95 protein-coding genes and 7 tRNA genes (2 of these 102 running past the window's edge) are annotated in these 113,927 nt (G+C 63.1%); 43 read left to right on the top strand and 59 right to left on the bottom strand.

The features are described 5' to 3' along the window. The 7 genes from cydC to hemA all read right to left on the bottom strand — a co-directional run. A protein-coding gene (gene cydC, locus ACDC66_RS03720) for a thiol reductant ABC exporter subunit CydC (RefSeq protein WP_376695332.1) crosses the window boundary here: on the bottom strand, positions 1-1,183 show its 5' portion. Its footprint begins 455 nt before the window's first position; only the first 1,183 of its 1,638 coding nucleotides appear in the window; its start codon is at positions 1,181-1,183; the stop codon falls past the left edge of the window. Beyond that, positions 1,180-2,868 (bottom strand): thiol reductant ABC exporter subunit CydD, encoded by a 1,689-nt coding sequence (cydD, locus tag ACDC66_RS03725; RefSeq protein WP_376695333.1) that lies wholly within the window; start codon positions 2,866-2,868, stop codon positions 1,180-1,182. Before cydD ends, cydC begins: the two co-directional genes overlap by 4 nt. Positions 2,869-2,896: 28 nt before the next feature. Beyond that, complete coding sequence (cydB, locus tag ACDC66_RS03730; protein ID WP_376695334.1) at positions 2,897-3,904, bottom strand: cytochrome d ubiquinol oxidase subunit II; 1,008 nt, start codon at positions 3,902-3,904, stop codon at positions 2,897-2,899. A 4-nt stretch (positions 3,905-3,908) separates the two neighbouring features. Continuing rightward, positions 3,909-5,318: a cytochrome ubiquinol oxidase subunit I gene (locus tag ACDC66_RS03735; RefSeq protein WP_376695335.1), complete on the bottom strand. Its 1,410-nt coding sequence runs from the start codon at positions 5,316-5,318 to the stop codon at positions 3,909-3,911. Positions 5,319-5,420: 102 nt separating this feature from the next. Beyond that, positions 5,421-5,828, bottom strand: a complete 408-nt coding sequence (locus tag ACDC66_RS03740) for a secondary thiamine-phosphate synthase enzyme YjbQ (RefSeq protein ID WP_376695336.1) — start codon at positions 5,826-5,828, stop codon at positions 5,421-5,423. A 5-nt stretch (positions 5,829-5,833) separates the two neighbouring features. Continuing rightward, positions 5,834-6,925 (bottom strand): peptide chain release factor 1, encoded by a 1,092-nt coding sequence (gene prfA, locus ACDC66_RS03745; RefSeq protein WP_376695337.1) that lies wholly within the window; start codon positions 6,923-6,925, stop codon positions 5,834-5,836. After that, complete coding sequence (gene hemA, locus ACDC66_RS03750) at positions 6,922-8,178, bottom strand: glutamyl-tRNA reductase (RefSeq protein ID WP_376695338.1); 1,257 nt, start codon at positions 8,176-8,178, stop codon at positions 6,922-6,924. The genes prfA and hemA overlap by 4 nt, the downstream gene beginning before the upstream one ends. Before the next feature lie 13 nt (positions 8,179-8,191). Here hemA and ACDC66_RS03755 point away from each other — a divergent pair, with 13 nt between their 5' ends. The 4 genes from ACDC66_RS03755 (at position 8,192) to ACDC66_RS03770 (ending at position 11,684) form a co-directional block, all read left to right on the top strand. Beyond that, entirely contained in the window at positions 8,192-9,925 is a 1,734-nt protein-coding gene (locus ACDC66_RS03755; protein WP_376695339.1) for a tetratricopeptide repeat protein, read from the top strand. Next, complete coding sequence (gene lolB / locus ACDC66_RS03760) at positions 9,922-10,533, top strand: lipoprotein insertase outer membrane protein LolB (RefSeq protein ID WP_376695340.1); 612 nt, start codon at positions 9,922-9,924, stop codon at positions 10,531-10,533. Before ACDC66_RS03755 ends, lolB begins: the two co-directional genes overlap by 4 nt. A 94-nt stretch (positions 10,534-10,627) precedes the next feature. Beyond that, positions 10,628-10,704, top strand: a tRNA-Gln gene (locus tag ACDC66_RS03765). A 44-nt stretch (positions 10,705-10,748) separates the two neighbouring features. Continuing rightward, positions 10,749-11,684: a ribose-phosphate diphosphokinase gene (locus ACDC66_RS03770; protein WP_376695506.1), complete on the top strand. Its 936-nt coding sequence runs from the start codon at positions 10,749-10,751 to the stop codon at positions 11,682-11,684. Here ACDC66_RS03770 and ACDC66_RS03775 read toward each other — a convergent pair. The 3 genes from ACDC66_RS03775 to ACDC66_RS03785 all read right to left on the bottom strand — a co-directional run bounded on the left by ACDC66_RS03775 (position 11,681) and on the right by ACDC66_RS03785 (position 17,088). Next, positions 11,681-13,060 carry a YfcC family protein gene (locus tag ACDC66_RS03775; RefSeq protein ID WP_376695341.1) on the bottom strand — a complete coding sequence of 460 codons (1,380 nt, stop codon included), beginning with the start codon at positions 13,058-13,060 and terminating at the stop codon, positions 11,681-11,683. The genes ACDC66_RS03770 and ACDC66_RS03775 overlap by 4 nt on opposite strands. A gap of 173 nt (positions 13,061-13,233) precedes the next feature. Continuing rightward, positions 13,234-15,258, bottom strand: coding sequence for an alpha/beta hydrolase family protein (locus tag ACDC66_RS03780; protein WP_376695342.1), 2,025 nt, complete (start codon positions 15,256-15,258; stop codon positions 13,234-13,236). 39 nt (positions 15,259-15,297) lie between these two features. Continuing rightward, positions 15,298-17,088, bottom strand: coding sequence for an acyl-CoA dehydrogenase C-terminal domain-containing protein (locus ACDC66_RS03785; RefSeq protein ID WP_376695343.1), 1,791 nt, complete (start codon positions 17,086-17,088; stop codon positions 15,298-15,300). 157 nt (positions 17,089-17,245) lie between these two features. Between ACDC66_RS03785 and ACDC66_RS03790 the strand changes: the two genes are divergently transcribed. Next, on the top strand, positions 17,246-17,719 hold the full coding sequence (locus ACDC66_RS03790; RefSeq protein ID WP_376695344.1) for a Crp/Fnr family transcriptional regulator: 474 nt from the start codon (positions 17,246-17,248) through the stop codon (positions 17,717-17,719). Here ACDC66_RS03790 and ACDC66_RS03795 read toward each other — a convergent pair. Beyond that, entirely contained in the window at positions 17,631-18,875 is a 1,245-nt protein-coding gene (locus ACDC66_RS03795; RefSeq protein ID WP_376695345.1) for a trans-sulfuration enzyme family protein, read from the bottom strand. The genes ACDC66_RS03790 and ACDC66_RS03795 overlap by 89 nt on opposite strands. A gap of 83 nt (positions 18,876-18,958) precedes the next feature. Between ACDC66_RS03795 and ACDC66_RS03800 the strand changes: the two genes are divergently transcribed. After that, positions 18,959-19,447 (top strand): Lrp/AsnC family transcriptional regulator, encoded by a 489-nt coding sequence (locus ACDC66_RS03800; protein ID WP_376695346.1) that lies wholly within the window; start codon positions 18,959-18,961, stop codon positions 19,445-19,447. A gap of 106 nt (positions 19,448-19,553) precedes the next feature. On the opposite strand, the gene acnA is transcribed toward ACDC66_RS03800, so the two are convergent. From acnA to ACDC66_RS03820, 4 genes are all read right to left on the bottom strand, one after another. Then, a complete protein-coding gene (gene acnA / locus ACDC66_RS03805; protein ID WP_376695347.1) occupies positions 19,554-22,298 on the bottom strand; it encodes an aconitate hydratase AcnA in 2,745 nt (914 codons plus the stop codon). 129 nt (positions 22,299-22,427) lie between these two features. Then, a complete protein-coding gene (gene hflD / locus ACDC66_RS03810; protein WP_376695348.1) occupies positions 22,428-23,039 on the bottom strand; it encodes a high frequency lysogenization protein HflD in 612 nt (203 codons plus the stop codon). Next, positions 23,036-24,172, bottom strand: coding sequence for a tRNA 2-thiouridine(34) synthase MnmA (mnmA, locus tag ACDC66_RS03815; RefSeq protein ID WP_376695349.1), 1,137 nt, complete (start codon positions 24,170-24,172; stop codon positions 23,036-23,038). The genes hflD and mnmA overlap by 4 nt, the downstream gene beginning before the upstream one ends. A gap of 420 nt (positions 24,173-24,592) precedes the next feature. Continuing rightward, on the bottom strand, positions 24,593-25,498 hold the full coding sequence (locus ACDC66_RS03820; RefSeq protein WP_376695350.1) for a LysR family transcriptional regulator: 906 nt from the start codon (positions 25,496-25,498) through the stop codon (positions 24,593-24,595). A 133-nt stretch (positions 25,499-25,631) separates the two neighbouring features. Here ACDC66_RS03820 and aceB point away from each other — a divergent pair, with 133 nt between their 5' ends. Continuing rightward, on the top strand, positions 25,632-27,257 hold the full coding sequence (gene aceB, locus ACDC66_RS03825; protein ID WP_376695351.1) for a malate synthase A: 1,626 nt from the start codon (positions 25,632-25,634) through the stop codon (positions 27,255-27,257). Between the two features lie 31 nt (positions 27,258-27,288). Next, entirely contained in the window at positions 27,289-28,584 is a 1,296-nt protein-coding gene (gene aceA / locus ACDC66_RS03830) for an isocitrate lyase (RefSeq protein WP_376695352.1), read from the top strand. A gap of 49 nt (positions 28,585-28,633) precedes the next feature. Here the strand turns inward: aceA and ACDC66_RS03835 are convergent, their stop codons facing one another. After that, positions 28,634-29,254 (bottom strand): ATPase domain-containing protein, encoded by a 621-nt coding sequence (locus ACDC66_RS03835; RefSeq protein WP_376695353.1) that lies wholly within the window; start codon positions 29,252-29,254, stop codon positions 28,634-28,636. A gap of 181 nt (positions 29,255-29,435) precedes the next feature. On the opposite strand from ACDC66_RS03835, the gene clpS reads away from it, so the two are divergent. Both clpS and clpA read left to right on the top strand, forming a co-directional pair. Further along, a complete protein-coding gene (gene clpS / locus ACDC66_RS03840) occupies positions 29,436-29,771 on the top strand; it encodes an ATP-dependent Clp protease adapter ClpS (RefSeq protein WP_376695354.1) in 336 nt (111 codons plus the stop codon). Between the two features lie 83 nt (positions 29,772-29,854). After that, entirely contained in the window at positions 29,855-32,131 is a 2,277-nt protein-coding gene (gene clpA / locus ACDC66_RS03845; protein ID WP_376695355.1) for an ATP-dependent Clp protease ATP-binding subunit ClpA, read from the top strand. Positions 32,132-32,151: 20 nt separating this feature from the next. On the opposite strand, the gene infA is transcribed toward clpA, so the two are convergent. Then, positions 32,152-32,370 (bottom strand): translation initiation factor IF-1, encoded by a 219-nt coding sequence (infA, locus tag ACDC66_RS03850; protein ID WP_376695356.1) that lies wholly within the window; start codon positions 32,368-32,370, stop codon positions 32,152-32,154. Between the two features lie 154 nt (positions 32,371-32,524). Here infA and ACDC66_RS03855 point away from each other — a divergent pair. Then, positions 32,525-32,600: transfer RNA gene (locus ACDC66_RS03855), tRNA-Gly, on the top strand. A gap of 76 nt (positions 32,601-32,676) precedes the next feature. After that, positions 32,677-32,750: transfer RNA gene (locus ACDC66_RS03860), tRNA-Cys, on the top strand. A 57-nt stretch (positions 32,751-32,807) separates the two neighbouring features. On the opposite strand, the gene pgsW is transcribed toward ACDC66_RS03860, so the two are convergent. Genes pgsW through pgsB form a run of 3 tightly spaced genes read right to left on the bottom strand, consistent with a single transcriptional unit; the run spans position 32,808 to position 35,772 of the window. Further along, positions 32,808-33,989 (bottom strand): poly-gamma-glutamate system protein, encoded by a 1,182-nt coding sequence (gene pgsW / locus ACDC66_RS03865; protein ID WP_376695357.1) that lies wholly within the window; start codon positions 33,987-33,989, stop codon positions 32,808-32,810. Continuing rightward, on the bottom strand, positions 33,986-34,549 hold the full coding sequence (gene pgsC, locus ACDC66_RS03870) for a poly-gamma-glutamate biosynthesis protein PgsC (protein ID WP_376695358.1): 564 nt from the start codon (positions 34,547-34,549) through the stop codon (positions 33,986-33,988). The genes pgsW and pgsC overlap by 4 nt, the downstream gene beginning before the upstream one ends. Next, positions 34,546-35,772: a poly-gamma-glutamate synthase PgsB gene (gene pgsB / locus ACDC66_RS03875; RefSeq protein WP_376695359.1), complete on the bottom strand. Its 1,227-nt coding sequence runs from the start codon at positions 35,770-35,772 to the stop codon at positions 34,546-34,548. Before pgsB ends, pgsC begins: the two co-directional genes overlap by 4 nt. Positions 35,773-35,868: 96 nt before the next feature. Here pgsB and ACDC66_RS03880 point away from each other — a divergent pair. Continuing rightward, positions 35,869-35,955, top strand: a tRNA-Leu gene (locus ACDC66_RS03880). A gap of 641 nt (positions 35,956-36,596) precedes the next feature. Here ACDC66_RS03880 and ACDC66_RS03885 read toward each other — a convergent pair. The 11 genes from ACDC66_RS03885 to ACDC66_RS03935 form a co-directional block, all read right to left on the bottom strand. Then, the gene (locus ACDC66_RS03885; RefSeq protein WP_376695360.1) at positions 36,597-37,685 is read right to left on the bottom strand and encodes a phage portal protein; all 1,089 of its coding nucleotides are present in this window, start codon (positions 37,683-37,685) and stop codon (positions 36,597-36,599) included. Beyond that, on the bottom strand, positions 37,682-38,050 hold the full coding sequence (locus ACDC66_RS03890) for a hypothetical protein (RefSeq protein WP_376695361.1): 369 nt from the start codon (positions 38,048-38,050) through the stop codon (positions 37,682-37,684). Before ACDC66_RS03890 ends, ACDC66_RS03885 begins: the two co-directional genes overlap by 4 nt. Further along, positions 38,047-38,574, bottom strand: coding sequence for a hypothetical protein (locus ACDC66_RS03895; RefSeq protein WP_376695362.1), 528 nt, complete (start codon positions 38,572-38,574; stop codon positions 38,047-38,049). Before ACDC66_RS03895 ends, ACDC66_RS03890 begins: the two co-directional genes overlap by 4 nt. Continuing rightward, a complete protein-coding gene (locus ACDC66_RS03900; protein ID WP_376695363.1) occupies positions 38,571-39,173 on the bottom strand; it encodes an HK97 family phage prohead protease in 603 nt (200 codons plus the stop codon). The genes ACDC66_RS03895 and ACDC66_RS03900 overlap by 4 nt, the downstream gene beginning before the upstream one ends. Then, positions 39,173-40,423: a phage major capsid protein gene (locus tag ACDC66_RS03905; protein WP_376695364.1), complete on the bottom strand. Its 1,251-nt coding sequence runs from the start codon at positions 40,421-40,423 to the stop codon at positions 39,173-39,175. Before ACDC66_RS03905 ends, ACDC66_RS03900 begins: the two co-directional genes overlap by 1 nt. Positions 40,424-40,496: 73 nt before the next feature. Next, complete coding sequence (locus ACDC66_RS03910; protein WP_376695365.1) at positions 40,497-40,781, bottom strand: HNH endonuclease; 285 nt, start codon at positions 40,779-40,781, stop codon at positions 40,497-40,499. Then, a complete protein-coding gene (locus ACDC66_RS03915) occupies positions 40,772-42,286 on the bottom strand; it encodes a terminase TerL endonuclease subunit (protein WP_376695366.1) in 1,515 nt (504 codons plus the stop codon). Before ACDC66_RS03915 ends, ACDC66_RS03910 begins: the two co-directional genes overlap by 10 nt. Positions 42,287-42,574: 288 nt before the next feature. Beyond that, complete coding sequence (locus ACDC66_RS03920; protein ID WP_376695367.1) at positions 42,575-42,823, bottom strand: hypothetical protein; 249 nt, start codon at positions 42,821-42,823, stop codon at positions 42,575-42,577. Between the two features lie 959 nt (positions 42,824-43,782). Next, positions 43,783-43,986, bottom strand: a complete 204-nt coding sequence (locus ACDC66_RS03925; protein WP_376695368.1) for a helix-turn-helix transcriptional regulator — start codon at positions 43,984-43,986, stop codon at positions 43,783-43,785. A gap of 104 nt (positions 43,987-44,090) precedes the next feature. Beyond that, complete coding sequence (locus tag ACDC66_RS03930; protein WP_376695369.1) at positions 44,091-44,861, bottom strand: hypothetical protein; 771 nt, start codon at positions 44,859-44,861, stop codon at positions 44,091-44,093. Next, positions 44,858-46,129 (bottom strand): tyrosine-type recombinase/integrase, encoded by a 1,272-nt coding sequence (locus tag ACDC66_RS03935; RefSeq protein ID WP_376695370.1) that lies wholly within the window; start codon positions 46,127-46,129, stop codon positions 44,858-44,860. The genes ACDC66_RS03930 and ACDC66_RS03935 overlap by 4 nt, the downstream gene beginning before the upstream one ends. Positions 46,130-46,250: 121 nt before the next feature. On the opposite strand from ACDC66_RS03935, the gene ACDC66_RS03940 reads away from it, so the two are divergent. Further along, positions 46,251-46,347 (top strand) — tRNA-Leu (locus tag ACDC66_RS03940). A 13-nt stretch (positions 46,348-46,360) separates the two neighbouring features. Here ACDC66_RS03940 and ACDC66_RS03945 read toward each other — a convergent pair. Both ACDC66_RS03945 and ACDC66_RS03950 read right to left on the bottom strand, forming a co-directional pair. Continuing rightward, the gene (locus ACDC66_RS03945; protein ID WP_376695371.1) at positions 46,361-47,482 is read right to left on the bottom strand and encodes an AI-2E family transporter; all 1,122 of its coding nucleotides are present in this window, start codon (positions 47,480-47,482) and stop codon (positions 46,361-46,363) included. Between the two features lie 124 nt (positions 47,483-47,606). After that, the gene (locus ACDC66_RS03950) at positions 47,607-48,557 is read right to left on the bottom strand and encodes an aldo/keto reductase (protein ID WP_376695372.1); all 951 of its coding nucleotides are present in this window, start codon (positions 48,555-48,557) and stop codon (positions 47,607-47,609) included. Positions 48,558-48,765: 208 nt separating this feature from the next. Between ACDC66_RS03950 and ACDC66_RS03955 the strand changes: the two genes are divergently transcribed. From ACDC66_RS03955 to ACDC66_RS03965, 3 genes are all read left to right on the top strand, one after another. Beyond that, positions 48,766-50,013: an arginine deiminase gene (locus ACDC66_RS03955; protein WP_376695373.1), complete on the top strand. Its 1,248-nt coding sequence runs from the start codon at positions 48,766-48,768 to the stop codon at positions 50,011-50,013. Between the two features lie 102 nt (positions 50,014-50,115). Further along, positions 50,116-51,081, top strand: coding sequence for a DmsE family decaheme c-type cytochrome (locus ACDC66_RS03960; RefSeq protein ID WP_376695374.1), 966 nt, complete (start codon positions 50,116-50,118; stop codon positions 51,079-51,081). Positions 51,082-51,086: 5 nt separating this feature from the next. Then, positions 51,087-53,303: an MtrB/PioB family decaheme-associated outer membrane protein gene (locus ACDC66_RS03965; protein ID WP_376695375.1), complete on the top strand. Its 2,217-nt coding sequence runs from the start codon at positions 51,087-51,089 to the stop codon at positions 53,301-53,303. Positions 53,304-53,307: 4 nt separating this feature from the next. Here ACDC66_RS03965 and ACDC66_RS03970 read toward each other — a convergent pair whose 3' ends face one another. The 3 genes from ACDC66_RS03970 to ACDC66_RS03980 form a co-directional block, all read right to left on the bottom strand. Beyond that, positions 53,308-53,676 carry a cytochrome b5 domain-containing protein gene (locus tag ACDC66_RS03970; protein WP_376695376.1) on the bottom strand — a complete coding sequence of 123 codons (369 nt, stop codon included), beginning with the start codon at positions 53,674-53,676 and terminating at the stop codon, positions 53,308-53,310. Then, a complete protein-coding gene (locus ACDC66_RS03975; RefSeq protein ID WP_376695377.1) occupies positions 53,673-54,983 on the bottom strand; it encodes a ferredoxin reductase family protein in 1,311 nt (436 codons plus the stop codon). The genes ACDC66_RS03970 and ACDC66_RS03975 overlap by 4 nt, the downstream gene beginning before the upstream one ends. Positions 54,984-55,061: 78 nt before the next feature. Further along, positions 55,062-56,198: a PQQ-dependent sugar dehydrogenase gene (locus tag ACDC66_RS03980; RefSeq protein ID WP_376695378.1), complete on the bottom strand. Its 1,137-nt coding sequence runs from the start codon at positions 56,196-56,198 to the stop codon at positions 55,062-55,064. 74 nt (positions 56,199-56,272) lie between these two features. On the opposite strand from ACDC66_RS03980, the gene ACDC66_RS03985 reads away from it, so the two are divergent. Further along, positions 56,273-56,767, top strand: coding sequence for a hypothetical protein (locus ACDC66_RS03985; protein WP_376695379.1), 495 nt, complete (start codon positions 56,273-56,275; stop codon positions 56,765-56,767). Here the strand turns inward: ACDC66_RS03985 and ACDC66_RS03990 are convergent. Continuing rightward, the gene (locus ACDC66_RS03990) at positions 56,698-57,330 is read right to left on the bottom strand and encodes a transglycosylase SLT domain-containing protein (protein ID WP_376695380.1); all 633 of its coding nucleotides are present in this window, start codon (positions 57,328-57,330) and stop codon (positions 56,698-56,700) included. The two genes, ACDC66_RS03985 and ACDC66_RS03990, sit on opposite strands and share 70 nt — an antisense overlap. A 26-nt stretch (positions 57,331-57,356) precedes the next feature. Between ACDC66_RS03990 and ACDC66_RS03995 the strand changes: the two genes are divergently transcribed. The 4 genes from ACDC66_RS03995 (at position 57,357) to ACDC66_RS04010 (ending at position 62,691) form a co-directional block, all read left to right on the top strand. Then, entirely contained in the window at positions 57,357-59,102 is a 1,746-nt protein-coding gene (locus ACDC66_RS03995) for an ABC1 kinase family protein (RefSeq protein ID WP_376695381.1), read from the top strand. A gap of 63 nt (positions 59,103-59,165) precedes the next feature. After that, on the top strand, positions 59,166-59,549 hold the full coding sequence (locus ACDC66_RS04000; RefSeq protein WP_376695382.1) for a DUF6394 family protein: 384 nt from the start codon (positions 59,166-59,168) through the stop codon (positions 59,547-59,549). Positions 59,550-59,556: 7 nt separating this feature from the next. Then, a complete protein-coding gene (locus ACDC66_RS04005) occupies positions 59,557-61,242 on the top strand; it encodes an NAD-binding protein (protein WP_376695383.1) in 1,686 nt (561 codons plus the stop codon). An 18-nt stretch (positions 61,243-61,260) separates the two neighbouring features. Beyond that, the gene (locus ACDC66_RS04010) at positions 61,261-62,691 is read left to right on the top strand and encodes a pyridoxal phosphate-dependent decarboxylase family protein (RefSeq protein WP_376695384.1); all 1,431 of its coding nucleotides are present in this window, start codon (positions 61,261-61,263) and stop codon (positions 62,689-62,691) included. Positions 62,692-62,768: 77 nt separating this feature from the next. Here the strand turns inward: ACDC66_RS04010 and ACDC66_RS04015 are convergent, their stop codons facing one another. The 9 genes from ACDC66_RS04015 to ACDC66_RS04055 all read right to left on the bottom strand — a co-directional run bounded on the left by ACDC66_RS04015 (position 62,769) and on the right by ACDC66_RS04055 (position 75,079). Further along, positions 62,769-64,826: a M13 family metallopeptidase gene (locus ACDC66_RS04015; RefSeq protein WP_376695385.1), complete on the bottom strand. Its 2,058-nt coding sequence runs from the start codon at positions 64,824-64,826 to the stop codon at positions 62,769-62,771. Between the two features lie 60 nt (positions 64,827-64,886). Further along, a complete protein-coding gene (locus ACDC66_RS04020; protein ID WP_376695386.1) occupies positions 64,887-66,356 on the bottom strand; it encodes an SLC13 family permease in 1,470 nt (489 codons plus the stop codon). Between the two features lie 19 nt (positions 66,357-66,375). Then, positions 66,376-67,035: a lysoplasmalogenase gene (locus ACDC66_RS04025; RefSeq protein ID WP_376695387.1), complete on the bottom strand. Its 660-nt coding sequence runs from the start codon at positions 67,033-67,035 to the stop codon at positions 66,376-66,378. 24 nt (positions 67,036-67,059) lie between these two features. Then, positions 67,060-68,526 carry a phospholipase D-like domain-containing protein gene (locus ACDC66_RS04030; RefSeq protein WP_376695388.1) on the bottom strand — a complete coding sequence of 489 codons (1,467 nt, stop codon included), beginning with the start codon at positions 68,524-68,526 and terminating at the stop codon, positions 67,060-67,062. 38 nt (positions 68,527-68,564) lie between these two features. Beyond that, the gene (locus ACDC66_RS04035) at positions 68,565-69,056 is read right to left on the bottom strand and encodes a DUF411 domain-containing protein (protein WP_376695389.1); all 492 of its coding nucleotides are present in this window, start codon (positions 69,054-69,056) and stop codon (positions 68,565-68,567) included. Beyond that, on the bottom strand, positions 69,053-72,190 hold the full coding sequence (locus tag ACDC66_RS04040) for an efflux RND transporter permease subunit (protein WP_376695390.1): 3,138 nt from the start codon (positions 72,188-72,190) through the stop codon (positions 69,053-69,055). The genes ACDC66_RS04035 and ACDC66_RS04040 overlap by 4 nt, the downstream gene beginning before the upstream one ends. Before the next feature lie 14 nt (positions 72,191-72,204). Further along, the gene (locus ACDC66_RS04045) at positions 72,205-73,458 is read right to left on the bottom strand and encodes an efflux RND transporter periplasmic adaptor subunit (RefSeq protein WP_376695391.1); all 1,254 of its coding nucleotides are present in this window, start codon (positions 73,456-73,458) and stop codon (positions 72,205-72,207) included. Further along, complete coding sequence (locus ACDC66_RS04050) at positions 73,455-74,711, bottom strand: TolC family protein (protein ID WP_376695392.1); 1,257 nt, start codon at positions 74,709-74,711, stop codon at positions 73,455-73,457. The genes ACDC66_RS04045 and ACDC66_RS04050 overlap by 4 nt, the downstream gene beginning before the upstream one ends. 71 nt (positions 74,712-74,782) lie before the next feature. After that, on the bottom strand, positions 74,783-75,079 hold the full coding sequence (locus ACDC66_RS04055) for a hypothetical protein (RefSeq protein ID WP_376695393.1): 297 nt from the start codon (positions 75,077-75,079) through the stop codon (positions 74,783-74,785). Between the two features lie 293 nt (positions 75,080-75,372). On the opposite strand from ACDC66_RS04055, the gene ACDC66_RS04060 reads away from it, so the two are divergent. Next, the gene (locus ACDC66_RS04060) at positions 75,373-77,634 is read left to right on the top strand and encodes an ATPase, T2SS/T4P/T4SS family (protein ID WP_376695394.1); all 2,262 of its coding nucleotides are present in this window, start codon (positions 75,373-75,375) and stop codon (positions 77,632-77,634) included. Continuing rightward, positions 77,631-78,719: an ATP-binding protein gene (locus ACDC66_RS04065; RefSeq protein WP_376695395.1), complete on the top strand. Its 1,089-nt coding sequence runs from the start codon at positions 77,631-77,633 to the stop codon at positions 78,717-78,719. The genes ACDC66_RS04060 and ACDC66_RS04065 overlap by 4 nt, the downstream gene beginning before the upstream one ends. A gap of 7 nt (positions 78,720-78,726) precedes the next feature. Here the strand turns inward: ACDC66_RS04065 and ACDC66_RS04070 are convergent, their stop codons facing one another. The 6 genes from ACDC66_RS04070 to serA form a co-directional block, all read right to left on the bottom strand. Next, entirely contained in the window at positions 78,727-80,661 is a 1,935-nt protein-coding gene (locus ACDC66_RS04070; RefSeq protein WP_376695396.1) for a nitric oxide reductase activation protein NorD, read from the bottom strand. Between the two features lie 36 nt (positions 80,662-80,697). Beyond that, entirely contained in the window at positions 80,698-81,504 is an 807-nt protein-coding gene (locus ACDC66_RS04075; RefSeq protein WP_376695397.1) for a CbbQ/NirQ/NorQ/GpvN family protein, read from the bottom strand. Next, positions 81,497-82,852 (bottom strand): cbb3-type cytochrome c oxidase subunit I, encoded by a 1,356-nt coding sequence (locus tag ACDC66_RS04080; protein ID WP_376695398.1) that lies wholly within the window; start codon positions 82,850-82,852, stop codon positions 81,497-81,499. Before ACDC66_RS04080 ends, ACDC66_RS04075 begins: the two co-directional genes overlap by 8 nt. A 13-nt stretch (positions 82,853-82,865) precedes the next feature. Next, complete coding sequence (locus tag ACDC66_RS04085; protein WP_376695399.1) at positions 82,866-83,321, bottom strand: c-type cytochrome; 456 nt, start codon at positions 83,319-83,321, stop codon at positions 82,866-82,868. A gap of 109 nt (positions 83,322-83,430) precedes the next feature. Next, positions 83,431-83,709 (bottom strand): GNAT family N-acetyltransferase, encoded by a 279-nt coding sequence (locus tag ACDC66_RS04090; protein WP_376695400.1) that lies wholly within the window; start codon positions 83,707-83,709, stop codon positions 83,431-83,433. A 21-nt stretch (positions 83,710-83,730) separates the two neighbouring features. Then, positions 83,731-84,963: a phosphoglycerate dehydrogenase gene (serA, locus tag ACDC66_RS04095; RefSeq protein WP_376695401.1), complete on the bottom strand. Its 1,233-nt coding sequence runs from the start codon at positions 84,961-84,963 to the stop codon at positions 83,731-83,733. 49 nt (positions 84,964-85,012) lie between these two features. On the opposite strand from serA, the gene ACDC66_RS04100 reads away from it, so the two are divergent. Further along, positions 85,013-86,371, top strand: coding sequence for an FAD-binding oxidoreductase (locus ACDC66_RS04100; RefSeq protein WP_376695402.1), 1,359 nt, complete (start codon positions 85,013-85,015; stop codon positions 86,369-86,371). 220 nt (positions 86,372-86,591) lie between these two features. On the opposite strand, the gene ACDC66_RS04105 is transcribed toward ACDC66_RS04100, so the two are convergent. Both ACDC66_RS04105 and ACDC66_RS04110 read right to left on the bottom strand, forming a co-directional pair. Beyond that, positions 86,592-87,323, bottom strand: a complete 732-nt coding sequence (locus tag ACDC66_RS04105) for a hypothetical protein (RefSeq protein ID WP_376695403.1) — start codon at positions 87,321-87,323, stop codon at positions 86,592-86,594. Positions 87,324-87,347: 24 nt separating this feature from the next. Beyond that, positions 87,348-90,353 carry an alpha/beta fold hydrolase gene (locus ACDC66_RS04110; RefSeq protein WP_376695404.1) on the bottom strand — a complete coding sequence of 1,002 codons (3,006 nt, stop codon included), beginning with the start codon at positions 90,351-90,353 and terminating at the stop codon, positions 87,348-87,350. A gap of 113 nt (positions 90,354-90,466) precedes the next feature. Here ACDC66_RS04110 and ACDC66_RS04115 point away from each other — a divergent pair, with 113 nt between their 5' ends. After that, positions 90,467-90,790 (top strand): FAD-linked oxidase C-terminal domain-containing protein, encoded by a 324-nt coding sequence (locus ACDC66_RS04115; protein WP_376695507.1) that lies wholly within the window; start codon positions 90,467-90,469, stop codon positions 90,788-90,790. 99 nt (positions 90,791-90,889) lie between these two features. Further along, positions 90,890-91,558, top strand: a complete 669-nt coding sequence (locus ACDC66_RS04120) for a MarC family protein (protein WP_376695405.1) — start codon at positions 90,890-90,892, stop codon at positions 91,556-91,558. A gap of 233 nt (positions 91,559-91,791) precedes the next feature. On the opposite strand, the gene mfd is transcribed toward ACDC66_RS04120, so the two are convergent. Next, complete coding sequence (gene mfd, locus ACDC66_RS04125) at positions 91,792-95,220, bottom strand: transcription-repair coupling factor (protein ID WP_376695406.1); 3,429 nt, start codon at positions 95,218-95,220, stop codon at positions 91,792-91,794. A gap of 154 nt (positions 95,221-95,374) precedes the next feature. Between mfd and ACDC66_RS04130 the strand changes: the two genes are divergently transcribed. The 11 genes from ACDC66_RS04130 to folE2 all read left to right on the top strand — a co-directional run bounded on the left by ACDC66_RS04130 (position 95,375) and on the right by folE2 (position 104,715). Next, positions 95,375-95,451, top strand: a tRNA-Val gene (locus tag ACDC66_RS04130). 621 nt (positions 95,452-96,072) lie between these two features. After that, on the top strand, positions 96,073-97,995 hold the full coding sequence (gene thrS / locus ACDC66_RS04135; RefSeq protein ID WP_376695407.1) for a threonine--tRNA ligase: 1,923 nt from the start codon (positions 96,073-96,075) through the stop codon (positions 97,993-97,995). 38 nt (positions 97,996-98,033) lie between these two features. Continuing rightward, entirely contained in the window at positions 98,034-98,555 is a 522-nt protein-coding gene (gene infC / locus ACDC66_RS04140) for a translation initiation factor IF-3 (protein ID WP_376695508.1), read from the top strand. Between the two features lie 143 nt (positions 98,556-98,698). Next, positions 98,699-98,896 (top strand): 50S ribosomal protein L35, encoded by a 198-nt coding sequence (gene rpmI / locus ACDC66_RS04145; protein WP_376695408.1) that lies wholly within the window; start codon positions 98,699-98,701, stop codon positions 98,894-98,896. A 12-nt stretch (positions 98,897-98,908) separates the two neighbouring features. Continuing rightward, on the top strand, positions 98,909-99,265 hold the full coding sequence (rplT, locus tag ACDC66_RS04150) for a 50S ribosomal protein L20 (RefSeq protein ID WP_376695409.1): 357 nt from the start codon (positions 98,909-98,911) through the stop codon (positions 99,263-99,265). Positions 99,266-99,267: 2 nt separating this feature from the next. After that, the gene (gene pheS / locus ACDC66_RS04155; RefSeq protein ID WP_376695410.1) at positions 99,268-100,272 is read left to right on the top strand and encodes a phenylalanine--tRNA ligase subunit alpha; all 1,005 of its coding nucleotides are present in this window, start codon (positions 99,268-99,270) and stop codon (positions 100,270-100,272) included. A gap of 23 nt (positions 100,273-100,295) precedes the next feature. After that, entirely contained in the window at positions 100,296-102,674 is a 2,379-nt protein-coding gene (gene pheT / locus ACDC66_RS04160) for a phenylalanine--tRNA ligase subunit beta (RefSeq protein WP_376695411.1), read from the top strand. A 7-nt stretch (positions 102,675-102,681) separates the two neighbouring features. Next, entirely contained in the window at positions 102,682-102,981 is a 300-nt protein-coding gene (locus tag ACDC66_RS04165) for an integration host factor subunit alpha (RefSeq protein ID WP_376695412.1), read from the top strand. Next, positions 102,962-103,318: a MerR family transcriptional regulator gene (locus tag ACDC66_RS04170; RefSeq protein ID WP_376695413.1), complete on the top strand. Its 357-nt coding sequence runs from the start codon at positions 102,962-102,964 to the stop codon at positions 103,316-103,318. The genes ACDC66_RS04165 and ACDC66_RS04170 overlap by 20 nt, the downstream gene beginning before the upstream one ends. Before the next feature lie 201 nt (positions 103,319-103,519). After that, positions 103,520-103,596 (top strand) — tRNA-Pro (locus tag ACDC66_RS04175). 144 nt (positions 103,597-103,740) lie between these two features. Beyond that, positions 103,741-104,715 (top strand): GTP cyclohydrolase FolE2, encoded by a 975-nt coding sequence (gene folE2 / locus ACDC66_RS04180; protein ID WP_376695414.1) that lies wholly within the window; start codon positions 103,741-103,743, stop codon positions 104,713-104,715. Between the two features lie 4 nt (positions 104,716-104,719). Here folE2 and ACDC66_RS04185 read toward each other — a convergent pair whose 3' ends face one another. Genes ACDC66_RS04185 through ACDC66_RS04195 form a run of 3 tightly spaced genes read right to left on the bottom strand, consistent with a single transcriptional unit; the run spans position 104,720 to position 108,081 of the window. Beyond that, positions 104,720-105,637, bottom strand: coding sequence for a hypothetical protein (locus tag ACDC66_RS04185; RefSeq protein WP_376695415.1), 918 nt, complete (start codon positions 105,635-105,637; stop codon positions 104,720-104,722). Further along, entirely contained in the window at positions 105,621-106,475 is an 855-nt protein-coding gene (locus ACDC66_RS04190; RefSeq protein ID WP_376695416.1) for a M23 family metallopeptidase, read from the bottom strand. The genes ACDC66_RS04185 and ACDC66_RS04190 overlap by 17 nt, the downstream gene beginning before the upstream one ends. Next, on the bottom strand, positions 106,468-108,081 hold the full coding sequence (locus tag ACDC66_RS04195; RefSeq protein WP_376695417.1) for a LysM peptidoglycan-binding domain-containing protein: 1,614 nt from the start codon (positions 108,079-108,081) through the stop codon (positions 106,468-106,470). Before ACDC66_RS04195 ends, ACDC66_RS04190 begins: the two co-directional genes overlap by 8 nt. 101 nt (positions 108,082-108,182) lie before the next feature. Here ACDC66_RS04195 and rnr point away from each other — a divergent pair, with 101 nt between their 5' ends. The 3 genes from rnr to ACDC66_RS04210 are packed head-to-tail and all read left to right on the top strand — an operon-like array spanning position 108,183 to position 111,639. Further along, positions 108,183-110,318, top strand: coding sequence for a ribonuclease R (gene rnr / locus ACDC66_RS04200; protein WP_376695418.1), 2,136 nt, complete (start codon positions 108,183-108,185; stop codon positions 110,316-110,318). 14 nt (positions 110,319-110,332) lie between these two features. After that, positions 110,333-111,064 carry a 23S rRNA (guanosine(2251)-2'-O)-methyltransferase RlmB gene (gene rlmB, locus ACDC66_RS04205; RefSeq protein ID WP_376695419.1) on the top strand — a complete coding sequence of 244 codons (732 nt, stop codon included), beginning with the start codon at positions 110,333-110,335 and terminating at the stop codon, positions 111,062-111,064. Beyond that, positions 111,064-111,639 carry a nucleoside deaminase gene (locus ACDC66_RS04210; protein ID WP_376695420.1) on the top strand — a complete coding sequence of 192 codons (576 nt, stop codon included), beginning with the start codon at positions 111,064-111,066 and terminating at the stop codon, positions 111,637-111,639. The genes rlmB and ACDC66_RS04210 overlap by 1 nt, the downstream gene beginning before the upstream one ends. Positions 111,640-111,723: 84 nt before the next feature. Here the strand turns inward: ACDC66_RS04210 and ACDC66_RS04215 are convergent, their stop codons facing one another. Then, complete coding sequence (locus ACDC66_RS04215) at positions 111,724-112,098, bottom strand: DUF4168 domain-containing protein (RefSeq protein ID WP_376695421.1); 375 nt, start codon at positions 112,096-112,098, stop codon at positions 111,724-111,726. Between the two features lie 179 nt (positions 112,099-112,277). Here ACDC66_RS04215 and ACDC66_RS04220 point away from each other — a divergent pair, with 179 nt between their 5' ends. Both ACDC66_RS04220 and ACDC66_RS04225 read left to right on the top strand, forming a co-directional pair. After that, positions 112,278-113,708, top strand: coding sequence for a sensor histidine kinase (locus tag ACDC66_RS04220; RefSeq protein WP_376695422.1), 1,431 nt, complete (start codon positions 112,278-112,280; stop codon positions 113,706-113,708). Next, positions 113,705-113,927 carry the start of a sigma-54-dependent transcriptional regulator gene (locus ACDC66_RS04225; RefSeq protein WP_376695423.1) on the top strand. The gene runs 1,151 nt beyond the window's last position, so only the first 223 of its 1,374 coding nucleotides appear in the window; the start codon lies at positions 113,705-113,707; its stop codon lies off the right edge, out of view. The genes ACDC66_RS04220 and ACDC66_RS04225 overlap by 4 nt, the downstream gene beginning before the upstream one ends.

The raw sequence follows: 113,927 nt of genomic DNA on the forward strand, positions 1-113,927 counted from the left end.
TGATGCCGCCGTCGGGATCGATCTGCCGCATCAATAGCAGGCCCAGGGTGGTCTTTCCGCTGCCGCTTGCGCCGGTCACCAGCAGGCGCTCGCCGTTGGCGATGTCGAGATCCAGTCCGTCGACGACGGGGGTGGCGGCACCCGGCCAGGCATAGTTCACCGCCCGGAGCCGGAAATCGCTGGCGTCGGGCACGGCACCGCCGCCGGCATCGAGTGTCGCCTCGCGGCCGGCCAGCTCGCCGATTCGATCGGCGGCGATGCGCGAGCGCGTCAGCTGCCGCCAGGCCGCCGGCAGCGCCTGCCAGATTTCCACCAGACCCAGGGCCACGATCACCGCCATGACCGCCACCGGGCCGGACGGTTGCTGCCCGGTCCGGTCGGCCAGCACCGCCAGCAGCACGAGCCAGACACCGACGTAGCCGGTCGCGTTGATCAGGGCGCGGCCGGCGACGTCGAGGCGATCCAGCCGTCGCTGTCTTGCAATGCGGTGCGTGGACAGCTGCTCGAGAATCTCCTCGCGTTCGGCCATGCGTTGTTCGGCGATGAGGGACTTGAGGCCCTCCAGGCTTTCGGTGCAATGCCGCCTCAGCGCCGGTTCACGGCGGGCCAGGGCCAGGCCGGGACGCCGCCCGCCGCGAGCGGTTGCCCAGGTGACGACGGCGCCGGCAACTCCCGCTGTGGCGATGACCAGTGCTGCCTGGCCGGAAGTGAGCCAGAGCAGGACAAGACACACCCCCAGCGTGCCCAGGACCGCGGTCAGGAGAGGGCCGGCCACGCCGGAGAAGAGGTGGTCGAGCGTTTCGACGTCGCGTGTGAGTCGGTTGAGAGTGTCACCACGCTCGAGACGCCTGAGCTGCAGTTCGTCGAGACGCAGCAGGCGCCGCATCAGGTTCAGTCGCACCGCCGCAAGCAGGCCCAGGGTGGCGCGGTGCGTGGCCAGGCGTTCACCGTAGCGCGCCACTGTGCGGGTGACGGCGGCCAGGCGGATGCCGCCGCCGGGGGTGAAGATGTCGAGCGCGGCGATCATGCCCAGCCCGGCCATGGCGCTGGCGGTGATCAGCCAGCCGGAGAGTCCCAGCAGGACCAGCGCGGCGACCGCCGAGACCAGCATCAGCGCGATGCCGAGGGCCAGCCAGCGCCATTGACGCCGCCAGGCCGGGCCGAGGAGCGAACGCAGCTTCATCGCCGCACCTCCGTGAGCTGTCCACCGGAAAGCTCGAGGATCCGTTCGGCCCAGGATTCGGCCAGCGGGTCGTGACTGGCGCAGATCATCGTCGGTCCGCCGTCGTTCGACAGCCGGGTCAGCGTGCGCCACAGCGTGGCGGCGGTTTCATCATCCAGGCTGGCGGTGGGCTCGTCGAGCAGCAGCAGGGGACGGGGCCGGAGCAGGGCGCGGGCCAGCAGCACCCGCCTGGCCTGGCCGCCGGAGAGTCCTTCGCCGGAGGCCCGCACGGTCGTGTCCAGGCCGCGCGGCAGGGCATCGATCCAGTCGCCGAGGCCGGCGGCGGCGACGGCCGAGTGCAGCTCGGAATCCGTGGCCGCGGGTTTCGACAGGCGGATGTTGTCGGCGAGGCTGCCCTCGAACAGCCCGCCATGCTGACCCATCCAGCCACGCAGGTCCGCCAGGCTCCTTGCGTCGATGCGCGAAAGCTCGACGCCGTCGACACGAATGCTGCCGACATCGGGCGCCAGGAAGCCCCCGAGAAGGTCGAGCAGGGTGGATTTGCCGCTGCCGCTGGCGCCCCGCACGAGCAGGCGCTGGCCGGCTTGTGCGGTGAAGTCGATCCCGGCGAGTATCGTGCCCCGGCCGGGCCGCGCCAGGGATAGATCGCGGACTTCCAGGCGGCAGGCCGGACCCGGCCTGTACGTCACCGGGGCGGCGGGCTCCGGGCGGGCCGGCGGAGCATCCAGAACGGCATGGATCGCGGCGGCTGCCGCCAGGCCGTCGGCGCGATCGTGCCAGGCCTGCGATAGCTGCCTGAGCGGCTGAAAGAACTCGGGCGCGAGCAGGAGCACGAACAGACCGCTCTGCAGGGTCAGTGCCGGGGCGGGGCCGAAGCGGATGTAGTCGAGCAGGCCCAGCCCGACGTAGATCGCAACCGCGGCAATGGCCACCGCGGCGAAGAACTCCAGTACGGCGGTCGAGAGGAAGGCGATCTTGAGCACCGCCAGCGTGCGTTGCCTGAAGTCCTCGATCAGCTCGCCCAGACGACCGAGTTCGTGTTCTTCACTGCCGAAACGCCGGATGGTGTCGAGGCCGCGCAAGCGGTCGAGGAAGACCCCGCCCAGCCGGACCAGTTCGCGCTGCTGATCGCGGCTGGCCTGTTCCGCGCCCCAACCGACCAGGACCATGAACAGCGGAATCAGCGGAGCGGCCAGGGCGAGAAAGGCGCCGGCCAGCCAGTCTTTCCAGATCACTGCCACCAGCAGCACGGGAATCGTCACGGCAGCGCCGATCACGGTGGGCAGGAAGCGCCCGTACCAGCGCTCGAGCAGGTCGACCTGCTCGATCAGGGTGGTCGACAGGGCGCCGGCGCCGGCGCGCGCGGCAAAGCCCGGCCCGGCTTCACCGATGTGCCGGAACAGGCGCGGTCGCAAATCGCGCTGGATCCGCGCTGCCGCACCCGAGGCCAGCCAGCCGCGGGCCGCTTCAGCGCCTGCGCGAAGCAGGAATATGCCCAGCAGGGCCGCCAGGGTGGTGACCAGGCCGGTGATCGGGCGATTTTCGATCAGGACGGCATGGACGACGGTCGCAAGCAGCCAGGCCTGGACGGCGATCAGGCCGGCCTGGAGCAGCGAGAAGGCGGTCAGTCCGGCGCGGAATCCGCGCGGCTCCCGCGCCGCCAGCCATTGGCTTTCGTTGCGCACGCGATAACCGACGCTCTCGCTGCCGCGCTCAGTGGTCCGCGTAGCCTTCTCCCGGGCGGATCTTGCCGCGGAACACCCAGTAGGACCACGCCGTGTAGCCAAGGATGATCGGCAGCAGGAACAGCACTCCCAGCAGCAGGAACAGCTGGGCGCCCGGGTCCGAGGCGGCATCCCAGAAGGTGTGTTCCGGCGGGACCGCGTAAGGCCACATCGAGGCCAGCAGGCCAAAGTAGAACAGCGCGAACAGGGCCATCGAGCCGATAAAGGGCGACGCATCCGAACGCTGCTGCAGCTTGCGCCAGACCCAGGCGGCGGCCAGTACAGTCAGGACGGGGAAGATCCAGAGTACGGAAACCTGGTCGAACCAGCGCTCGCGCACGTGTTCACTGGCCAGCGGCGTCCAGATGCTGACCAGGACGAAAAAGCCCATGACCACGGCGAGCAGAGTGGGTGCCATGCGATAGGCCCAGTCTCGGGTCTCGCCTTCGGTCTTGAGAATAGCCCAGGTCGCGCCCAGCAGAGCGTAACCGGCGACCACGCCCAGGCCCGTCATGACCGTGAAGGGCGTGAGCCAGTCGAAGGGGCCGCCGACGTAGGAAAAGCCTTCAACCTCGAAGCCCTGAATATAGGCGCCGACCACCGCCCCCTGGGCGAAGGCGGCCACCGTCGAACCGATGGCAAAGCTGCGATCCCACCAGTGCCGGTTATTCCGGGACTTGAAGCGGAACTCGAAGGCGACGCCGCGGAAAATCAGCCCGGCGAGCAACAGGAACACGCCGATGTAGAGCGCCGGCAAAAAGACCGTGTAGACCAGGGGGAAGGCGGCCAGAAGCCCGGCGCCGCCGAGAATCAGCCAGGTTTCGTTGCCGTCCCAGACGGGTGCGACCGAGTTCATCAAATCGTCGCGGGCGGAGTCGCTGGGCGCGAAGGGAAAGAGAATGCCGACACCCAGGTCGAAGCCGTCCATGAGGACGTACATGAACACACCGATGCCGATGATGACGATCCAGATCAGGGTCAGGTCCAACAGTTCCATGATGTCAGCTCCTTCCTTCCGCGGGATTTTCCGCGTCTGAGTCCTTGAGCACCGACCAGGGCCGCTTGGCGTGGGCCGATTCGATCTCGCCTCGGTCCGCTTCGGGCGCCGGTCCGGTGAGGATCACGCGGCGCAGGTAGATGAGACCGGAGACGAAGACGATGGCGTAGACGGCGATGTAGCCGATGAGGGTACCAAGCACCATCGGCCCGCTGAGCGATGGGGTGACGGCTTCGCTGGCCCGCATGATGCCCTGGATGATCCACGGCTGGCGCCCGATTTCGGTGACGAACCAGCCGGCCAGGACGGCCACGAACGGCAGCGGAATCATCCAGCTGATGATGCGCAGCAGTCTGGGGGAGTGTTCGAGCCTGCCCCTGAGGACCTGAACGGCGCCGAGGATCGAGACAACGATAAAGAGGACACCGATGGCGACCATCACGCGGAAACTCCAGAACACGATGCCGACCGGCGGCCGATCCTCGGGGGGAACGGATTTGAGGCCGGCCACCTCGCCGTCGAGGCTGTGGGTGAGGATCAGGCTGCCCAGGTAGGGAATGCCGATCTCGAAATGGTTCTTCTCGGCCCGCGAGTCGGGTATGGCGAACAGAATCAGCGGCGCACCCTGCTTGGTTTCCCAGTGGCCTTCCATGGCCGCCACCTTGATGGGCTGTTCCTCCAGGGTATTGAGGCCGTGCAGGTCGCCGACGAAAAGCTGCAGCGGCGTGGCCAGGGCCAGCATCAGCAGGCTCATCTTCAGGGCGGTCAGGCTGCTGTTACGGTGGCGGCCCCTGAGCAGGTACCACGCGCTGACCCCGGCGACGACGAAGCCACCGGTGATGAACGAAGCCAGGCCCATGTGGGCGAAGCGATAGGGCAGCGAGGAGTTGAAGATGGCCTCGCTCCAGGAAGTGACCCTCAACATGCCGTCGACCATTTCCACGCCGGCCGGGGTGTGCATCCAGCTGTTGGCCGCCAGGATCCAGAAGCTCGAGATGAAGGTCCCGGCTGCGACCATGCAGGCCGCGAACAGATGCGCGCCTGGCGGTACCTTGTTGCGGCCGAAAAGCAGCACGCCCAGGAAAGTGGCTTCAAGGAAAAAGGCGGTCACGACCTCGTAGCTGAGTACGGGGCCGAAGAAGTTCGCGGCCTGGTAGGAGAACGTGCTCCAGTTGGTGCCGAACTGGAAGGACATGACGATGCCGGACACCACCCCCATCCCGAAGACCAGCGCAAAAACCTTGGTCCAGAACTGGGACAGCCTGAGATAGACGGGCCGGCCGGTGCGGTAGAACAGGCCTTCGAGAACCGCGATGTAGGATGCCAGGCCGATCGTGAAGACTGGAAAGATGGCGTGGAACGACACCACGAAGGCAAACTGGAATCGCGACAGCAGAAGGGGGTCCAGCTCCATGATCGTGCACTCCTTTTCCGGCGGTTGGCCCGAACATTATATATCACTAATATAAGGAACGGGTAATGAATCTATTGGCCTTCGGTCTCCTACGAATAATACCTACCGGATCGTGACCACGATGTGGCGGCGGTGGGGCCGGTAGCGGTGTTCCCACAGGAAGACCCCCTGCCAGGTGCCCAGCGCCAGCCGGCCGGCGGTCACGGGAATGGTGAGATCGGTATGGGTCAGCGCGAGGCGCACGTGTGCGGCCATGTCGTCGTCGCCCTCCGCGCGGTGAATGAATCGCGCGTCGCCGTCGGGTACCAGGTCGGCAAAGAAGGTCTCGAGGTCGCGCTGGACATCCGGATCGGCGTTTTCGTTGATCAGCAGCGAGGCTGAGGTGTGCTTGAGGAAGACGTGGCACAGTCCGGATTCGATACCACTGGCCGACACTTCATGGGCAATGCGCTCCGTGATGTCGAGGGTGTCTCGTCCCGCCGTTTCGATCGTCAGTTCGGTCTGGTACATGTCATTCAGTGAGCCTGCGCCGTGAGCTCGGCCAGCAGTTCGGCCTGGTGGGCCTCGACCAGCGGTTCGATGACAGCATCGAGCTCGCCGTCGATGACCTTGTCGAGATCATACAAGGTCAGTCCGATGCGGTGGTCGGTGACCCGGCCCTGCGGGAAGTTGTAGGTGCGAATCCGCTCTGAGCGGTCGCCCGAACCCACCTGGAGCTTGCGCTCGGCGGCGCGCTCGTCCTTTTGTTGCTGGACCTGCGCTTCCATCAGGCGGGCGCTGAGCAGGCTCATGGCGCGGGCGCGGTTCTTGTGCTGCGAACGTTCGTCCTGGCATTCGACCACGATGCCGCTCGGCAGGTGCGTGATGCGGATGGCCGAATCGGTGGTGTTGACGTGCTGTCCGCCGGCACCCGAGGAGCGGAAGGTGTCGACGCGCAGGTCGTTGGGATTGACGTCGATTGCTTCGACGTCGTCGATTTCGGGCAGGATGGCCACGGTGCAGGCCGAGGTGTGAATGCGGCCCTGTGATTCGGTTTCCGGCACGCGCTGGACGCGGTGTACGCCCGATTCGAACTTGAGCCTGGACCAGGCTCCCTTGCCGATCACTTGCGCGATGACTTCCCGGTAGCCGCCAGCTTCGCTTTCCTGAGCCGACATGATCTCTACTTTCCATCCGCGGCGCTCGGCGTAGCGCGCGTACATCCGCAGCAGGTCGCCGGCGAAGATACCCGCTTCCTGTCCGCCGGTGCCGGCACGGATCTCGAGAAAGATGTTGCGTTCGTCGTTGGGGTCGCGCGGCAGCAGCAGTTTCTGCAACTGCTGCTCGAGCGCTTCGCTATTCGACTCCAGCGATCCGAGTTCGTCGCGGGCCATTTGACGCATTTCGCCATCACTGGCCTCGAGCAGCTCCTTCGCCTCTTCCATCGCCCGTTCGTTGCCGCGAAATTGCTGCCACACCTGGATGACCGGCTCAAGCTCGGCGTATTCGCGCGAGAGTTGCTCGAACTGATGACGGTCGCCGATGACATCCGGGCTGGCAAGCAGGTGCTCGAGTTCCTCGAAGCGTTCCCGGGCCTCGTCCAGGCGCTGGCGCATTCCCTGGTTCATGAGTCGTCGTCGTTGAAGTAGAAACGCGCCGCGGCCAGCAGTTCTTCGTCGCCGGTCTCGGCCGCCTGTCGCACCTTGATGCTGGGGCCGTGCAGCAGGCGATTGACCAGGCGGTGCGACAGCCGGCGCATCACATCCTCTGGGTCGCCGCCCTTGCTGAGCTCCTGGCGGGCGCGTTCAAGCAGTTGGTCTCGCTCGGCCTGGGCGCGCTGTCGCAGCTGCTTGAGCGTGCCCGAAGTGGCCTGGAGTCGAAGCCAGCGTTCGAAAGTGGCCACTTCCGACTCGACGATACTGTTGGCCCTCTGCAGCGACTCCTGGCGTTGCTGCTGGGCGGATTCGACGATCGCACGCAAGTCGTCGATGGTGTAGAGGTACAGGTCGTCGAGACTGGTACTGTCGGCGCTGATGTTGCGTGGGACCGACAGGTCGAGCGCGAACATCGGTTGACGGCGCCGCTTGCGAAGGGCATCGCGGAACATCTGGCGATCGATGATGGTCCTGGGGCTGGCGGTGCAGGCGATGACCAGGTCGCTTTCACCCAGCAGCTCGGGCAGGGCATCGAGCGTGGCCGCCCGGGCGCCAAAGCGTTCGGCCAGTCGGCCGGCGCGATCTTCGCTGCGGTTGGCGATGGTCAGGCTGTTCACGCCGCTGGCGTGAAAATGCGTGGCGCAGTCCTCGATCATGTCCCCGGCACCGATAAGGAGCACCCGCAGCGCATCGATTTCGCCGAAAATCTGCCGAGCCAGTCGCAGCGCTGCGAAGGGCAGGGTGACGGGGTCGCGCCCGATGCCGGTTTCGCTTCGAACGCGCTTGGCGGCGGCGAAAGCGTGCTGGAACATGCGGTCGAGGCGGCTGTCGAGGGTATCGGCGGCCTGGGCGAGCTGCCAGGCCTGCTTGGCCTGGCCGGCGACTTGCGGTTCGCCGATGATCATCGAGTCCATGCCGGAGATCACTTTAATGAGATGATAGCTGCAGGCGGAATGTTCGAGGTGATAGAGGTGCTCGCGAAACTGGCCCGGTGCCAGACCATGCCATTCGTGCAACCAATCCATCAAGCTGCGCGTGATAGCCTGTTCCGACGACACGTAGAGTTCGGTACGGTTGCAGGTGCTCAGAATGCCGCAGCCTTCCACGCCCGGAACCGCCGCGAGCGAGGCAAGCGCCTCCGGCAGTGCTTCAGCCGAAAATGCCAGCCGCTCGCGAATGCTGATCGGCGCGGTCTGGTGGCTGATTCCCAAGGTGAATAGCGACATGCAGGACCAGTTCATGGACAAACGTACAATTTTCCTACCCGCAGCCCGGCAGATCAAGCGAAGCCTGCTCGCGGGCGGCCTTTGCCTTTGGCTCGGCGCTTGCGCAACCAGCGGCCAGGGTGGTGACGAATCGGCACAGGCACAGGATGTTCAAGCCGACTCGGAAGCGATGATTCACATCACCACGGCAGAGCGCCTTGTCGATGTTGGCGAATACGAGTCGGCGCTGGAAGAATATCTCGCCGCGGCCCGGATTTCCCGCGACCCCGAGATCGCGCAGATGGTGACGCGTCTGGCCGGACAGCTGGAAAACTGGCCCACGGCGGCGACTGCCGCGGAGCGCTGGCTGGAGCTGGATGAAGATGCCGACTCGGCCCACCACGTGCGCATTATAGCCCGCATCAATATGGGGCAGCCGAAAGAAGCCGTCGAAGCGATGGCGAACTGGCTCGATCGGGAAGATTCGGCCGAATCGACCCGGTGGTGGCGTCGGGCGGCCATGCTGCTGGCTGCCACGAGTAATGACGCCACGGCAGGCGACGCATTCGAGCAGCTCGTCGACGAGTACGGGGACTTGGCGCCCTCTGGCGAGGTCGCGCACGCTGAAAGTATCCTGCTATGGCGCCAGGGCGAGCAGGCGCGTGCGCTGGAGCGCTCGCGCGCGGCGGCTGAATCCAGCAATGAAGCCGAGCACCTGGTATGGGCCGCCCAGCTGGCCGCCGATACAGGCGACCTCGAGCTGGCACTCGAACTGTACGAGAAGGCCAGAAAGCGTAGTCCCGAAGACGTCTCGCTGGCGCTGTCGCAGGCCGAAGTGCTGCGACAGCTCGAGCGCAACGAAGAGGCGCTGGATCTGCTGCGCACCCTGCCGGCCGACAGCGAGACGCTCTACACCCTGGGCATCTACCTGGTGCGGCTCGAGCAGGAATCCGAGGCCGATTCCGTATGGCAGCGAATGCGGGATCTGCCCGAAGAGGCGCAGCGCAGCGGGCACGATTACCTTCTCGCGCAGTTTGCCGAGCTGGTCGGGCGCGACGAGGCGGCGCTTGAGTGGTACGAGCGGGTCGATGACCCTGCCCGTCAGGAAGATTCGATGCTGCGCCGGGCCGCCATATTGGGCCGAATGGGTCGTGTCGAGGCCGGTCGCGAGATTCTGACCGAGTTGCGGGAACAGGGTGATGACGAGATGGTGCTCGATACCTGGCTGATCGAGGCCGAAATGCTGCGCAGTAACGGCCGAGCGACCGACGCGGTCGAGCTGCTCGGCAAGCCGCTGGCGGAATCCCGTGGCAGCACGGAGCTTCTCTACGCACGGGCCCTGGCCGCGGCTTCGGCCGGGAATGTCGATCTCGCCGAACAGGACCTGCGCCGGGTCATCCAGATGGACGGCGACAATGCCATGGCCCTCAACGCCCTTGGCTACACGCTGACCGATCTCACCGACCGCCATCAGGAAGCCTATCGCCTGATCAAGCGCGCGCTCGAGCTGGATCCCGAAGACGCGGCGACGCTCGATTCCATGGGCTGGGTGCTTTACCGGCTCGGCCGCAGCGAAGAAGCCGTCGGCTATCTTCGCCGGGCACTCGAAGGCGACGAGAATCCGGAAATCATGGCGCACCTGATCGAGGTGCTCGATCACCTCGGGCAGGATGAAGAAGCGGCCGACCTGACAGAACGGGCGCTGGCTGACTATCCCGAAGACGACTACCTTCGCGCCACCCTGGATCGCCTCGACCGGCTGCCATGAGCGAACGATTCGGTTCTGTCGGGCGAATCGCCATCGTACTGGCTGCCTGCCTGGTGCTGGCGGCCTGCGCCACGCGCGAACAGCGCCCGGCGGGCGCCTGGCTCGAGGAGCGGCAGTCGTGGTTTGATGAACACCCGCAGTGGCAGATTTCGGGCCGGGTAAGCCTGAGCGACGGCCAGCGGGGTGGTTCTCTCGGTTTCAGCTGGGAGGCCGAGGGTGACGAGCATCGCATCCATCTGCGTACTTCCGCCGGTGGACGCCAGTGGCGGTTGAGATTTTCGCCTGATGACGCAGTGCTCCAGGGCAGCGAAGTGGGCCGCCTGAGTGGTTCCAACCCTGATCCGCTGGTCGAGCGGGCGGTGGGCTGGCCTATCCCGGTATACGCGCTTTCGTGGTGGATTCGCGGGCTGGTCCCGCCGGGTGGCGGCGATATCCGGTTTGCCGACGACGGCACCCTGGCGGGGGTAACCGGCCCCGTGTGGATGCTGGAGTACCAGCATTTCAACCAGGTCGAGGGCCGCTTGCTTCCAACCCGCATGGAAGCCCGGTCGGATGAGTACACGGTCCGCCTGGTCATCCGGAATTGGCGGTTCGGTGCATCCGAATAACGCTTCGGGGTCGAAGCGCGGTAAAAAATCGTTATAATGCCCGCCATCGCGACCGGTGGTGCCGACCGGTGCACCGGCACAGAGTTTCACCTGCAGGGACGTCGCCAAGTTGGTTAAGGCACGGGGTTTTGATCCCCGCATTCGCAGGTTCGAGTCCTGCCGTCCCTGCCATTTTTAGCCACAAATAGGGTGTTTTCTTGAGTCATCCCTCGCTGATGGTATTTGCCGGGAATGCAAACCCGGAACTCGCCCAGGCCATCGCCGAAAATCTGGGTGTACCCATGGGCCGTGCCAACGTCGGTAGCTTCAGCGACGGCGAAGTCATGGTCGAAATCATGGAAAACGTGCGCGGTCGCGATATTTACGTGATCCAGCCGACTTGCCAGCCGACGGCCGAGAACTTCATGGAGTTGCTGGTGATGATCGACGCGCTCAAGCGCGCTTCGGCCTACCGCGTAACCTCGATCATTCCCTACTTCGGCTATGCCCGACAGGATCGTCGCCCCCGATCTTCGCGCGTGCCGATCACATCCAAGGTGGCTGCCCGAATGATCTCGGTGGCCGGCACCGACCGGGTCGTGACGGTCGACCTGCACGCCGACCAGATCCAGGGTTTCTTCGACGTGCCGGTCGACAATGTCTACGCCTCGCCACTGACCCTGGCCGACATCTGGAAGCACTACACCTCCGAGGAGATCATCGTCGTCTCGCCCGACGTCGGCGGCGTGGTCCGCGCCCGCGCCATCGCCAAGCGCCTCGACTGCGAGCTGGCCATCATCGACAAACGCCGTCCGCGTGCCAATGAGGCGACGGTCATGAATCTCATCGGGGATGTCGAAGGCAAGATCTGCGTGCTGGTCGACGACATGATCGACACCGCCGGCACGCTGTGCTCGGCCGCCGGGGCGCTCAAGGACAAGGGCGCGCAGAAAGTCGTCGCCTACTGCGTGCACCCGGTGCTGTCGGGCAAGGCGATTGAAAACATCAACAACTCGCGCATCGACGAAATCGTCGTCACCGATACCATCCCGCTGAGCCAGGCTGCGCGAGACACCGGCCGCATCCGCCAGTTGTCGGTTGCCCAGATGCTGGCCGAGACCATCAGGCGCATGGCCGAAGGCGAGTCGGTCAGTTCGCTATATGTGGATTAGTTGTACCCAATCTGTACGGCAATCACCATTGCCACGGCCGCTGCTGCCAGCAGCTTGATGATCAGCGGAAAGATGAAGCGGAACCAGCGGTCGTAGGGGATGCCCGCCAGGCCGAGGATGCCCATCAGGACGGGGTTGGTCGGCACGATCATGTTCATGAACCCGTCGCCGAACTGGTAGGCGAGCACCGAGACCTGGCGCGTGATGCCCACCAGGTCGCCGATCGGCGCCATCAGGGGCATGGTCAGGTAGGCCTGGCCGCTGCCCGATGACACGAAGATGTTCATCACGCTCTGGATGCCCAGCATGCCGACGGCCGACACTTCCGCCGGCAGGCCGATCAGGGGCGAGGCCATGGCGTTGACGATGGTGTGCAGGACCTGGCCGTCTTCGAGAATCAGGGCGATTGATTTGGCGAAACCGATCAGGATCGCCGTTCCGGCCAGCTCGGAAGCGCCGAGTGAGAAGGTCTTGGCCAGGTCGTCGAAGGACATACGGTCGATCAGGGCCACTGCGACGGCCAGGGCGATGAACATCGCACCCAGCTCCACCAGGTACCAGCCGTGTGCCACGATGCCGTAGACCAGAACGCTCAGGGCAAGGGCGGTGACGGCGAGGATCGCCCGTCGCTTGCCGGTCAATTCAGGCAGTTCGCTTTGCGCCGGCGGCTGGGCCGATTCGATTCCGTGGACCAGGCTGGCTTCCGGGTCGCGCTGAACCTTGCGCGCGTAGGACCAGACGTGATGAATTCCGATCGCCAGGAAGGGCCAGAAAATGATCGCTCGATACTGGATGCCCGAGCCCGGCTGCAGCTCGGCGATGTCCTGGGCGATGAACAGGGTGAAGGGATTGAGGATCGCTGCCCCGTAGCCGACGCAATAGCCGACCACCATGATGCCGATGGCGGCGACCGTGTCCATGCGCATGGCCACGCACAATGAAATCAGGATGGCCGCCAGCGGAATGTACTCTTCGGCCATGCCGAGCGTGGCCGAGGCGGCGGCGAACAGGAACACGCCCAGCGAGATGAGCCAGAAGGCATTGCTGCCGAAGCGCTGAATGACCGTGCCGAGAAAAGCTTCGATGGCGCCGGTCTTGCGGATGACCGCCAGGGCGCCGCCGATGAGCAGCACGAAGAAAATGATGCCCTGAACATCGGCCATGGCCCGCGGGACGGCCGTAAACAGGTGCCAGGGTGCAAGCGTATCGGCGTCTTCGATCAGGCTGAACGTGCCCGGCTGGACGACTTCGCGGCCGCTGTCGTTGGTGACGGTTTCGAAGCTGCCGGCGGGCAGCACCCAGGTCAGCACCAGCGCGACGATCATCATGATGAACATCAGCACCAGCGTGTGCGGCATCCGCAGCGTCTTCGTCATTGGCTTGTTCTCCCTCGAGGACTCAAGTTTAACGCCATGAGCCTAAAACCAAATAATGAAACCACGGAATTCACGGAATGCACTGAATGAACAAGATGTTTTTCCGTGCTTTCCGTGCCTTCCGTGGTTCCTCTTTACCCTCCGGCGATTACTGGTTCCACTGCAAATGGCACCTAATCAGCCGATGCCGTATCGGCCGAAGCTTCCGGGCCGATGTTTCTGTCCAGGAAGTCGAGCATCTTGCTGTAGAAATCCACGCGATTATCCACGTCGTAGAAACCGTGGCCTTCCTCTTCCTTGACCATCCACTCATAGTCCTTGCCGATATCGTCGAGCGCTTCGCGCAAGCGCTCGAAGTGGCCGATCACCACGCGGACGTCGCTGCCGCCGTGAACGAGAAGCAGGTCCGCTTTGATCTTGTCGACGTTGTGCACCGGCGAGTTGGCGCGCAGTTCTTCTTCATCGTCGCCCACGGCCGTCGACATGAAGCGTTCAAAGGATTTTCGGCCCTCGCGCCCGGCGGCTTGCTGGCTCGAGAAATCGCTACCGTCGCCGCTGCGGAACCAGGGCAGGTCGTAGACGCCGACATAGCCGATTGCGCACTGGTACAGGTCAGGCTCCTTGGCGACGCCCATGAGCGAGGCGTAGCCGCCATAGCTGCCGCCGTAGATGCAGATCCGGTCCTCGTCGGCAATGCCTTGTTCGATCGCCCAGTTCGTAGCGTCTGTGAGGTCGTCCTGCATCTTGCCGCCCCATTCCTTCCAGCCGGCGCGCATGAAATCCTCGCCGCGGCCGCCTGAGCCGCGGAAGTTGACCTGCAGCGTGGCATAACCGTGGTGCGCGAGGAACTGCGCTTCGCGGTTGAAGCCCCAGGAATCGTAGGGACCGAAGGGACCGCCGTGAACGTTGAGCACCAGCGGCAGGTTTTCGTTCTGATCATCCGGCAGCGTCAGGAAGGCGTGCAGTTCCAGGCCGTCCCTGGCCTCGATTCGAACGGGCTTCATGTCCACCAGCTCTTCCTTGGGGAGCTCGGGCAGGGCGGCATTGAGAAATTGCAGCTGCTTCGATTCGGTATCGAACAGATAGAAGTCGCCCGGGTTGGTATCGCTTGTCACGTAGACAACCGCGCGTTTTCCGTCTTCAGAGGTCGAGACGATGCGCACATCGCTTTCCGGAAAGGTGACGGCCAGGCTTTTGAGTGTGCCGACCTGTTCCGGGTGCTCTTCGATCGCTTCTTCGAACAGGGTGTAACGCATGGGCCCAAAGCTGCTGTAAGCGCCGAGGACTTCGCCTGTCGTACTGTACAGGAGGCCAGAAACGTCAACATCCGGGTCCCGATGAAGCAGCTCGAGCTCGCCGCTGTTGAAGTGATAACGAAAGACGCCCTGGCGATCGTTCTCCGCCATGTCGTGATTCGAGGACAGGTAGGCCTTGGTGTTGTCCTTGGAGAATCCCAGGAAGTCGATCGCCGGCGACGGTCGCTCGGAGTCCACGTCGAGTGATTGCCACTCGCCGCCGTGCTTGACGTAGATACGGATCTCGCGATCGTCGAGGGTCTCGCCCATCTTCACGGCCGCTGCTGCACGCACTTCACCGGAATTGTCGGCGACCAGTGCGACCATGTCGTCGTCGACGGGTTGATCGCCCACGTAGCTCAACTCGCCGTCGAAGATATCGAGCAGGTTGGCCTTGGGTACGCCCCGGTCGCCCTGGTGATAGCGCGCGATCAGCATGTGTCGATCGTCCTCGGGCAGGGGGTCGAGCACGGTGTAGCGCGAGTTCTGCGCATCGTAGATCTGGGTGCGATGCGATCCGTCTCGATTGGCGCCGTACCAGTAGGACGGGCGCCCCTTGTTGTCCAGGTTGCCGGTCACTTCACCGACGGCCATGACGATCCGTTCATTGCTCGCCCACCAGTAGGACAGCACGTGCTTGTTCTCACCGAACTCGAAGAAGGTGACGATCTCGCGCTCGTCGATGTTCATCACGGCCAGCCGGACTTCGCTGCCCTCTTCATAGGTCAGCGCGGCATGACTACCATCCGGCGAGAGTTGCATCGAACGAATCTCGGCCTTGTCGAAAAAGGCCCGCGTCGGGATTTCTTCTGCATTGGCCATGGTGGCGGCCAGGCCCAGGCAGGAGCTTGCGAATATCAGGAAATGCTTGTACATGCAGCGCTCGATTCGAGGTTTGATCAAGCGCTGTATTGTGTCAGATCGCCGTCTTCAATGCAGGTCTCAGAAGGCGTCCTGCTCCAGTGCCATGAGGGTATCGGCGCCCGCCGAGATCTTGCCCACCAGCCCGACCGTCTCGGGCAGCATGCGCCGCATGAAAAAGCGGGCGGTGTGTGTCTTGTTTTCGACCAGGGCGTCGCTTATCCGCCCCGCGGCCTGTGCCTTGCGAGCGGCATGAACCTGGGCCGCCCAGGACCAGGCCATGGCCGTGAGCGCAAAAAGATGCAGGTAATCCACGGAAGCCGCGCCGGCCTCCAGCGGGTCGGCGGCCATTTTGCTGTAAACCCCGGCAGTTGTCTTCTTGAGCTGTTCCGTCGCCTCGCTCAGCGGTTCGATGAACTCCGACATGCCGTCGTCGTCCTTGCAGGCGCCAATCAGCGCTTCGACTTCGGTGAAGAAAGACTTGACCACCTCGCCATTGGCTGCCGTGAGCTTTCTTCCGACCAGGTCGAGCGCCTGGATGCCGTTGGTGCCCTCGTAGATTCGGGCGATGCGCGCATCCCGCATGAATTGTTCGACGCCGGTGTCGACGATGTAGCCGGCGCCGCCGTGGACCTGCATGGCCAGGCTGGTGACCTCGAAGCCCATGTCAGTGAAATAGGCCTTGATGATGGGCGTCATCAGGGCGACCCAGTGGCTGGCGCGTTCGCGTTGACCGGCATCGGGGTGGTTGTGTTCGATGTCGAGCTGCAGCGCAGTGTAGACGGCCAGTCCACGGGCGCCTTCGACGAAGGCCTTCGAAGTCATCAACATGCGGCGCACATCGGGGTGCACGATGATCGGGTCGGCGGGCTTTTCGGGGTACTTCGCGCCGTCGAGGCTGCGGCCCTGTAGCCGTTCACGCGCGAATTCGACCGCGTTCTGGTAAGCGACCGAAGCCAGGCCGAGACCCTGGATGCCGGTGCCCAGGCGGGCGCCGTTCATCATTGAAAACATCAGCGGGAGCCCCTGCTGCTCCTCGCCAAAGAGATAGCCGACGGCATTGTCGTAGACCATCTCGCAGGTGGCTGAGGCACGGATGCCCATCTTGTGATCGAGGCCGGCGCAGGTCACCGTGTTGCGCTCGCCGAGTTCACCGTCCTCGTTGACCAGGAACTTGGGCACGATGAACAGGCTCAGACCCCGCGTGCCTTCCGGCGCGTCGGGTGTTCGCGCCAGGACCATGTGAACGATATTCTCCGCCAAATCGTGTTCGCCGGCCGAGATCCAGATCTTGGTGCCGAAAATGCGGTAACTGCCGTCGTCCTTTCGTTCGGCACGGGTGCGCACCATCCCCAGGTCGGTGCCGCAGTGCGGTTCGGTCAGGTTCATGGTGCCGGTCCAGTCACCGGAGATCATCTTCGGCAGCCAGGTCCGTTTCTGCGCGTCGTTGCCGTGGGCGTTGATCAGCTCCCAGGCACCGTGGGAGAGGGCGGCATACATCCCCCAGGAGGTATTGGCGGCGGTGATCATCTCCGACATGGCGATACCGAGAATGTGCGGCATACCCTGTCCGCCGAACTCCGGCGAGGCAGTCAGGCCCGGCCAGCCGTTTTCGCAGTAGGTTCGGTACGCATCGCGAAAGCCGTCGGGTGTCGTGACCTCATCGCCGTCCAAACGACAGCCCGCTGCATCGCCGGGGGCATTGAGCGGCTGCAGTGCCGATTGGCAAAAACGCGCGCCCTCGCCCAATATGGCGTCGATGATGTCGCTGTCGAGCTCTCCCAGCGAGGGGAGGTCGCTGCAGACCTCCAGATCGAGAAATTCCTTGATCAGGAACTGGAAGTCTTCGACGGGTCCGGTGTAGGTCGGCATTCAGCGGCTCCTTGACGGTTTTCAGGCGGTCAGTGAATGACCATACGGTATCGTATGTTACCAGACTAGCACGTAAAGGAGCGCGATAGAATTGACGCGGCGCAAGCGAGCCCCCACTGTTATGAAAGATACTGTTGCCGGCCCAACGGAGTCCCCTATGAATACAAGCGAGATTGCGAAAAAACTGGAAAATGTGGAGTTCTTCGGTGAGCTGGATGCGGAATATCGTGAGTGGCTGGCCGAACATGCCACCGAAAGCCGGTTCGAGGACGGTCAGCTTCTGGCAAGGCACGGCGATACGGCCGATCGGTTCTTCCTGGTCCTGGAGGGGGAGCTGGTCGTGGAAGTGCCGGCGCTGACCGGGCCATCGCTGGAGGTGACGCGGCTGGGCCCGGCCAAGATCTTTGGCTGGTCCTGGCTGATCGAGCCCTACCGCTGGCATTTCAATTGCCGGGCCGCGGGGGCGACCCGGGTGCTCGATTTCGACGGCCTGGCCATTCTCAAGCGAGCGGAGGCCGAGCCGAAGTTCGGCTACGCCCTGCTCAGGCGATTTTCCGCGCTGATGGGAACGCGTCTTGAATCGGCTCAGCGCAAGATGATGGATCAGTGGGCGCCTGCCGGGCTGCCGTGAGGGCACCCGAGAGGTCGTTCCACAAGTCATCCGCTTCCTCCAGGCCGACCGACAGCCTCAGCAGTCCCTCACCGATGCCGCCGGACTCACGTCCGGTTTCGGAAACGACGCGGTGGGTCAGGCCGGCCGGATGCTGAATAAGTGTATCCACCGACCCCAGGCTCACGGCCGGGGTCATCAGTGATACATGCTTCATGGCCGCGGCGGCGACCGGGTAGCCGCCATCAACCTCGAATCCCAGGATGCAGCCGCCGCCGCTCATCTGCCGCTCGAGCAATTCGCGCTGGTTGGTGTCGTTCCAGCCGGGGTAGTACACGTGCTTGATTTGCGGATGATTGGCGAGCCGCCCGGCCAGATCCATGGCGGTTTGCTGCGCGCGTTCAATGCGCAGCTTGAGCGTCGGCAGGCTGCGGTGCAGCAGGTAGGCCGCCCAGGGGTGCATCAGCGCGCCGGTGGCCACGCGCACCTGGCGCAGTCTTGCCGCGAGGGCCTCACTGCAGGCCACGGCCCCGGCGATGACGTCGCCGTGGCCGCCGAGAAACTTGGTCGCGCTATGCAGCACCATCGCCGCGCCCAGCTCGAGCGGCTGCTGTAGCACCGGCGTGGCGAAGGTCGAGTCCACGACCACCGGAACATCGCCGGCCTGGCGAACCACATTGGCAATGTCGATCAGTTCGAGGGTCGGGTTGGCCGGGGTTTCGATCAGCACGAATGCGGTCTCGTCGGAAATGCTTTCTGCGACGCGCTCGGCCGTGGTCCATGTAATGCGGTTACCCAGCAGCCCGCTGTCGAGCAAGTGATCGCTGGTGCCGTAAATCGGGCGTACGGCGACGATTTCGCGACCATGCTCCTGTGTGGCGAGCACGATGGCCGTCAGCGCCGCCATGCCGGACGCGAAGCCCACGGCGGCTTCGGCGTGCTCGAGTCGCGCCAGGGCCTTCTCGAAGCGCGCTACGGTGGGATTGAGCAGTCGCGCGTAGACCGGGTTCTCGGCTTCGGCCTGGCCGGCGACCAGGGCGTCCAGGCTTGCCGTGCCGCTTGCAAGGTCCCGGAGCGGATAGGTGGTTGAAAGGTCGACGGGCAGGGCGTGGACGCCCAGATCGCGCAGGTCCTCGCGACCGGCGTGGACACCAGTGGTGTGGTCATAACTGCTCATTATTCTGACTCCCGGGTTGTCAAAAGGGCGCCATTCTAGGAATATATTCGGCCTTATTGTTCTAAGCAGAAATAATATCGGTTATGAAGCCAGATATTGAACTAGATTCGAAAGATGTGCGCATCGTGCGCCTTCTGCGGAAGAATGCTCGGATATCCAACAAGGAGCTGGCCGCCAAAACGGGGCTGGCGCAGTCGAGTTGTCTGGAGCGGGTGCGCCGCCTGCGAATGGCGCGGGTTCTCACCGGCTACCATGCCGACGTCGATCCGGACCCGCTGGGCATCGGTCTACAGGCGATGGTGGCCGTGCGCCTGTCGCGGCATGCGCGCTCGGACGTGGAGGCGTTCGAAAAGCATCTGGACTCCGTGACCGAGGTGGTCACCATCTTCCACGTGGCCGGCGCCAACGACTACCTGGTTCACGTGGCCGTACGGGATTCGGCCCACTTGCGTGAGCTGGCCTTGTCGGCGTTTACCGAGCGCCCCGAGGTCGACCACATCGAAACCCAGCTCATCTTCGCCCACCGGCGGAATCACGAGTTGCCGGTTTACCTTGATCTGGAAGAGGAGTGAGTGGAAAGTGGGGCGCCTGCCCGATAGCGCCCTGCGATCCGTGATCCCACAACGAAAAAGGCCCGCCAGTGGCGGGCCTTTGCTTCAAAGTTGACTTGAAGGCAGGTCAGGCCGCCTTCGCCATGTTCCGTAGCACGTAATGCAGGATGCCGCCGTTCTTGTAGTACTCGATTTCCTTCGGCGTATCCAGGCGCACCTTGGCCTTGAAGGTCGTTTCCTTGCCTTCCGGATGGGTCGCCTTGACCTCGACTTCCTTCTCGGTCCCGTCCTCGAGTCCGGTGATGTCGAAGGTTTCCGTGCCGTCCAGGCCGAGGCTGTCGGCATCCTCGCCTTCGGCGAAGGTCAGCGGCAGCACGCCCATTCCGATCAGGTTGGAGCGGTGGATGCGCTCGAAACTGGCGGCGATCACGGCCTTCACGCCCAGAAGTCGCGTGCCCTTGGCCGCCCAGTCGCGCGATGATCCCGAGCCGTACTCCTTGCCGGCGAGTACCACCAGCGGTGTACCGTCTTCCTGGTACTTCATGGCCGCATCGTAGATCGGCATGACTTCGTCGTCCGGGAAGTAGGTGGTGAATCCGCCTTCGGTATCCGGTGCGACCTGGTTCTTGATGCGCACGTTGGCGAAGGTACCGCGCATCATGACCTCGTGGTTGCCACGGCGCGAGCCGTAGGAGTTGAAGTCGGCCGGGTGGATGCCCTTTTCCTGCAGGTAGCGGCCGGCCGGGGAGTCGGGCTTGATGGCGCCGGCCGGCGAAATGTGGTCAGTGGTGACCGAATCACCCAGCTTGGCCAGCACCCGTGCGCCGGTGATATCACCGATCGGCTCGGGCTCCATATCCATGCCCTCGAAGAAGGGCGGGTTGCGCACGTAAGTGGAGTCCTCGTCCCAGTCGAACATCTCGCCGGTTGGCGTGTCCATGCTTTTCCACAGTTCGTCGCCTTCGAAGACGTGGCTGTATTCCTTTGAGAACATTTCGGTGGTGACATTCGACTGGATGAAATCCTGGATCTCGTGTGCATCCGGCCAGATGTCCTTGAGGTAGACTGGATTGCCGTCGGGATCCTCGCCCAGCGGTTCGTTGACGAGGTCGATATCCATGCGGCCGGCAAGGGCATAGGCCACCACCAACGGTGGCGAGGCCAGGTAGTTCATCTTGACCTCGGGATGGATACGACCCTCGAAATTTCGGTTGCCGGACAGCACCGAGCAGACCACCATTTCGTGCTCCTTGATGGCCTCCTCGACCGGCTCGGGCAACGGGCCCGAGTTGCCGATGCAGGTGGTGCAGCCGTAGCCGACCGTGTAGAAGCCCAGGGCCTCGAGGTCGTCGTCCAGCCCGGACTTTTCAAGGTAGTCGGTGACGACCTTGGAGCCGGGAGCGAGCGAGGTCTTGACCCAGGGCTTGACGTTGAGGCCCTTCTCCCGGGCGTTGCGTGCCATTATGCCGGCGCCGAGCATGACCGCCGGGTTGGACGTGTTGGTGCAGGAGGTGATGGCGGCAATGACGACTGCGCCGTCCTTGAGGATGAAGGTCTGGTCCTTGTACTCGACTTCGGCCGCACCGGGAATCTCGGCTGCGCCCACGGCCGTACCACCGCCTTCGCCAGCGAAGCGATCCATTTCACAGTCGCGCTCGTTGTCACGAGACTTGGTCATGTCCGAAAGCTGGTGCACGAAGGTGTCCTTGGCCTCACTCAGCAACACGCGATCCTGCGGCCGCTTGGGGCCGGCCAGGCTGGGGACGACGTCTCCCAGGTTGAGTTCGAGCACGTCGCTGTATACCGGGTCGGGATCTTCGTCATCGCGCCAGAAGTCCTGGGCCCGTGCATAGGTTTCCACCAGTTCCAGGCGTTCCTTGCTGCGGCCGGAGAGTTCGAGGTAGCGAATGGTCTCCTCGTCGATCGGGAAGATGGCGCAGGTGGAGCCGAACTCCGGCGACATGTTGCCGATGGTCGCCCGGTCGGCCAGCGGCAGATGCGACAAGCCATGGCCGAAGAACTCGACGAACTTGCCGACCACGCCTTTCTCGCGCAGCATTTCGGTGATCGTCAGGACCAGGTCGGTGGCCGTGGTGCCTTCCGGCAGTTTGCCGGTCAGCTTGAAGCCGATGACCTGCGGAATCAGCATCGAGATCGGCTGTCCCAGCATAGCGGCCTCGGCCTCGATGCCGCCGACACCCCAGCCGAGGATGCCGAGACCATTGATCATGGTGGTGTGTGAATCGGTGCCCACCAGGGTGTCGGGCCAGGCCATGGGCTGGCCGTCGACTTCACCGTCGAAAACGACGCGCGAGAGATGTTCCAGGTTGACCTGGTGGACGATGCCGGTGTTGGGTGGCACGACCTTGAAATTGTCGAAGGCGCCCTGGCCCCAGCGCAGGAAAGCATAGCGTTCCTTGTTGCGCTTGAACTCGATCTGGTTGTTGAGATCGAGCGAATCGGCCTGCCCGTAGCTGTCGACCTGAATGGAGTGGTCAATGACCAGTTCGGCGGGTGAGAGCGGGTTGATGCGGTCGGCCTTGCCGCCGAGTGCTTTCATGGCCTCGCGCATGGCGGCCAGGTCAACAATGGCTGGCACGCCGGTGAAGTCCTGCAGGACGACGCGGGCGGGCGTGAAGGAAATTTCCCTGTTCGGTTCGGAGTCCGGATCCCACTCGGCCAGCGCGGCGACATCGTCGGTCGTGATGTTGTCGCCGTCTTCGAAGCGCATCAGGTTTTCCAGCAGGATGCGAAGCGAGTAGGGCAGCTTCTTGACCTGTTGGTGTTGTTCGGCCAGCCTGGGCAGGCTGTAAAAGCCGTATTCCTTGCCGTTGGCCTTGAAGTGATCGAGACAGCCGAACTCGTCACGCATGGGACTCTCCTCCAGTGATAATCGGGTGAACCGGGCGACGTTGACAACATCCGAGACGCCCCCGGAGCCAGTCCTTGATTTTAGCACGCGCTTGCCGGGTGATTTCGCGGCAGCCGGTGGAAGCGCCGCTCAGGCCGTCAGCAGTGAGCGGGCCTGCTCCAGCATCTTTCCGCGCTGGAAGACGAGCCGCCACTGGCGGCCGCCGACCTGGTGCCAGAGAATCGCCGATCGCAGCCCGGCAAAGAGCAGGGTGCGTACAAAGGCGACCTTTTCGGGCTGCTTGAGGTATTCAGGCTGGCCATTGATCGACAGCCTGAAGCCCAGGGTCGAGATGTGACGCTGGTAGATGTCGGCCAGTTGCGAGGTCACGCTGTCGTCAAGCATTTCGTCCGCATCGTGCCAGGCCTTCTCGACCAGCGCGAGTTCTTCGCCGATGGCGTCGAGCCGCTTGTTGTCGCGCCGCACCTGTTTGCCCAGCTTGGCCAGCCCCAGTGCATAGTTGAGTGACTGCAGGCTTTCGTGATTGCTGCGGGCGCTGAACAGCTCGGTCATCACGCGTAATCCCATCCGCACGCCGCCGAGGCCGCCGTAGGCGTCTTCGGTGGCCTCGGGGTTGCGGTTGAATATGCTGGCTACGCTGGCCTGGGCGGCCTGGCCGGAGCAGGTGCCGGAAGTGGCGATCTGCCGGACCAGCTCACTGGCCTGCAGCATGCCGGCGAAGGCAATGGTGGCGTCTCTCATGCGTTGACGGGTTCCGTGTGCTTGGGTTTGCGGATCTGTTCGGGCAGCGGCGCATTATTCGCGGTGATGGTGCCGCCACCCAGGCATTCCTCGCCATCATAAAGAACCACGGCCTGTCCGGGGGTAACCGCCCGCTGCGGGCGCTTGAAGGCGAGCACCAGTCGATCCTCGTCCACGGCCTTGACTGTGCAGGCCTGATCCGGTTGACGGTAACGTACCTTAGCCTGCAAGTGCGCATCTTCACCCGGTCGGCGACCGATCCAGTTGAGTTGCGAGGCCTCCAGCTCGGTCGACATCAGAGTCGGATGGTCGGTTTGCTGCTCGGCATAGAGCACGTTGTTCTCGATATCCTTGTAGGTGACGTACCAGGGCGCTTCGGGAAAGTCCTTGAGCCCGCCGATGTTCAGCCCCTTGCGCTGGCCCAGCGTGTAGTGAATCAAGCCCTGGTGGGTGCCGATCGGCGTGCCGTCGCAGGTGCGGATCTCGCCCGGTTCGGCGTCCAGGTAGTTGGCGATGAACGCATCGAAGTTGCGCTCGCCGATGAAACAGATGCCGGTCGAGTCCTTCTTGGCGGCCACCGGCAGGTCTGCGCGCTCGGCCAGTTCGCGCACTTCGGGCTTGGTCAGTTCGCCCAGCGGAAACATTGCGTGCGACAACTGCTCCTGGTCGAGGGCGTAGAGAAAATAGCTCTGGTCCTTGTTGTGGTCGACGCCCTTGAGCAGGGAGACCGTGCCGTCGGCATTGTCGCGGCGGCGCGCGTAGTGGCCGGTCGCGATGGCTTTCGCGCCCAGGTCGTGGGCATGTTCGACGAAGGTCCGGAACTTGATCTCGCGGTTGCACAGGATGTCCGGGTTGGGGGTGCGCCCGGCCTTGAGTTCGGCCAGGAAGTGCTCAAACACGTCGTCCCAGTATTCGGCGGCGAAGTTGCGGCCGTGGAGGTCTATACCCAGGATTTCGGCCACTTGCCGCGCATCGGCGGCATCGTCCTCGGCCGTGCAGCCGCTGACGGTGTCTTCTTCTTCCCAGTTCTTCATGAACATGCCGGCGATATTCTGGCCCTGTTGCTTCAACAGCCAAGCCACGGTGGACGAATCCACCCCGCCGGACATGGCCACCATGATCAGATCACTCATGTTCGTCGATATGGGGTTGAGGTTGGTGGTTTGCGAGGGTTGCTGTCAGGCTACTTGATTGTGCGGGCGGGGTGGTGAGCACCCACCACTCACCACCTGTAAGGTTGGAGGAGGCCGCCGCTCAGCGTGAATAGCCACCCAACCTGTCAGAGCGGGTGGTGTCGGGCGAAATGGGTTCCTGCATGATGCGGCAGCCTCTCCGTTATTTTCGGCTTTAGAGAACCGTTTACCTTGCTGGTTGCAGTGGTCGTGAAGCCTTAGCGATGCAAATTATTTTGGCAACCAAACGACTCCAGGCGGGACGTGCCCGCCGGGCCGTACATCATTCAGGGGCCCATTTCGCCCGGCACTGCCCGTGGCAACTCCAATCCTCGCCTGGCACTGCCCGCGGCAACTCCAACACCATCCCGCGCGCAAAAATCACTCCCCGAACAAATCCGGGCTCATCAGATCGATAAAGCGCTCGGCCTGGGGTGAGAGGTAGGCGCCCCGGCGCAGCACCACCCCGTAGGATCGGCTCGGAAAATAGCGGCTCATGTCGCGCACCGCCAGCTGCTTGCGGTCGGTTTCGGTCAGGCAGATGCTGGTGACAATCGATATCCCCATGCCGAGCGCGACGTAGCGCTTGATCACCTCCCAGCCGCCGACTTCCAGGTTTACCCGGAAGGGCAGGCCGTGCTTCTGGAAGACCAGGTCGACCAGCTGGTAGGTGCTGAGCCGGCGCGGCGGCAGGATCAGGCCGTGCGGGCTGATATCGGTCAGGTCGATATCCCGGCGTCGCGCCAGCGGGTGGTCGCGGCTCATGATCAGCGCCGGGTTGAAGTGCCAGATCGGCCGGTAGTCGATGTCGTCGGGTACATCCAGCATTGAGCCGACGGCGAAATCGACATCGTCGTTGCGAATCATGCCCAGGCCGTCGGCGCCAGTGACGTTGTGCAGGTGTACGAAAATACCGGGGTGCTTGCGTCGGAAACGCATCATCAGCGAGGGCAGCAGGTGCAGGATGGTCGACTCACCTGCCGCGACACGGATCTCGCCGGTGTCGAGCGAGCCGTAGCGGCGCTGGAACTCGTCGGGCAGGGCGTCGAGGCGGTCGACCAGCGGGCGCGCCATTTCCAGCAGGGCCTTGCCGGCGGGCGTGAGTTGCAGCCGAGGGCCGTGCCGTTCGAACAGGGAGCGACCCAGTTCTTCTTCGAGTGCCCGAATCTGCTGGCTGACGGACGGCTGGCTCAGGAACAAGCGCTCGGCGGCCGCGGAGACACTGCCTGTTCTCGCCGTCTGGATGAATGCGCGCAGGTGCTTGAGAAGATTGCCTTTGTAGGCCATGGAACGTGCAAAGTGTTCGGTGTGGAGTGTTAAGTATTACATAAAGCAATATATAACATCAGAAGATTTAATTCGACAAATAGTAGCTGAGTGCCTAGTCTTGACTCATCCATACGCCACGGAATGGGTGCCGATGAACAAGCAGTCCCAGCATCACGATCTCGACCAGGCCGAATCCCGGCAACTAACGCTGAGCCGGGAATTGCCCGCGGCGGCGAAACCGCTTTTCTCCAACGGGCTGCGCCGGCTGCTGGTTCGTCTGGGCAGCCGCTATCGCGGTCGGGTCGATGCCTTGCTCGAGGCCCGTCAGGCGCTCCAGGCCCGTCTCGACGAGGGCGCGGTGCCCGATTTTCCCGACGAGACCGCCGCTATCCGCGAGTCCGACTGGAAAGTGGCGCCGATTCCCGAGGACCTTCGAGACCGGCGTATAGAAATCACCGGCCCGGTCGACCGCAAGATGATCATCAACGCGCTCAATTCCGGCGCCAAGGTGTTCATGGCCGACTTCGAGGATTCCTCGACGCCGACCTGGGGCAACATGGTCGATGGGCAGGTCAACCTGTTCGATGCCGTGCGCCGCAATATCGAATTCATCGCCGAAAACGGCAAGCACTATCGACTCGAACCGGATCCGGCGGTGCTGATCGTGCGTCCCCGCGGCTGGCATCTCGACGAAAAGCACGTGCAAGTCGACGGTCGAGCTGTCCCGGGCGGCATATTCGATGCGGCGGTCTATCTCTATAACAATGCTCGTGCGCTCATCGACCAGGGCAGCGGCCCCTACCTGTACCTGCCCAAGCTGGAGAACCGGCAAGAGGCCGAATTGTGGGAACGGGTGCTGACCGATATCGAGGGCGCGCTGGAACTCGAGCCCGGCACCATCAAGGTCACCGTCCTTATCGAGACCATCACCGCGGTCTTCGAGATGGATGAAATCCTGCACGCGCTCAAGAGCCGAATCGTCGGGCTCAATTGCGGACGCTGGGATTATATTTTCAGTTATATCAAGCGTTTCCGGGCGCATGCCGACAAGGTGCTTCCCGATCGCGTGCAGGTCGTTATGACCGTGCCGTTTCTCAGGGCCTATTCACAGCTTCTGATCAAGACCTGCCATCGTCGCGGCGCATTCGCCATGGGCGGCATGGCCGCACAGATTCCCATCAAGGGGGACGAGGCGGCCAACGAGGCGGCCATCCAGAAAGTGCGCGAGGACAAGCAGCGCGAGGCCGGCGACGGCCACGACGGCACCTGGGTGGCGCACCCGGGCCTGATTCCACTGGCAAAGGAAATCTTTGACGAGCAGCTCGGCGACAAGCCCAACCAGCTCCACCGCCTGCGCGACGATGTCGAAGTCAGTGCGGCCGACCTGGTCGCCCCCTGCGACGGGACGATCACCGAGGCCGGCGTCAGGGGCAATATCAACGTGGCCATTCGCTACATGGGCGCCTGGCTGGGCGGGCAGGGCTGCGTGCCGATCAATCACCTGATGGAGGATGCCGCCACCGCCGAAATCGCCCGCGCCCAGCTGTGGCAATGGGCCCGGCACGCCCGCGGCGTGCTCGAGGACGGCCGCGACATCGACCTCGACCTGATTCGCCGCTGGCAGGGCGAGGAGCTGGAGAAGATCCGTGCCGACGTCGGCGACGAGGCATTTTCCGACGGGCATTTCCTGCGCGCGGCCGAATTGATTTACGAAGTCACCGCCGATGACGACTTCGTCGAATTTCTGACCCTGCCGGGCTATGACCGGCTGGACTGAACTGAAAGACCGCCCTTACCGGAGCAAGAGCATGAACAAGGACGTCACCCCGATCATCGAGATGGAACGCGACTGGCTGGAGAACCCGCGCTGGAAGGGCGTGGAGCGGCCGTACGACGCCAACGAGGTCGTGCGCCTTCGCGGCAGCGTCACCATCGAGCACACCCTGGCCCGCATGGGTTCGGAAAAGCTCTGGAAGCTGATGCAGGAAGAAGACTTCGTCAACGCGCTCGGCGCGCTGACAGGCAACCAGGCCATGCAGCAGGTCCGGGCCGGCCTGAAAGCCATCTACCTGTCGGGCTGGCAGGTGGCCGCCGACGCCAATATCGCCGGCCAGATGTATCCCGACCAGTCCCTGTATCCGGCCAACTCCGTGCCGTCGGTGGTTCGACGCATCAACAACACCTTCCAGCGCGCCGACCAGATCCAGTCTGCCGAAGGCAAGGGCGACATCGACTGGTTCGCGCCCATCGTGGCCGATGCCGAAGCCGGCTTCGGCGGCGTGCTCAATGCCCATGAACTGATGAAAGACATGATCGACGCCGGTGCCGCCGGCGTGCATTTCGAGGACCAGCTCGCCTCGGCCAAGAAGTGCGGCCACATGGGCGGCAAGGTGCTCGTGCCGACCAGTGAAGCGGTGCAGAAACTCGTGGCCGCACGGCTGGCCGCCGACATCGCCAACGTTCCGACGATCATCATCGCCCGGACCGACGCCATGGGCGCCAGCCTGCTAACTTCCGATATTGACGAGGCCGATCAGGGCTTCATCACCGGCGAGCGCACGTCCGAAGGCTTCTACCATACCCGGGCGGGTCTCGATCAGGCCATCGCCCGCGGCCTGGCCTATGCGCCTTATTCGGATCTGGTCTGGTGCGAGACCTCGAAGCCGGACCTGGGCGAGGCGAAGCAGTTCGCCGAGGCCATCCACGCCGAGTACCCCGACAAGCTGCTGGCCTACAACTGCTCGCCGAGCTTCAACTGGAGGAAGAACCTGTCCGACGCCGAGATTGCGAAGTTCCAGAAGGAGCTGGGCGCGATGGGATACAAGTTCCAGTTCATCACCCTGGCCGGCTTCCACGCGCTCAATCACAGCATGTTCCAGCTCGCACGCGGCTACAAGGAACGCCAGATGTCGGCTTACGTAGAGCTGCAGCAGGCGGAATTCGACGCCGAATCGCAGGGCTATACCGCCACCCGTCATCAGCGCGAAGTCGGTACCGGCTATTTCGACGAGTTGGCACAGGCGATCAGCGGCGGCCAGTCATCGATCGGCGCACTGTCGGGATCGACCGAAGAAGACCAGTTCGACGACGCCAAAAGCGCCTGAGACCTGAGGAAACTCTGAATCCCGCACGGCTGCTGCGGCAGTCGTGCGGTTACGAGCTCTCGATATCGCCCAGAAAATCGAGCAGCTTGCGTTCGTTGGAAAGATCGCCGTAGAGCACCGAAATCTGTCCGTCCTCGCCCGTTCTCAGCAGCGCGGGCGTGGCGAAAACCGACAGGCTGACCGATTGCTCCGGGTGGGCGAGCAGGTCGATTTCCAGAAGTGAGGACTGTCGTGATACCCCTGCCGCGCGCGAGAGCGAGCAACCGTTCGATTCCGGACCGGGGGCCCTCGGAACCGGCGGCCTCATCAGGGCTGAAACCGGGTCGATGATGAGACAGTGCGGTTCGAACGCCTCGATCAGGCGCTGGATATGAAGAAAATGCTCACTGATCAGGGCCGACCAGGCCGACAGGTCGTAAAAGCGAATCCGGCCGGCGTCGATGTGCGGCTGAAGGTCGATGCCCACGGAAGTCAGGTTGCGCACATTGGGTGCTTCGATTTCGTCGAAGCATACATACAGCGTGCGTTCCTCACGTTCGGCCGCTGCCGCCGCGAAGCTGGCTTCCAGCGTTCTCTTGGTGGTGCCGGGCCGACCGGATATCAGCGTGCTCGAGCCCCGGTAGATTGCGCTTGCAATGCGAATTGCATCCCGCGATACCCTAAGCTCCACCGTAATTAATGTGTCGAGCGTGCCACTTCCCGTAAGCAATTGCAAAGATATTACAATTACTTAATGTAGTGCTCATGCGGTGCCTGCCGCGGGCAGGTCAACTCGGGGCCGGGCGCTTGAAAAGCCCTCACGGCTGCCGCAGTATGATGAGACCAGCAAATGCCACGTACTGCCACAGCCGATGAGCGAAAAGGAACACCATTCAGACCCCAACAGCGGTGAGGGCCTCGCCCTGCAGGAAGCGCGGCCGAAGGTGCGCAAACCGCCGCTCTACAAGGTCGTCATCCTCAACGATGATTTCACCCCGATGGAGTTCGTGGTCGAGGTCCTGCAGCGCTTTTTCAGTCTCTCGCGGGACAAAGCCACGAGCATCATGCTGCACGTGCACACCCGCGGGCGCGGCGTGGCCGGTATTTACACGTACGAAATCGCCGAAACCAAGGTGGTGATGGTCAATGACTACGCTCGTGAGCACGAGCACCCGCTACAGTGCACCTTGGAGGAGACCGATGACTGAGACCGGTCGTGGAATCATCGGCCGAGCTCAGGGTCTGACCATTTTGAAGTCACACGAATTGCCGCACGCGCAAGGTTGCCCAGATGTTCAGCAAGGAACTTGAACTTTCCATTTCGCAGGCCTATCACACGGCCCGCAGCAAGCGACACGAATTCCTCACCGTGGAGCACTTGCTGCTCGCGCTGCTCGACAACGAGTCAGCGCGGGAGGTGCTGCTGGCCTGTGGCGTCGATATCCAGCTGCTCGGACACGAGCTCGATCATGCGCTGAACGAGTCCGTGCCGGTGCTCTCCGAGGGCGATCAGCGCGACACGCAGCCCACCATCGGCTTCCAGCGGGTGCTCCAGCGAGCGCTCTACCACGTGCAGTCGGCCGAGAAGAAGGAAGTGCTCGGCGCCAACGTGCTGGTGGCGATTTTCAGCGAAAAGGACTCACACGCCGTCTATCTTCTGGGCAAGCAGGACATGGCACGGCTGGATGTGGTTAACTACCTGTCGCACGGCATCGCCAAGACCGACGAGACCGGCCCCCAGGCCGGTGCGGAAGCGGCGCAGGCGGCAGAGGGCAGCCCGGAAGACGAGAAGTCGGCGCTGGCCAACTATGCCACCAACCTGAATGAGCGCGCGAAAGCGGACAAGATCGACCCGCTGATCGGCCGGGCGCTGGAAGTCGAGCGCACCATCCAGATCCTGTGCCGCCGGCGCAAGAACAATCCGCTCTACGTCGGCGAGTCCGGCGTGGGCAAGACCGCACTGGCCGAGGGACTGGCGCTGAGGATCGTGCGAGAGGAAGTGCCGGAAGTGCTGCACGATGCCGAAATCTGGGCGCTGGACCTGGGCGCCCTGCTGGCCGGCACCAAGTACCGCGGCGACTTCGAAAAGCGGCTCAAGGCCGTACTCGCCGAACTCAAGGCGCACGAGAAGGCGGTCTTGTTCATCGACGAGATCCACACCATCATCGGCGCCGGCGCCGCTTCGGGCGGCGTCATGGACGCCTCCAACCTGATCAAGCCCGTTCTCGCCAATGGTGAGTTGCGCTGCATCGGCTCGACCACCTTCGAGGAATACCGCGGCGTGTTCGAGAAAGACCGCGCGCTGGCCCGTCGCTTCCAGAAGATCGATATCGTCGAGCCGTCGGTGGGTGAGACCATCGAGATTCTCAACGGACTCAAGTACCGCTTCGAAGAGCATCACGGGGTGACCTACACCCCCGAAGCGCTCGAGGCGGCGGCCCAGCTGTCCTCGCGCCATATCAACGACCGTCACCTGCCGGACAAGGCTATCGACGTCATCGACGAGGCCGGAGCGCGCGAGCGGCTCAAGCCAGAGGACGAGCGCGCCGAACAGATCGGCGTGACCGAAATCGAGGAAGTCATCGCCAAGATGGCGCGTATTCCGCCGCGCCAGGTCTCGCGCTCGGATCGCGATGCGCTCGAGACGCTCGAACGCGACCTCAACATGGTGGTCTTCGGGCAGGACGAGGCGATCTCGACCCTGGCCTCGGCGATCAAGATGTCGCGCTCGGGACTGGCCGACGTGGACCGGCCCATCGGCAGCTTCCTGTTTGCCGGGCCGACGGGCGTGGGCAAGACCGAGGTCACGCGCCAGCTGGCCATGACCATGGGCATCGAACTGATTCGCTTCGACATGTCGGAGTACATGGAAGCGCACACCGTCTCGCGCCTGGTCGGCGCACCCCCGGGCTATGTGGGCTTCGATCGGGGCGGCTTGCTGACCGAGGCGGTTACGCAGACGCCGCATGCCGTGCTGCTACTCGACGAAATCGAGAAAGCGCACCCGGATGTCTACAACCTGCTGCTACAGATCATGGACCACGGCAAACTGACCGACGCCAACGGGCGCACGGCCGACTTCCGCAACGTGATCCTGGTGATGACGACCAACGCCGGCGCCGAGATGATGAGCCGCCGCGGCATCGGTTTCATGCCTTCGGACAACACGACCGATGGCATGGAGGCTATTCGCAAGCAGTTCACGCCGGAGTTCCGCAACCGCCTGGACGCCATAATCCAGTTCCGCTCGCTGCCGATCGAGGTGGTCATGCGGGTTGTCGACAAGTTCCTGATGGAGATGGAAAACCAGCTTGCCGACAAGGGTGTGAGCATCGAGGTCAGCACGGCCGCACGCGAGTGGCTGGCCGAACACGGCTTCGACGAGAAAATGGGCGCGCGGCCGATGAAGCGCATTATCCAGGAGCACATCAAGCGGCCGCTGGCCGACGAACTGCTGTTCGGCGACCTGTCCGAAGGCGGGGAAGTCGAGGTTACTGTCCGCGAGGACGGCAGTGGTCTGGCGCTGGATTGCCGAAGCTCGACGGCTGCAGCACCGGTCGCCGAGTAGGCGGCCGGCCGCGTGATTTATTACTTCATGCGGTAGGTGATCCGGCCCTTGCTCAGGTCGTAAGGCGTCATTTCCACCTTGACGCGATCGCCGGTGAGGATGCGAATGTAGTGCTTTCGCATGCGCCCGGAGATGTGGGCGGTGATGATGTGTCCGTTGTCGAGTTCGACGCGGAACATCGTGTTGGGCAAGGTTTCGAGAATCTTGCCTTCCATTTCGATATGTTCGTCTTTGGCCATAGTCCCTGTGCGAAGTATTAAAACCGCGTTATTTTGACAGCTTCTCAGCCAGACGCAAGCCGAAAAGCCGAAATTCGTGGTTCGCCGGGTCCGTCGGAAATCTTCACGCCAGGGGTTGACAGGAAATCCTGGCCGGCTAAAATGCCGGTCTTTCGCGGGAATAGCTCAGTTGGTAGAGCACAACCTTGCCAAGGTTGGGGTCGCCGGTTCGAGTCCGGTTTCCCGCTCCAGCTCCAAAGAAGGCCCGGGCAGGACCCGGGCCTTTTTCGTCAGGGATGGACTTGGGTTACAATCTGACGCGCATCCGGCCAGGTGGCAGAGTGGTGATGCAGCGGCCTGCAAAGCCGCGTACCTCGGTTCGATTCCGGGCCTGGCCTCCAATTGATTCTCTCTGAAAAAGCCGGCTTGACGCTGGCTTTTTCATGTCGATCGGCGATCTATACCTTCGGTTTCATTGCATCCTTGCTCCGGCCGGAGCGGCCGGTTGCCAGGGCGATGTTGGCCGAACGCATGATCAGGGCGGTCAGTCCGAGGAGCAGGATGATCATCAGGGCGGCCAGCCAGCGCTGGTAGGACTCGGCCCTGTAGACGCCGCCTGAACCGACGCTTTCCATGCGATGCGGCGGGTAGGGCAGGTCGTGCTGGGTGGCAAGGTTGCGGATGCCGGAGAAGTTGATGACCGGCGTGCCCTGTTGCAGGAAGTGGCCCATCACCGAGGGAATGCGGAACGCTCCCGAGGACGCGGTCCTGATCAGGCCGCTGCCGAAATAGTGGTCGATGCTGTTGGGCCCGGTCGTGGCCGTGCCGCCGCCGACGTTGACCAGCGCGGCGATGGGTTCGCCGTCGGCGCCTTCGTTGTAGATGCGGATGCGTTGCGTGACGGCGTCTTCGTAGCTGTCGGGCACAATCAGGTCGATATTGGCCCGCTCCGCCGCCTGACGGATCAGGTCCTGGCCGCCTTCGTCCAGGCCGATACCGCGGTCCTCGATGCCGCCCAGCGTGGCCGCTTGCGCCTGCATGTCGATCAGCTCTGCGTCTCGCAACTCCCGGGCGATGTCCATCCAGGCGAACTCCGGCACGTTGGCGCCCCACTGCGAGGCCGAGCCGGAAATGATGGCCACCGGCTCCACGTCCATTGATTCCAGGGCGGCGTAAACCGCCAGGTTCAGCGCAGGAAAGGAGCCCGATACGGCGACCGCCACGTGATCACCGGGTTCGACACCCGCTTCGGCCAGCAGCCGGATCGCGACCGCGGCCCAGTTCGGGTTGATGGTCGCCTGCTTGGATTCCAGGTCACCGCTGTTCGTGGTAATGGCGGACGATGCGACGCCGATCAGGCCCGAGCGCAGGGGATCGACATCCGGGTTGATCGGCTCGATGCGGCCCCGAACGGGGCGCAGCGTCTCGATACTTTGCTGGACCAGGCGGGAGGCATCGAGCATTTCGTCGTAGTAGTCCGAGGCTTCCTTGCGCGTGAAGGTCTCGACCACGATCAGGGCGGCGATCGCGGCCAGGGCCAGCAAGAGGAGCGCGCTGGTGGGAATCTCGGACGGTCTCCAGTAAAGTTTCTGGCCCTTGGGTATCCCCGGTAGAAACTTTTGCACTCGCGACGAACTCATTCGAACAACTCCTGCAGAACGGTGGTCAGGTCGGCGCGGTTGAGCGCCTGTTCGGCCTCGTAGGTCATCAGGATTTCCGGCATGATCAGTACCAGGATCAGGCGCACCAGTACGGCCGAAACGATCAGGCCGACGAGGGTCTTGATCACGCCCTGGCGTTCGAACCAGATGGCAATCAGGCCGGGAATGATGTAGCCGATAACGCTCAATTCGAAATAGGTGAACTGGGTGGCGCTGCCGCCGGCATCGGTGGACGGAAAACTCAGGACACCGCCCATGCTCAAGTCGATCAGGGAGCCGGACAGGTAGCCGAACAGGATCATCAAGGCGGTCTTGCGGCGCCCGTAAACGACCATGAAGCTCGACAGGGTGCGCACGACGATGAAAGTCAGGTAGGCAGCCAGCAGGGTCATGGCCACGCTCCAGGGCTGCAGCAGTTTCAGCGCGACGTAACCCGGCACGACCAGACCGCCGGCGGCCAGGCCGAACACCTCGACAAGCAGCAAGGTGACGAGAAGGCCGATGCCGATCGACACCGCCAGCAGGTTGAGCAGGATCATAGGGGTTGACTCCGTGATGCCCGGTTGTTGAATTGCCTGGCCAGTTCCGCGCCGCCGCCGTGGACGTTGCACATGCCGACGATCAATGCATTACTGTCGGTGTGTTCCAGCACGGTCTCGAACAGTTCCTGCGGATCGAGACCTTCGGCCACCGTCATGCGGTTCGGCGGTATCCCGGCGCGTACGGCGGCCCTGGCGAACAGCAGGGTTCCGGAACCCATCAACACGTAGTGGTCGGCAGTTGTCCAGCGCCCGGCAACTTCGGCAAGTTGCTGGGAACGCTGCGGCCGGTCGAAGCGACAGTTGACCACGGCCAGCTTGTAGCGGTCCTTGCCGTAGTGATCGACGACCTTTTCCCAGATCATCTCGGTCGAGTCGGGGTCGTTGGCGGCAAAGGCATTGACGAAAATGATGTCGCGACCAAAGAAGTCCACGCTTTGCACACGTGTGGCGCCGACTTCGGGGGGCAGTTGCTGCATGCCGCGCAGGGCATCGCTGCGGTCGACGCCCAGTGCCCGGCACACGTTCAGGGCCAGCGCCACGTTTTCCGAGTGCTCCGCATAGCGAAACGCCGCCATCTCCTCCTGCGTGACGTCCGAGACATCGTCGGCGGTGGTGGCGTGCAGTTCGCTGCCGCGATCCTCGGCTGCAATCCTGAACGTATCGAGATACTCGCGTTCGGCGGTGAACAGCTGGGCGTCATGGGGGACGGTTCCGGCCAGGGCCAGCGCCACGTCCGAGGCCTTCGGGCCCATGACGTCGAGGTGGTCGGCCCGGGCGTTGGTGATCACGCCGTGGGTCGATCGCACCATCTGCCGTTCGGTCAATGCCTGGAAGTGAGGTTGCAACGCCATGCACTCCATCACGATCACCTCGGGCTCGAATCCGACCAGGCGGCGCATGACCCGCATTTGCTCGATGATATTGGGCTGGTTGGGCCGGTGCAGTGGAAAGTCTTCGCCGTCGGGCCCGGTCACCGCCGCGAATGATCCGGTGGTCTTGGAACAGACCCGCTTGCCGCCGGCTCGCAGGCCCGCCGTGATCAAGCGCACGACACTGGTCTTGCCGCGCGTGCCGTTGACGTGCACGCGGATCGGCAGCTTGCGCAAGACGCCCCGGTGGACAAGCGTTTCGGCCACGCCCAAAGCGATGAGAACGGCAAGGATGCTCGCGACCGTAAGGATGGCGTAAGCGTTTGTGATAGCGGCGGCTTCCCTCCACAACTGGGGCTCATGTTAAGGCAGTTGGGCGGCGATTGGTAATCGGCCAGTCTGTTGACACGCCTTCGGTGTACAGCTCTGCTAACATTCCGTGCCAGTGCCCGGATGGCGAAATTGGTAGACGCAAGGGACTTAAAATCCCTCGGTGGAAACACCGTGCCGGTTCGAGTCCGGCTCCGGGCACCAACAAAAACAGGGCTTTCAGCGGTTTAGCCGGTTTTCGTTGGGCGGCTCACGGTTGGCGTGTAGGCAATGTGTAGGCAATCAGCCGCCGAAACCGCCTACATGGCAATTTTCCTACAAGCCCCCGCTCGGCTCTCTGATTGCTCGGGATCGGGCAGGGCGGCATCATGGGGGCCGCGCTGTCGGGACAGTCCTGGCACTAGCCGACCGAGACAGCGCCACGCCCACAAGCCCAGGTGTAGCCATTGGCTCAGTGAACCGGCTAAGGTGGGCATTCTTTCCAACTCATTTAGGGAGCAAGCGTAATGACTGAAAGAGTGCGAGTAATGGCTGACAGTACAGACAGGGTGGCATTTGATCTAGCACAAGCCATCAAGAACGACGAACATGGCAGTTCAAAAGCGGGTCGCGAATACTGGATTCGCCTTTTCCACCAATGCAGAGAAATGGTCCACGGGTCAACACCTGACCGAGTGCTAAAGGACGACTAACCGCGCGGAGCCTCGAACGGAAAAATGGCGGCCGCGCACCCAAACCAAATGCCGCCGCCACTGACGTTATTTCGAGGTCGGGGCAATCGTCAGCACACCCCGTCCGCGCATGGCTGCACACGCGGATCACATGGCCGCGCACCGCGCGGTCATCTAGGAGCCTTGGACGCCTGAGAAATCAAGCGCCGTCTGTGTCTCGGTTTCCGACAGGCCCGCCGCCTTAGCCGCCGCCATCGCCTCGACAACGCCAGTCAGGGCGCGGGCACGTCCCCCGGCGTCATAAGCCTGTAACGGCTTCATTACGTCGATGCTGACCCTATCCCCCAGCTTCGCCGTGCATTCCTGAGCAATGCCCGCCGCGATGGGCTGGAGCATCCACTGTGCAAGGTGTCTCTGAGCCTCACGCACAACCGGACCAGCCGCCGCCGGATCGTTAAGCGCGGGCAGCACCCCGAATGCCTGTGAGATGGCGTCACGGGCCGCTGAGAGCGTCTCAGCCGTCATGGCGCGGGACAGGTCGGGCGACAGGTCCGACGGCTTCCAGTCGGTCACAGGGGACGGACCACCGGCTGCCGTGACGTTCACCGATTCGCGCAACAGCACGCGCCCCCGCTGGCCTCGGAAACTTCGGGCAAGCGATGTGTTATCCACGTCGGGATTTTCCGGCATCGGGGCGATCAGTGACCCCAGGGGCGCGGACTCGAAAGTCTCGGCAAGTGCATCCTCGACAGCGTGAAGCAAACCCGCCGTCAGACTTGCCCGTTTCAATGGGGCAGTGCCTCGCCAGGGCGAATGAACATCGGCCCCGATCTTGAAGTGCAGCACCTCGGCAGCGAGTACCGTGTCACTGCGACCGCCGCCCGTGTCGGGAATCGTGACCCGGTAAGCAGTCGGAATGCCGCCGCGCGTTGTCACATCAAACTCGGAGACGGGCACCAGCCGATCCCCACGAATGACGAACAGCGCCTCACCTCGAAGCCCTAACCCTCTAGCCGTAAGCGCCAAGTGTTCGGGCGTCAGCAGCGGTTCATCGGTTTCGGCCAGCGACAGGCCCGACTCCCACAAACTGATACAGCCCTGAGCCGTTGCCGTAAGTTCGGCAATGCCCCTGGTCCCCTTGATGGCGTCGTAACGAACACCCATCGCCAGGTCTGTGAAGGATTGTTCGCGCTTTTCGGTTTTATCGTCACTTACAGCCGTTGTAAGTGAGCCGCGTCCGAACAGCCTGCTAATCAAATTCATATACGCACCTGCAATTCGTAGTGACCGACGCTCGAACCGTAGTAGGCCGGATGAACCGAGATAATCTGATATTCCGTCCCGTCGACAATGAGCGTCGTGCCCTCATCATCGGTGCCGGTATGCGGCTCGACAGGCAGGTCATGGGCCGCAATGGACACCCGAAGGTCATGCACTTGAACCAGCGTGCCGTCGACATACTCTTGCGCGTATTCCATCGGCGGCGCACCGTTCACCGTGTAATCAACCGGCGGGCCGGGCGTCGGGTTCCATTCGTCGCCAGTCAGCGGCGTAACCCGATAGGTCATTTGCTGCCCCCATACCTCGAACAGCGCATCGGCCTTTTCGGCCAGGTCATCAAGACTCATGGCCGCCGGTAGTCCCTGAGCATGTCCGCCGCACCCGAGTATTGCAGCGCCCTTGCCTGCCACAAGGTCGGGCGGTCGGCTGTGTACTCTAGGCCGCTGCCGAACTTCACCGATTGATTGTTCACCGTCTTATACAGTTGCGCATCATCGGCCAGGTACTCAGCCAATCGGGTAAACGCCTCGACAACCGCTTCGGGCGGATCGTCCGTCGTGCCGACCGTCGCCGTAATGCGATAGGTGTAATCGTCCAGGTCATAGCCGAGCGGCGCATCATCAAGCGTCACCGATTCGTACTGTTCGCCGTCCCACTTTTCCGACGTGTCGATGGTGTATGGCGTTAACGGCGGAATGAAGTTGCCCGGCCCGATAACAGTCCAAATGACTTGACGTTCGCCGTAGCGGTAAGCAATCCAATCCTCGATACGCTTCCACAGCGCATCCTGATTAAGTGCCTGAGCAGCCGTAGACAGACCCGAGATGGTCGGGTAACTGGTCGGCGTGCCTTCGTCCTGTTTGATAATCATCGGTGACTAAACCACGTCTGTTTACCGAACTTCGCACGCGGCGTCAGGTTCCAGTTTCGGGACTCGACCTGGCTTTCGGAGTAAGCCGGGCGCGTCACGATTGAAAGCTCATACAGCAGCGCGGCATGAATGGTGCGAATCAACGCATCACCCTCTGACGGGTCTTCCTCTTCTACCGACTCGGCATTCGCCACGGCACGTTCGGGCGGAATGCGAAAGCCCGGAGACAAACCAACCGCAAGCCCAGCCGTCAGCAGCGCAAGTGCATCCCTGCCGTGTGACGTGTCCGCTACCTCTGGCGAGATACGCGCCTCGAACGTCAGGGCGTCATCACCGTCCGTAAGGGACAGCGAGCCTTGCAGCTTCGAGGCAAGCGGCTTGCCGTAGTCGTGACCGACCAACAGGTGTATATCCTCGTCAGGTGCATCGACCCGATGAGAAAAGGCACCCGGCGCGAATTGCTCTTTCCTAGGACGGCCACGACGGCCACCGTCTGAAATGGTGGCCGTCGAACCGTAGGGAAAGCGCCCAGTGAGGACGTGGGAGCCGTCAGGTTCCTGCCGAACCGTCAGGCCCCCTTCTGCAACGCCATGCAGCATTACTGTACGCCGGTCAGGACGTGAAGCTGTGCCGCGCGGCTAATCGTTACGTCCGCCGTCATCAGGCCCGTGAGACGAAGCCCACCGCTTGCCGCATCGCTGTACGGATCTCGGATCAGGTCAATCGCGCCCCAGGTGGCAACGAAGATCGGAGACACACCCCCGGCACTGGTCGTCAACAGCACATCCGTGTTGCTACTGGAATCCGGGTCATCCAGGGCATTGCTCGACATGACCACCGAGCCGACGTTATCAAGCAGCCGGTCATATTCGGTGATACCCGAACCGGCATCGAAAACCGAGCCGTCCAGGGAATCCCAAATCTCAGGCCGGATAAGCGTATTCACGGCAGACGGGCCGGATGCGGCATTGGCCTTGAGAAACTCGACAATGGCCGTTCGGAATGCCGACCAGCTAGCAGTGGCATTAACCGCCGTGCTGGTAATGCCATACGTACCGGCACCGTTAATCACGCCGAGCGGCTGCCCACTGGTACCGGCCCCCAGGAAAACCGCCTGGTCCAGCTTGGAGCCAATCGCCCCGCGCATGTCACGGCGCACGGCATCCTCGATACCGCCCGACTGTTTCAGCGTCCGGCGCGTCAGCTTCATTTGCACGCCGAGATTGTGTTCGGGCTTCAACGGGCGGTCGGTCGTTTCATACTTGGTCGCACTGGCGACGTTGCCCGTCTCGGACGAAGCCCAACCCGCCGATACGCTCGACGTGGTAACGGGATACTCGACTTGACCCGAGCCGATGTTAATCATGCGAGCGCCCATCTGCCCGGCAACACTGTTCGGGAACAGCCGGTCGATAATGGGGCGGGTCGATACCGGGTCCGGTACGCCAGACGCTACGGTTTCACCGGCTCGCGTTTCGAGCGCGGCAAACGGAATCGGAATGCCTCGATAACCTTCTTTCGAGCGCAGCTCTTCGACAACCTCAGCAGTCGCGCCACTAAGCGCCTGCCCTTCGTCAAGGTGGAGTGCAGCCTGTCGAACTTCAAAGTTCGCAATCAGGTTATCCCACTCCTTGCCCTCGCGGGTTTCTAGCTTGTTGTCCGCTTCCCGGCGTTCCTCATCTTCTGCGACCAGGGCCGCACGAAAACGGGACTCGTTACTCCGGTACTCACGATCAAGCTCATCCATCGACCGCGTTTCCTCTTCGGTCGGACCTTCCTTGCCAGCGAGTTCCGACAATTGCTGTCGAATCTCTGACTGACGCTTGCTGATTTGCGCGCTCTGCAACATACGCCAACACCTTTGTTTTGAATGGATTTAGGGCATTTTCCTAGTACTGTATAATTATACAGTATTTGTCAAGTTATTTCAGAAAATTCCGCCACTTCAAACGCTCGCCATCAAGCTCAGGAAAGCCCATTTCCCGGCGTGTTTTTTTGGAATGACACGACCCGCAAAGCACTTGAAGATTGTCCAGGTCGAAAGCACGATCAGGGGCATCACGTACCGGCTTGATATGGTCAACTTCCAGGCCGACACGTATGCCGCACTGCACGCACTGAAAGCCATCACGGCGCAATGCTTGAAGTCTCAGGGCAGGCCAGCGTCGATCCTTGCCGACTGCCCTAGACGGTCCCCTTAAACCCATTGCGGTTCGCGTGCCTTGACGTTGGGGCGTGCCTTGCGCCTTGCCCCTTCTGCCACAGCGAGAATTGCAGCAGCAGCCGCGTCGATTCGGCCTGTACTTCGACCCTTCGCCAACTTCTGATTGCCCGCCGGGTCTTGTAGCGTTACCGCGTCAGAGAATGCCGAGCGCAACAGCAGCGAAGGTGCCGACTGCACTTCCCCATCGAAGACGCCACGGCGGAAGCGTTCAACGTCTTCGGCACCATCCTTGAAGCCCTGCCCCCGCCATACCACGGGCACCCGTAGGCTGGCCGCTGCCATCGCCTCTTCGAACTCGGCCTGTCGGTAGCGGTCGGCAGTAAAGCAAGTGACCGGCGCGGTATCCAGTCGATCCATGATGGCGGTCAGGAATCCAGCGGCAGGCACGACACGATCCCCGAGCGTGATTAGCTCGCCACGGTCTTGCATCTCGACATAACGGTCGGAGACGCCATCACGCGCCCCACGGTCAGACAGTGACGGACTGGTCGGGAATGCTCCGAAGGTTTCTATCCTTCCAGTATTCGGCCAGTACAAAGCCGCTGCCGACATGGAAGCGCTGCCCCCCAGGTCAACACCGACCACACACCCGCCTTCCCGTGGCGGTAGCTCTGAGACTTCACAGTCCAGCCATTCATCGACGGTGATAAGCACGTTTCGGCTTTCACCACTGACGCGCTCGTTTCGGTTGTAGAGCCGGAAGCTCGACAAGGCAGACCCGCCCCGAGCAATGGCCCGGTTTGCTTGCGCCTTTAACCACGACACGCTCGAACCAATCCCGGCCTTTGCCCCTGGGTTTGCCTCTAGCAGTGAATCCATGTCATCAGCAGGCAGACCAGGTGCGGGTCTGTGTTCCTGCACATACGTTCCGGGCGGCGGATTGTCGAGCCAATGCGAGAATGAATGCGAATCCTCCGAAGCGCTGGTCGAAATAATCAACGCCTTGCCGTCTCGTTTGCCCAAACCCGAAAGCAAGGTGGCTTCCAGGTCATCCCCTTTTTCCGGCTGCCAGTGCCCGCGTTCATCCATCAGCACAAAGGTCGGAGCCGAGCCGAGCGCATTTTTGGCGTCCGCTGCAATGACCCGCAGAAGATGGCCCCCACCATCACCCTCGAACTCGACTTCGAGCCGTGGATTCCGGCGAATGGTGATCTGTTCGCGCAAGTCTTCGTCTAGCCCTTCGGTAAAACCGACAACGAAGTCGAACGCAATACGCGCCTGGTCCCTAGTCCGGGCTGCAATCAGTACCTCACGACGCGGCTGCCGATCCCACTTGCCGAGCAATGCCCCCAAGGCCAGGCCGGCAGACAAAGCCGACTTGCCGTTGCCGCGTCCGACAGACAGCACGCCAACCGAAGTGGACTTTTTGAGCGCACCTCGAATGAACTTCTTTTGGAACGTCGCCAGCTTCAACGTCTGGCCCGCCTTCGGTCCCTCTGGAACCTTGAGCGTCTCCACGAACTGGATTGCTGCCTTAGCTGCCGTCATAGGTGCCTCTTGTGAGTGAGTAAGAACAACCACCCCCCGCGACCCCCAGCGGAACCGCGCGTTTGGATATTGGGACCAATCACCGCGCTCTACGCAGACCACGAACGCGGAGCAGCGCTCGATACCCGACGCGGCATGTCCGACCTGTCGATGTGCGCACCACGATCTCGGACGGCGGCCTTAGCTCTTCGACTTGCACACGCCCAAGGGATTGCACGTCGGCGAGGTCGCCAACGTGCCATCCCGCAAGCTCGGTGGGCTTCCATTCCCCTAGCTCTGCCATTGCCTTTACCCCTCGCCTTTACCTGCGACTTCCTCGGCCAGCACTACACCTGCCGTTACTACCTTGTGCAGATTCTCAAGGCACACGCGCATCTTTTCCGCGTGATCTTCGTTAAACTTGCCGCCGTTCTTAGACTCGGCCTGTGCAACCTCGGCCACGTCATAGAGTCGCTTGGCATCCTCCTTGATGAGTTCCATCATCTCTTCAAACGTCGAACGCGTATATTGCTCACGGTCTGTCGGTACATTGCTCATATCAATTTCTCCTTTCTGCGCATTTGGCGCATTGGTTTAGTTGACTTGAACCGACGGCCACCCGCAAAAGAGCAGCCGTCGGCGCGGACATTTAGGTAGACTGATTGATGGGCATTCCGCATTGACAAGCGCCCAACCCCTAAAACTCTGCCATGACCCGAGCGTAACCCATTGAACCCGCTTTTTTTTCTGGGATGACTGGCGGGTACAGGTATAGGTATAGGTACTGGTACTGCTGGGGCGGTTATTGGCATTGGCCCGCCTCAACTGATTTGATTGCATCGACCACCGAGTACCGCAAGGCATCAGGCAATCGCCGCTGCCTGTAATCTATGGTCACAGTGCGCACCGATACGCGCAACACACAACTCCGAAGACGCGACAACGCGATACGGTCGGGCCGCTCCTTGTGCCCGGTCACAGTCACGAACTGTCGGTATAGCTCCTGACTGTGCCGCACCTTGAACGCACCATTCTTGCGCGGCTTTCCATTCAACGCCTTCACCCGGTAGGCTCGATATACCTTCGTCCCGTCATGTCCGCCCCCGATGATTCGGAACCAGACGTACACCTTCGGAGACTTGGCGAAGTACGCTGTCTCATGGTGCGTATATGCCGCCTGGTAATCACCAGGGGGAATCTGTGCCGGGGCATCGGATAGCTCAGCATATTGGATGGCCTTAACGCTACCCACGTTTGCCGATCCAAATCTTTCCGGCGTCGATGTCGCAGAGGACGCGGCAAACCGTATCCTGAAACCAGAAGTCGCACGCCTCAGTTGATCGGCACGGCACGGGCAGCACGCCCATATTCACAAGCCGTCGAAGCTCACTTATTCGCACCCCTAACAATTGCGCGAACACCACGTCGGGCGTATAATCAGCATTGCGTTTTCCCAAGCGCTCTCTGGCCTTCCCGCCTGTATGCCCACAGGCGGGGGCCAATTCCAAATTCCTCATTCAAGCCGCCTCCCCGCCGATGGTGTTTTGGCGGACGCGGCTTTCTATCCAGGCATCAAGATCAGTCAGGCGATACCGGACGGCTCGCCCCAGCTTTACAAACTGCGGGCCTTCGCCACGGCTTCGCCATGCTTCGAGGGTGGTATTTTGCAGCCCGAGATAACGGGCGGCTTCGATAGTGTCGAGAAAGGTTGTGTTGGTCATTTCCTGTCCTAGCGTGTTTGCCTAGGACAGAACCATACAGAGCCATAGCTGGGCTCTAAACAAAAAGCCTTTTCGTCACAAACCCTTTTTGTTCAGCCCGGCTTCTAGGCAGAAGACAGGTGTTCAGAGAGGTAGTATTGAATGTTTGAAGGCTGTTGTAGGTTTAGCGCGTCCAAGCAAAACCGGAACAGCTCCGCAAGCTCTGAATTGTTATTCTGCAATGGTGGTAAAGCCAGTACCCCAGACCGGACTCCATCGCAAAGGGCTTTCGCTACGAATCGCTCTAGGTGATTGGACTTCTGGCGCTTGCCTTTGGGGTCTAAATCATCCGCAATCTGTTTATAGAACTCGCTGAGATTGTCGAGTTCATGATATGCCGCGCTGGGATCGTGACCGTTCTTTGCTGCGCGATGAAGGCGCGGGGTCACTGTGTGGTTATAATCAAACCACTGTATTTTTTGGCGAAGCAAAGAAATGTCTTTGGCAATGTCGAGCGCATCATCCCTGCCAGCCCTGGAGCGATGAAGTCCCTTGCTTATTGAATACTGGCCAATGATAGCTTTAGCCAGAACCGTTTTTACATAGTGAGATTCCTCATCATCATCCATGCAAAGTTGTGACAATCGTTCTGACTGGCTATCGGGTAACTTTATCAATTGACCAATATCAAGTTCCGCTCCGGTGTCTAGTAACCCCTTCTCGAGTTGGGGTTCTTCGAGTACAGGAACCCCGCTATCCTGTCTAAGGTCGGGCGGAACTATTACGCCAATTTCAGTAATTGACGGCGTAACTGCATCCATCGGCCAAACGATTAGAAGTTCGCGTTCGGGGACAATGGACTGCATCGTTTCCCAAAGCTGAGAATAGTCAATCATGCTCGCTTGCCCCTCATGCTCACCACGTTATCGGCCTCGAACACGCGGCGCTGATCCTCGAAGTATTCCGCGATACGGTCGGCTTCGGGTTTGAGGTAGCGCACATCCGAAAGGTCGGTATAGTTCGCCAGTGTCACGTCGTGGTTCTGCTTATGGTTCATCAGTGCTTTGGTGCGCCACAATTCGACGTTACAGGCGGCAGCGACAGCGCGAAACGTGCGGCGTATATCGTGGGCCGTGACCGTGATTCCCGTTGCCTCTGCCAGCCGCTCAAGTTGGCCGCGCACATCGTTGATATGCCCCTTGCCCGACCGGGCCGGGAAAACATGATCGGAATCGCTGGCGCGCTCCCGGATGATGGCGGCGGCGGGGTCGGATAGGGGCAGGGTGACGCTCTCCCGGTTCTTGGTGTCGGTCAGTTCCAGGCTTTCGCCGTCCAAGTCGATTTGCTCCCATTTCAGGGATCGGGCCTCGCCAACTCTCAGGCCAGTGAGGGCGAGTAGGGCGATCAGGTCGGCGGCGGATTTGCTCACGGTCGTGAGGGCCGGGTCATTCCGCATCGCCTGGACGGCAGACCACCAGCCGCCGATCTTCTCAAGCGGGACGGCATTCGTCCGGGCCTTCACGCCTCGCAGAATTGAGGCATCCCGCAGCACCTTTACCGGGTTGTCGAGGATGATGGGGTTGCCTTCGGGGTCGCGGTACTTGGCCGCGGCATAATTGATGAGGGCGCGCAGGACGCGCATGGCTTGGTTCGCTTGCGCTACTGATCGCTTGCAGTGTTCCGAGTAGCGGCGCTGTACCAGCTCCCGGTCGATTTTGACAATGGGCCGCTTCTGCCAGTCCGAGAAAATGCCCGACAGGTGTTTCTCTATGTCGGCTTTGGTGGACTCTTTCAGCGGCAACCCCTTCGCAGTGCGGCGGTTTTCCTTGTAGTCCTCTGCTACCTCTCGAAGTGTGACGCTCAGTGCCTTCTGGTGCTGTTTCTCCGCTGACGGATCGACGCCTTTGGCCATGTCCCCCAATTCGGTCTTAGCCATCTTGCGGGCCTGGTCTGGCGTATAGGTGCCGTGCCTCCCGACGGTGACGCGGCGCGTCTTTCCGTTTACTCGCGCCTCGGCAATGTATGACATTGCGCCGGCAGCCGTGACGCGAAGGCCGAAGCCTCGAAGATCGGAATCCCAATAAAGCCGGTACCCGGAATCGGGCGGGGTGATCTTCTTGATCGCCGTCGAGTTGATCCTGATCGGGGCCGTTTTTGTCGCCATGCTGAAAGTCCCTTGATTTGCCGTGTAGGCACTGTGTAGGCAAACTCTGTCGGGTTCCATCTAAACCCATGGGACTATTCTAGGCGCTGTAAAGCCCTATGTATAGGGGTTTGTCAAAATTGGTCGGGTTCCATGTAGGCAGGTTATAGCCAGAAAATAGGGACTTAAAATCCCTCGGTGGAAACACCGTGCCGGTTCGAGTCCGGCTCCGGGCACCATCCATTCCTTTCGTTACGGGGCGTTGTCCGAATCTGCGTTGTGGCTGGCGCGGTAAACCTCGCTGCGCTTGTAGTTGTTGTAGGCGAATCGAACGATCACGGTACCCGCTGCGGCCACCGGCAGGGCGAGCAGGACGCCGGCGAACCCGAACAGCTGGCCACCGGCCATCACCGCGAAGATGACGAGTACCGGGTGCAGTCCGATGCGGTCGCCGACGAGCTTGGGCGTGAGTACGAAGCTTTCGATGAGCTGGCCGACGACGAAGACGATGCCGACCGACAGCAGGAACAGGAAGCTGAAATCCTGGATGACGGCGGTCACGCCGGCCAACAGCACCCCGATGATCGCGCCCAGGTAGGGCACGAAACTCACCAGTCCGGCGATCATGCCGATGGCAATGGCGTTGTTCAGTCCGACGATCCACAGGCCGATTGCGTAGATCAGGCCCAGGCTGATCATCACCATCAGCTGGCCGCGCAGGAATCCGCCCAGCGCCTCGTCGCAGTCTTCGGTCAGCTTGACGACGGTCGGCTCGATATTGCGCGGCAGAATGTCGCGAAGCGTGTCCATCAGTAGTCGCCAGTCCCGTAACAGGTAGAAGGTGACCAGCGGGACGAGCACCATGGAGGTCACCCACACCAGAAAGCGGCCGCCCGACTGGGTCATGACGCTGACCACGTTGCCCGCGGCACCGGCGATGTTGGAAAAGTATTCCTGAATCAGGTTGCGGGCGCGCTCGACATCGAAGGACTGGAGATTGATTTCCACCCCGAGCTGGGCTTCGATCCACGGCAGGACGTTTTTCTGGAAGGCGTCCAGGTAACCGGGGAGCCGGCCGAGAAAGTCCGCCACTTCGCGCACCAGTACAGGAATGACGATCAGCAGGACCACCACGATCAGCAAGAACGCCAGCAGGAAGACCAGCGAGACCGCGACGTCGCGCCGCATTCTCATGTCTTCGAGCCAGCCGACCATCGGATTGACGATGTAGGCGATGAGGATGCTGATGAAGAAAGGTGTCAGCACCGGACCCAGTAGCCAGACCAGCCAGCCGGCGAAGAGCAGGCTACCGATGATCCACGCGATCTGGTTGCGGCTGAGCGTGGGGAAGGGCGCTGATTCACGATCTGTCATGTTCCGGTTCCATTGGTCGGCCTGTGCGAATAGTGACAGTGCCGTCACCACCTTTCAACGCCCGGGTCCGACCGACGGACTTGCCGTTGCCGGTCCGCGCAGACGGAGGCGATCCGCGGACGACTCAGTCGTCGAAAATGTTGGCGTACAGGCCGCTTTCCGTACGAAACACGTTGCCACCGATGTAGCGATAGTGGGCGTCGAGGCTCCCGATTCTCTCGAGGTCGATGTCGTTCAGCTCGAGATCCCCGGCTTCGAGATTCTTTCGGATGTGATCCGGGTTGGTCGACTTGGGGATGACGGCGGTACCGCGGGCCAGGGCCCAGGCGATCAGAACCTGGGCGGGGGATACATCATGTTCTTCTGCAATCGCGCCGATCACGTCGTTGTCGAGAAGGGAGGGCTCGTCTTCGCTCTTCATGCTATCGGGCCGGTCGCTGCTGCCGAGCGGCGAATAGGCCGTGACCTGGATCGCGTGCTCGCTGCAGTAGGATAGGAGTTGCTCTTGCTGCAGGTAGGGGTGTAATTCGACCTGGATCATTTCGGGTCTCTCCAGCCCCTCGGCCGCCAGTTGCTCGAGCTTGTGCGCACTGAAATTGGAAACGCCGACGTGCCTGGCGAGACCCTGCTCGCGCACCCGAAGCATGGCGGCCCATGTGCCACTGACGGGCGCTTCATCGGGCGTCAGGAAATCGGATTCGCTTTCCGGAAAGCCCTCCAGGCCCGATCGAAAGGCCACCGGCCAGTGGATCAGGTACAGATCCAGGTAGTCGAGTTTGAGATCCGAAAGAGTCTTTTCCAGAGCCGGGGCGACGTCATCCTTCAGGTGAGCGTTGTTCCAGAGCTTGGAGGTGATATGAACATCTTCCCGCCGAATCTCGCCGCGGGAGAAGACGCGTTGCAATGCCTCGCCGACTTCGGCTTCGTTGCGATAGATCGCAGCGCAGTCGATATGGCGATAACCCGCTTCCAGTGCCTTCTCCACGGCCTGGCCTACCTCGCCCGGTTCGGCTTTCCAGGTACCCAGGCCGATCGCGGGAACGGTATCGCCATTGCTGAACTGTAGTGTCTTCATGATCAATGCGTCTTCGTGGCAAATGAACGCCGAGTTTAACGTCTCTGCGGAGCGTCGCGCTTGCATCGTCTCCGTTTTCCAGCACGCCCAGCGCCTGGCCGGCCCGCAGGGCCGCGAGCAAGAGCCCTGGCAGGTATAATCCGCCGCGATAGCCAGCCCCTTGTCCCGGGCGGATTCGTCCGGGCCAGATACACAGATTGAGGCCAGTATGTCCATCGATATCAACGTCAACTCCGAGATCGGTCCGCTCAAGACCGTGGTCGTGCACTCGCCGGGTCAGGAAATCGAAAACATGACGCCGCAGACGGCGGCCGAGGTGCTCTACGACGATATCCTCAATCTCGAGCTGGCTACGGGCGAGCATCGTCAGCTAAAGGGCGTGCTCGAACGGGTTTGCCGCACCATCGAGCTCAAGGACCTGCTGGCCGAGGTATTGGAAGACGGGCGGGTCTGCGAGGCGCTGGTGCAGGCGTTGTGCGATCTGTTCGACTCGCCGGAGGTGCGCGATGAGTTGCTGGACCTGTCGGCCGACGATCTGGCTCGGCAGCTGATCGAGGGCACGCCCAAGAAGCCGATCAGCCTGGAGAAGTTTCTCAGCCCGTCGCGCTACGCGATTCCGCCGTTGCCCAACACCTTTTTTACACGCGATGCGACGATGTGCGTCAACGACCGCATCATCATCGGCTCCATGGCTTTCCGGGCACGCATGGCCGAGGCGATGCTCCTCAAGGCGGTCTTCCGATATCACCCGGAAATTCATTCTTCCGGTTTCTATTTCGACGGCACCGACAATCGCAATTCCGAGGTCACGATCGAGGGCGGTGACCTGCTGGTGATCCGCGAAGACCTCGCCGTCATCGGGTACAGCGAGCGAACCTCGCTGGCTGGTATCGACCAGCTGATGCGATCGATCGCCTCGCAGGGGCCGATCAGCAATTTCATTGTCGTGGAGATTCCCAAGACGCGGGCGACGATTCACCTGGACATGATCTTCACCATGGTCGACCACGATAAGTGCGTGGTTTTTCCGCCCCTGATCACCGGCCGCGATCGCTCGCGCGCGTTTCACTGCGCATTCAATGGCGGCCCTGACTCGAAGATCACCGAGTACCGCGACGTGCTCAGCGCGCTGTCGGCCCTCGGCGTGGAACTGGCGCCGATCAACTGCGGCGGCGACCAGGAGTTCCACCAGGAGCGCGAGCAGTGGGCCAGCGGTGCCAACTTCTTCGCCTTCGGCCCGGGGCAGATCCTGGGTTACCGACACAATCGCTATACCCTCGAAGCGCTCGATCGGGCCGGGTTCAGCGTCATCGACGCCCCTGAACTGATCGAGGGCAGGCGCAGCATCGATGCCGACGAGCGCGTGGTCGTGACCATTGGCGGCGCGGAACTCTCGCGCGGCGGGGGTGGTTGCCGCTGCATGACCATGCCGGTGGCGCGGGCGTCTATTGACTGAACGTCGAAGCTTGACCCCGATCAAGACGGCCTTTGGCCTGTGACGATAATCTGTCATTATTGAAGGATTCGTTTCGCCGCTTGATTACCGAGGGAGCGCGGCATGGTGGACTACCGAAGCAACCGTGTGATCAGGCACGGCAGCGTTGCGGCCCTGGTGGCTCTGGCTTGGGTGTCTCTGCTGCTGGCCACGGCGGGGCAGGCTGATCCCGGCGAGTCATCGAGCGAGAACGACGCCCGCACCTGCCTGATGTGCCATGGTGAGAATGCACCCCTGCCTGCCGCGGATATCCTCCATTCGAGCCATGCAGGGCTGTTCGGAAACGACGGAAAGGCTTGCGCGGCCTGTCACGGGCCCAGCCGGGACCACCTTGCAGTCCAGGAGGACGGAACGCGCCCGCTTCCGGATAGGCCTTTCGGGCAAGCGGATGTCACGGAGCAGGCCAATGCCGCCTGCATGAGCTGCCACAGCGACCAGGTCGGGCCGCACTGGACCGGAAGTGCGCACGAATTCGAAGAACTCGCCTGTACCGACTGTCACGCGGTGCACTCGTCCGATGGGGACCCCGCGCTCGATGCCGCTCGCCAGGCTGAAACCTGCTTCGATTGTCATGAGCGCGAACGCGTCGAATTCTTGCGCTCGCATCGCCACCCCGTCGGCAGCGGCTCCTTCAGCTCCGACACCGGTCTGCTGGCTTGTAGCGACTGCCATGCTGCCCACGGCAGCGTCTCGGTAGCGAGCCTCAATCGAACGACGCTCAATGAAACCTGCTACGACTGCCACGCCGAGTTGCGCGGGCCGTTCCTGTGGGAGCACGCGCCGGTGAGAGAGGATTGCAGCAGTTGCCATCTTCCTCACGGGGGCATTCATGACGCCCTGCTGCGCCAGCGCCCGCCGCAGCTTTGCCAGCAGTGCCACTTGGCGCAGTTCCATCCGAGTACGGCTCGAAGCGGCACCGGCCTGCCGCCGAACGGCGCCGATCCCAACCTGCTCGGGCAGTCGTGCATGAACTGTCATACCGCCGTGCACGGCTCCAATCATCCGTCCTCGCCGGGGTTCACACGATAGTCGCCATGAAAAGCCGCTTGCCCCGGTTCATGCTCGCAATTGCCCTGGCAGTCTCGGCCGGCGCGATGCCGGCTTTCGGCGATGTACCCCGCCTATTCGGTGATATCGACCTGGGCCTGGCCTGGCTGGACGAGGACGCCGATCGCCTGGGTCGCTTTTCCGGCCTCGATGGGAATGGGTTCACGCCGCTTCTTTCGTTCTCGATTGAGCGCCGCCCCGACGATCCGAACGAATGGGTCATGCGGTTGGAAGGGGCCCGGCTGGGCCTGGATTCGAGGCGCCTGTACTTCCGCGCCGACCGCGGGGGCCGGCAGGGTCTTTCGTTGAGCTGGCGCGAGTTTCCGGCCTGGCGCCTGTCCGGCGGACGAACACCGTTTACGCTCGATCCGACCGGCCGCCATGTCCTTCCGGCCGATTGGCCGGGCCTGGAGAGCACGGCCGATCTGTCGGCAGCCGGAGTGGAACTGAATCCAGTCGACATCCGCTCGCATCGAGAGCGACTCGACCTGGGGTTCAGGCAGCGCTTTCGCGATCGCTGGCGGATCGAGGTGGACGCCAGCGAAGAACGCCGCGACGGCAATCGGCTGATCGGCGCGATCTTCGGCTACACCGGGGGCAACCCGCGGGGCATGCTGCTGCCGGCCGTCGTCGACGACACGACGCAGCGCATCGAAAGCCGCCTGACCTACAGCGATCCGGACGGCCACCAGCTCGGGCTGGCGTGGTCCGGGTCCTTCTACCGCAACGACCGCAACGCGATCGAGTTCGACAACGCCTTTACGCGTCACCCCCAGTGGGCGCCCGGGACGGGTCACCCCGAAGGTTCGGGAAGCCTGGCCGATCATCCCGACAACACGGCGCAACAGCTGAGGGCTTTTGGTTCCTGGATCCTGGGTAAGCAGACCCGCCTGGGGGCTGATCTTGCCTACGGCCGGATGCGTCAGAATGACCTTTTGCTGCCCTATACCATCAATGCCGCGCTCGAAATCGACCAGCCCCTGCCGGTTGCGCGCCTCGACGCGGAGATGCTCACGACCCTGGTCAATCTCCGCCTGACAACGCGTTTGTTCGAGCGGGGGAACCTGGTTTTCAACTACCGCTTTGACGACCGGGATAATCGCACGCCGTCGCTGGTGTGGCGCATCGTAAGCGGCGATTCGCAGAACCAGCGCCCGCCCGCCGAGTCGCGAATCAATCTGCCCTACAGCCTGCAACGCCAGACCCTGGATGTCGACGGCCGCTGGCGACTGGCCGGTCATCAGCGCCTGGTGGGCGGGCTCGAATTCAGGCGTGAGGACCGCGATGACTTCGCCGAGGTCGTCCGGCTCAACGAGTGGGGTGGCGATATGGGTTGGCGCGGTCGGTGGGGGCAAGCGACCCGTTTGCGCATCGATGTCGAGCATGTCGTGCGCCGCTTCGACGAGTATCGGGGCAGGGCGCCGTTCCGTGCCGGTCGCCTGCCGGGCAGCGTGGACGCGGACGACTTCGAGAACCATCCCGAGCTGCGTAAGTACAACGTGGCCGATCGCGATCGGACGGGTGTGAGGCTGCGAATGGACGCTCAGCCGACGGCGCGGCTGAGCCTGGGTCTGGGTGCGCGTTACAACCTTGACGACTACGACGATGCCCGGTTCGGGCTTGACCGGGCCGAGGTGCGTACGTTCAATGCCGATTTCGGCTGGCAGCTGGCTCGCCGGGTCTCCCTCAGCGGCCTGCTTTCCAGCGACCGCTACGAGGCAGAGCAGTCCGGGCGCGACTGGCCGGGCTTCGCGCCCGACCTGGCATTCGATCCGTCGAGGAACTGGCGGGCCAGCCACGACGATCGCATCGAGACCGCCAGCCTGTCACTGGCCTGGCAGGATGCGACTTTTGCCAGGCGCGCCATCGGCTCACTGGGGCTGAACGGCAGCGTGGACCTCGGCGCCGACTTCGTGCACGTACGCGCCCGCGGCGATATCGATGTGTGGGCGGCCGAAGGGTTGACGGTTGAACCGCTGCCGGAAACCCTGAGCCGGCGCCGCGCATGGGCCGCCTGGGCGCGCTACCGCATGCCCGCGGGCTGGCGCTTCGAGCTGCGCGTTGAACACGAACGCTACCGTTCGCGCGATTACGCATTCGACCAGGTGGATGTCGACAGCGTGGCCAACCTGTTGCTGCTCGGCCAGCCGGCGCCGAACTATTCGGTCACGGCGGTGCTGGCGACGGCCAGCTACCGCTTCTGATCCTTCAGTTCTCTTCCTCGGCCAGTTTGCCGATGCGATATTGCTCGGCCATCTGCCAGGCCCGCTCGGAATGATCGCTGCCATAGCCCTTGGTGCGCATGCCATGGGTCGCTTCCTTGCCGCACCAGGATTCGAGTACCGACGGGGGCGTGGGGTGCTGGTCGATGTAGTCGGTGAAGTCGTAGACCGTGCCTTCTATGGCCATCCAGCAATCGTCGAGCGTGTCGTGCTCGGCCACTTCGGCCAGGCTGTAAGTGGCCGAATCATGCTTGCCGTCGCCGGCCCTGGCGTCGGGTGTCAGTGCATCGAGCGCGACGATCGTCAGGGCCGAGGCCCAGAAGCCGATGAACACGGTATAAACAAACTGTTTCATAGCAGTTCGAACTCCTCGCTGTTGATTCTCGATGATGGCACATCGGCGTTTGATGCATGTTGCCGAACGAGCCGATTGAGCGGGGACGGACCGCAGACGTAAATCTCCCGTCCGGTCCAGTCCGGGCAGACCGCTTCGAGGTAGTCGGTGGACAGCGGTCCCTCGCGGTAGAAGCGATGAAACTGCAGGTTGAAGCCGATGATACGACTGGCCAAATCCCGCAATTCTTCGCCGTAGATCTCCCGCGCCTCGTCCTGCACGCAGAAAATCATGCATACGTCAGCCGATTCACCGAGCCGGTGGAAATGGCGCATTCGCGCCAGAAACGGCGTCACGCCGATACCGCCGGCAACCCACAGTTCCGGATTAGCGACGCGGTCGGGCGATTTGAAGAAACGCCCGTAAGGCCCTTCCACGCGGGCGGGTGTGCCGGGCTGTACGTCTGCGGCCGCCCGGCTGGCGTCGCCGAGCGCCTTGATGGTGATGCGGAGCCGATCCTCGCCGGGTGCCGAGGAGATGGTGTAGGGGTGCTCCTCCTTGCAGCCGGCCGCCAGCGCCCGGTCGTGAAGCGTCAGGTAGACGAAGTTGCCGGCTTCGTGCCTCAGGTTTCGGTGAACGGGTTCAAGAACAAGCTCGACCACGTTGTTGGCCACCGGCGTCACTTCATCGATGGTGTACTTGAGGCCGCCCACCCGGCGTGAAAAAACGAACCGCCAGGCAACAGCGCTGACGGCGAGTAGCGCGAAGATCGACCAGATCGTGATATCGAGCCACTGAGGCAGGCCGCGTGAAAGCCAGAAATTGTGGATCAGGGCGAGCGCCACCGCCGGCCCGGCCAGGCTATGAACCTTCTTCCATCGCTCGTAGTTCGGGTGACCAAAAAACGAGAAGCTCGGTGCCAGAAAGATCATCATCAGGATGAGCGCGGCCCAGCCGCTCCAGCTGGCAAGATCGGAAGCCGGCGGGAACAGGGTCGCGGCGGCCGCGGAAACGCTCGTGCCGGCTGCCGCGAGCGCAAGCAGGAGCGGGTGCAGGAGCAAAAGGATCAGAGACCAGGCGCCGAGCAGATGGTGCGTCCGCCACAGCCGGGTCAGACCGCCGAAGGGGCGGTCAAAGCCGGGCACTCGTGCGCTGAGTATCGCGGCCAGCAACAGCATCGAAAGGCCCGCCACGCCCGCCAGCCGTCCGGCAGTGTTGAGCAGGGCGGTCGTCGAAGCGAATTGCCCGGCCTTCAGGTTGGCGATGAACAGCAGTGAAGGCAGCATGGCGGCGAGCCATACCAGACGATGGGCGGTTCGGGCCGACATGCAGTAGTCTCCTGGAAGCGCTCTTGGACAAGACCAATGTAACAGAGCCCTGGAACGGCCATGCTTGCAACATGGAGGCTAAGTCCCTTGGCCCTTACTCGGTTCCGTGTCTCTCGTTACGCGCAGAATCGCGCCGGCGCTTTCATCCGTAAGCAGGTAAAGCGCGCCGTCCGGCCCCACCACCACGTCGCGCAAGCGTTGGCCGAGCTTCAGTCCCAGTGGTTCGTCGGAGACGACTTCATCGTTTTCGAGCACGATGCGGCGGATCGTCTTCTCGACCAGGCTGGCGACGAGGAGATCGCCGCGCCATTCGGGAAACATTTCGCCCTCGTAGCGGCTCATTCCCGCCGGGGCGATGGACGGCGTCCAGTCGAGGAGTGGATCGGTCATTCCCGGGCGGGTGGTGTAGGGCGTTACGCGAGCGCCGGAGTAGTCCACGCCGTGGGTGGCGATCGGCCAACCGTAGTTTTCGCCGGCGCGGATGATATTGAGCTCATCGCCGCCGCGTGGTCCGTGTTCGTGCGACCAGATTCGTGCATTTGTGGGATCGACGACCAGGCCTTGCGGGTTGCGGTGACCCCACGAAAAGATTTCCGGCAGCGCATCTTCTCGGTCCACCAATGGGTTGTCGGCCGGCACGCTGCCGTCGTCATTGATGCGGATGATCTTGCCCAGATGGCTGTCGAGCCGCTGGGCGTGCTCGCGGTAGTCGAATCCGTCGCCGATGCTGACCAGCAGACTGCGGTCCGGCAGGAAGGCTATCCGGCCGCCGTAATGGACCGGTGTGTCCTTCATTGGCACGGCCGTGAACAGCGTTTGCCCGTCCGTCCATCGCCCGTCGGCGAGCCGGCCGCGAACGACGCGCGTGGCGTTGGCCGAGGGCGCTCCGTGGGCCAGCGTCAGGTAGATCCAGCCGTTGTCGTCGTAGTCGGGATGCAGGGCCAGGCCCATCAGGCCGCCCTGGCTGTCCGCGTAGACTTCGGGAAGCCCTTCAACGGGTTCCTCGAGCAGTCGGCCGTCGGCATCGGTGATGCGCAGCCTCCCCGGGCGCTCGGTGACCAGTGCGCGGCCATCGGGCAGAAAGACCAGCGACCAGGGGTGTTCGAGCCCGCCGGCGAAGGACTCGACCTTGAACGTCGCCTGTGCGCGAAGGTCCGCGGAAAGAAGCATCAGCGCGGCCAGCGAAAGGATCAGGGCAAGCTTCGAGAGGTTCATGGAACGCAAGATAGCAGACTGACGCCGCGCGGCTGGTAATCTGTCAGTGTCATAGACTGAACAAGGCATGATTGATGAAGGCTCTCAGGTGGTTTCTTGCCTGGCTGGCGGCGGTGTTGGTAACCGCCGCGCTGGGCAGTATCGTCCAGACACAGATCAATCTCGCCCGCATCGCTGAACTGGGCGTTTCGGTCTCTCTCTCCGAGCGTCTGGAAACCACGCTTGCCGACCTGTTCGGTTTTGCGCCGCTGTGGGCCATCATCGTTGCGGCCGGGCTGCTGGTGGCCCTGCTGGTCGCCGATGGCATCTCGCGCCGTTGGCCTTTCTCGACAACGGGGTTGCACGTATTGGCGGGCTTCCTGGCACCGGTGGTCGCTTTGCTGGTGATGGACGCCATGCTGCCGGTCACGGCGATCGCAGCCGCGCGCACTTGGTCGGGCGTGTTCCTGATCGGGCTCCCGGGCGCTGTCGGCGGCTGGATTTACCTTCGCCAGTTCACTCAGCGGCAGAAGGGCCAGACCTTCCACCAGGCGGCACAGCGGAATTCGTCCTCGCATGACGGCAGCTGACGCGCGTACCGGTCGGCGCGATCGGCGACCTCGCGGGCGGTCTGCTGCACCTTGGGCTTGTCGCGCCAGCTGCGGCGCTCGTAGCCGGTACGGCCCTCGTGATAGGCGAGGTACAGCTTGTAGGCGTCGTTGCGCGGGATGCCGAGCCGCCGGTGGCTGGTGTAGTTGTACCAGCCGATGAAGTCCAGGGCATCTTCCATGTCGGCGCGGCTGGTGAACCAGGCCGAGCGGCCGGTCATCTCGAGATAGTCCTGCCAGGCCGGATCCTGGGCCTGGGCATAACCGGATGCCGACGAGGGTCGTCGCCAGGGAATGAAGCCCAGCAGCTTCGTGCGCGGCGGTCTGACCCGCGCCCGGAACGAGGACTCGCGCTGGACGATGGCCATCTGCACGGGGATTGGCACGCCCCAGCGGCGTTCACTTTTGTAGGCATGGTCATACCAGCCCGGTTCCTGCTCGAAGATCTCGCAGAGGTTGTCTTGTCGCTTGGGTGGCGTCGTCGCGCATCCGGACAACACCATTGCCGAGAGGGTGATCAGCGAGAGACGAACGAACAGGGTCATGCTTCCGATTCTACTCGAGAGCGCACATGGAGACAGCGCGGCGAGCGTTGTTTTGTTGCGCTATTCTGGGGATCGAATTCAAGCGGGTGGACAACATGCTCTGGCAGGCATTGAGCGCAGCGCGCGATATCGGCCGCATGCAGGACATCGCATCGGTCCTGATTCGTTACGGTTTCGGGGATGTTGTGCAGCGCGTCGGTATGGCCGGCGCGCTCGAGCGCGCTGGCAAGGTGTTGCACTGGAAGGAAGCCGAGGAACTGGCTCAATTGAAGCCGCCGGCGAGAGTCCGCCGCGTTCTCGAAGAGCTCGGCCCGACCTTCGTCAAGCTGGGGCAGGTCTTGGCCACGCGCGTCGACCTGTTCGGTCCCGAGTGGTTGAGCGAGTTCGGCAAGTTGCAGGATCACGCACCGCCGGTGGCCTGGGAAGAAATCGAGAAGCAGTTGACCGAGGATCTCGGTGCGCCGCCGGACGACGTTTTCGAGCGGGTCGAGCACGAGCCGCTTGCCGCGGCGTCGCTGGCCCAGGTGCACAGGGCCTGGCTGGAAGACGGAACAGGTGTTGTCCTGAAAGTCCGCAGGCCCGGAATTCGTCCAACCGTGGAGGCGGACCTGCGGCTGCTCAAGCGCTTGGCAGAAGTGATCGAATCGGAAGCCACGGAACTGAGCCACTACAAGCCCCGGCTGCTGGTGCGCCAGTTTGCGCAGTCGTTGCGCCGCGAGCTGGATTTTGCCGCCGAATGCCGCAATGTCGAGCGCATCGCAGCCAACCTGGAAGAGGATTCGGGAATCGTTGTTCCGGACATTCACTGGGAATTCAGCGGTGAACGGCTCAATGTGCAGAACTGCCTGGAAGGCATTCCGGGCAGTGACCTGGAGGCTGTTCGGGAGGCCGGACTCGATACCCACCTGATCGCTTCACGCGGCACGCGCGCCATTCTGCTCATGATTCTCGAGCACGGTTTCTTCCACGCCGATCCGCACCCGGGCAACGTCATGTATTTGTCCGACAGCCGCATCGGCTTGCTCGACTTCGGTATGGTCGGGCGCCTGTCCGAGCAGCGGCGGCAGGAAGTCGCCGAACTGCTTCACGGTCTGGTCTCGCGCGATGCCGAGTCGGCCGCCCGGATCTTGGTTGACTGGAGCGAGGAAGGTGATCTCAACGAGTCGCGCCTGCGCGAGGACGTCGCCGAATTCATCGATCACTACCACGGCGTTCCGCTCGAACAGCTCGACATCTCCGCGATGATCGGCGAGATCACGGCCGTCTTGCGTCAGCACCACGTGGTATTGCCTGCCGACCTGGTGCTGATGTTCAAGGCTTTTCTCACGCTCGAGGGCATGGGGCGGTCGCTTGATCCGGATTTCGACATGGCCGGAGAGGCCGCCCCCGTGATCGAGGAGGTGCTCAGTCGGCACTACTCCCCGATCAATATCAGCCGGCGTGTCCAGAAAACCCTGTTTCAATCTTTACGATTGCTGGCCTCGCTGCCCGATGACTTCAGCAGACTCCTGCGCAGCGCGCGGCGCGGTCGGATCGAGGTGCACGTCGACATTAAGGAACTTCGGGATGTGTCGGTTCGGCTCGACCAGGCGGCCAGCCGCCTGACTCTGGGCGTCGTCACGGCGGCACTGATCATCGGTTCGGCCATCGTGCTCAACGTGCAGGGCGGGCAGGGCGATGGTTTGCCGCTGTTCGGGCTACTCGGTTTTATCGGCGCGGCCGTCGGCGGTATATGGCTCCTGGTATCGATCTGGCGCAGCGGCCGCGAGTGAATGGCAATTGACGCTTTCGGGCCGGTCGGCTAACGTGCTACCCAGTCTGCCCGGGAGTAGCACATGAATCCAGAGAAGGTCGTATTCGGCTTCTTCATCTTGCTGGCGCTGACGCTCAACTTCGGGTTTTTCGTCGGTGAGATCGACAACCCCGATCATCACAATGCTTACGAGCTGTTCGCCGCCATCGTGGTGAGCCTGATCGCGACAGTGATGAAGCTGGGCGAGCGCACCCAGATCGGCGCCATTCTGCTTGCCTCGAGCCTGGTGGCCGATCTTCAACTGATCGCGGCGGCCATGGTCTGGGTCGTTTCCGTGCATGTCACCGGGGTCGGGCTGACGCCGGTCGTGATGGCCAGCGTCGTATCGCTCTCCGGCGGGGCCTTGCTGGCCAACATCGTCTCCACCGTCGTCGTGCTGATCGAGACCAGCCGCTTCCGACGCTGAGTTGAACATGCCGCTCTCCCTGCTGCTCGAGCGCATGCGGATTCCGCTGATCATCCTGATCAGCGCCTACGCCGTGGCCACGGTCGGTTTCACCCTGGTTCCCGGATACGACGAAAACGGCGATGCGTGGACGATGGACTTCCTGCATGCCTTCTATGTCGTCAGCTACACCGGCAGCACCATCGGTTTCGGCGAGGTCCCGGCGGAGTTCAGCGAAGCCCAGCGCCTGTGGACGATCGTGTGCATCTACATGACGGTGTTCGCCTGGCTGTTCGCCATCGGCAGCCTGGTCGCGCTGGCGCGCGACGAGAACTTTCATGCCGCGCTGCGACGGGGGCGGCTCAAACGGGCCGTTGCCTCGATCAGTGAACCGTTCTATATCGTCTGCGGCTATGGCGGTGCCGGCCGCAAGCTGGTCGACGACCTGATCCGAAGCGGCCGCCGCGTTGTGGTGGTGGAGTCGGCGGAAGAGGCCATCCGGGAACTCGAACTGCGCGATTATCATGTCGAGGTACCCGGCTTCCGTCTCGACGCCTCGATTCCCGACAACCTCGTGGCGGCGGGCCTTCAGCATCGCTGGTGCTCGGGCCTGCTGGCGATGACCAGCTGCGACTGGACCAACATCAAGATCGCGCTGACCGGGCGGCTGCTCAATCAGCAGCTAGGCGTGATCGCCCGCGCCGATAGCGCCGCCGCCGCCCGCAACCTGGCCTCGTTCGAAACCGGCTTCGTCATTCGCCCGGCCGTGGAGTTCGCCCGGCGCGTGATGCTGGCGATTACACGCCCCCAGGCCTACCGGCTCTACGATCGGCTGACTGAGTCGGGTGCGCCGCATCGCTGGGAACCGACCGGCGATCTCGAGGGCACCTGGCTGGTATGCGGTCAGGATGATTACGGCCGCCTGCTGGCCGACGAGCTGCGTGAGGTCGGCCTGAAGGTACGCATCATCGCCACCGAGCCGCCGGCGGATGGCTGGCCCGAAGACAGCGTGGCCGGCAGGAGCGCCGAGGGCGAAGTGCTCCAAAGCGCCGGCATCGACGACGCCACGGGCCTGATCGCCACGCACGACAGTGACGCCGAGAATCTGTCGACCATCATGACCGCGCGCATGCTCAATCCGGACCTGCTCGTGATCGCTCGGGAGAATCACTTGCACAACCGCGAACTATTCGAGGAAGCCGGTACCCACCTGGCCAGTCCGGTTAGCGGTATGATCGCCGCCGCTGCGCGGCCCGTCCTGGAGTCATCGCTGTTTCCGGAATTCATCGGCCATTGTCTTGCGCGTGACGAGACGTGGAGTCGCCACGTGCTGGAATGTCTGAATGAGCGCGCCGGTGACGGCCGCCTGCAGTACTGGGGAAGCCGCGTGAGCGAAAAACGAACGCCGCCGCTGGCCGCCGCCGTCGAGTCGGGCAAGCCATTCACCGTCGGCATGCTGACGCTCGATCCGCGTGATCGCCATCGCCACCTCGAAGCTGTGGTCCTGATGATCCTTCGTGACGGCAACCCTCTCCTGCTGCCCGATGATGACGAGCCGTTGATGATGGGCGACCGGATCCTCTTCTGCGGGAGCCCCCGCTCGGCCGAGCTGATCTGGGCGGTGGCCGTCGACCATGATGTCGTTAACTACCTGCAGACCGGTCAACCGCGCCTGGCCCGCCGGCCCTGGTGGCGCAAGGCCGTTGCTTCCTGAACTACGGGTCTTTTTTCGATGAACAGCAGTGAATTTCGCCGCCACGCCCACGAGCTGGTCGACTGGATGGCCGACTATCTCGACGAGCTTGAGCAGCGCCCGGTCAGGGCCCGCGTCGAGCCGGGGGAAATCGCCGAACGTCTCCCGGACATCGGTCCGGACTCGGGCGAGGAAATGGCTTGGATCCTGGCGGATTTCCGCGAACTGATCGTGCCAGGCATGACCCACTGGCAGCACCCGATGTTCATGGGTTATTTCCCGGCCAACAGTTCCTATCCGTCCGTTCTGGCGGAGATGCTGACCGCCACCCTGGGCGCGCAATGCATGAGCTGGGAAACGTCCCCGGCAGCGGCCGAACTGGAAGGGCGGGTGATGAGCTGGTTGCGCGACTGGCTCGGCCTGCCGGCGACATTCGAAGGCGTAATCCAGGACACGGCCTCGACCGCCACGCTCTGTGCGCTACTGAGCGCGCGCGAGCGAGAGACTGGCTTCGAGATCAACGAGCAGGGATTCGCCGGGCAGGGCGAACGTCGTTTTGCCGTCTACTGCTCCACCGAAGCACACTCGTCGATTGAAAAGGACGTCAAGATCGCCGGCTTCGGCTCGGCTTCGCTGAGGAAGGTGACCGTCGATGAGTCCTTCGCCATGCGGCCCGAAGCGTTGGTCGAGGCCATCGAGGCTGACCGCGCACAAGGTGTCACGCCGCTGTGCGTGATCGCCGCGCTCGGCACCACGAGCTCGACGGCTATCGATCCGATCGACGCCATCGGCGAGATCTGCCACGAATACGGTATCTGGCTGCATGTCGATGCGGCCTACGCCGGCACGGCGCTGCTGCTACCCGAGTTCCGTTGGATGCTGGGCTCGGCTGAGCACGTCGATTCGTTCGTCGTCAATCCGCACAAGTGGATGGCCACCAATTTCGACTGCACGGCCTACTATGTGCGCGACGTCGAGGCCCTGGTGCGCACCTTCGAGATCCAGCCCGAGTACCTCAAGACTCGCGCCGACGAGCAGGTGCGCAACTATCGCGATTGGGGCATCCAGCTGGGTCGACGGTTTCGCGCGCTCAAGCTCTGGTTCGTGATGCGCTCGTTCGGCCTCGAAGGGCTGCAGACGATGCTGCGGCGGCATATCGAGTACGGGCAGTTGCTGGTCGAAACGATCGACGCGGATGAAAACTTCGAGCGCATGGCGCCGGCGCCGCTCAACTGTGTGTGCTTTCGCTGGCTGCCGACGGGAGAGCACGACGAGGCTGCGATCGAGAAAGCCAACCAGGCCTTACTGGCTGAAATCCAGGACGGCGGCGATTTGTATCTGACCCATACGCGTCTGGGTGGCCGCTACGCGCTTCGTATCGTGCCGGGTCAGACGCGCGTCGAGCGCTCTCACGTGGAAAAGGCGTGGGGGTTGATTCTGGAGGTAGTCGAGAGCCTGGAGGGAGCCTGAATGATGCTGCCTTCGATCCTGCCCTTAAATTTTCAAAACGGCGACGGGCAGGGCGCCCGCCGCCTTTACCGGTCCGCTTACCAGATGCTGACGCGGTCTTTGGGCGCCAGGTAGAGTTCGTCGTCGGTATCGACGTCGAAGGCCTCGTACCAGTCATCCATGTTGCGCACCACGCCATTGACGCGATACTTGGCCGGGCTGTGGGGACCGCGCACGAGCTGGGCCCGCAGCGATTCCTCGCTGGCCCAGAGGTTGCGCCAGACCTGTGCCCAGGCCATGAAGAAGCGCTGGTCGCCGGTGAAACCGTCGAGCACCGGCGCTTCGCCGTCGGAATGATCCTCGAGATACATCCGGTAGGCGTGGTGGGCGATCGACAGGCCGCCCAGGTCGCCGATGTTCTCACCCAGCGCCAGCTCGCCATTGATGTTCATGCCCTCGATAGGCTCGAACTCGTTGTACTGATCGACCAGCCGGCCGGTCCGCTGCTCGAACTGTTCGCGCGAAGCATCCGTCCACCAGTTGCGAAGTACGCCATCGGCGTCAGAGCGTGAGCCCTGGTCGTCGAAGCCGTGGCCCATCTCGTGTCCGATCACGCCACCGATCGCGCCGAAGTTGACGGCCGGGTCGGCGTGAGGATCGAAGAACGGCGGCTGCAGGATGGCGGCCGGAAAGACGATTTCGTTGCGCGTGGGATTGTAGTAAGCGTTGACTGTCTGCGGCGTCATGCCCCATTCCCATTCTCTGACCGGCTCGTCGAGCTTGGCCAGCTGGTCGGACCACGACCATTCGGCCAGGCGCCGGCTGTTGCCGATGAGGTCGTCGGCAGCAATGGTCACGTCGGAGTAGTCGCGCCACTTTTCGGGATAGCCGATCTTGGGCAGGAAGGCTTCGAGTTTGCGATGCGCCTGCTTCCGGGTTTCTGCGTCCATCCAGGGCAGGGTGTCGAGGCGCGCGGCGAAGGCGCGGCGCAGGTACTCGACCAGTTCCATCATCTGCTCACGGTAGTCGGGCGGGAAATGGCGCTCGACATAGACCTGGCCGACCAGTTCACCCAGACGGGAACTGACGAAGTTGATACCGCGCTTTTCCCGCTCGCGCTGTTCCTCGACGCCATCGAGACGCTTCTCGAACAACTCGAAGTGCGCCTGCTGGTAAGGCTCGGAAAGCAACGGGGCATGATTGTTGATCCAGTGGAAGGCGTGCCAGGATGCCCAGTCCTCAACCGGGGTTTGGGCAAAGACTTTGCTGTTGGCGTCGATGGCGGTGTTGGTGGCGACGACCATTTCCTCGATCCCGTCCAGGCCACGTTCGGCCAGAAAGGCCTGCCAGGGAAAATCCTCGGCATTTTCGGCCAGTTCGGCCGGTGTCATCAGGTTGTAGTTAGCCTGGCGGTCGCGCGACTCAACGCGGGTCCAGTGATTCTCGGCCAGCTTTTGCTCGAGCGCCAGGACTGCGTCGGCGCGCTCGTCTGCGCGGTCGACGCCGGCGCGCTCGAAGGTCGCGGCGACGTAGTCGCGGTAGGCCTGACGGTGGCCCGGGAAGGGCTCGTTTTCGCGCGTGTAATAGTCGCGGTCGGGCAGGCCGAGTCCGCTCTGGCGCAGATACGTCACGTAGCGTTCCGGGTTGCCCTGGTCGAGCGTGACGTAGGCGGCCACGAGTGAACCGGTGCCCTGGCGTCCCATCCAGCGGGCGGCGGCTTCGTGCGAGTCGATCGCCAGCAATTCGTCCAGGGTTTCTCGAATGGGCTCCAGGCCGCGTTCCTCGATGCGGTCGGTGTTCATGTAGCTGGCGTAGAGATCACCGACCTGCTGCGACGGGCTACCCGGCTGCGGATCTTTTTCGGCCAGGTCGCCGATGATTTCGTCAACGCGTTCTTCCGACAGGATGCGCAGCTCGGTGAAGGAGCCCCAGCGCGAGAACCCCTTGGGAATTTCCGTCGATTCCAGCCAGCCGGCATTGACCCATGTGAAGAAGTCGTCGCCGGGATCGACCGATTCGCTGATGTTGGCCGTGGCGATGCCCCAGTCGCCAAGCTTGGCTTCGGCCGAAGCGGCCTGCTGATCCTGGGCGTGTGCGTGCGCGCCGAACAAGCCTAGCAGGGCGGCGATGGTCAGGAGGTGATGTCGTTTTGTCATTCGGTGTCCCCGGAGAGTTTCAGGTTTCAGGTTGAACGGACAGCGGTTCTTGGCGCGGGTTCAACCCGGGATCATGTCGGCGGCGAAAATCCATCCGAGCAGGACGGACATCAGGCCCGTCACCAGACCGATCATGAGCAGGTTGATGAGGAAGCCGGCGCGTGCCATCTGCGGGATGGTCACCAGGCCGCTGCCGTAGACAATGGCGTTGGGCGGGGTGGCCACGGGCAGCATGAAGGCACAGCTGGCGGCCACCGCGGCGGGGGCGGCCAGCACGATCGGATCAAGCCCCATACCGACCGCCACCGACCCGAGGATGGGCAGGAAGGCCGCGGCCGTGGCAGTATTGCTGGTCACCTCGGTGAGGAAGATCACGGCGCTGACGGCCAGGACGATGAGGAACAGGACGGGTAGCCCGTCGAGCTGCCGGAAGGCCGCGCCGATCCATTCGGCCAGCCCCGAGTCGCTGATTCCGGCAGCCAGGCTCAGGCCGCCGCCGAACAGGATCAGGACCTCCCAGGGCAGGCGGGTCGTGTCGCGCCAGGACAGCACGAAGCGCCACTCGCGCCAGTCGGTAGGTACCACGAACAGCAGCAGTGCGCCGAAAATGGCGATACCGGTGTCCGACAGGCCGGGAAGCCAGGTCTGGAGGAGCGGGCGCGTGACCCAGAGTGCAGCGGTGAGCACGAAGATCGCCGCGACCTGTTTCTCGGCGCGGTCCATGCGGCCCAGGCGCGCCAGCTCGCCGCGGATCAATTCCCGGCCGCCGGGAAGCTCGCCGATTTGAAGCCGAAAGATCACCCGGGTCAGCAGGACAAAGACCAGCGGCAGGGCAATGATCACGAGCGGAAGCCCGACGAGCATCCACTGGCCGAAGCCGATCTCGAGGCCGTGATTATCGAGCAGGTAAGCCGCCAGCAGGGCGTTGGGCGGCGTGCCGATAAGCGTGCCCAGTCCGCCGATGTTGCAGGCATAGGCCAGCGCGAGCAGCAGGGCCAGGGCGAAGCCGGATCGATGGGCTGGGTCCGCCTCGCCTTCGACCAGCCGGGTGACCGACAGCGCGATGGGCAGCATCATCATGGCCGTGGCCGTGTTCGACACCCACATGCTCAGAAAGGCCGCCGCCACCATGAAGCCGGCAATGATCGCTCTCGGCTGGGTGCCGACGCGACGGATAATGGTGAGCGCGATGCGCCGATGCAGTCCGGATTGCTCCATGCCCAGGGCGATGATGAACCCGCCCAGGAAGAGGTAAATCAGGGGATTGGCGAATGGTGTCGTCGCCCCGGCGATATCGCTCACGCCCAGCAGCGGAAAGAGCACGATCGGCAGCAGGGCGGTGGCGGCGATCGGCAGCGCTTCGCTGATCCACCACACGACCATCAGCGCGGCGACCGCCGCGACATGCCATGCCGCTTCGGACATGCCTTCGGGTGCCGGCAGGACCAGCATGGTCACGAATACCAGCGGGCCGGCGATCAGTCCGATGCGCGGTCGCAAGCTGCCATTGTCTTCCGGGCCGGCACTCATGGGGCGAAAGGATAACGGCTCATGCCGTGCCGCGAGCCGGCAGTGTCCGCAGGCTGCCGGCGAAGATCAGGTACTGGGCCAGCATGTAGATCGCGATGATCGCTGGCACTGAATGTTCGAAATCCGCCACGAAGCGCGTGATGCCGATCAATGCGTCGGAGACGACGAACAGCGCCGCGCCCGCGAACAGGCGGCCGGGTCTCGATCCGACCGTAGCGGCAGTCACGGCCATGATGACCAGCGCGGCGACGTAGACGGCAACGGGGAGGCGATCGGTGCCCAACCCCGGCCACATCCAGGACAGCACGATCAGGCCGAAGGCGACCACTGGCATCCACCAGGCCCATCGGGTCATGAATGCCTGGCGGTGGCGGAAGAAGGCGATCGAATACGCGATTTGGGTGACCAGGAAGCAGCCCAGGCCGAAGGTGAAGTAGTCGTGTCGGTCCAGCGCGAGAAACAGATCCCCACCGGCCGCGGCGACGAAACCGATGGCCATCGGCCAGGCGGCGCTCGGCTGGAGGAACCTCGCCAGTACGGCCGCCGCGATCAGCATCGGCGTGAACTTGAGAATCCAGCTTCCGGGCACCGGCGGCAGCCAGAGCGTGATCCAGTATGTGACGGCGACGATGATGAAAGCCAGTCTGGCCGTCCGAGTCGAGTTGTCCAAAGTGGTCATCTCATTGAACCTCAGAATGGAACCTCAGAATGTCGAAAGGCCCGTCGCTTCCATCACCCGGTATTGCCAGTAGCGCAGTCGGGAGTGATCAGCGTAGTGCTCGTAGGGCAGGCTATAGATGCGGTCCGGTCGGTTCGACCAGCGTTCCTCGAAGAATTCGATAATGTTCTGCATGGCCTCGATGTCGTCATTCATGGCCAGCTCGATGTTGGTTTCCAGATTGTAGTTGTCGAGATTGCGCCGCGTGAAATTGGCCGAGCCGGCAAGCACCCGATAGGGTCCGTTGCCCGGACGCAGGATCAGCATCTTGCCGTGGCACTGTTCGCCGCGCGTGTTGCACCAGCGCACGGGAACGCCGGCCTGGTGGAGCTCCCAGGCGACCTGTCGATTCGGGACACCGTTCTTCTTGCGTCCGAAGGCGTCCTCGTTGGGGTCGAGCACGACGCGCACGGCGGCGCCCCGTTCCCGGGCATCGATCAGCGACTCGATCGTCTCGCGGTGCGACAGGTAGAACATGAGCAGGTCCAGCGAATCGCCGGCTCCTGCCGAATCGATCATGGCCAGCGCGGCGTCCCGGATGGCCGCTTCGGTGAGAACGCGCACCTCGGCCACGGTGGGCCGGGCCTGATTGAAGGACAGTGCCGGCCAGCCGGGTTCGCGCCCGGTCGAGAAGCGCAGGACGGCACGTTCGGTCTCGAGCAGGTCGCCCACCGCCGGACCATCGAAGGCGATGGCGATATTGTCGTGCCGGCTGCTGGCATCGTGCGGATTGGCCGAGGTGACCAGAGCTTCCGGGCCGCCTTCGCCGGCGACCACCAGGGTCTTGCGATGGTTGGCCTTGAAATTGAGCATGGTGAGGTAGGTTCTCAGCGTGACCTTGCCCTCACCGACGGGGTTGGGCAGCCATCCGCCGCTGTGACCATTGCTGAACCATTGACAGCAGATGCGCCACGCCGCCGACCAGAGTGGATTGGAGTCGCGCAATGGCTTGAGATCGGTCTCAACGACTTCGACGCCCGCTCGCTCGAGTTCAGCGAACAGCGGCTGCTCCACACCGCCGTACAGATCATTGAACGGGTCGGTGATCAGCACCGCCCGGAGCGAATCGTGAGCACGGCTCTCGGTGACCAGGGCGTCGACCAGCTGTGCCGACAGCGGGCGATACCCGTCACCGGCCTGGCCGGCAAACTGGTTGACCAGGAAGAAATCGGTGACCAGAAGTGACTCGGCCCGCTCGATCATGGCAAAAGCCGCGTCGAAGATCTCGCGCTCGTTGTGTTGGCGGCCTTCGGCATCCAGCCAGGTCGAATCGGCGTGAAAGCGGATCGTAGTCGCCGGCCGCCAGGGCCCGGCCAGGTTCAGTCCCTCGGGCAGCGGCTTGAGTAGATGCCAGGCGGCAGTTGCCAGGTAAACGGCGGCCAGCACGAGCGCGCCGAGAGCCAGAACGCGTTTGGGGCGCCAGCGCCCCCGGATTTCGCTCGCTTCCTTCATGGGCTGGGATTATGGCCGATCCGTTGCGCGCCGGCGAGTCACTCGATCTCGGGGTAGTGATTGAATACCTCCGTTTCGCCCTCACCGAACAGGATCACGTCATAGGCCATCCGGCGGTGATCGACTTCCATCCCGGGTGAGCCGAGCGGCATGCCCGGCACGCTCAGCCCGCGCGCATCAGGCTGTTCCGCCAGCAGACGCTGTACGTCTTCGGCCGGTACATGGCCTTCGATGACGTAGTCGCCCACCGTGGCCGTATGGCAGGAGGGCAATTCCTGCGGCACGCCAAGCTCGCGCTTGACGCGGTTCATGTCACCGGTCGGGATAGCCTCCACTTCGAAGCCATTGGCCTGCATGTGCTCGACCCATTTGCCGCAGCAGCCGCACTGGGGATCGTGGTAGACGGTCATGGCGTGACCGGATTCATCATTGGCTCCCTCGGGCGGCGTCGGTGACTGGCCCGTGCACGCCACGGTCATCAGGAGCGAAGTGACGGCGATCAGTGTTGCGATTGCGTTAGGAGTTCTCATGGTTGGTTTCCTTCGATTTCATGGCGGTCGGGCAGGCCGCGGCCGTGCCATAGATAGTAGATTGCCGGCAGCACCAGCAGGGCGGAAAGCCAGACGGCGAACACGCCGCCGACCATCGGGGCGGCGATGCGCTGCATGATTTCCGAGCCGGTGCCGCTGGTGAGCATGACCGGCAGCAGGCCCAGAAAGACGGTGGCCTGGGTCATGGTGATCGGCCGGATGCGCTTGAGGGCACCGTCGACGATGGCCGATCGCAGATCGGCGCGCGTGATCGAAGTATTGCCCAGCGCGGCACGTTCGCGCCAGGCCTGGTTGAGGTAGACAAGCATCAGCACGCTGACCTCGGCAGCCAGCCCGGCCAGGGCGATAAAGCCCACCGAAACCCCGACCGAGAAGTTGTAGCCGAGCAGCCACATCAACCACAGGCCGCCGACCAGCGATAGGGGCGCGACCAGCAACACCATGACGACATCGACGATGCGATGGAAGGTCAGCATCAGCAGTACGATGATGATCGCCAGGGTGACCGGGATCATCAGCCGCATGCGTTCGGCGGCACGTTCGAGGTATTCGTACTGGCCGCGGAAGGCGAAGCTGTAGCCGGCCGGAAAATCGATTGACTCGGCGATCGTGGCCCGGGCCGTGTCGACCCAGGCGGCCAGGTCGTCGGTGTCGAGCTCGACGAAGACGATGCCGGCCGGCCGGGTGTTCTCGGTACGGATTCGTGGCGGCCCGTCTTCTATACGAATCTCGGCGACTTCGCCCAGCGGGACATGGGCTCCTTTTGGCGTGACCAGCGGAAGCTGCCGTAGATCCTCGGGTGAGTCCCGGAAATCGGACAGGTAGCGCAAGTTGACCGGAAATCGTTCCAGACCTTCGACCGTCTCGGTGACATCGGCCCCGCCGATACCGTAGCGCACGGTGTCCTGTACGCTGCGTATGTCGAGGCCGTGGCGGGCGGCCGCGCTACGGTCGATGTCGACGGTGATGTAGCGGCCGCCGGTCGGCCGGTCGGCGAAGGCGCTGACGGTGCCGGGCAGGGCGCCGACTTCGTCGGAAATCCGGCGCGCCAGGCGCTCGATCTCACCCAGGTCCGGACCGGTGACGAGAATCCCGACATCGGTCTGGATGCCGGTCTGCAGCATGTCCAGCCGCGTCTGGATTGGAAACACCCAGGCGTTCGTCAGTCCGGGAAGCTGAAGCATGGCATCGAGCTCGTCGATAATCGTCTGCGTGGTCGTGCCTGCCGGCCATTCGTCCTTCGGCTCGAGGGTGATGAAGGTCTCGATCATCGTCAGCGGCGCCGGATCGGTAGCCGTCCCGGCGCGCCCGATCTTGCCCATCACGCGCTCAACGCGGGGATGCTCGGCGATCATCCGGTCGGTCTGTTGCAGCAGCTCGCGCGCCTTGTCCGGGCTGATGCCGGGCAGCGTGGTCGGCATGTACATCAGGCTGCCTTCGTCGAGCTCGGGCATGAACTCGCTGCCGATGCGGCTCTGGGGCCAGAGTGTGCTGGCCGCGGCGATCACGGTGATGCCGATGACCAGCCATGGTCGATGGACGCAGGCCCTTACAACCGGCCGATAGAGTGCGGCCAGGCCGCGCGCGATTGGATTGCCTTCCTCGCCGCGCAGGCGGCCGCGAATGAAATAGCCCATCAGCACCGGCACCAGGGTGATCGCCAGCCCGGCCGCGGCGGCCATGGCATAGGTCTTGGTAAAGGCCAGCGGCGAGAACATCCGCCCCTCCTGGGCCTGCAGGGCAAATACCGGCAGGAAGCTCAGGGCGACCAGCAGCAGGCTGAAGAAGATCGGCCGACCAACTTCCAGCGTGGCTTCCTCGATCACCGGCCAGTGTGGATCACCCGGCCGGTGTTTCTCGAAACGTCGATGCACGTTCTCGATCAGCACGATGGCAGCGTCGACCATCACGCCGATGGAAATCGCGATGCCGCCGAGTGACATGATGTTGGCGTTGATGCCCTGAAGGTTCATGATCACGAAGGCGGCCATCACGCCCAGCGGCAGCGAGATCAGGATCACGATCGACGATCTCAGATGCCACAGGAACAGGCCGACAATCAGCACAACGACAATGAACTCCAGCGCCAGTTTTTCCCACAGCGTGTTCACCGCCGAGGTGATCAGCGCCGAGCGATCGTAGGTCTCGACGATCTCCACGCCGTCCGGCAGTCCGCTTGCCAGCTCGTCAAGTCGTGCCCGGACCGCTTCGATAACCTCGCGTGCGTTCTCGCCCGAGCGCATCACGACGATGCCGCCGACCACCTCGCCTTCGCCGTCGAGGTCGACCATGCCGCGCCGCGCGGCCGGGCCGCGCCGAATCTCGGCCACGTCGCCGAGCATGACCGGCGTGCCGTCCTCGGCCAGGCCCAGGCTGACCTGCTCGAGATCCTCGAGACCCTGGAGGTAGCCGGTGGCGCGCACCATATATTCGGCTTCCGCGCGCTCGATGACCGAGCCGCCGGCCTCGCTGTTGGCGCGCTCGATGGCGTTCTTCACCCGCGCGATGTCGAGGTTGTAGGCGCGCAGCCGGTTGGGGTCGAGCGCAACCTGGTATTGGCGCACCATGCCGCCCATGGTTGCGACCTCGGAGACCCCGGCGACCGACTGCAGTTCGAACTTCAGGAACCAGTCCTGCAGGGCCCGCAGCTCGGCCAGGTCGTGCTCGCCGCTGCGATCGGCGAGCACGTACTTGTAGACCCAGCCCACGCCCGTGGCATCCGGCCCGAGCTGGGCCTGGACGCCGGCGGGCAGGCGACCGGAGACCTGGCTGAGGTACTCCAGTACCCGCGAGCGCGCCCAGTAGAGGTCGGTCCCTTCTTCGAACAGGATGGTGATGAACGAATCCCCGAACATCGAGAACCCGCGCACCGTGTGGGCGCCCGGAACGGCCATCAGGGCGGTCGTGAGCGGGTAGGTGACCTGGTCCTCGACCACCTGCGGCGCCTGGCCCGGGAAGGAGGCGCGCACGATCACCTGCGGGTCGGAGAGGTCGGGAATGGCATCGACCGGGGTGGCCCGGATTGCGAAAATCCCGAGCACGGCCAGGATCGCCGCGGCCAGCAGCACCAGCGCGCGGTTGGCCAGCGACCAGCGGATGATGGCTTCAATCATGACGAGTGCCCCTTTCAGTGGTCATGGCCGCCTCCCAGCCGGTCGTGGCCGGCGCGAAGGTTGGCTTCCGAATCGATCAGGAACTGCCCGGAGGTGACGACCTCCTCGCCCTCGCTGACGCCGGCGAGAATCTCGGTGTACTCGCCGCTTTCCATGCCGGCGCGGACCTCGCGGACGGAGAAGCGCTCCTCGCTGTCGCGCAGGATCACGCGGGTGGCCGTGCCGGTGCGGATCAGCGCCTCGGTCGGCACGAACAGCAAGTCTTCCCTGGGTCCGGCGTAGATCGTGACCGTTGCCCATTCACCGGGGCGAAGGCCGGCCTCGGCGTCTTCGATTTCGATTCGGGCACGGGCGGTTCGGGTCGTCTCGTCGAGTTCGGGGTAGACGAAGTCGATCTCGGCCTCGAGGGTTTCGCCCGGCCGGGTCTCGCGCGTGATTTCGACCGCCTGCCCGGCTTCGATCCAGGCCATCTGCGCGGCGAAAACGTCGGCCATCACCCACACGCGGTCAGGATCGGCAATGACCAGCATGTCGCTGCCCGGCGCGACGAACATACCGGGGCGGATATTGAGGGTGCGGACATAGCCGTCCTGCGTGGCGTACCAGGGCAGGTAATCGATGACCTGCCGTTCGCGCTCGATGCGATCTATGACCTGTGGCTGGACATCGAGCGCGGCCAGGCGCTGGCGCACGGCACGGGCCATCTCCGCGCCGCCGGATCGCAGGGCTTGCAGGAACTCTTCCTGGGCGTTGACCAGCTCGCGCGAATAGAGGGTGAACAGGCGCTGTCCGGCTTCGACCGGCTCGCCCACGGCATTGACGTCGAGCTCGCCGATCCAGCCCTCCACGCGCGGATGGACATGGGCCAGGCCGGTTTCGTCGACCTGGATGCGGCCGACGGTGTCGATGCGTCGCCACAGACGCCCGTGCTGCACCTCGGCAGTGCGCAGGTTCATGCTCTGCTGGATGCGGCCGGGTACACGAATAGTCGCTTCATCGTCCCCGGATTGCTCACGCTCCACCAGGTCCATGCCGCAGATCGGGCACTGGCCCGGGCCGTCGCGCGACACCTGCGGATGCATGGGGCAGGTCCAGTCGGTGCCGGAGGATGTCGCCGTGTCTTCGAGCATCCGGTCGACGGCGCTGTCCTCGCTCGCAGGCTCGGCAGGCGAATGGTCGGCGTGGTCGTGATTGTCATGGTCATCGTCCTGGCGGGCCGAAAGCGGCAGGGCCAGGGCCAGTGTGAGTATCGCGACAAGGATCTTCATGATTCAGTCTCCCCGGCCAGGTAGCGAAGTTGGACGGCGGCCTGCATGCGCTTGCGGCGCAGGTCGATAGCGGCCAGTTCCTGGTCGAGCAGGGCCAGGCGGGCGCGGATCAGTTCGTCGAAGCTGGCGCGGTCGGAACGGTAGGAAGTCATGGTCGACTCCACGGTATTCTCGGCCGCCACCAGGACATGCTTTTCCAGCAGTTCCAGGCGTTGGTCGCGGCCCTGCCACAGCCGGTTCTGACGGTCGAGTTCGCCGCGCAATTCCTCGAGCCGATCGGCGATGTCGTGTCCTCGTGCTCGATATTCGGCCTGCGCGGCGGCCAGGCGCTGGTCCTGCCGATTGGCGGTAAATAGCGGCAGGCTGAAGCTGACCATGGCGAAGAGTTTGTCGGACTGACGATTGAGCGTCATCGGGTCGTTGCCGCGGGTATGGCCATAGCCGGCCTCGATCATCCATTGCGGCCGGTAGGCTTCTCGCGCCAGGCCAACCCGCGACTCGTCTGCCGACTGCCGGTATTCCAGCTCGGCCAGGCTCGGGTGGGCATGGAGCTCGTTTTCAAGTCGAGAGAAGGCCGGTGGATTCGGCCAGTCGGGCAGTTGTGCCTCGCGGCCTTCGCCGGGCCTGCGGCCCGTCCAGCGTTCGAGCCGGCTGGCGGCCTCGTCAACGGCGGTTTCGCGCTCCAGGATTCGCTCGTCGAGCAGGGCCAGCTCCAGCCTGGCCTGGCTGATATCCCGCTGCCGACCGGTGCCGGCACGATAACGCGCTTCGGTAATCGCCAGCAGGTCTTCGAAGGACTGCCGGCTGCTTCGGGCGACCGCCAGGGTCTGTCGGGCCGCGGCCCAGTCGACCCAGGCCGAACGTGTCTGGCGGAGCACCTCCAGTTTTCGCGCCTGGTAACGCGCTTCAAGCGCGCGCGTTTCCCGGTTGCCGGACTCGCGCCTCAGCGCCAGCGTGTCGCCGGCGGGCAGGCGCTGGCGAAAGCCGATCCGGTACTGGGTCATCATGTCCGCGTCGAGCGGATCGTCCACAGGCAGGCCCTGGGCGCCGATGAACACTTCCGGATCGGGCAGGGTGCCGTCGGCTCGCGCCGACGCCTCGCGTGCCAGCCCGCGTTGCTCGAGCGCCAGCAGTCCCGGGTCTCTTTCAATCGCCAGCGACTCGGCCAGCGCCAGTTCCATGGCCGCCGCGGGCGGAGCGGATACGATCAACAGGAAGATGGCGAGAACGTGCCATCGCTTTGGTGTCTGCATGGCAGACCTCTCTTGCTATTCGGAAGAATCGATCAGGCAGCGCAGCGCTACCTACGAACAAGCGAAAGAGGTCAGGCCCTTGGGGGGCGCAGCAGTTTTGAGGTGGTGGCCACCGGGGAGGGTGTCGCCAGCATCCAGGCCGGACTCACCGGCGCGCTCAAGGCAGCGGCGGACCCATGGATCGGGACGACCGGACTGAGTGCGGTGCAGACGCAGTTGCCGTGCTCGCAGGGCTGATCGGTTTCGCAGCAATCGTGCGTCGAACCATCCATCGTGTCGCCGGTCGGGGCATCAGCGGAATGGCAATCGGAGCCGTGTCCGGATTCCGTGTCCGCCTGTGCGGCGGGTGCTTGAGATGAATCGATCATGCCCGTGCCCAACGCTGGAATGCTCCCCGACGCGAGGGCGGCAGCGAGGAGGCAACGCAACAGGATGCGGAATACGGGCTTCATGTTTTGAGTTTACCAGCCTGAAGAGTCCGTGTCTTGGCCGGGCCTGTGGGCGTGGGCCGCTCTGAGTGTTCCGGGAGTGTTCCGGTGCAGTGACAACTCTGCTATCGTTTTCGCCAGCATCCGAAAAAGGGGATTACGCCAGAAATGAATTCCTGCGCTCGCCGGCAAGTTCACGCTGCCGTTGTGGAAGTCATGTTCAGGTTTGTCGGATGAAGCGGCCGCACCCGGAAACAATCGCTCGATTGCTGGATGGCTTGCCGCGTTCGCTTTTTCTTGCCTCGCGGGATCTCGACGGCGTGATTTCGGGACGCAGCATCCCCACGCGTGAAGCCGTCGAACGCATCCTGGAACTGATCGAACCCCTCGGCCTGGGCCGACGTGTGCTGGTGATCGGCGCCGGCGCCGGCTACCTCGCCGCGGCGTTTGCACGCACGGTCGATGATGTGGTGGTGGTTGAGGTCAAGACGGAGGTGGCCGACATTGCAAGGGCGAACTTCGAGCGGGCCGGGGTCGAGAATGTCCGCCTGATTCTCGGGGAGGGCGAGCTGGGCGCGCCGGACCTGGCGCCTTTCGACCTGATTTTCTGCAACGCCCGCATCAACGACCGGGAGCGTCTTGCCGATCAACTCGCCGAGGGCGGCCACTTGGTCACGCTCGAGGGAGACGAGTCCCTGGTTCCCTTGCTCGTGGCCCGCGGTCTGGAAAACGAGCGCTTCAGGCGACGTGAACTCGGGCTGGTCAACCTGGCCCATGATGCGGGCGACACCATGATCGACCTGGGCTATATCGACGAAAGGCAGCTTGACGATGCACGGGCGGAAGCGCGTCGACGGCGCGAGCCGGTGATCTCCGTCCTGCAGCGTCGCGGCGATGTTGCCGATGTGGATCTTTATCGCAGCCTTGCCGAACGCTACGGGCTCCGGCTGGCCAGCGCCGACGAACTGCTCAAGGATCTCGATCTCGCCCTGTTCCGGCGGTTTTCCAAGACATTCCTGGACAACCAGCGCCTGGTGCCGATTCGCTCGGGCGACGGGGTGCTGTACGTGGCGACCGACAATCCCGATGCCCCGACCGAGGATGTGGCGCGGGTACAGGACTTCAAGTCGGTAGAGAAATTGCTGGTTACGCCCACCGATTTCCGGCGGCTGTGGCAGGTCATCGATCTTTCCTCGCGCGGCAGCGAAATGCTGCGCTGGACCGAGCAGAACCAGGAACCGACGCGCTCCGACGACCTGCTCGACAGTTCCGATCGGGAACTCAGCCATTACCTGGTTTCCCTGTACGAGTCGATCCTTCTCGACGCGGTCAGCGCCAAGGCCTCCGACATTCACGTCGAGCGTTATGGCGATCGGATTCGAATCCGGATCCGGGTTGACGGAGAGCTGCACGATTTGACGCACTACCAGCTCACGCCGCGTGACCATGCCGGTCTCATCAACGTCATCAAGGTGCGCGCCGAGATCAACATTGCCGAGCGGCGCCTGCCGCAGGGGGGGCGCTCGCACATGCGGGTAGGCGCCACCAACTACGACCTGCGGGTCCAGATCCAGCCGTCCTTGCACGGCGAGCACGCCGTGATTCGCCTGCTGTCCCAGACCGGGCGAGTGCTGGGGCTGCGTGAATTGGGCATGTCCGATCGGGTGGCCGGTTTCTACCAACGGCTGCTGGACAATCCCGCCGGGCTTGTGCTGGTCGTGGGGCCGACCGGCTCGGGCAAGTCGACGACGCTCTATGCCGCGCTGCAGGAACTGGCCGATGACGGTCGACGCAAGGTGATTACCGCCGAGGACCCGATCGAATACTCCATCGACAATATCCAGCAGACGCGGGCGCGTCCCGATATCGGCTTCAGCTTCGCCGATGCCATGCGTTCTTTCGTCCGCCAGGATCCCGACGTGATCATGGTGGGGGAGATTCGGGACTCGGAGACGGCGCTGGAGGCCATGCGTGCATCACAGACCGGGCACCTGGTGTTGTCGACCCTGCACAGCAACGACGCAGTCGACGCGCTGCAGCGCCTCTATGATCTGCAGGTATTGCCCAACTCGATCGCCGGGGAGCTCCTGGCGATCATCGCCCAGCGACTGGCCAAGCGCATCTGCGAGCACTGCCGGGAGCCGGCCGAACCCGATCAACGCGTTGTACGGGAATTGTTCCCGGAGCGTGTACCCGTCAACTTCCGCTGCTTCCGCGGCCGAGGCTGCAAGCACTGCAATGGCCTGGGTACGCGCGGCCGGGTCGCCGTGGTCGAGTACCTGCAGGTCAACGACGATATCCGGCGCGTCATTTCCCTGCAGCCACCGGCCGGGGAGTTGCGCTGGCAGGCGCTCGACGCGGGCCTGATCACCATGCGCGACAGCGCGCTCGACCACGTCATCAATGGCACCATTCCGCTCGAGGAGCTCCCCCGCATCCTGCCGCAGGATCGCATGGCGCCTGAGCAGCGCGGTGGCAGGAGGAAACAGTCGTGAGCAGAAAGCCGCAATTGCAGCGACCGCCGGCGGAAAAAGCTTTCGCCGACGAGCTCAAGCGACTGGCAAGCTGGGATGAGCATCCCGTACCGCCGGGATGGAAGCTCTCGCCGCTGGCGGTTGAGAAGTTCGTGCTCGGCGATGACGAATTGAAGATCAGTCACAAGATCGTGATTGACCCGGGCGTGATCACGCGTGTGGTCATTGCCCTTTGTACCGATCGGGGGTGCCTGCTGGTCGGCGAGCCGGGAACGGCCAAGTCCTGGTTGTCCGAACTGCTCGCCGCGGCCATTTCCGGCGATTCCTCCCTGACCCTGCAGGGCGGGGCACTGAGCGAAGTCGACCAGCTGCTCTACAGCTGGAACGATGCGCTACTCGCGCAGGGCGGCCCCAGGCCGGAGGCGCTGGTGCCCAGCCCGATCTATCGCGGCATGCGCGACGGCAAGATCGTGCGCTTTGAAGAAGTCGCCCGCTGCCCCCAGCCGCTGCAGGATGCGCTGCTGTCGATCCTGTCCGACAGGCTGATCACGGTGCCGGAACTCAGTGGCCAGTCCGGCGTCCTCTATTCGCGCGCCGGTTTCAACGTGATCGCCACATCCAACAGCATCGATGAAGGCGTCAACCGGATGAGTGCCGCGCTCAAGCGGCGCATGAATTTCGAGACGGTTCCCTCGATTCGCGATGTCGAAGACGAGATCGAAGTGGTGTCGCGAGAGGTCGGCCGGCTCAACGAGTCCGCCGGCGTGGATGTGCGAATCGATCCATCCGTGATCATGGCCCTGGTGACCATTTTCCACGAACTGCGCAACGGCCAGTCACTGAGCGGGCGTTCGACCGATCGCCTGGCCGGTGCAACCATGTCGACGGCCGAGGCCGTCAGTGTGGGGCATGCACTGTGTATCCATGCCCGTTACTACACCGACGGCGAAGTGGCTATCGACAGCCTGGTCCATTTCATCGTCGGTTCGGCGTTGAAAGACCAGCCCGACGATCGCCGCCGGTTGCGCCATTACTTCGACACGGAAATCGCCCAGAAGCGCGGCGAGATCTGGAAAGCGGTTTACGCCCAGCGCGACCTGATCTGATGTTCGATCAGCGCTGGACGAGCTGGCGGTAGATCGCGGGCAGGGCGGTGGCCAGCGCGGCGGCCCGGGGCACGATGGCGTAGCCGCTGCGGCCGAAGATCAAAGGGAAGTACTGGCGAGCGCGCGCGTCGATGGTGACGCCGAAGACCACCAGCCCGTCGCGGCGGGCCTCGCGCACGGCCATGCGCGTGTCCTCGATGGCGTAGCGTCCTTCGTAGTGGTCGGTGTCGTTGGGCTTGCCATCGGTAAGCACCAGCAGCAGCCGGTGGCGGTTGGCTTTTTCGGCCAGCTCGGCCGCCACGTGCCGGATGGCCGCGCCCATGCGCGTGTAGCGTCCCGGCTCGAGCGCGGCGATACGGCGCTCAATGCCGCGATCCATGGGTTCGTCGAAGCGTTTGAGCGGCGTGATTTCCACGCGCTTGCGCCGGTGCGAGGTGAAGCTGTAGACGGCCTGCTCGTCGCCGCAGGCGTCGATGCCGTTGGCGAGCACCAGCAGGGCTTCCTTCTCGATATCGATGACGCGGCGATCGTCGAGCCAGGAGTCTGTCGAGAGAGATACGTCCACCAGGGTGGCCACGGCTAGGTCGCGCGAGGTGTCGCGCCAGGTTGAATAGATGCGCTCCGAACCAGAATGGCCGGCGGCGCGCTCGGTGACCATGCGAACCAGGGCGTCCATGTCGAACTCGTCGCCGTCGAGCTGGGCGCGCAGCAATTCGCGCCGAGGCCTGAGCGCTTCGAACTGCCGCCGCACGCTACGAATGCGTGACCGGGTGTCGGCATCCGGTGACCAGTCTTCGTCGGCCATTCCGGGGTCGAGCACTTGCACGGCACAGAAATCGGGCAGGTAGCGCCGGCGGCCGTAGTGCCATTCGGGCCAGGTGACATTCGCTTGCAGCGTGGTCTCGGGTACGGCTGCGGAGGCGACCTCCAGGCCCATCTTCAGGCGCGTGGCCGCTTTCTTCCGGTGTTTGGACAGGGTCAGCTCGTCGAGCCCTTCGGCCGCCTGGCGCGCCTCGTCCTCGTCGTCGTCTTCGACAGCCCGGTTGACGTTGACCATTTCCGCCCAGGAAATGATCTTCTCGAAGGGGTTGAGCATCAGCGGGTCGTCGCGCTCGGTCTGGTCGAGGCGGCGTCTGTGGGCCTGGAACATCTGCTCGCCGACTTCCTTTGCGTCGCCGCCGGCTTCCTCTTCGTCGGCGTCCCGTTCGGGCTCGCTTTCGGTTCCGGCGCCGGCGGTGACCGCCGGCCAGAGCGGCACCGGCAGCGGTGGGCGATAGCCCGACGGGGCGCGGAAGTCGCGAATCGTTCCGGGATTTGCGGTCACGGCCCCGTACAGCTCGGTTGCGCGTTCATCGAGATTGATGTCCTGGCCCAGCAGGCGAACAATGACCTGCTCGACAGCGGCCTCGACCGGGGGCAGACGGCGCGTTGGCCGCAGGCGGACCAGGTCGGCGGCGAGCTCCGTGTAGCGCGCGCGCCAGCCCGGGAACTCGCTCAGCAATGCCTGGAGCGCCTCGGCCGAGGCTGCCAGGTAGAGCAGGTCGCGCTGCAGCGGATCGGGTGTCGCCGGCGGCAGGAGGCTGAATGCCACAAAGGCGGTCTGCCAGAAATACAGCCGGCGGTTGCGCTCGGGATCCGGAAACAGGGCGTTGCGTTGCGGCAGGACTAGGTGCTCGGCATCGAGCCTCGCCAGCTCCATCGGCTCCTGTTCGAGGCCCAGTCGCTGGCGCCAGCTCAGCCGGTGGGCCTGGCCGGCCGCGCGCGAGGTGGTCAGGGTAATGCCGGTCGGGCCGCCCAGCGCCCGGAAGTAGACGGCCAGTGCATCGCGCAGGGCTTCGAACTCGACGGCGGCCTCGGGATGGGTCGGATAACTGGTCGCCGCCGATGCCCAGCGGTGCCACCAGCGACCGGCGAGTTCCTCGAATTCGAGCCATTCAGGCATCGGGGCTCACACTCCGTGTATTTGATCAGAGGTTTCTTAGAACGTGTGCGAGAGCAGTTCCTCGAGCGCGGCGATGACGTCTTCGTCGTCACTGAGCGGCTGGATCAGCGTCGCCCGGGCGGCCGTTTCCATGGCCATGCCGCCGGCGACCAAGGTGGCGCAGTAGACCAGCAGGCGGGTCGACACGCCTTCCTCGAGATCCTTGCCCTTGAGCTCGCGGATGCGCCGGGCGAGATTGATCAGGCCGGCACAGAGGTCCTTCGACAGGCCGCTCTCGGACGCCACGATTTCGGTTTCCACCTCCGGTGGCGGGAAATCGAAGCTCAGCGCGGCAAAGCGCTGGCGCGTACTCGGCTTGAGCGACTTCAGGACGTGCTGGTAGCCGGGATTGTAGGAGACGACCAGCATGAACTCCGGTGGGGCCTGCAAGACCTCGCCGGTCCGTTCGAGCGGAAGGATGCGGCGGTCGTCGGTGAGCGGGTGCATGACCACCGTGACGTCCTTTCGGGCCTCGACGACCTCGTCGAGGTAACAGATGCCGCCTTCGCGCACGGCGCGGGTGAGCGGACCGTCCACCCACTTCGTTTCTCCGCCGGAGAGCAGGTAGCGGCCGGTCAGATCGGCGGCCGTGAGGTCGTCGTGGCAAGAGACGGTGAACAGCGGTCGCCCGAGTCGGGCGGCCATGTGCGCGACGAAGCGGGTCTTGCCGCAGCCGGTCGGGCCCTTGAGCAGCAGCGGCAGGCCCTGCTTCCAAGCCGCCTCGAAGAACGTACACTCGCCGGCTGTCTCGTGGTACCAGGGCAGTTGCGTCGACGGTCCATTTCTTCGCTCGGGATCACCCATCCGCGATACCGGAAGCCACGTGCGCGTCACCCTTCGGGGTCTGCTCGCGCGGTTTGCCGAGCGTGGCCCACAGGAAGATCAGCGCGCCGATGACGACGACGATGCCGGCACCAAAGCGCATGGCGTAGAACACCCAGATCTGGTCCTGCGTGGCCATGTAGTTCTCGCCCATGACGCGCTGCAGGTGGGTCTGGACCACGCCGGCGAAGGTCAACGTGAAGGTCATGAAGGCCATGCCGCCGGTCATCAGCCAGAAACTCCACATGTTGCGGATCTGGTTGTAGGGCAGCTTGCCTCTGAGCTGCGGCATGGCGTAGGTAATGATCGCCAGGTTGAGCATCACGTAGGCGCCGTAGAAGGCGAGGTGCCCGTGGGCGGCGGTGACCTGCGTGCCGTGGCTGTAGTAGTTGACCCAGGACATGTTGTGCATCAGGCCCCACACGCCGGCGCCAAAGAACGCCATGACGGCACAGCCGAGCGTCCACAGAATCGCCGCCTTGTTGGGATGATTGCGGCTGCCCTGCCAGAACATGTAAAAGGTGAAGACCACCATCGAGAACAGCGGCAGCACCTCGAGCGCGCCGAAGATGTTGCCCAGCGGCTGCCAGTAGGACGGCGTGCCGATCCAGTAGTAATGGTGGCCGGTGCCGAGCAGGCCGGCGAACAGCACCAGGCCGACGATTACATACAGCCATTTCTCGATGATTTCGCGGTCGACGCCGGACATCTTGACCAGCAGGTAGGCCAGCAGGGAAGCCATGATCAGGCCCCACACGCCCTCGACCCAGAGGTGGATGACGTACCACCAGTACATCTTGTCCAGCGACAGGTTGGCCGGGTTGTAGAAGGCGAACAGCCAGAAGATGGCAGCCAGCCAAAGACCGGCCATGAGGATCATGGAAATGGCGGTTCTGCGGCCGGTCATGAGCGTACGGGAGCCGTTGTAGAGAAACATCAAAAACGAGATCGTCAGCAGGATCTTGATCCACATCGGCTGCTCGAGAAACTCGCGGCCTTCATGAATGCCGAACTGATAGCTGATCAGGGCGGCGGCACCGGCGAACACGAAGATGCCCAGCTGGATGTAGGCGATCATCGGGCTGTGCAGCTCGGTTTCCGCCTCCTCGGGCAGCAGGTAATAAGTGGCGCCGAAGAAGCCGATCAACAGCCACACGACGAGGAGGTTGGTGTGGCTCATGCGCATGATATGGAAGGGCATGGCCTCGGCCATGAACTCCGGCCACACGTATACGGCACCGGCGAGCAGGCCGAACAGCACCTGCCCCGCGAACAGCAGCAGGGCGGCAATGAAAAACGGATAGGCGACTTTCTGCGTCTGGTACTTCATTCAGCTCTCCCTCTTATCCCGAAATCGTCGGTGGCCAGCCCTGCGTGTCGATCTCGCTGGTCCAGCGGAAGAAATCGACCAGGGCGTCGAGTTCCTCTTCGCTCAGATGCTTGTAGGAAGGCATCTGACGCCGGCCGGGCACGCCCAGCGGCTGCAGCTGGATCCATGACTTGATTCCCTGGCGGGCGGCCTCCGGATCGTCGGCGCCGCCATAGCGCAGCCACACGTTTCCGAGCTCGGGGGCGAAATAGGCGCCCTCGCCGAGCAGGCTGTGGCAGTTGATGCACGACTCCTTCTCCCACACGTGCTTGCCGAGCTTGACCGACTCGGTCAGCCCTTCGTGATCGGTGGATTCGGTGACGATGTAGTAGTGACTGTGGGCCGTCAGGCCTACAAAAATGATGAAGAAAATAATGGAGCCGCCCAGAAAGATGTTGCGCGCGGCGTTACGGCTGAGACCCTCGATCATTGGACCCTCCTGAAGCCAATGAATGAATGTGATGTTTGAAGTACATCAATTCCATTGTATGGCCCAATCGCGCCCGGTAACAAGAAAAAACGCCAAATAACTCCGCCAGTTACGTAAGCAGTCTCTGATATTCCGGGTGGCGCTCGACCCAGGCAGCCACGTACGGGCAGCGGGCGCGAACCTTGAGATTCTGGTCATCGGCCCAGTCGAGCGCATGCCTTGTCAGCTGTCCGGCAATGCCGCGCCCGCCGACCGCCTTGGGTACGCCGACATGGTTCATGCTCACCGCGTCGTCTTCCATGGTGAAGTCGAGCACGCAGGAATGGCCTTCGATGACGGCCTCGAATCGGCCGGCCTCGCGATCGAGTTTGATATCCAGGTCGCTCATGGCGGGTCTCCTTGGTCGGGGTCAGTAGAGGAAGCGGGTGCGGATGGTGGCGGGGATGGTCTCCAGGCCGCGGATGATGCGGGTGGCATCCTCGGTCTCGGCGTCCATCACCACGTAACCGACGTCCGGCAGGGTCTGCAGGTACTGGGCGACGATATTCACCCCGGCGTCGGAAAACACGCTGTTGATCGCCTGCAGCACGCCCGGCTCGTTGCGGTGGATGTGCAGGATGCGTCTGGCGGTGGCGTGGTCGGGCAGGGCGACTTCCGGGAAGTTGACCGCGCCCATGGTCGAGCCGTTGTCGGAATACCGCACCAGCTTGCCGGCCACGTCGAGGGCGATGTTTTGCTGGGCTTCGCGCGTGGAACCACCGATATGCGGCGTCAGCAGCACGTTGTCCATGCCGCGCAGCTCGCTGACGAATTCTTCGTCCGGCCCGGAGGGCTCGGACGGAAAGACGTCGATGGCCGCGCCGGCGAGATGACTCGTTTTAACCGCCTCGGCGAGGGCCGGGATGTCGACCACCTTGCCGCGGGAGGCATTGATCAGCCGGCTGCCGGTTTTCATTTTCGCGAGTTCGCGCTCACCGATCATGCCGCGGGTCTGCTCGGTGTCGGGCACATGCAGGCTGACGATGTCGGCCTGTTCGAGCACTTCGGTCAGCCCCGAGGCGGCCCGTGCATTGCCCAGCGGCAGTTTGTCGACGATGTCGTGAAAGATCACGTTCATGCCCATACCTTCGGCCAGGATGCCGAGCTGCGAGCCGATGTGGCCGAAGCCGACGATGCCCAGGGTCTTGCCGCGCACTTCGTGCGAGCCACTGGCGGTCTTGAGCCACTGCCCGCGATGGGCGGCCATGTTCTTCTCCGGAATGCCGCGCATCAGCATGATGATCTCGGCCAGCACCAGTTCGGCCACCGAGCGGGTGTTGGCGTAGGGCGCATTGAATACCGGAATGCCGCGCCGGCGGGCGGCATCGACGTCGACCTGGTCGGTGCCGATGCAAAAACACCCGATGGCGGTCAGCTTGTCGGCGGCATCGAGAATCTCTTCGGTAATCTGGCTGCGCGAGCGGATGCCGAGGAAATGGACGCCGGCGAGTGCCTTGCTCAGGGCTGCCGGTTCGAGTGCGCTCGATTCGACCTGCAGATTGGCGTAGCCCGATGACCGAATGCTCTCGACCGCGCGGTCGTGGATGCCTTCGAGCAGCAGGAAGTTGATCTTGTCCTTGGGCAGGGAGTGCTTGGCGCTCATGCGATTGATCCGTTCGGTCTCGGCGGGCTGAAAGAGTGATAATAACGTTATGCCTCGCTTTGATCCGATCGAATCGCTGAACGATGCCGAATCCCTGGCGCACTATGGCCGGGACTGGACGCGCTTCTGGCCCGCCCGGCCCGAGGCGGTGGTATTCCCGCGAAGCACCGATGAAGTCGTGGAGCTGGTTCGCCTGGCCCGCCGCGACGGGCTGAAACTGGTGCCCAGCGGCGGTCGGACCGGCTTGTCGGGGGGCGCCGTGGCCAGCGACGGCGAGATCGTGGTTTCGATGGAGAAGATGCGCGACGTGCTCGAACTCGACCCGACAGAACCGAGCCTGCGCGGCGGGGCCGGGCTGCCGGTGGGGGAACTGCAGCGCCGCGCCGCCGATGCCGGCTTGTACTACCCGGTCGACTGGGCGGCGGCCGACTCCAGCCAGCTCGGCGGCTCCATCGCCACCAATGCCGGCGGCATCCGCGTGCTCCGATACGGCATGACGCGCGACTGGGTGCGTGGATTGACCGTGGTCACGGGCACCGGCGAGGTGCTGGCGCTCAATCGCGGGCTGGTCAAGAACAACACCGGCCTTGATCTGCGCCACCTGATGATCGGCTCCGAAGGCGTGCTCGGCATCATCACCGAGGCGACCGTGGCCCTGACCCAGCCGCCGCCGGAGCAGTCGGTGCTGCTGATCGGCTTTACTGAGCTGGCCGCGATCATGCCGGCATTTGCCGAGCTGCGAGCCGGACTGACGCTTTCGGCATTCGAGTTCTTCGACCGACGTTCGATCGGGTATGTCGCGGGGATGCATGCCGAGACCTTTCCGCTCGACGGCGAGTGCCCGTATTACGCCGTGGTGGAATTCGACGATCCCGGCCAGGCGAGCCAGGAAACAGCGCTGACCCTGTTTGAGCAATTGGCCGAGGCCGGCCATGTCGCCGACGGCACCATCAGTCAGTCGGGCGCGCAGGCCGAGGAACTGTGGCGCTGGCGCGAGGCGATCAGCGAGGCGATCAGTCCGCGCACGCCCTACAAGAACGACCTGTCGGTGCGCGTCTCGCGCGTGCCGGAATTCCTGCAATCATTGGATCGCCTGGTCGGCGAGCACTACCCGGAATTCGAAGTCGTATGGTTCGGCCATATCGGTGACGGTAACCTGCATATGAATGTGCTCCGGCCCGAGGACTGGTCGATCGAGGACTTCCACGCCGCCGGCAAGCAACTGAGCCCGCGGGTTTTCGAGCTGGTGCGTAAGTTCGAGGGCAGCGTCTCGGCCGAACACGGCGTCGGCCTGCTCAAGCGCGAGGACCTGCATTACAGCCGCTCGAAGGCCGAAATCGATCTGATGCGCCAGATCAAGCATGCCTTCGATCCGGACGACATTCTGAATCCCGGGAAAGTCTTCTAAAAGCAACAACCGCGAAGACGCAAAGAACGCGAAGCGATTACGATAAGAGAAGAAAAGATAAACCACGGAAATCACCGAATACACGAAATAAATTGAGAAACAATTTTCTCTTTCCGTGATCTTCCGTGTATTCTGTGGTTTCTTTGTTTTTGATTGTCTTGGCGCTCATTGCGTCTTTGTGGTTAAAGCTTTTGAAGTTCAAGCTGCCGCGCCGCATTGACTACATGTATTCATGCAAAAACTTTCCCGTGCACGGGAAACCCTGCAAGGTCAATAGCTGATGCGGCCGCCATTCGACAGCTTTCATTTTCTCCAGGTCATCTTCGCCGGCGAAGTTCGGCAGGTTTTCAATGGCGGCAAAAAATTCCCGCGAGTACAGCAGGCAATAGGTTCCACTCGGGGGGATGTCGTGTTTGCGGAGCAGGTCTTTGATGTCTGTTTCGGTGAAGCCGGCCAGTTCGAACATTGCCTGGTGTTCAACACTACCACCGGCATAGCCACGATCTCCACGTCTTGCTAGCTGTTCGCACGACTCCTGGTTCAGGTCATGGCCGGAATCAAATAATGTGCTCACCGAAACCACATGTTCACACAGATCAGGACGTTCAAGGATAGCAGCGACATACCTGAAACAGGTTGAACGGAGATAGGATGCTTGTCTGCCTGATGAGGCGATTACGCCGACCGTAATGCTCTCGTCTGATATTAAATAACAAGGCTTCTCGGACCAGAGTTCTGTTGCAAGATGTAGGTACTCATATTCTAAAGGTTGTGGCTCTTTGCCGAACAATACTCGCTCATCCGGGTTGCCTGCCAGACCACAACCGATGATAAACGATGTTAACCACACCGCGGCCATCAAGGCCAACACTCGAGTGAAACTGGAAGAGGGAATGCAACAATGGCGAGCACGAGCTTGCTGTCTAGGCTCGGAACGGGATATGCCGAACATTCGCTCGTGCTCCTGGTAAATACGTCAAGGACGTTGATCGTGCGGAACCACAACCTCGGCAGTTCCCGCGCTCGTTACATTTCCACTTGAACAGCCGACTTCGATCGTGTATCTGCGCCCTTTCTCGGTTCCCAGCCGGCTGGCCCGCAACTCAAGCGTCAAATCACCGGTGATCGCAATATCTGAGGCAGGGTTCCCTTCATTAGCGGAAACTTCAGCTACGGCACAGCCATTGACCGGACTTCCATTGGCGGTGACTGTCAGGTCCACGGGAACCATGCGGTTGGTCGGCGGCCACAGTTCCTCGGGGTTGGCGTCCACATCGACTATCTCCGGTAATGGTGGATCACGCTCCAGAACGCGTACTGAAATGCTGTCCTGAAACGGACCGTTTTGCGCGATCACCGTGGTGAACCCTTCTTCGATCGGGGTGATCTGTCCATCCTCTGATATCGTCGCTACGGAAGGGTTGGAGGATGCGTATACGGTTCCGGTTGAGGAGTCGCTGATATCTCGGTTTATGTCATCGGCATATATGCCGGAAACTGAAATCCGGCGCTGGTTTTCGAACGGGAAGATCGTTGGGTCCGGCGTGGTGATTTCGATTTCCATCAATTCGGCAGGAGCTTCGACCAATAAGGTAATGGCTTCCGAAGCAGCGAAGCCGCCGAGATCGTCGGTTGCGAATGCGGTCATTTCCAGCTCGCCGACGAACTCGAGTGGAATCGTGAATTCAGCGGAGAAAGGGGCTGTGTCCATTCCCTGAGAGTGTACTTCGGTGACCAACAGCACGCGTTGGCTCTCAAAATCAGCGGGTTCATCGACCGTTACAGTGAAGCTTTCACCGGCAACAAATGCAGCTCCGTCCGCTGGGGTGAGAAATTCGACCAAGGGTAATTCGGGCTCGTCATCCGTTGTGGAAATGCCTGAATGTGGATTTGGCGATGCTGTCTGCATGGCGGACGGCGAAGGAAAGTGCCCGTACAACAATCCGTCGGTTTGTGCGTTGAGCAGGCTCACGCCATTTGTCGTCAATATCCGATCGGAATAGCTTTCACTCTTGGTGGCGTTCCAGTGCAGGCTGTCCGGAAACCCTTCGAATATGCTGGTTGCGCCGGGTGGGATGCCGCCAATTTGGCTGTCGCGTCCAACAACCAGATCATGTTCCGGGGTGTCGAATACATCCGACGGACGCAGGCCGAAAAACCAGAGCAGGGGACCGGTCGGTCCGGCTATGGAGCCATCGACAATCGGATCAGTAATGAACTTGCCACCAACGCCCACCATCGCGTGAGAAGGTATCGATGTTGCGGGGAGGGAATTGATTGCGTTGCTGCCAACCGCGAGATCGTCGATTGCGCCGTCGGAAATAGGTTTGCCCAATGAGTCGAAAACCCTCCTTGTGATAAATCGTACAAGCAAATCAGGATTGTCTCGGAGCGCCAGGAGCGCATTGGCCCAGGAAGAGCCAAAGTGCGGTGTGTTCAGGGTGATCAGCCGATTGATCAAAGTGGGTCGGGTGGCCTCGTATACCCGACCGAGGATGCCGCCCATACTGTGGCCGATCACGTCGGCCTGCCGCATGGCCAGACCCTCACCCCTCAGGTCGGTACAGACCTGGGCGAGCCAAGTGTCAAGCATCAGGCGATTGGTTTCGAAATGAGCTGCATTTGTTCCAATGTAATTGGCACGGCGAAATGTTATCGCGCCACTCTCCAGCACAAACGGGTGCGCGAGCAGCGGGGTTTCACTCCAGGCATCTCCGGGGTTAGACCATAGTCCATGTGCGAAAACCACACCCGGCCTCTTTAGCTTTGGCCGCAAAAAGGTCTCAAACGCCGGGTAAGCTCCATCGGGAATGTATTCAGCACGCACGGTTACGAGCCGCTCGGACGATCCTTCGTCTCCGCCGCGGTTAAAATCTTCCGGGACAAGGTAAAGAGTCTGGCCTAGTCCATTGACAACGCTAACCTCGATCTCATCCAGGCGGTCCTCGCTGTCAAAGGACTCAGTGAACCCGCCATCCTCGGGTGCGCTGGAGCCAGATAGCGAGTACTTGACGTGTCCGGGGCCAGGTGTTTGCACAGTGAACAACAGACGGGTGGCTCCATCGGCAACTGCTCCGTCGACCGGCACGGGCGCCGGGGGCGAAACACAGTTGACGAGAACGTCACCTGGATCGGTTTGTGCTGGCGATATGCTTTTTCTCCGCGGCGCCATGTGTATGGAAGCCGCGTCCGCAGAGAGGTCATCGAGAATCACTGCAGAATCCATCAAGTCGTCGCCTTGATCGCGAACCCGAAATTCCAGCGTGATGGGGCCATCGTGCCGGAGAGCCTCACGTACGGTAATCCAATCAGTCATGCCGGATGCGGGCAAACCGTTCCCGAATTCCGTATTGAACTGCCGGGGGTCGGCTGCGAACAGGTCAAATCCAGATCCTTCGGCCGTTGATGCAGAGACCGGATATACGCGGTTGTCTCGGGCAGTGATGCCGACAATTTCCCTGGAACCACCGGAATCGGACAGTGTTGCAGTGAATTGGTCGTTGTAACCGGATTCAGAAAATGCGGGATACTCGGCGGTCATGAATCGAAAACGAAAAGCCACGTGAGTCGCGCTGGCCGGCGGTTCGAGCTCAATGGTTATCGTGGTTTCATCGGACCCAGATAAGTCAGCGCCTGGAGCAGCTTCTGGAGTGCCGGCAATGCCAGTGCTCAGCACTACGAATGTGTTTCCCTCGCGTGGCTGAATAACGCCCAGTTCATCGAACGCCCCAGCCGAGGCCTGAGATCCGTTCGTCCATGCAGCAATAACTTGCTCGGCGGGAACGTCCAAAGCCTCAATGAGAGATGCCGGGTCAATCCTCGGACTCGTCGCAAGAGCTTCGGAGGCTTGGTAAGCTCCACTCTCCGCGATTGCGCGACGTTCTTCCAGCGCGGCTTGCGGCACAGAGCTGGCGTGAACGACTGCGGTGAAGAAAAATGAAAATAACAGGATGATCAAAGGAAAGGGCTGAGATATGCTCATGCTCTGTCTCCCCAGAAATTCGCACAACGCCTAGCCGGCGTTTACCGGCGGGCAACATATCCCTTCCCCGGCACACACTTCGTGCCGCTGATCGCCGAGGCTACTGTCTGAAGCTGAAGAATTCAAGTCTAGGTTTTAGGTGGATATTCAAAGTCGTATGGTTCGGCCATATCGGCGACGGCAACCTGCACATGAACGTGTTGCGGCCCGAGACTTGGTCGATCGAGGACTTCCACGCGGCCGGCAAGCAACTGAGCCCGCGCGTGTTCGAGCTGGTCCGGAAGTTCGAGGGCAGCGTTTCGGCCGAACACGGCGTCGGCCTGCTCAAGCGCGAGGACCTGCATTACAGCCGCTCAAACGCCGAGATCGAATTGATGCGCCAGATCAAGGCCGCCTTCGATCCCGACGGCATCCTCAACCCCGGGAAGGTTTTCTAGCGATAAAAAAGCATTAACCGCGAAGACGCAGCGGGCTTGTGACTCGCTACGCCATGCTATGGTCGACTCAGGCTCCGAAACGATTTGTGGTCCGGTCTCATGGGCTCAATCATTGAATACTTTCTGATTGCGATCGTCGGCATGTTCGTGATCGTCAATCCGCTGACCACGGCCTTTGCCTTTGCGTCACTCACGTCCGAGAGCGACGACGAAGAGCAGGAAGCGATTGCGCGGCGGGCGGTGATTGCCTCGACGGCGATGCTGTTCGTATTCGCCCTGCTGGGGTCGCTCATCTTCCAGTTGTTCGGCATTACCCTGGCCGCCTTCCGCATCGCCGGCGGGATGATCCTGTTCGGCATCGCCATGAACATGCTCAACAAGAGCGAGGCCTCGGATCACGACAAGTCGGAGGCTAGGCCCTCGCGCGCCTTGCTGGCCCAGGACATTGCCATCGTGCCGTTGGCCATTCCCTTCATCAGCGGTCCCGGCGCCATCGCCACCGCCATGATCCTGACGAGCGAAGCGCCGGGCTTCTGGTATTCCATCGTGGTGTTATTCGCGATTGCGGTGACCACGGTATCTTGCTATTTCACGATGGTGTACTCCAACGTCGTGATTCGCTGGATCGGCAACAGCGGCCGACGCATCCTGACCAAGGTGTTCGGTCTGATCCTTGCGGTGATCGCGGTTCAGTTCGTCCTCAACGGTGCGGGTGAAGCGGTCACCAACTATCTTGCCGGACTCGAGGGCGCTGCCGGCGCCGGCTGAATAGCAGAGCACATCATCCCGAACCCCGGCCAGGTCGTTGGTGGTTGGATGAACTAACCGCGAAGACGCAAAGAACGCGAAGAAGTGCGAAAGAAGAAAATCTTGTAACCACGGAAATCACGGAATACACGGAAACCAGGAACCAAAAAAATCGTGACAGCATCAGGGCAATAGAGCTTAAAGTCTTTTTCCCTTCGCGCTCTTCGCGTCTTTGCGGTTAATGCTTTTCAGGCTCAGGCCGCCGCCCGCTCTTCCGGCGCCAGGCGCTCGAGCAGTTCCTCGGCCATGTGGAAGCGATCCTCGACTTCCTCGAACTCGCCCTTGATGCGTAGCTTGTCGTTGTCGGGCAGTTCGAAGGTGTGGGATTCCTTCTGGATCATCTTGAGCAACTCGCCCATGTCGATGTCCGGCTTGGCCTTGAACTCCACGCGGCCGCCGGCGGGGCCGACTTCCAGGCGCTTGATGCCCAGCTTCTTGGCGCGCAGTCGCAGTTCGGCCGTGGCGAACAGGTTCTTGACTTCCGCCGGCAGCAGGCCGAAGCGGTCGATCATCTCCACCTGCAGGTCGTTGAGCTTCTTGTCGGTGTCGGCCTGGCTGATGCGCTTGTAAAGCACCAGGCGCTGGTGCACGTCGGGCAGATAACTGTCCGGGATCATCGCTGTAATGTGCATGTCCACTTCGCTGGTGATCGACATCGGCTCGTCCAGGTCCGGCTCCTCGCCGTTCTTCAAGGCCTCGACGGCGCGGTTGAGCAGGTCGGAGTAGAGCGCGAAGCCGATCGCTTCGATCTGGCCGGACTGATCTTCGCCCAGCAGTTCACCGGCGCCGCGGATCTCGAGATCGTGGCTGGCCAGGGTGAAGCCCGCGCCCAGGTCTTCCAGCGACTGGATGGCCTCCAGCCGCTTTTTGGCATCGCGCGTGAGGACTTTCCAGGGCGGGGTGATCAGGTAGGCGTAGGCGAGGTGATGGGAGCGGCCGACGCGTCCGCGCAGCTGGTGAAGCTGGGCCAGGCCGAATTTGTCGGCGCGGTTGATGATGATGGTGTTGGCCGTGGGTACGTCGATCCCGTTTTCGATGATGCTCGAGCACACCAGCAGGTTGATGCGGCGCGCATAGAAGTCGCGCATGGTCTTTTCCATCTCGCCCGGCGGCATCTGGCCGTGGGCCATGCCGATGCGCGCGTTGGGAAACAGCTCCTCGAGTTCGGCGACCTGCCGCGGCATGGTGCGTACCTCGTTGTGCAGGAAATAGACCTGCCCGCCGCGCTGGAATTCGCGCTGCACGGCATCGCGGATTGTGGGCGTGTCCCACTCGGAAACGAAAGTGCGAACCGCCAGGCGCTTGGCCGGCGGCGTGGCGATGATGGACAGCTCGCGCAGGCCGGCCATCGACATGTTCAGTGTCCGTGGAATGGGTGTGGCGGTGAGCGTGAGCAGGTCGACCTCGGCACGCAGGGCCTTGAGCCGCTCCTTCTGGCGCACGCCGAAGCGCTGTTCTTCGTCGATGACGACCAGGCCGAGATCGCGGAACTTGATGTCCTTCTGCAGCAGGCGATGGGTACCGATGACGATATCGACCGTGCCGTCTTCCAGGCCCTGGACGGTCTTGGCCGCCGAGCCGCCCGAACGCGACAGCAGGCGCACGTTGATCGGCCAGTCGGCGAAGCGATCGGCGAAGTTGCGGTAGTGCTGCTCGGCCAGCAGGGTGGTGGGGGCGAGCATGGCCACCTGGCGGCCGGAGTTCGCGACGACGAAGGCGGCGCGCAGCGCCACCTCGGTCTTGCCGAAGCCGACGTCGCCGCACACCACCCGGTCCATGGGCTCGCTGGAGGCCAGGTCGGCCAGGACGCCGTCGATGGCCGTCTGTTGGTCCTCGGTCTCCTCGTACTCGAAGCCAGCCGCGAAGCGGGCGTAGAGGCCGCGGTCGATCTCGAAGCTCTGACCCTGTCGGGCGGCACGGCGGGCCTGCAGGTTGAGCAGCTCCGCGGCGGCATCGCGCACCTTTTCGGCCGCCTTGCGCCGGGTGCGTGCCCAGCGGTCGGAACCGAGCTTGTGCAGGTCGACGGCCTCGGGGTCGGCCCCGGTATAGCGGCTGACCAGGTGCAGGTCGGTCACCGGCACGTAGAGCTTGTCGCTGCCGGCGTATTCCAGGCACAGGTACTCGGCCGTGGTGTCGCCGGCATCGAGCACTTCCAGGCCCAGGTAGCGGCCGATGCCGTGTTCCAGGTGGACGACCAGCGCGCCGGGCTGGAGGTCGGCCAGGCTCTTGATCATGGTCTCCGGGTCCTGGCCGCTGCGTCGCTCGCGCCCCACGGTCCGCGTATGGCCGGGGAAGAGTTCGCTTTCGGTCAGGATCGTGATCGAGCGATCGCCCAGGCGGCAGCCGCCCGATACCGGCATTTCCACCACCACCAGCGGGTCGTCGCCGCTGACGAAAGCCGACCAGGAATCGAGCAGCTTCGGTTGCAGCCCGCCGGCGCGCAGCGCGTCGCGAATCAGTTCGCGCCGTCCGGCGGTGTCGGCCGCGATCAGCACGCGATCGCGTTCACTCATAGCGCGCAGGTGGCGGGCGGTCTCCTCGGCCTTTTCGTCGAGATCCAGGCTGGGCGCGGGCGCGACTGCGTCGACGGAGGGCTTGCGCCGCGTCACCTTGACGGCGGCATCGTCTTCCATGGTCCGCGTGAGTTCGGTCGCCGGCACGAACAATTCGCCCGGGTCCAGTACGGGACGCTCGATATCGCCGCCGCGCTGGTCGTGACGGTGCTCGACCTCGCGCCAGAATTCGGCGGCCGCCTCCTCGACGCCGGGCAGCAGCACCAGGCGGTGCGGGCTGGGCAGGTAGTCGGTCAGGCTGGCGGTGGATTCGAAAAACAGCGGCAAATACTGCTCGAGCCCCTGGCTGTGATGGCCCTCGCCGACTTCCTGATAGGGCAGGGCGCGCCTGAGGTCGACGTCGAAGCGGTTGCGGAAGGCGCGCCGGAAGGCCTGCCGGCTGTCTTCGTCGAACGGGTACTCGCGCGCCGGAAGCATGTCGATGCGCTCGAGCTTGCCGGTGGAGCGCTGGCTCTCGGCATCGAAGGTGCGGATCGACTCGATCTCGTCGTCGAACAGCTCCAGGCGATAGGGCTCGGGACGGCCCATCGGCCACAGATCCATGACGGCACCGCGCACGGCAAACTGGCCCGGCTGCCAGACCTGTTCGGCTACCTGGTAGCCGGCCGCGTGCAGGCGACCGCGAAAGGCATCGGTGTCGAGTCGCTCCCCGACGGCCAGGTCGAGGCTCTGTCCTTGCACCCAGGCCACCGGAGGCAGGCGCTGCATCAGCGCGGTAATCGGTGCAATGACCACGCCGGAGTCCATTCCCGGCAGGCGCGAGAGCAGGTCCAGGCGCCGCGAGATCAGGTCGGGGTGGGGCGAGTAGAGGTCGTAGGGCAGAATTTCCCAGTCCGGGAACAGCTCCGCATCAACGGTTTCGAGATGATTGATGTCGTCACGCAGGTTGCGTGCGGCGTAGCCGTCCGGTACCGCCACCAGCACCGGCCCGCCCTTGCGCCCGGCATAGGCGGAAATGGCCAGCGCCAGCGGCAGGCTTTCGAGTAGCGGCCAGTCGCTGCGGCCGTCGCCGGCTCGGGGCGGGTTGAATACGGAAAAGCGCTCGGACATGGGTGGTGGCGGCTCGATAAACCGTGCATTTTAGCAAGCGGGAGGGGGACGCCCGGGTGAAGTCGACGCGGGCGGCGGAAGGATTTAGAAAATTAGGGGCAGGGCGCTTGTCGATTTCTGGAACTTCGGGTAGACTTTCCGGCTTGATTCGGAAGGGCGATTAGCTCAGTTGGTTAGAGCGCTGTCTTGACATGGCAGAGGTCGCTGGTTCAAATCCAGCATCGCCCACCATCGAATTTGCCCCAGCCCTTCCTGAGTACGCCGCTTTCGGCGTCGGGCGCTGCTCGGAATCCTCATGTACATTTGAGTACACTGCGGTTCCTGCGCTGCGTCCGCCACCGAAATCGACGCACTCAGAAAGCGCTGGAACAAATTCGAGGCCCAGTGGGAGTTGAGGGAGGTGTCGCGATCCTCATGTGCCATCAAGGCACACGCGCGACGGCTGCGAGCGGGCGCTGCTTGCGCATGAGGCGCAAGGCGCACCCGCTCTCCGCCTGCGCTGCGGTCGCTGCGCTCCGCGCGTCGCCGAAATCGACGCACCCAGAAAGCGCTGGAAAGCATTCGGTTCAGTAGCGAGTCTTGCGGAGTATTCGGAGCGCCGTTAATCGCGTGCTCGCAAACTTCCCGTGCCATCAGGGCAAACGCGTCCCGTTTTTTGCGTGCGCTTCGGCTTATGCGCGGCAGGGTCGATGCGGGTTGGCTCGCTGAAGGCCTCGCCACTGCGTCGAACTGAAGCGGGCCATCCCGTATCGGGCCCCGATCGAAGCCTCCGCATCGGGACGGGATCGGAGCCTTCAATTTTTCGGAATTTGCCCCAATTTTGGGGGCTGACAGGCGGTAGAATTCGCAACCATGGTTCAGATTACGCTTCCAGACGGTAGCCGGAAGGATTTCGATCATCCGGTGACGGTGCATGAGGTGGCCGAGTCGATCGGTCCTGGCCTGGCCAAGGCGGCGCTTGCCGGTGAGGTCGAGGGTCGGCTGGTGGATACCAGCTACAAGATCGATCAGGACGCCGAGTTGCGCATTATCACTTCCCGCGACGAAGAGGGGCTGGAGATGCTTCGGCACTCCACGGCGCATCTTATGGCGCAGGCGGTCCAGCGACTGTTTCCCGACACCCAGGTGACCATCGGACCGGTCATTGACGACGGCTTCTATTACGACTTCGCGCGCGAGGAGCCTTTCCGTCCCGAGGATCTCGAGAAAATCGAGAAAGAGATGGCAAAGATCGTCGCCGAGGACATCGCCGTCGAGCGTTCTGTCATGGAGCGCGATGAGGCGGTCGAGTTCTTCCGCGGCATGGGCGAGGAGTACAAGGCGGAAATCATCGAGGATATTCCCGCCGACGAGACGCTCTCGCTTTATCGTCAGGGTGATTTCATCGACCTGTGCCGTGGCCCGCACGTGCCCTCGACCGGCAAGCTCGGAGCCTTCAAGTTGACCAAGCTGGCCGGTGCCTACTGGCGCGGCAATTCAGACAATGAAATGCTGCAGCGCATCTACGGCACGGCCTGGCCGGACAAGAAGCAGCTCAAGGCCTATCTCAAACGCCTGGAAGAGGCTGAAAAGCGCGATCACCGCAAACTTGGTGCGAGGCTCGATCTCTACCACATCCAGCCCGAGGCCCCGGGCATGGTGTTCTGGCACGACCGAGGCTGGCGCATCTACCTGGCGCTGCAGGACTACATTCGCGGCCGGCTGCGCGAGGCCGATTACGAGGAGATCCACACCCCGTCGATCGTCGACCGCAGCCTGTGGGAAAAGTCCGGGCACTGGGAAAACTTCGGCGACGACATGTTCATCACCTCCTCGGAGGATCGCGTCTACGCGGTGAAGCCGATGAACTGCCCCTGCCATGTGCAGGTGTTCAACCAGGGCCTGAAGAGCTACCGCGACCTGCCGCTGCGCATGGCCGAATTCGGCTCCTGCCATCGCAACGAGCCCTCGGGCGCGCTGCACGGGCTGATGCGGGTACGCAACTTCGTCCAGGACGATGCGCATATTTTCTGCACCGAAGACCAGATTCGCGACGAAGTGCTGGCCTTCAACAAGCTGGTGTTCGACGTCTACAACGATTTCGGTTTCACCGACGTCGTGGTCAAGCTCTCGACGCGGCCGGAAAAGCGTGTGGGCTCCGACGAGGTCTGGGACAAGGCCGAAAAGGCCCTGGCCGAGGCGCTCGAGGCGGCCGACATCGAATACGAGCTGCAGCCGGGCGAGGGCGCGTTCTACGGGCCCAAGATCGAGTTCTCCCTGACCGACTGCATCGGCCGCGTCTGGCAGTGCGGCACCATGCAGGTCGACTTCTCGATGCCCGGACGCCTGGGCGCTGAATATGTCGACGAGGACGGCGAGCGCCGCGCTCCGGTGATGCTGCACCGTGCCATCCTGGGGTCGATCGAGCGTTTCATCGGTGTCCTGATCGAGCATTACGCCGGCGAGCTGCCGTTATGGCTCACGCCCGTGCAGGCGGTGGTGATGAATATCACCGACGCCCAGGCCGACTACGTTCGTGAGGTGACCAAGATCCTGAATCAGCAGGGTTTTCGGGTCGAGTCGGACTTGCGCAACGAGAAGATCGGCTATAAAATCCGCGGCCGCACGCTCGAGAAGATCCCGTATCTGTTGGTGGTGGGTGATCGCGAGGTCGAGAATCGTCAGGTCGCTGTGCGTCTGCGTGACGGCACGGACCTGGGCGCCATGTCGATCGACGATCTGATCAAGCGTTTGTCCACGGAGGTGGCACAGCGCGGCCCGATCACCGATAATTGACGGTTCATTTGCACTGAACGCAGAAAGGAGCAGCACACATCGCAACAGATAAGAAGACCCGACGCAACGAGGACATCACCGCGCGCGAAGTGCGCGTCGTAGGTTCCGAAGGCGATCAGATCGGGGTGATGGCGATCAGGGATGCGCTGGCCCGTGCCGAGGAAGAGGGCATGGACCTGGTGGAAATCGCGCCGCAGGCCGAGCCACCCGTCTGCCGCATCATGGACTGGGGCAAGTACCGCTTCGAGCAGTCCAAGAAAGCGCAGGCAGCACGCAAGAAGCAGAAACAGGTTCAGATCAAGGAAGTGAAGTTCCGCCCCGGAACCGATGACCATGACTACGACGTCAAGATGCGCAACCTGCGCCGGTTCATCGAAGAGGGCGACAAGGTCAAGGTGACCCTTCGCTTCCGTGGTCGCGAAATGGCCCACCAGGAGCTCGGTCTCGAGATCCTCCAGCGGGTCGAAAAGGACATGGCCGAGGAAACGGTCGTGGAGCAGCGTCCGCGCATGGAAGGGCGGCAGATGGTCATGATGCTGTCGCCCAAGAAGACATCCTGAAAAGGAAGACTTCCCAGAGAGGCGGACGCTGAACGAACCGGCAGCAGAAGCTGTCGGATACAACTAGCCGGAATGCAGCTCGCAAGCGTTGCCCGGACGGCCCGGGTAACCGCTGCACGAAGGTAAAACAAGGAGAGAAGACAATGCCGAAGATGAAGAGCAACCGGGGCGCGGCCAAGCGCTTCAGTGCCACGGGCAGCGGGCGCATCAAGCGCAAGCGTGCCAACCACAGCCATATCCTCACCAAGAAGGACACCAAGCGCAAGCGCCGCTTGCGGTCCACCACCCTCGTCGATCGTGCGGAAGAAAAAGCCGTGCGTCAGATGCTGCCGAAACTTTAAGGGAGAGCGATCATGGCAAGAGTCAAACGTGGAGTAGTCGCCCGTCGTCGTCACCGCAAGGTGCTCAGCCGGGCCAAAGGTTATTACGGCGCCCGCCGCAAGGTCTATCGCGTCGCCAAGCAGGCCGTCATCAAGGCCGGTCAGTACAGCTACCGCGACCGCCGCCAGCGCAAGCGCGATTTCCGCAGCCTGTGGATCCAGCGCATCAATGCGGCCGCCCGCGAGCACGGCCTGTCCTACAGCCGGTTCATCAACGGCCTCAAGCGAGCCGACGTCGCCATCGACCGCAAGGTGTTGGCTGACCTGGCCGTTCACGACAAGGCCGCCTTCAAGGCGCTGGCCGAGAAAGCTCAGTCCAGCCTGGGCTGAGCATGGACACGCCGGCATCGCAGAGCCTGCTCGAGGACGCCCTCGAGCAGGTTGCCTCAGCCGACAACGAGCGAAGCCTGGACGAAGTCCGGGTTCGGTTTCTCGGCAAGAAGGGGGCGCTCACCGCGCAGCTCAAGGAGTTGGGCCAGCTTCCGCCCGAGCAGCGGCGCGAGGCGGGCCAGGAAATCAATCGCGCCAAGCAGACGCTCGAGCGGGCCATCACCGAACGCGGTGAGTTGCTCTCCCGCGAGCGGCTGAATGCACGGCTCACCGAGGAGACCATCGACGTCACCCTGCCTGGACGGGCTGTCGATCCCGGCGGCGCCCATCCGGTCAACCGGGCGCTCGATCGCCTGCTCGACATCTTCCAGCGGCTGGGGTTCGAGGTGGCGACGGGGCCGGAAGTCGAGGACGACTACTACAACTTCGAGGCGCTGAATTTTCCGCCGCATCACCCGGCGCGGGCAATGCACGATACCTTCTACCTGCCCGACGGCCGCTTGCTGCGAACGCATACCTCGCCGGTTCAGATCCGCGTCATGAAGGAACGCGGTGCGCCGGTCCGGATCGTCGCGCCGGGCCGCGTGTTCAGGTCGGATTCGGATCAGACGCATACGCCCCAGTTCCATCAGGTCGAAGGCCTGCTGGTCGACCGCGATGTGACCTTCGCCGACCTCAAGGGCATGCTGTCGGACTTCGTCAACGCCTTTTTCGAGGACGACCTCGAGATGCGGCTGCGCCCGTCCTATTTCCCCTTTACCGAGCCCTCGGCCGAGGTCGACGTGCGCTGGCGCAATCCCGACGGCACCACCGGGGACTGGCTGGAGGTGCTCGGCTGCGGCATGGTGCATCCGAACGTGCTCATAAACTGCGGTGTCGATCCCGAGGAATACACTGGCTATGCCTTCGGCCTGGGCGTTGAACGCTTCGCCATGCTGCGTTACCGGGTCGACGACCTGCGCCTGTTTTTCGACAACGACCTGCGCTTCCTGCGCCAGTTCCGCTAACCCGGGAAAGCCGAGGTAATTTCATGAAGATCAGTCACCGCTGGCTCGGCGAATGGGTGGATTCCGGCCTCGACGCCGAAGAAATCGCCAGGCGCTTCACCCTTGCCGGGCTGGAAGTCGATTCCATTGAACCCGTCGCCCCGCCGCTCGACGGCGTGGTCGTAAGCGAGATCGTGTCGGTCGAGCCGCATCCCGATGCCGATCGCCTTCGTGTATGCCGGGTGGCCGGCGACAGCGAGGAGCGCACCATCGTTTGCGGTGCGCCCAACGCGCGCGAGGGCCTGAAGGCGCCGCTGGCCACACTGGGTACGACGCTGCCCGGCGGCATGAAGATCAAGCCGGCGAAACTGCGCGGCGTGGGTTCGGAGGGCATGCTCTGCTCCGAACCCGAGCTGGGCCTGGGTGAAGACGCCGACGGCCTGATGGAACTGCCGGCCGACGCGCCCGTGGGCGAACCCTTGGCCGGTTTCCTGGGGTTGGACGACCAGGTCATCGAAATCGACCTCACGCCCAATCGCGCCGACTGTCTCTCCCTTCGCGGCCTGGCACGCGAGCTTTCGGCCATTACCGAAAAGCCGGTTGTCTCGTCGAAGATCGAAGCGGTGCCTGCCGCTACCGAGCGCGGTATCGATATCGAACTCGACAGCCCCGAAGACTGCCCTTGCTATGTCGGCCGGGTGATCGAGGGTGTCGACGTTGCGGCGGCCACGCCGCTGTGGATGGTCGAGCGCCTGCGCCGATCCGGGATTCGCAGTCTGGGTCCCATCGTCGACGTCACCAACTACGTGCTGCTGGAACTCGGTCAGCCCATGCATGCCTTCGACCTGGACAGGATCCAGGGCGGGATCCGTGTACGCCGCGCGAACAAGGGCGAGAAGATCACGCTGCTCGACGGGCAGGAAATCGAGCCTGACGAGGACATGCTGCTGATCGCCGATCACGATCGACCACTGGCCATCGCGGGCGTCATGGGCGGACAGGATTCTGCCGTCGACGACGACACCCGCGACGTCCTGCTCGAGTCGGCCTGGTTCAATCCGGCCACGATCAGCGGACGTGCCCGGCGCCTCGGCCTTTCGACCGAGTCGGCACATCGCTTCGAGCGGGGCGTCGACCCGGCACTTCAGCGCGTTGCCGTCGAGCGTGCCACGCAATTGATCCTCGACATCGCCGGCGGCCGGCCCGGGCCCGTGCTCGAAGCGAAGGATGACGAATACCTTCCGCGCGCTTCCCGAGTGACCCTGCGCCTGCAGCGGCTCAACCGGGTGCTCGGCGCCGAGCTCGACGCGGAATCGGTCGAAGCAATTCTCCGACGGCTGGGTATGGAAGTCAGTCGTGGCGACGGCGATGATTTCGAGGTGGTGGCGCCCACCGCGCGGCGCGATATCGAAATCGAGGCCGACCTGATCGAGGAAGTCGCCCGCATATACGGCTATGATCGCCTGCCGATTCGTCATCCCGGCGGCGAGATCGTGGTCAAGGCGCCGCACGAGGCGCGCACCAGTGAGCGGGCGCTGCGGCAACAGCTCGCCGCCCGCGGTTTCCAGGAAGTCATGGCCTGGAGCTTCGTCAGCCAGGGCGAACTGGATGCGCTGTCGATGGGTGAGGGCGCACAGGCACTGGCGAACCCGCTCAGCCGTGAAATGGCGGTGCTTCGAACCAGTTTGCTGCCCGGTCTGCTGGGCGTTGCCGGTCGAAACCTGCGCCGTCAGATACACTCCTTCCGCCTGTTCGAGACCGGTCACTGTTTCCGCAATGACCAGGACTCGTTCGAGGAGTCCTGGCGTCTTGGCCTGCTGATGACCGGGGACATCCGTCCCCAGCATTTCAGCGGCAAGCCACGTGCGACCGATTACTTTGACCTCAAGGGCGAGGTTGAACATTTGCTCGCCTACAATGCCATCGACGGCAAGATCGGTTTCGAGCGTGTCGAGCTGCCCTGGCTGCATCCCGGGCAGTCCGCCCGTTTGCTGATCGACGGTAAGCCCGTGGGCTGGCTCGGCCAGCTGCATCCGGCGCAGGCCGATGGGCTCGAACTCGAGCAGGCGGTCTTCGTGGCCGAGTTCGACGGCCAGAGCATCACCGCCCGCCGCCTGCCGGAACACCGCGACAGCGGGCGCTTCCCGGCCGTTCGCCGGGACATTGCCATCGTGGTGTCCGACGAGCACCCTGCCGCGAGGCTGATCGAGGCGGTGCGCGAATCGGCCGGCGGATTACTCGAGGATTGCGTCATTTTTGACCAGTATCGGGGGGAAGGGATCGAAAAGGGCTTCAGAAGTCTTGCTATGGGCTTGATTTTGCGCGATGTTTCGCGCACCCTTAAGGATCGTGAGGTCGATGCGCTGCTCGAGACGGTGCTGGCCGATCTCGAGAAACGCTTCGGTGCAAAATTGAGAGGTTGAAAAGGGGATGTCTTTGACCAAAGCTGATCTGGCTGCCGCGCTGTTCGATGAGGTCGGCCTCAACAAGCGCGAAGCCAAGGAATTCGTGGACGCCTGGTTCGAGACGATCCGACAGGCTTTGGAAGACGGCGATCACGTCAAGCTTTCGGGTTTCGGTAACTTCCAGCTGCGCGACAAGAATCAGCGCCCGGGCCGTAACCCCAAGACCGGCGAGGAAATTCCGATATCGGCCCGCCGCGTGGTGACCTTCAAGCCGGGGCAGAAACTGAGAGCGAGAGTGGAAGCGTATGCTGGATCCGGGGAGTAACCAGGAGCTTCCGCCGATACCGGCGAAGCGCTATTTCACCATCGGCGAAGTCAGCGAGCTGTGTGCCGTCAAGCCGCATGTGCTGCGCTACTGGGAGCAGGAGTTTCCGCAACTCAAGCCGGTCAAGCGCCGCGGCAACCGCCGTTACTACCAGCGCCACGACGTGCTGATGGTGCGCCAGATCCGCAGCCTGCTGCACGAACAGGGATTCACCATCCAGGGCGCGCGCCAGCGGCTTGAAGGGGATACGGCGCAGAACGACGTCTCGCGCAGCCAGCAACTGGTCAAGCAGATGCGTGTGGAGCTGGAGGAGATCCTCCACGTATTACGTCGTTAGGATCTGCGGAAAAAACCAGTAACCACGGAATGCACGGAAGGGCACGGAACCTACATCAGTTTTATTTCTTAATTTACTGATTTTTATATATTCCGTGTATTCAGTGTCTTCCGTGGTTCCAATCTTTCAAATCTGCATCTGTCGCATAACTCAGTCGATTCGGGGTAAAATGCCGCTTTTAACCCCAAGCAAGTTTCCGGTCGGAGCGTAGCGCAGCCTGGTAGCGCACCACAATGGGGTTGTGGGGGTCGGGAGTTCGAATCTCCCCGCTCCGACCATTTTCCTTTTTCCCCGCCGTTTTCTGCGGCAGCGTACTGATTCACGAGTCTTTCATCCGGAATGGCGTTCAATACGGCTTCGCAATAAAACTGCCCCGAGCAATTCAGGGCGCCTATTGACCCGAAAGCAGAAGAGAGCCTTCTATGAAAAATCGACCCAAAGTCGCCAACATGCCGGATGTTGCAACGCATGCCCGGGCCCAGGTTGCCGGGAAGCTCGACTGGGTAGGCATGAACAGTATCGAAATGCCGATCCTGCTCGATGCCACCGACGGTACGCATACCCAGACGACGGCGCATGTGAATGCCTTCGTCGATCTGGAGCGGCCGGAGAAGCGCGGGATTCACATGTCGCGCCTGTATCTGCATCTCGACCGGGCCCTGGCCGAACATACTGTCACGCCGGCTCTCCTGCGTCACCTGCTGCGCGATTTCCTGGCCTCGCACGAGGACCTCAGTTCGCGCGCCATGATTCGCCTCGATTTCGACTACATGCTTCGACGCAAGGCGCTGGTCAGCGACAACAGTGGCTGGCGGCGCTATCCCATCAGCATCATCGCCAGCCTGGACGAGCGCGAGTTCGAGATCGAAATGGCACTACAGGTCGCTTACTCGAGCACCTGCCCCTGTTCGGCCGCGCTCGCCCGGCAGTTGATTCAGGATCAGTTTCGCAAGGATTTCGGTGACGAGGGCGCGGTCGACGCTCAGGCGGTACTCGATTGGCTCGGCAGCGAGGAGGGTATCGTGGCCACGCCGCACAGCCAGCGTAGTGCGGCCGACATTCGTCTGCAGCTTGCTCCGAGCTTCGAGGCCTTTCCTTTCGTGGAAATGATCGATGCCGTGGAGGGCGCGCTCAAGACACCAGTCCAGGCGGCGGTCAAGCGCGAGGACGAGCAGGCCTTTGCGCTACTCAACGGTCAGAACCTGATGTTTTGCGAAGACGCAGCACGGCGGGTACAGACGGCCCTGGAGTCCCAGGACCGGGTGATCGACTTCTGGGCCCGTTGCCGCCATTTCGAAAGCCTGCATCCGCACAACGCGGTGGCGATCGTCACCAAGGGTGTGGAAGGCGGCTACGAGCCGATCGACGGTCAGCCGTCCGGATGGCGTCAGGAGTGAGCGCTTACTGACCGTCGACGTTCAGCCCGACCTGCAGGTCGGGCAGGGCGACGCCAATATTTCGTGAGCCGGGTTCGGTCCAGGACTCCGCGACGGTTTCGCCCGATTCGCTGTCCGTGATGGTCAGTCTGAGCAGCGTCTCCTCGTTTCCACGCTCCATGCGGTAGTAATTCAGTTCGATCGAAAAACCGAGGCTCATGTCGGCCGCGTCGAGCGGTTCGATCGCGACGCCAGGCCGCAGGCTGAAATCGCGCGCAACGCGCCATTCATCGCCGTCCCGAATGCCCAGCCAGCCCGAGAAGTCGCGCGCCGGAAAGAAACGGATGACCTGGTCCTGTCCGCGCGGTTCGCCCGATTCAGGGTCCATCAGCCGATCGCCTATCCGGATGCCCCGACCGTCGAAAGCAATCTCCTTGAGCAGACCGACCGCCTCGGCGCCTTCGCCAAAGCGACACGAGGCCGGATCGGTCTCACCGACCAGCCCCCTCTGGGTGACGTGGAAGTTCATCGGGCAGCTACGGCGGACTTCTCCCCCGGGGCCCAGCAGGGCATATCGCCCATTCAGTCGATTGTCGAGTTTTCCGGGTCGGAGGCTCAGGCCGAATCGTCGCTCGTCGGCCCCGTCCGCACTGGACTGAACCAACGAAAATGCCACCCCGTCCGCGTCGGAGGCGGAGCGTTTCTCGATGCTCATTGACTGGATCGCGCGGTCTTTGTCTCGGACGCTGACATACTGGCCGGGCAGTCGCGTCGCGATCTGCTGCAGTACGGGCGAGGGCCGGTCCGGCACGGTTGATGTATCGGGTGTGGCCGCGCAGCCGGTCAGAATCAGCGCCAGCAGGGCGACTGCCGCCCAACCGCCGCCATCAATTCGTTGGCGACGGGCGCGCAGGAACGGGTAGGGCTCAGTGTTGTTCGGCATCCGGGTTCTCGCTCCAGTCGAGCAGCAATGCAGGATCGATGCGCAAGTCGCGAAGGTTCATGCGCCAGTCAAGGTGGGGACCCGTGGCCCGGCCAGTGGCCCCGACCTCGGCGACAACCTGGCCCCGGTCGATCTCGTCGCCGACCTCGACGTGAATGGCGTCGAGGTGGAGGAAGGCCGACACCAGGCCGTGACCGTGATCGATGAACAGGGTGCCGCCGGAAAAGTACATGTCGGGATGGGCCAGGGTCACGATGCCGGAGGCCGGGGCGCGTACCGGCGTTCCCGTCGGGGCCGCAATATCGATGCCCCAGTGCGGGTTGCGTGGTTCGCCGTTGAGAATTCTCTGGCTGCCGTAGACGCCGGTGATCGGTCCGGTCAGGGGCCAGTCAAAGCCGCTTTCCCAGTCCGTTCGCGCATCGCGCCGTTCGCGTGCTTCCCTTGCCTGCCGGGCGTCATCGCGGATCCGCGCCAGTACGGACTCGGGTGGCGTGACCTTGTCCTGGGGCAGGCCGTCGATGCGCTGGATATCGAATTCGCGCGGCTCGGGTTTCAGTCGACGCTCGAGCCGCATGCCGGAGGGCAGAACGATTTCGACCCGGGCCGGTTCGGTTTGCTCGCGACCGAAGGCGACCAGGAAGCGTCCGTCATCGGTGGTCATGACGGGTTCGCCGTCAACGCTGATCGAGCTGCCCGCGGGGGCGTCGCCGACCACCATTCCGCCCTGGGCTGTTTCACCTTCGAATTCGACGGGGCCGTCGTCGGAGGCTTGGGCGGACACAAAGAGGGAAAACAGAAGGCCGGTAACAAGCCATTGTGAAAAACCGTTGTCAGGCATTGCCACCTCCGCGGATGTCCAGTTTCTGTCCGGGCTGAAGGGTTGCTCCCTTGCTGAGTCCGTTCCAGCGCATGAGGTCGTTGACGGAAACGCCGTGGCGCCGGGCAATCGTCCAGAGCGAGTCGCCTCGCTGCACGGTGTACTGGCGGGTTGCGCCGGAGCCCGGTTGGGATACATTGACCAGGATACGATCGCCCGGTCGGATGAGGGCGTTGTTTCCGAGACCGTTCCATTGCTGCAGTTTGTCGACCGTCACGTCGTATCGCCGTGCAATGACCCAGAGATTTTCGCCCGGACGAACCTGGTGCTGGAAGCGTTTTGTCGGCAGGAGGCGTTGCTGGAGGCGCTCGAGCTGAGCGTATCGCTCGGCGTAGGGCGAGTTTTCGGGTGTGCGGCCATTGTCGGCCAGGCGCAGCTTCTGGCCGGCGCGAAGAAAATCACTCTCAAGGCTGTTGGCCTCACGCAGCTGGCGCACCGTCGTGTTGTGGCGCCGGGCCAGGTGGGAGAGCGTATCGCCCGGGCGCACGCTGACCTCGCGCCAGACGATCATGTCCGAGCTGTCGAGCTGGTCAAGCACTTCGCGCACGCGTTCAGCTTGCGCGGCCGGCACCATCAGGTGGTGCGGCCCGCCCGGCGGCGTCAGGTGACCATTGAGTCCCGGATTGATGGCGACCAGCTCGGCGATATCGATGTCGGCGGCCGCCGACAGGGCGACGATGTCGACCGGTCCGTTCAATTCGATGCGCTTGATCTGGGGTCGGTTATCCCAGATCGGTACTTGGAAGCCGAATCGGGCCGGCTCTGCAAAGAGGCACCCGAGCCCGTTGAGTTTTGGCACGTAACCCAGGGTTTCGCGCGGAAGGCTGAGCACATTCCATTCACTGCCCCGGCCGGCGCGGCGATTGCGGGTGATTGCACGCTGTACCCGACCCTGGCCGCCATTATAGGCGGCAAGCGCCAGGTTCCAGTCGCCGAACTTGTTGTTGAGATACTCCAGGTAGTTCAGCGCCGCCCGTGTGGCGGCCCACACGTCCCGCCGTCCGTCATAGAAATCATTGATCTCGATGCCGCGCTCACGCGCGGTGGCGCTGACGAACTGCCAGGTGCCGGCCGCCTGGCCGTGCGAGTAGGCGAAGGGGTCGTAAGCCGATTCGACGATCGGCAGCAGGGCGAGCTCACCCGGCAACTGCCGGCGCTCGAGTTCACCGGCGATGTCGTAGAGCCATGGCCGGGCGCGGTCGAGCACGCGCCCCATGTACTGGTCATGTTCCCCGTACCAGCGGGCCCATTGTTCGGCGCGGCTGTCGGCTGCGCACTCCGTAAACTCGAAACGTTCAACCAATCGCGCCCAAAGATGGGGTGGGCGGGATGTCTGCGGTTCGGGTTCCGCTTCCAGGCCCCGACCCAGGTGGCGAGTGGCTTCCTCGACCACGGCGAATGGATCGGGCAGGTCTGCCGGATTGCGTTGGACGACAGGCTCGGTTTCCGGCGGCTCTGTCTCGAGCATGGCGCAGCCGGAAGCGGCGATGACGAGCAATGTAACGCTCAGTTGCAGGAGTTTTCGGGGGCCGCGCATGGCGCAACGTGATGGAAGCTCTGATTGCATGAATTCGCTCGGGCTCGTGCAGCGGTCACGTGCCGCCATGAGTATAAAGATCAATTGATTGGATGCGGTGGACGTTCGGTGGGACGGGTACAATATCAGTCATGACAAATCAATCTTCGCATATCTCGCGCGAAAGCATTCGCGCTGCTTTGGACGATGCCGGCCGACCGGTTTCGCGCCGCCAGCTTTCCCACCTGTTCGGACTGGACAAGCCGCAGTCGGACGAGTTTCTAAGACCGATACTGATGGAGATGGTTGCATCGGGTGAACTGGTCAAGAACCGGCGTGCGGCCTATGGCCTGCCTTCGCAGATGGATCTCGTCTCCGGCCGGATCAGCGCCCACCCGGATGGTTATGGCTTCGTCGTGACCGACGGTGACAGCGACGATCTGTTCCTGGCGCCGAAGCAGATGCGCCAGGTCTTCAATGGCGACCGTGTGCTGGCGGCCGTCACGGCGGTGGATCGTCGAGGCCGCAAGGAGGGCGCGATCGTCGAGGTTGTCGAGCGTGTCCACGCGCAGGTCGCCGGGCGATTACTGGTCGAGTCGGGCGTGGCTACCGTGGTTCCCGACGATCCCCGCCTGACGCAGGACATTCTCGTTCCGCCCGAGCGGGTGGGCAAGGCCAAGCCGGGCCAGGTCGTGGTTGTACGCATCGACAAGCCGCCGACCATGAAGCGTGGCGCGGTGGGCGAGATCATCGCGGTACTCGGTCATGCCGACGAGCCGGGCATCGCCACGGATATTGCCGTATACAGCCACCAGCTGCCCTGGGAGTTTCCGGAGGCGGTCGTCGAGGAGGCTGACACGTTCGGCGAGCAGGTCGATCCAAAAACGGCAGGCGAGCGTCTCGACCTGCGCGATCTGCCACTGGTGACCATCGACGGTGCCGATGCGCGAGATCTCGACGACGCGGTGTTCGCCGAGCCCCGCGGGGACGGATTCCGGGTGATGGTAGCCATTGCCGATGTGGCCGAGTACGTGCACCCCGGCCGGCCGCTGGACGACGAGGCCGAGAATCGCGGCACCTCGGTCTACTTTCCCGACCGCGTCATTCCGATGTTGCCCGAGGCGCTGTCCAACGGACTGTGCTCGCTCAACCCCAAGGTCGACCGCCTGTGCCTGGTATGCGAAATGCAGGTCGACGGCAAGGGCAAGGTGACTTCAAGCCGTTTCCACGAGGCGGTGATGCGTTCACACGCGCGGCTGACCTATGACCATGTGCGGCGCATCATGGAAGCTGGCGACCCGGAGCTGACCGAGCGATTCGGCCACGTTTTGGGCAATCTGCAGGCCCTGTTCGAGGTCTACCGGCTTTTCTTCCGTCGCCGGGAACAGCGCGGCGCGCTGGATTTCGACTCGCAGCAGGCGTATTTCGAATTCGACACAGACGGGCGGGTGGCCAACATCCGGCTTCAGCAGCGTCACGATGCGCACCGCCTGATCGAGGAGCTGATGGTCGCGGCCAATGTCGAGGCGGCCAAGTTCGTCGGTCGCGGCAAGCTGCCCATGCTCTACCGCGTGCATGAGCCGCCGCCGTCGGAGAAGCTCGAAGGGCTCGAGGAGTTCCTGCGCGTCAACGGCATCCAGGTGCGCTGGTCGGAAACGCCCGATCCGCAGCAGTTCGCCGCCATCCAGAACAAGGTGGCGGGTCAGCCGAACCAGTCCCTGGTCAACGCGCAATTGCTGCGCAGTCTCAGCATGGCCGTCTACCAGCCCGAGAACAAGGGGCATTTCGGCCTGGCGCTCGAGCACTACGCGCATTTCACGTCCCCGATCCGCCGCTACCCCGACCTGCTGCTGCACCGCGCGATCAAGCACCTGTGCCGCAACCAGAAGCGCGGGGACTTCCATTACGGCCACACGCGCATGGAAGAGCTGGGCCGGCACTGCTCCTGGACCGAGCGACGGGCCGAAGACGCCTCGCGCGACGTCGAGGAACGCCTCAAGTGCCAGTTCATGCAACGCCATGTTGGCGACGTCTTCGACGGCATCATTTCCGGCGTGACCAGTTTCGGGCTGTTCGTGGAGATCGACGGTCTGGCCGTCAGCGGCCTCGTACACGTCACCGCACTGCCCAACGATTACTATCATTTCGACCCGGTCAGTTCCAGCCTGACGGGCAAGCGCCGCGGCATCCGTTACCGTCTTGCCGACCGCGTCCGTGTCGAAGTCATTGCCGTCAACCTCGAAGAGCGCAAGATCGATTTTCGGCTTTTCGAGCAAGAGGATGATTGAACGGCACAGCGAACATGAAGCGTGAACTGGCGATGGGCATCAATGCCGTCGAGGGGCTGGTCCGAAACGCCCCCGAACGGATCGTGCGTGCCTGGCTCAAACCGGGCAACAGGCGGCTCGACCTGCTTGAGGAGGCATTGCGCTCGACTGGTATTGCCCTCGAGCATGCCGACGAGCGTTCGCTCGATCGCATGGCCGGCAAGGTTCGTCACCAGGGTGTGATCGCCGAGTTCAACCCGCGCCAGCCCGGTGACGACCGTCGCTTGCAGGATTTGCTTGATGAAATCGACGAGCGGGCGCTTTTCCTGGTGCTCGACGGTGTTCAGGATCCCGGCAATCTGGGCGCCTGCCTGCGCACCGCGGCCGCGGCCGGCGTGACCGCCGTCGTCATTCCGCGCAACAAGGCCGTGGGGCTTACACCCGCGGCGCGCCGTGCGGCCGCCGGTGCGGCCGAACGCGTCGAACTGGTGATCGTGACCAACCTGGCCCGCAGCCTGCGTCTGCTGGCGGATCACGACGTCTGGCGCGTCGGGCTGGCGGCCGGAGCCGGGCAGCGCCTTGCCGACGCGCGGCTGGAAGGTCGGCTGGCGGTGGTGCTCGGCGGTGAGGAGGGCGGCATGCGCCGGCTCACCCGAGAGCACTGCGACGAGTTGGTCGAGATACCCATGCCGGGGGCCATCGAAAGCCTGAATGTATCGGTCGCGACGGGCATTGCCCTGTTTGCCGCCGTCGAGAGGAGGATGTGATGAGGGCCAACTTCGGTTTCCGGGTGGATCTTCCGGACTGGATGGAGGAGTTCGCCGAGAAGCTGCCCGATCGCCTGCCCAGCGCGCGCGAGCGGATGGCTGTGGCCATCAGCCTGGCCGACCAGAATGAGCGCCGCAAGACCGGGGGACCATTCGGCGCCCTGGTGGTGGCGCAGGAAAGTGGTGAGGTTGTGGCCCTCGGGGTCAACCGCGTGGAGCATCAGCTATGTTCGGCGGCCCATGCCGAAATCGTGGCCTTGAGCGTGGCTCAGCGGGTGATGGGGTCGTGGAGCCTGGCCAGCACGAGACTGGGTGCTCTGCAGCTTGTCACTTCCTGCGAGCCCTGCGCCATGTGCTTCGGAGCCATTCCCTGGTCGGGTGTGAGCTCGGTTCTGTGTGGCGCAACCAAGGCCGATGCCGAGGCGTCGGGGTTCGATGAAGGAGCCAAGCCGGACGACTGGGTCGAGGCGCTCGAGCGGCGCGGTATCGAGGTTCGGTCGGGGGTCCTGCGCGAAGAGGCCGCGCGTGTACTGGAGCGCTATGCTTCCCGGGGGAATACCATCTACAACCCCTGAGCACAAAAAAACCGGGGCGGCGGACCGCCCCGGTTTTCCATTTCAGGCCTTCATGGGCCCGAGTCATTCAACTTAAGCGAATGATTACTGCAGCATTTCGGTCAGCTTCTGCTGCAGTTCGGGATCGTTCTGGATCGCCATGGCGATCTGGTTGAACGATTCCACGTCCAGGCCCGCGTCCTCGACGGCAGCGGTCATTTCTTCGTTGGCCTGGCGCTGCAGGTCCTGAGCCTTCTCCGGATCTTCGACTTCCTGCAGGCGCGAGGAGAAGTCCTGCTGGATGCCGGAAATCTCGGTCTGCGCTTCAGCAAACTGCTCGAGCTGCTGGTCGCTGACGTCGATGGTTTCAGGCTGCTGCTGTTGCGGTGGCGTTTGCTGACCTTCCTGGGCCACGACGGCCAGGCTGAAGGTCAGGGCGATGAGAGCGGCGAAGAGCTTGGAAGTATTGCCAATGGTCATGTTTCACTCCTTGGTGTCATGTGAGTTTGTCTTGGCGCTTCGGTATATGCAATGGGCGTGCCAGGTGTGGCGTATAAATAAAATCAAGGGTTTACGGCCGGTGCCTGGTTGGCACGCGCGGGTTTTGATGTGTCATAATGATACATGTGACTTTCCTGAGAGCACTTCGAAGCCTTCGTTTGCAGCTCGCACTGCTGGTGGTGCTGCCGCTTGCCGTTTTCGGCACGCTGGCGGTGTGGCTGACCTATGCGGCAGTCGAGGACACGGTCGAGAGCCGGCTGGAGAAGGAGATCGAACTGGTCGCGCGGGCGACGCGTGTACCGGTGGAGCGGGCCCTGCAGGAAGGTAATCTCGACAGCATCAAGCAGACGCTCGATGCGGTCTTCGAGATCGGAAGGGTTTACGGTGCCTATGTCTATGGTGCCGGCGGTCGACGCATCGCCGTGGCGGGCGAGGCCTATCCGGGCCGGCGCGAACAGATCGAGGCCGTCGAGCTGGTGGAGATGGGGGAGGAGCTGGGCCGTTATGCCCAGCTCGCCGGCGAGGACGTGTTTTCCTATTTCGTGCCCCTGACCGGCCCTACCGGCCGAATCGAGGGGCTCCTGCAGGTCGTACGCCTGGAAAGCGAAATCACGCAGCGTCTCAATCAGATCCGGAACCGGACCTGGCTGGCATGGGCGGCGGTGATGGTCGTCATGCTGATGATCGTTGCCATCGGCTACAAGTTGGCCGTAGGGCGCCACGTCGAACGGCTCGTCGGTTCGATGGCACGCATCGAGTCCGGCGATCGCTCGCATCGTGCCGGAACCGACGGGCCGATCGAGATCTCGGGCGTTGCCGCGGCATTCAACCGGATGCTCGACGGTCTCGATCGCATGGCCGGACAGCTCGCCGAGCAGCGCCAGGAACGACGACGAATGGAACGGCGCATGCTGGCCCAGGAGAGTCTGGCCCGGCTGGGACAGTTTTCCTCGGGGGTTGCGCACGAGCTCGGCGCGCCACTGACCGTCATAGACGCCGATACCCGTCGCCTGCAGCGCGACGAGGGCTTGTCCGAGGATTCCAGGCGCCGGCTCGAGCGTATTCGCAGGCAGGTCAACCGCACGCGGGAGCTCATCAACCAGCTCATGGAGTTCGCGCGCAGCGACCGATCCGAGCCTGAGATCGTGGACCTTCGCCGCTTGCTTCAGCGCGTGCTGGCCAGCATTCGACCCGAGTGCGAAAGCCGGGGCATCGAGCTGGAATACGATGAGCCCGAGCGTCGGCTTCAGACGGAAGGGTGGTCGATTCGTCTCGAGCATGCGCTGCTCAATCTCGTCCGGAATGCCGTCCAGGCGGCTGAAACGCGAGTGCGAGTCAGCCTGGATGTCGACGACGGGGGGCGCATCGCGGCGGTGGTCGAGGACGATGGCCCCGGTGTGCCGCCAGCCCAGCGGGAGCGTATTTTTGAACCATTCCATACGGCCGGCAAGGGGCGTGGCGGTACCGGGCTCGGCCTGGCCATCGTCCATGGCGTGGCCGAAGAGCACGGGGCTTCAATCGAGGTCGGTGAGAGCGAGGTGCTCGGGGGAAGTCGTATGACCCTGGTGCTCCCGGAGCAATCGAAATGAGCGAAAGTGCGCGCATCCTGGTCGTCGAGGACGATCGCAGCCTGGCCGAGCTGCTGGTGGAGGAGCTCGAAGCCGAGGGCTGGAAGGTCGATGCCCAGCCGAGCGCCGAAAGGGCGCTGGAAATCATCGATGAATTCGAGCCGGACCTGGTCGTCAGTGACCTGCAGTTGCCCGATATGGACGGGCTGGCATTGCTCGAGCGTCTGCGGCAGCGCCATG

Origin of the sequence: Wenzhouxiangella psychrophila (genome assembly GCF_042310375.1) — a bacterium.
Lineage (GTDB): Bacteria > Pseudomonadota > Gammaproteobacteria > Xanthomonadales > Wenzhouxiangellaceae > Wenzhouxiangella.

Excerpts from the sequence above, each read along its gene's own strand:
- cydB (WP_376695334.1), bottom strand. The coding sequence starts at position 3,904 with ATGGAACTGTTGGACCTGACCCTGATCTGGATCGTCATCATCGGCATC.
- ACDC66_RS03735 (WP_376695335.1), bottom strand. The coding sequence starts at position 5,318 with ATGGAGCTGGACCCCCTTCTGCTGTCGCGATTCCAGTTTGCCTTCGTG.
- ACDC66_RS03740 (WP_376695336.1), bottom strand. The coding sequence starts at position 5,828 with ATGTACCAGACCGAACTGACGATCGAAACGGCGGGACGAGACACCCTC.
- prfA (WP_376695337.1), bottom strand. The coding sequence starts at position 6,925 with ATGAACCAGGGAATGCGCCAGCGCCTGGACGAGGCCCGGGAACGCTTC.
- hemA (WP_376695338.1), bottom strand. The coding sequence starts at position 8,178 with ATGTCGCTATTCACCTTGGGAATCAGCCACCAGACCGCGCCGATCAGC.
- ACDC66_RS03755 (WP_376695339.1), top strand. The coding sequence starts at position 8,192 with ATGGACAAACGTACAATTTTCCTACCCGCAGCCCGGCAGATCAAGCGA.
- lolB (WP_376695340.1), top strand. The coding sequence starts at position 9,922 with ATGAGCGAACGATTCGGTTCTGTCGGGCGAATCGCCATCGTACTGGCT.
- ACDC66_RS03770 (WP_376695506.1), top strand. The coding sequence starts at position 10,749 with ATGGTATTTGCCGGGAATGCAAACCCGGAACTCGCCCAGGCCATCGCC.
- ACDC66_RS03775 (WP_376695341.1), bottom strand. The coding sequence starts at position 13,060 with ATGACGAAGACGCTGCGGATGCCGCACACGCTGGTGCTGATGTTCATC.
- ACDC66_RS03785 (WP_376695343.1), bottom strand. The coding sequence starts at position 17,088 with ATGCCGACCTACACCGGACCCGTCGAAGACTTCCAGTTCCTGATCAAG.
- ACDC66_RS03790 (WP_376695344.1), top strand. The coding sequence starts at position 17,246 with ATGAATACAAGCGAGATTGCGAAAAAACTGGAAAATGTGGAGTTCTTC.
- ACDC66_RS03795 (WP_376695345.1), bottom strand. The coding sequence starts at position 18,875 with ATGAGCAGTTATGACCACACCACTGGTGTCCACGCCGGTCGCGAGGAC.
- ACDC66_RS03800 (WP_376695346.1), top strand. The coding sequence starts at position 18,959 with ATGAAGCCAGATATTGAACTAGATTCGAAAGATGTGCGCATCGTGCGC.
- acnA (WP_376695347.1), bottom strand. The coding sequence starts at position 22,298 with ATGCGTGACGAGTTCGGCTGTCTCGATCACTTCAAGGCCAACGGCAAG.
- hflD (WP_376695348.1), bottom strand. The coding sequence starts at position 23,039 with ATGAGAGACGCCACCATTGCCTTCGCCGGCATGCTGCAGGCCAGTGAG.
- mnmA (WP_376695349.1), bottom strand. The coding sequence starts at position 24,172 with ATGAGTGATCTGATCATGGTGGCCATGTCCGGCGGGGTGGATTCGTCC.
- ACDC66_RS03820 (WP_376695350.1), bottom strand. The coding sequence starts at position 25,498 with ATGGCCTACAAAGGCAATCTTCTCAAGCACCTGCGCGCATTCATCCAG.
- aceB (WP_376695351.1), top strand. The coding sequence starts at position 25,632 with ATGAACAAGCAGTCCCAGCATCACGATCTCGACCAGGCCGAATCCCGG.
- aceA (WP_376695352.1), top strand. The coding sequence starts at position 27,289 with ATGAACAAGGACGTCACCCCGATCATCGAGATGGAACGCGACTGGCTG.
- clpS (WP_376695354.1), top strand. The coding sequence starts at position 29,436 with ATGAGCGAAAAGGAACACCATTCAGACCCCAACAGCGGTGAGGGCCTC.
- clpA (WP_376695355.1), top strand. The coding sequence starts at position 29,855 with ATGTTCAGCAAGGAACTTGAACTTTCCATTTCGCAGGCCTATCACACG.
- infA (WP_376695356.1), bottom strand. The coding sequence starts at position 32,370 with ATGGCCAAAGACGAACATATCGAAATGGAAGGCAAGATTCTCGAAACC.
- pgsW (WP_376695357.1), bottom strand. The coding sequence starts at position 33,989 with ATGAGTTCGTCGCGAGTGCAAAAGTTTCTACCGGGGATACCCAAGGGC.
- pgsC (WP_376695358.1), bottom strand. The coding sequence starts at position 34,549 with ATGATCCTGCTCAACCTGCTGGCGGTGTCGATCGGCATCGGCCTTCTC.
- ACDC66_RS03885 (WP_376695360.1), bottom strand. The coding sequence starts at position 37,685 with ATGAATTTGATTAGCAGGCTGTTCGGACGCGGCTCACTTACAACGGCT.
- ACDC66_RS03890 (WP_376695361.1), bottom strand. The coding sequence starts at position 38,050 with ATGAGTCTTGATGACCTGGCCGAAAAGGCCGATGCGCTGTTCGAGGTA.
- ACDC66_RS03895 (WP_376695362.1), bottom strand. The coding sequence starts at position 38,574 with ATGATTATCAAACAGGACGAAGGCACGCCGACCAGTTACCCGACCATC.
- ACDC66_RS03900 (WP_376695363.1), bottom strand. The coding sequence starts at position 39,173 with ATGCTGCATGGCGTTGCAGAAGGGGGCCTGACGGTTCGGCAGGAACCT.
- ACDC66_RS03905 (WP_376695364.1), bottom strand. The coding sequence starts at position 40,423 with ATGTTGCAGAGCGCGCAAATCAGCAAGCGTCAGTCAGAGATTCGACAG.
- ACDC66_RS03910 (WP_376695365.1), bottom strand. The coding sequence starts at position 40,781 with ATGGGTTTAAGGGGACCGTCTAGGGCAGTCGGCAAGGATCGACGCTGG.
- ACDC66_RS03915 (WP_376695366.1), bottom strand. The coding sequence starts at position 42,286 with ATGACGGCAGCTAAGGCAGCAATCCAGTTCGTGGAGACGCTCAAGGTT.
- ACDC66_RS03920 (WP_376695367.1), bottom strand. The coding sequence starts at position 42,823 with ATGAGCAATGTACCGACAGACCGTGAGCAATATACGCGTTCGACGTTT.
- ACDC66_RS03925 (WP_376695368.1), bottom strand. The coding sequence starts at position 43,986 with ATGACCAACACAACCTTTCTCGACACTATCGAAGCCGCCCGTTATCTC.
- ACDC66_RS03930 (WP_376695369.1), bottom strand. The coding sequence starts at position 44,861 with ATGATTGACTATTCTCAGCTTTGGGAAACGATGCAGTCCATTGTCCCC.
- ACDC66_RS03935 (WP_376695370.1), bottom strand. The coding sequence starts at position 46,129 with ATGGCGACAAAAACGGCCCCGATCAGGATCAACTCGACGGCGATCAAG.
- ACDC66_RS03945 (WP_376695371.1), bottom strand. The coding sequence starts at position 47,482 with ATGACAGATCGTGAATCAGCGCCCTTCCCCACGCTCAGCCGCAACCAG.
- ACDC66_RS03950 (WP_376695372.1), bottom strand. The coding sequence starts at position 48,557 with ATGAAGACACTACAGTTCAGCAATGGCGATACCGTTCCCGCGATCGGC.
- ACDC66_RS03955 (WP_376695373.1), top strand. The coding sequence starts at position 48,766 with ATGTCCATCGATATCAACGTCAACTCCGAGATCGGTCCGCTCAAGACC.
- ACDC66_RS03960 (WP_376695374.1), top strand. The coding sequence starts at position 50,116 with ATGGTGGACTACCGAAGCAACCGTGTGATCAGGCACGGCAGCGTTGCG.
- ACDC66_RS03965 (WP_376695375.1), top strand. The coding sequence starts at position 51,087 with ATGAAAAGCCGCTTGCCCCGGTTCATGCTCGCAATTGCCCTGGCAGTC.
- ACDC66_RS03970 (WP_376695376.1), bottom strand. The coding sequence starts at position 53,676 with ATGAAACAGTTTGTTTATACCGTGTTCATCGGCTTCTGGGCCTCGGCC.
- ACDC66_RS03975 (WP_376695377.1), bottom strand. The coding sequence starts at position 54,983 with ATGTCGGCCCGAACCGCCCATCGTCTGGTATGGCTCGCCGCCATGCTG.
- ACDC66_RS03980 (WP_376695378.1), bottom strand. The coding sequence starts at position 56,198 with ATGAACCTCTCGAAGCTTGCCCTGATCCTTTCGCTGGCCGCGCTGATG.
- ACDC66_RS03985 (WP_376695379.1), top strand. The coding sequence starts at position 56,273 with ATGAAGGCTCTCAGGTGGTTTCTTGCCTGGCTGGCGGCGGTGTTGGTA.
- ACDC66_RS03990 (WP_376695380.1), bottom strand. The coding sequence starts at position 57,330 with ATGACCCTGTTCGTTCGTCTCTCGCTGATCACCCTCTCGGCAATGGTG.
- ACDC66_RS03995 (WP_376695381.1), top strand. The coding sequence starts at position 57,357 with ATGGAGACAGCGCGGCGAGCGTTGTTTTGTTGCGCTATTCTGGGGATC.
- ACDC66_RS04000 (WP_376695382.1), top strand. The coding sequence starts at position 59,166 with ATGAATCCAGAGAAGGTCGTATTCGGCTTCTTCATCTTGCTGGCGCTG.
- ACDC66_RS04005 (WP_376695383.1), top strand. The coding sequence starts at position 59,557 with ATGCCGCTCTCCCTGCTGCTCGAGCGCATGCGGATTCCGCTGATCATC.
- ACDC66_RS04010 (WP_376695384.1), top strand. The coding sequence starts at position 61,261 with ATGAACAGCAGTGAATTTCGCCGCCACGCCCACGAGCTGGTCGACTGG.
- ACDC66_RS04015 (WP_376695385.1), bottom strand. The coding sequence starts at position 64,826 with ATGACAAAACGACATCACCTCCTGACCATCGCCGCCCTGCTAGGCTTG.
- ACDC66_RS04020 (WP_376695386.1), bottom strand. The coding sequence starts at position 66,356 with ATGAGTGCCGGCCCGGAAGACAATGGCAGCTTGCGACCGCGCATCGGA.
- ACDC66_RS04025 (WP_376695387.1), bottom strand. The coding sequence starts at position 67,035 with ATGACCACTTTGGACAACTCGACTCGGACGGCCAGACTGGCTTTCATC.
- ACDC66_RS04030 (WP_376695388.1), bottom strand. The coding sequence starts at position 68,526 with ATGAAGGAAGCGAGCGAAATCCGGGGGCGCTGGCGCCCCAAACGCGTT.
- ACDC66_RS04035 (WP_376695389.1), bottom strand. The coding sequence starts at position 69,056 with ATGAGAACTCCTAACGCAATCGCAACACTGATCGCCGTCACTTCGCTC.
- ACDC66_RS04040 (WP_376695390.1), bottom strand. The coding sequence starts at position 72,190 with ATGATTGAAGCCATCATCCGCTGGTCGCTGGCCAACCGCGCGCTGGTG.
- ACDC66_RS04045 (WP_376695391.1), bottom strand. The coding sequence starts at position 73,458 with ATGAAGATCCTTGTCGCGATACTCACACTGGCCCTGGCCCTGCCGCTT.
- ACDC66_RS04050 (WP_376695392.1), bottom strand. The coding sequence starts at position 74,711 with ATGCAGACACCAAAGCGATGGCACGTTCTCGCCATCTTCCTGTTGATC.
- ACDC66_RS04055 (WP_376695393.1), bottom strand. The coding sequence starts at position 75,079 with ATGATCGATTCATCTCAAGCACCCGCCGCACAGGCGGACACGGAATCC.
- ACDC66_RS04060 (WP_376695394.1), top strand. The coding sequence starts at position 75,373 with ATGAAGCGGCCGCACCCGGAAACAATCGCTCGATTGCTGGATGGCTTG.
- ACDC66_RS04070 (WP_376695396.1), bottom strand. The coding sequence starts at position 80,661 with ATGCCTGAATGGCTCGAATTCGAGGAACTCGCCGGTCGCTGGTGGCAC.
- ACDC66_RS04075 (WP_376695397.1), bottom strand. The coding sequence starts at position 81,504 with ATGGGTGATCCCGAGCGAAGAAATGGACCGTCGACGCAACTGCCCTGG.
- ACDC66_RS04080 (WP_376695398.1), bottom strand. The coding sequence starts at position 82,852 with ATGAAGTACCAGACGCAGAAAGTCGCCTATCCGTTTTTCATTGCCGCC.
- ACDC66_RS04085 (WP_376695399.1), bottom strand. The coding sequence starts at position 83,321 with ATGATCGAGGGTCTCAGCCGTAACGCCGCGCGCAACATCTTTCTGGGC.
- ACDC66_RS04090 (WP_376695400.1), bottom strand. The coding sequence starts at position 83,709 with ATGAGCGACCTGGATATCAAACTCGATCGCGAGGCCGGCCGATTCGAG.
- serA (WP_376695401.1), bottom strand. The coding sequence starts at position 84,963 with ATGAGCGCCAAGCACTCCCTGCCCAAGGACAAGATCAACTTCCTGCTG.
- ACDC66_RS04100 (WP_376695402.1), top strand. The coding sequence starts at position 85,013 with ATGCCTCGCTTTGATCCGATCGAATCGCTGAACGATGCCGAATCCCTG.
- ACDC66_RS04105 (WP_376695403.1), bottom strand. The coding sequence starts at position 87,323 with ATGTTCGGCATATCCCGTTCCGAGCCTAGACAGCAAGCTCGTGCTCGC.
- ACDC66_RS04110 (WP_376695404.1), bottom strand. The coding sequence starts at position 90,353 with ATGAGCATATCTCAGCCCTTTCCTTTGATCATCCTGTTATTTTCATTT.
- ACDC66_RS04120 (WP_376695405.1), top strand. The coding sequence starts at position 90,890 with ATGGGCTCAATCATTGAATACTTTCTGATTGCGATCGTCGGCATGTTC.
- mfd (WP_376695406.1), bottom strand. The coding sequence starts at position 95,220 with ATGTCCGAGCGCTTTTCCGTATTCAACCCGCCCCGAGCCGGCGACGGC.
- thrS (WP_376695407.1), top strand. The coding sequence starts at position 96,073 with ATGGTTCAGATTACGCTTCCAGACGGTAGCCGGAAGGATTTCGATCAT.
- rpmI (WP_376695408.1), top strand. The coding sequence starts at position 98,699 with ATGCCGAAGATGAAGAGCAACCGGGGCGCGGCCAAGCGCTTCAGTGCC.
- rplT (WP_376695409.1), top strand. The coding sequence starts at position 98,909 with ATGGCAAGAGTCAAACGTGGAGTAGTCGCCCGTCGTCGTCACCGCAAG.
- pheS (WP_376695410.1), top strand. The coding sequence starts at position 99,268 with ATGGACACGCCGGCATCGCAGAGCCTGCTCGAGGACGCCCTCGAGCAG.
- pheT (WP_376695411.1), top strand. The coding sequence starts at position 100,296 with ATGAAGATCAGTCACCGCTGGCTCGGCGAATGGGTGGATTCCGGCCTC.
- ACDC66_RS04165 (WP_376695412.1), top strand. The coding sequence starts at position 102,682 with ATGTCTTTGACCAAAGCTGATCTGGCTGCCGCGCTGTTCGATGAGGTC.
- ACDC66_RS04170 (WP_376695413.1), top strand. The coding sequence starts at position 102,962 with ATGCTGGATCCGGGGAGTAACCAGGAGCTTCCGCCGATACCGGCGAAG.
- folE2 (WP_376695414.1), top strand. The coding sequence starts at position 103,741 with ATGAAAAATCGACCCAAAGTCGCCAACATGCCGGATGTTGCAACGCAT.
- ACDC66_RS04185 (WP_376695415.1), bottom strand. The coding sequence starts at position 105,637 with ATGCCGAACAACACTGAGCCCTACCCGTTCCTGCGCGCCCGTCGCCAA.
- ACDC66_RS04190 (WP_376695416.1), bottom strand. The coding sequence starts at position 106,475 with ATGCCTGACAACGGTTTTTCACAATGGCTTGTTACCGGCCTTCTGTTT.
- ACDC66_RS04195 (WP_376695417.1), bottom strand. The coding sequence starts at position 108,081 with ATGCAATCAGAGCTTCCATCACGTTGCGCCATGCGCGGCCCCCGAAAA.
- rnr (WP_376695418.1), top strand. The coding sequence starts at position 108,183 with ATGACAAATCAATCTTCGCATATCTCGCGCGAAAGCATTCGCGCTGCT.
- rlmB (WP_376695419.1), top strand. The coding sequence starts at position 110,333 with ATGAAGCGTGAACTGGCGATGGGCATCAATGCCGTCGAGGGGCTGGTC.
- ACDC66_RS04210 (WP_376695420.1), top strand. The coding sequence starts at position 111,064 with ATGAGGGCCAACTTCGGTTTCCGGGTGGATCTTCCGGACTGGATGGAG.
- ACDC66_RS04215 (WP_376695421.1), bottom strand. The coding sequence starts at position 112,098 with ATGACCATTGGCAATACTTCCAAGCTCTTCGCCGCTCTCATCGCCCTG.